At 29.3% G+C, this 115,343-nt stretch carries 115 protein-coding genes, 1 tRNA gene, 1 other RNA gene, 2 pseudogenes and 1 other annotated feature (2 of these 120 running past the window's edge); of the genes and pseudogenes, 10 read left to right on the top strand and 109 right to left on the bottom strand.

Going from position 1 to position 115,343, the window contains the following annotated elements:
* From B3086_RS17720 to B3086_RS17705, 4 genes are all read right to left on the bottom strand, one after another.
* A protein-coding gene (locus B3086_RS17720; protein ID WP_346894082.1) for a hypothetical protein crosses the window boundary here: on the bottom strand, positions 1-1,941 show its 5' portion. The gene continues 1,617 nt to the left of window position 1, outside the view; the window shows 1,941 of its 3,558 coding nt (coding positions 1-1,941); its start codon is at positions 1,939-1,941; the stop codon falls past the left edge of the window.
* Between the two features lie 203 nt (positions 1,942-2,144).
* Positions 2,145-2,441, bottom strand: a complete 297-nt coding sequence (locus tag B3086_RS17715; RefSeq protein ID WP_346894080.1) for a hypothetical protein — start codon at positions 2,439-2,441, stop codon at positions 2,145-2,147.
* Positions 2,442-2,730: 289 nt separating this feature from the next.
* The gene (locus B3086_RS17710) at positions 2,731-4,716 is read right to left on the bottom strand and encodes an ABC transporter permease (protein ID WP_346894078.1); all 1,986 of its coding nucleotides are present in this window, start codon (positions 4,714-4,716) and stop codon (positions 2,731-2,733) included.
* Complete coding sequence (locus B3086_RS17705) at positions 4,706-5,476, bottom strand: ABC transporter ATP-binding protein (RefSeq protein ID WP_346848289.1); 771 nt, start codon at positions 5,474-5,476, stop codon at positions 4,706-4,708. Before B3086_RS17705 ends, B3086_RS17710 begins: the two co-directional genes overlap by 11 nt.
* 1,936 nt (positions 5,477-7,412) lie before the next feature.
* Between B3086_RS17705 and B3086_RS17700 the strand changes: the two genes are divergently transcribed.
* Complete coding sequence (locus B3086_RS17700) at positions 7,413-7,646, top strand: tyrosine-type recombinase/integrase (protein WP_346848288.1); 234 nt, start codon at positions 7,413-7,415, stop codon at positions 7,644-7,646.
* Positions 7,647-7,741: 95 nt separating this feature from the next.
* Here the strand turns inward: B3086_RS17700 and B3086_RS17695 are convergent, their stop codons facing one another.
* The 10 genes from B3086_RS17695 to B3086_RS17650 all read right to left on the bottom strand — a co-directional run bounded on the left by B3086_RS17695 (position 7,742) and on the right by B3086_RS17650 (position 17,419).
* A complete protein-coding gene (locus B3086_RS17695) occupies positions 7,742-8,800 on the bottom strand; it encodes a sensor histidine kinase (RefSeq protein WP_346876432.1) in 1,059 nt (352 codons plus the stop codon).
* 39 nt (positions 8,801-8,839) lie between these two features.
* Complete coding sequence (locus tag B3086_RS17690; RefSeq protein ID WP_346848286.1) at positions 8,840-9,511, bottom strand: response regulator transcription factor; 672 nt, start codon at positions 9,509-9,511, stop codon at positions 8,840-8,842.
* Between the two features lie 89 nt (positions 9,512-9,600).
* Positions 9,601-10,155: a histidine phosphatase family protein gene (locus B3086_RS17685; RefSeq protein ID WP_346848285.1), complete on the bottom strand. Its 555-nt coding sequence runs from the start codon at positions 10,153-10,155 to the stop codon at positions 9,601-9,603.
* A 28-nt stretch (positions 10,156-10,183) separates the two neighbouring features.
* The gene (locus B3086_RS17680; protein ID WP_346848284.1) at positions 10,184-11,011 is read right to left on the bottom strand and encodes a MerR family transcriptional regulator; all 828 of its coding nucleotides are present in this window, start codon (positions 11,009-11,011) and stop codon (positions 10,184-10,186) included.
* Between the two features lie 92 nt (positions 11,012-11,103).
* On the bottom strand, positions 11,104-12,423 hold the full coding sequence (locus B3086_RS17675; RefSeq protein ID WP_346848283.1) for an MATE family efflux transporter: 1,320 nt from the start codon (positions 12,421-12,423) through the stop codon (positions 11,104-11,106).
* Positions 12,424-12,836: 413 nt separating this feature from the next.
* Positions 12,837-14,636, bottom strand: a complete 1,800-nt coding sequence (gene pepF, locus B3086_RS17670) for an oligoendopeptidase F (RefSeq protein WP_346894076.1) — start codon at positions 14,634-14,636, stop codon at positions 12,837-12,839.
* A gap of 82 nt (positions 14,637-14,718) precedes the next feature.
* Positions 14,719-15,141 (bottom strand): hypothetical protein, encoded by a 423-nt coding sequence (locus B3086_RS17665; RefSeq protein WP_346848281.1) that lies wholly within the window; start codon positions 15,139-15,141, stop codon positions 14,719-14,721.
* Between the two features lie 530 nt (positions 15,142-15,671).
* Positions 15,672-16,001, bottom strand: a complete 330-nt coding sequence (locus B3086_RS17660) for a winged helix-turn-helix transcriptional regulator (protein WP_035133205.1) — start codon at positions 15,999-16,001, stop codon at positions 15,672-15,674.
* Positions 16,002-16,141: 140 nt separating this feature from the next.
* Positions 16,142-16,732, bottom strand: a complete 591-nt coding sequence (locus B3086_RS17655; protein ID WP_346848280.1) for a TlpA disulfide reductase family protein — start codon at positions 16,730-16,732, stop codon at positions 16,142-16,144.
* A 9-nt stretch (positions 16,733-16,741) separates the two neighbouring features.
* Positions 16,742-17,419: a cytochrome c biogenesis CcdA family protein gene (locus B3086_RS17650; protein WP_346848279.1), complete on the bottom strand. Its 678-nt coding sequence runs from the start codon at positions 17,417-17,419 to the stop codon at positions 16,742-16,744.
* A gap of 201 nt (positions 17,420-17,620) precedes the next feature.
* On the opposite strand from B3086_RS17650, the gene B3086_RS17645 reads away from it, so the two are divergent.
* Complete coding sequence (locus tag B3086_RS17645) at positions 17,621-19,351, top strand: WG repeat-containing protein (protein WP_346848278.1); 1,731 nt, start codon at positions 17,621-17,623, stop codon at positions 19,349-19,351.
* A gap of 96 nt (positions 19,352-19,447) precedes the next feature.
* Here B3086_RS17645 and B3086_RS17640 read toward each other — a convergent pair whose 3' ends face one another.
* From B3086_RS17640 to hflX, 3 genes are all read right to left on the bottom strand, one after another.
* Positions 19,448-20,215, bottom strand: coding sequence for a MerR family transcriptional regulator (locus B3086_RS17640; RefSeq protein WP_346848277.1), 768 nt, complete (start codon positions 20,213-20,215; stop codon positions 19,448-19,450).
* Positions 20,216-20,362: 147 nt separating this feature from the next.
* Positions 20,363-21,697 carry a branched-chain amino acid transport system II carrier protein gene (brnQ, locus tag B3086_RS17635; protein ID WP_346876425.1) on the bottom strand — a complete coding sequence of 445 codons (1,335 nt, stop codon included), beginning with the start codon at positions 21,695-21,697 and terminating at the stop codon, positions 20,363-20,365.
* Between the two features lie 201 nt (positions 21,698-21,898).
* Positions 21,899-22,168 (bottom strand) — a binding site (T-box leader).
* A gap of 78 nt (positions 22,169-22,246) precedes the next feature.
* A complete protein-coding gene (gene hflX, locus B3086_RS17630) occupies positions 22,247-23,500 on the bottom strand; it encodes a GTPase HflX (RefSeq protein ID WP_414632297.1) in 1,254 nt (417 codons plus the stop codon).
* A gap of 638 nt (positions 23,501-24,138) precedes the next feature.
* Between hflX and B3086_RS17625 the strand changes: the two genes are divergently transcribed.
* Positions 24,139-24,465 (top strand): hypothetical protein, encoded by a 327-nt coding sequence (locus B3086_RS17625; protein WP_346876423.1) that lies wholly within the window; start codon positions 24,139-24,141, stop codon positions 24,463-24,465.
* Positions 24,466-24,566: 101 nt separating this feature from the next.
* Here B3086_RS17625 and hcp read toward each other — a convergent pair whose 3' ends face one another.
* The 25 genes and pseudogenes from hcp to B3086_RS17500 all read right to left on the bottom strand — a co-directional run bounded on the left by hcp (position 24,567) and on the right by B3086_RS17500 (position 40,837).
* Positions 24,567-26,207, bottom strand: coding sequence for a hydroxylamine reductase (gene hcp, locus B3086_RS17620; protein ID WP_035133194.1), 1,641 nt, complete (start codon positions 26,205-26,207; stop codon positions 24,567-24,569).
* A 208-nt stretch (positions 26,208-26,415) separates the two neighbouring features.
* Positions 26,416-27,096: a Crp/Fnr family transcriptional regulator gene (locus B3086_RS17615; RefSeq protein ID WP_346894074.1), complete on the bottom strand. Its 681-nt coding sequence runs from the start codon at positions 27,094-27,096 to the stop codon at positions 26,416-26,418.
* Between the two features lie 34 nt (positions 27,097-27,130).
* Entirely contained in the window at positions 27,131-28,099 is a 969-nt protein-coding gene (locus B3086_RS17610; protein ID WP_346848272.1) for a lysylphosphatidylglycerol synthase domain-containing protein, read from the bottom strand.
* 183 nt (positions 28,100-28,282) lie between these two features.
* The gene (locus B3086_RS17605; protein WP_346848271.1) at positions 28,283-28,453 is read right to left on the bottom strand and encodes an aspartyl-phosphate phosphatase Spo0E family protein; all 171 of its coding nucleotides are present in this window, start codon (positions 28,451-28,453) and stop codon (positions 28,283-28,285) included.
* 158 nt (positions 28,454-28,611) lie between these two features.
* Positions 28,612-28,809: a hypothetical protein gene (locus tag B3086_RS17600; RefSeq protein ID WP_035133185.1), complete on the bottom strand. Its 198-nt coding sequence runs from the start codon at positions 28,807-28,809 to the stop codon at positions 28,612-28,614.
* 182 nt (positions 28,810-28,991) lie between these two features.
* Positions 28,992-29,496: pseudogene (locus B3086_RS17595) on the bottom strand (IS3 family transposase); the annotation flags it as partial.
* Between the two features lie 118 nt (positions 29,497-29,614).
* Positions 29,615-29,836: a hypothetical protein gene (locus B3086_RS17590; RefSeq protein ID WP_346848270.1), complete on the bottom strand. Its 222-nt coding sequence runs from the start codon at positions 29,834-29,836 to the stop codon at positions 29,615-29,617.
* 159 nt (positions 29,837-29,995) lie between these two features.
* Positions 29,996-30,121 (bottom strand): annotated as a pseudogene (locus B3086_RS17585) (Gp15 family bacteriophage protein); the annotation flags it as partial.
* 91 nt (positions 30,122-30,212) lie between these two features.
* Complete coding sequence (locus tag B3086_RS17580) at positions 30,213-30,902, bottom strand: hypothetical protein (RefSeq protein ID WP_346894072.1); 690 nt, start codon at positions 30,900-30,902, stop codon at positions 30,213-30,215.
* A gap of 93 nt (positions 30,903-30,995) precedes the next feature.
* Positions 30,996-31,241 (bottom strand): hypothetical protein, encoded by a 246-nt coding sequence (locus tag B3086_RS17575; protein WP_346894070.1) that lies wholly within the window; start codon positions 31,239-31,241, stop codon positions 30,996-30,998.
* A 5-nt stretch (positions 31,242-31,246) separates the two neighbouring features.
* On the bottom strand, positions 31,247-32,068 hold the full coding sequence (locus B3086_RS17570; protein WP_346894068.1) for a rolling circle replication-associated protein: 822 nt from the start codon (positions 32,066-32,068) through the stop codon (positions 31,247-31,249).
* A gap of 122 nt (positions 32,069-32,190) precedes the next feature.
* Entirely contained in the window at positions 32,191-33,234 is a 1,044-nt protein-coding gene (locus B3086_RS17565; protein ID WP_346894066.1) for a hypothetical protein, read from the bottom strand.
* A gap of 101 nt (positions 33,235-33,335) precedes the next feature.
* Complete coding sequence (locus tag B3086_RS17560; protein ID WP_346894064.1) at positions 33,336-33,497, bottom strand: hypothetical protein; 162 nt, start codon at positions 33,495-33,497, stop codon at positions 33,336-33,338.
* Positions 33,498-33,599: 102 nt separating this feature from the next.
* A complete protein-coding gene (locus B3086_RS17555; RefSeq protein WP_346894062.1) occupies positions 33,600-34,361 on the bottom strand; it encodes a sigma-70 family RNA polymerase sigma factor in 762 nt (253 codons plus the stop codon).
* 146 nt (positions 34,362-34,507) lie between these two features.
* Positions 34,508-35,356 carry a hypothetical protein gene (locus B3086_RS17550; protein ID WP_346894060.1) on the bottom strand — a complete coding sequence of 283 codons (849 nt, stop codon included), beginning with the start codon at positions 35,354-35,356 and terminating at the stop codon, positions 34,508-34,510.
* A 119-nt stretch (positions 35,357-35,475) separates the two neighbouring features.
* A complete protein-coding gene (locus B3086_RS17545) occupies positions 35,476-35,649 on the bottom strand; it encodes a hypothetical protein (RefSeq protein WP_346894058.1) in 174 nt (57 codons plus the stop codon).
* Positions 35,650-35,885: 236 nt separating this feature from the next.
* A complete protein-coding gene (locus B3086_RS17540; RefSeq protein WP_346894056.1) occupies positions 35,886-36,695 on the bottom strand; it encodes a hypothetical protein in 810 nt (269 codons plus the stop codon).
* Between the two features lie 97 nt (positions 36,696-36,792).
* Positions 36,793-36,936: a hypothetical protein gene (locus B3086_RS17535; protein WP_346894054.1), complete on the bottom strand. Its 144-nt coding sequence runs from the start codon at positions 36,934-36,936 to the stop codon at positions 36,793-36,795.
* Between the two features lie 9 nt (positions 36,937-36,945).
* Entirely contained in the window at positions 36,946-37,260 is a 315-nt protein-coding gene (locus B3086_RS17530) for a hypothetical protein (RefSeq protein WP_346894052.1), read from the bottom strand.
* Between the two features lie 134 nt (positions 37,261-37,394).
* Positions 37,395-37,526: a hypothetical protein gene (locus tag B3086_RS17525; RefSeq protein ID WP_346894050.1), complete on the bottom strand. Its 132-nt coding sequence runs from the start codon at positions 37,524-37,526 to the stop codon at positions 37,395-37,397.
* A gap of 9 nt (positions 37,527-37,535) precedes the next feature.
* Positions 37,536-37,871, bottom strand: a complete 336-nt coding sequence (locus tag B3086_RS17520) for a hypothetical protein (protein ID WP_346894048.1) — start codon at positions 37,869-37,871, stop codon at positions 37,536-37,538.
* Entirely contained in the window at positions 37,864-39,246 is a 1,383-nt protein-coding gene (locus tag B3086_RS17515; RefSeq protein ID WP_346894046.1) for a DnaB-like helicase N-terminal domain-containing protein, read from the bottom strand. The genes B3086_RS17520 and B3086_RS17515 overlap by 8 nt, the downstream gene beginning before the upstream one ends.
* Positions 39,247-39,258: 12 nt before the next feature.
* The gene (locus tag B3086_RS17510; RefSeq protein WP_346894044.1) at positions 39,259-40,071 is read right to left on the bottom strand and encodes a hypothetical protein; all 813 of its coding nucleotides are present in this window, start codon (positions 40,069-40,071) and stop codon (positions 39,259-39,261) included.
* A 124-nt stretch (positions 40,072-40,195) separates the two neighbouring features.
* On the bottom strand, positions 40,196-40,492 hold the full coding sequence (locus tag B3086_RS17505; RefSeq protein ID WP_346894042.1) for a helix-turn-helix domain-containing protein: 297 nt from the start codon (positions 40,490-40,492) through the stop codon (positions 40,196-40,198).
* Between the two features lie 135 nt (positions 40,493-40,627).
* Entirely contained in the window at positions 40,628-40,837 is a 210-nt protein-coding gene (locus B3086_RS17500) for a helix-turn-helix transcriptional regulator (protein WP_346894040.1), read from the bottom strand.
* A 140-nt stretch (positions 40,838-40,977) separates the two neighbouring features.
* Here B3086_RS17500 and B3086_RS17495 point away from each other — a divergent pair, with 140 nt between their 5' ends.
* Entirely contained in the window at positions 40,978-41,634 is a 657-nt protein-coding gene (locus B3086_RS17495) for a helix-turn-helix transcriptional regulator (RefSeq protein ID WP_346894038.1), read from the top strand.
* Positions 41,635-42,047: 413 nt separating this feature from the next.
* On the top strand, positions 42,048-43,190 hold the full coding sequence (locus B3086_RS17490; protein WP_346894036.1) for a tyrosine-type recombinase/integrase: 1,143 nt from the start codon (positions 42,048-42,050) through the stop codon (positions 43,188-43,190).
* A gap of 118 nt (positions 43,191-43,308) precedes the next feature.
* Here the strand turns inward: B3086_RS17490 and B3086_RS17485 are convergent.
* The 37 genes from B3086_RS17485 to B3086_RS17305 form a co-directional block, all read right to left on the bottom strand.
* A tRNA-Glu gene (locus B3086_RS17485) sits at positions 43,309-43,383 on the bottom strand.
* A gap of 150 nt (positions 43,384-43,533) precedes the next feature.
* Positions 43,534-44,850, bottom strand: coding sequence for a 2-hydroxyglutaryl-CoA dehydratase (locus B3086_RS17480; RefSeq protein ID WP_346878588.1), 1,317 nt, complete (start codon positions 44,848-44,850; stop codon positions 43,534-43,536).
* Positions 44,851-44,853: 3 nt separating this feature from the next.
* A complete protein-coding gene (locus B3086_RS17475; RefSeq protein WP_346878587.1) occupies positions 44,854-47,760 on the bottom strand; it encodes an acyl-CoA dehydratase activase in 2,907 nt (968 codons plus the stop codon).
* A 382-nt stretch (positions 47,761-48,142) separates the two neighbouring features.
* Positions 48,143-50,155: an ATP-dependent DNA helicase gene (locus tag B3086_RS17470; RefSeq protein WP_346848267.1), complete on the bottom strand. Its 2,013-nt coding sequence runs from the start codon at positions 50,153-50,155 to the stop codon at positions 48,143-48,145.
* Between the two features lie 170 nt (positions 50,156-50,325).
* On the bottom strand, positions 50,326-50,778 hold the full coding sequence (gene msrB, locus B3086_RS17465; protein ID WP_346848266.1) for a peptide-methionine (R)-S-oxide reductase MsrB: 453 nt from the start codon (positions 50,776-50,778) through the stop codon (positions 50,326-50,328).
* A gap of 54 nt (positions 50,779-50,832) precedes the next feature.
* Positions 50,833-52,182, bottom strand: a complete 1,350-nt coding sequence (locus B3086_RS17460) for a TrkH family potassium uptake protein (protein ID WP_346848265.1) — start codon at positions 52,180-52,182, stop codon at positions 50,833-50,835.
* A gap of 325 nt (positions 52,183-52,507) precedes the next feature.
* Positions 52,508-52,741: a TIGR04540 family protein gene (locus B3086_RS17455; protein WP_035134530.1), complete on the bottom strand. Its 234-nt coding sequence runs from the start codon at positions 52,739-52,741 to the stop codon at positions 52,508-52,510.
* Between the two features lie 253 nt (positions 52,742-52,994).
* On the bottom strand, positions 52,995-53,936 hold the full coding sequence (locus B3086_RS17450; protein WP_346878585.1) for a lipoate--protein ligase: 942 nt from the start codon (positions 53,934-53,936) through the stop codon (positions 52,995-52,997).
* Complete coding sequence (gene lpdA, locus B3086_RS17445; protein ID WP_346894035.1) at positions 53,929-55,623, bottom strand: dihydrolipoyl dehydrogenase; 1,695 nt, start codon at positions 55,621-55,623, stop codon at positions 53,929-53,931. Before lpdA ends, B3086_RS17450 begins: the two co-directional genes overlap by 8 nt.
* Before the next feature lie 96 nt (positions 55,624-55,719).
* Positions 55,720-56,073: a carboxymuconolactone decarboxylase family protein gene (locus B3086_RS17440; protein WP_035134524.1), complete on the bottom strand. Its 354-nt coding sequence runs from the start codon at positions 56,071-56,073 to the stop codon at positions 55,720-55,722.
* Positions 56,074-56,172: 99 nt separating this feature from the next.
* On the bottom strand, positions 56,173-56,595 hold the full coding sequence (locus tag B3086_RS17435) for a MarR family transcriptional regulator (RefSeq protein WP_346876414.1): 423 nt from the start codon (positions 56,593-56,595) through the stop codon (positions 56,173-56,175).
* A gap of 72 nt (positions 56,596-56,667) precedes the next feature.
* Positions 56,668-57,573, bottom strand: coding sequence for an AEC family transporter (locus B3086_RS17430; RefSeq protein WP_346894034.1), 906 nt, complete (start codon positions 57,571-57,573; stop codon positions 56,668-56,670).
* Between the two features lie 585 nt (positions 57,574-58,158).
* Positions 58,159-58,356, bottom strand: a complete 198-nt coding sequence (locus tag B3086_RS17425; RefSeq protein WP_346894033.1) for a hypothetical protein — start codon at positions 58,354-58,356, stop codon at positions 58,159-58,161.
* Between the two features lie 156 nt (positions 58,357-58,512).
* Positions 58,513-58,980 carry a hypothetical protein gene (locus tag B3086_RS17420; protein ID WP_346894032.1) on the bottom strand — a complete coding sequence of 156 codons (468 nt, stop codon included), beginning with the start codon at positions 58,978-58,980 and terminating at the stop codon, positions 58,513-58,515.
* Positions 58,981-59,366: 386 nt separating this feature from the next.
* On the bottom strand, positions 59,367-59,669 hold the full coding sequence (locus B3086_RS17415) for an immunity 53 family protein (protein WP_346880152.1): 303 nt from the start codon (positions 59,667-59,669) through the stop codon (positions 59,367-59,369).
* A gap of 133 nt (positions 59,670-59,802) precedes the next feature.
* Complete coding sequence (locus B3086_RS17410) at positions 59,803-60,357, bottom strand: hypothetical protein (protein ID WP_346894031.1); 555 nt, start codon at positions 60,355-60,357, stop codon at positions 59,803-59,805.
* A gap of 124 nt (positions 60,358-60,481) precedes the next feature.
* A complete protein-coding gene (locus B3086_RS17405; protein WP_346894030.1) occupies positions 60,482-61,111 on the bottom strand; it encodes an RHS repeat-associated core domain-containing protein in 630 nt (209 codons plus the stop codon).
* A 64-nt stretch (positions 61,112-61,175) separates the two neighbouring features.
* The gene (locus B3086_RS17400; RefSeq protein WP_346894029.1) at positions 61,176-61,310 is read right to left on the bottom strand and encodes a hypothetical protein; all 135 of its coding nucleotides are present in this window, start codon (positions 61,308-61,310) and stop codon (positions 61,176-61,178) included.
* A gap of 598 nt (positions 61,311-61,908) precedes the next feature.
* Positions 61,909-62,676, bottom strand: coding sequence for a tetratricopeptide repeat protein (locus B3086_RS17395; protein ID WP_346894028.1), 768 nt, complete (start codon positions 62,674-62,676; stop codon positions 61,909-61,911).
* A 24-nt stretch (positions 62,677-62,700) separates the two neighbouring features.
* A complete protein-coding gene (locus B3086_RS17390; protein WP_346894027.1) occupies positions 62,701-63,156 on the bottom strand; it encodes a hypothetical protein in 456 nt (151 codons plus the stop codon).
* Between the two features lie 51 nt (positions 63,157-63,207).
* Entirely contained in the window at positions 63,208-63,333 is a 126-nt protein-coding gene (locus tag B3086_RS17385; RefSeq protein WP_346894026.1) for a hypothetical protein, read from the bottom strand.
* Between the two features lie 181 nt (positions 63,334-63,514).
* Positions 63,515-63,817: an immunity 53 family protein gene (locus B3086_RS17380; protein ID WP_346894025.1), complete on the bottom strand. Its 303-nt coding sequence runs from the start codon at positions 63,815-63,817 to the stop codon at positions 63,515-63,517.
* 133 nt (positions 63,818-63,950) lie between these two features.
* Positions 63,951-64,505, bottom strand: a complete 555-nt coding sequence (locus B3086_RS17375; protein ID WP_346894023.1) for a hypothetical protein — start codon at positions 64,503-64,505, stop codon at positions 63,951-63,953.
* Positions 64,506-64,520: 15 nt separating this feature from the next.
* Entirely contained in the window at positions 64,521-65,270 is a 750-nt protein-coding gene (locus B3086_RS17370) for an RHS repeat-associated core domain-containing protein (protein ID WP_346894021.1), read from the bottom strand.
* A 455-nt stretch (positions 65,271-65,725) separates the two neighbouring features.
* Complete coding sequence (locus tag B3086_RS17365) at positions 65,726-66,199, bottom strand: hypothetical protein (RefSeq protein ID WP_346894019.1); 474 nt, start codon at positions 66,197-66,199, stop codon at positions 65,726-65,728.
* A 284-nt stretch (positions 66,200-66,483) separates the two neighbouring features.
* The gene (locus B3086_RS17360; protein WP_346894017.1) at positions 66,484-66,759 is read right to left on the bottom strand and encodes a hypothetical protein; all 276 of its coding nucleotides are present in this window, start codon (positions 66,757-66,759) and stop codon (positions 66,484-66,486) included.
* Positions 66,760-66,931: 172 nt separating this feature from the next.
* Positions 66,932-67,387 carry a hypothetical protein gene (locus tag B3086_RS17355; RefSeq protein ID WP_346894015.1) on the bottom strand — a complete coding sequence of 152 codons (456 nt, stop codon included), beginning with the start codon at positions 67,385-67,387 and terminating at the stop codon, positions 66,932-66,934.
* A 412-nt stretch (positions 67,388-67,799) separates the two neighbouring features.
* A complete protein-coding gene (locus tag B3086_RS17350; RefSeq protein ID WP_346894013.1) occupies positions 67,800-68,042 on the bottom strand; it encodes a hypothetical protein in 243 nt (80 codons plus the stop codon).
* Between the two features lie 21 nt (positions 68,043-68,063).
* Positions 68,064-68,273: a hypothetical protein gene (locus B3086_RS17345; RefSeq protein WP_346894011.1), complete on the bottom strand. Its 210-nt coding sequence runs from the start codon at positions 68,271-68,273 to the stop codon at positions 68,064-68,066.
* 294 nt (positions 68,274-68,567) lie between these two features.
* Complete coding sequence (locus tag B3086_RS17340) at positions 68,568-68,999, bottom strand: hypothetical protein (RefSeq protein ID WP_346894009.1); 432 nt, start codon at positions 68,997-68,999, stop codon at positions 68,568-68,570.
* Positions 69,000-69,023: 24 nt separating this feature from the next.
* Positions 69,024-69,440, bottom strand: coding sequence for a polymorphic toxin type 37 domain-containing protein (locus B3086_RS17335; protein ID WP_346894007.1), 417 nt, complete (start codon positions 69,438-69,440; stop codon positions 69,024-69,026).
* A complete protein-coding gene (locus B3086_RS17330) occupies positions 69,406-69,729 on the bottom strand; it encodes an RHS repeat-associated core domain-containing protein (protein WP_346894005.1) in 324 nt (107 codons plus the stop codon). Before B3086_RS17330 ends, B3086_RS17335 begins: the two co-directional genes overlap by 35 nt.
* Positions 69,730-69,961: 232 nt before the next feature.
* Positions 69,962-70,309 (bottom strand): hypothetical protein, encoded by a 348-nt coding sequence (locus B3086_RS17325; RefSeq protein WP_346894003.1) that lies wholly within the window; start codon positions 70,307-70,309, stop codon positions 69,962-69,964.
* A 5-nt stretch (positions 70,310-70,314) separates the two neighbouring features.
* Positions 70,315-71,232, bottom strand: a complete 918-nt coding sequence (locus B3086_RS17320; RefSeq protein WP_346894001.1) for an RHS repeat-associated core domain-containing protein — start codon at positions 71,230-71,232, stop codon at positions 70,315-70,317.
* A 484-nt stretch (positions 71,233-71,716) separates the two neighbouring features.
* Positions 71,717-72,100, bottom strand: a complete 384-nt coding sequence (locus B3086_RS17315; protein WP_346893999.1) for a hypothetical protein — start codon at positions 72,098-72,100, stop codon at positions 71,717-71,719.
* A 315-nt stretch (positions 72,101-72,415) separates the two neighbouring features.
* The gene (locus tag B3086_RS17310) at positions 72,416-73,087 is read right to left on the bottom strand and encodes a hypothetical protein (protein ID WP_346893997.1); all 672 of its coding nucleotides are present in this window, start codon (positions 73,085-73,087) and stop codon (positions 72,416-72,418) included.
* A 12-nt stretch (positions 73,088-73,099) separates the two neighbouring features.
* On the bottom strand, positions 73,100-80,977 hold the full coding sequence (locus B3086_RS17305) for an RHS repeat-associated core domain-containing protein (protein ID WP_346893995.1): 7,878 nt from the start codon (positions 80,975-80,977) through the stop codon (positions 73,100-73,102).
* Positions 80,978-81,287: 310 nt separating this feature from the next.
* Here B3086_RS17305 and B3086_RS17300 point away from each other — a divergent pair, with 310 nt between their 5' ends.
* Positions 81,288-81,554, top strand: a complete 267-nt coding sequence (locus B3086_RS17300; RefSeq protein ID WP_346878574.1) for a DUF1294 domain-containing protein — start codon at positions 81,288-81,290, stop codon at positions 81,552-81,554.
* A gap of 212 nt (positions 81,555-81,766) precedes the next feature.
* Here B3086_RS17300 and B3086_RS17295 read toward each other — a convergent pair whose 3' ends face one another.
* From B3086_RS17295 to B3086_RS17255, 9 genes are all read right to left on the bottom strand, one after another.
* Positions 81,767-82,276 carry a flavin reductase family protein gene (locus tag B3086_RS17295; RefSeq protein WP_346893993.1) on the bottom strand — a complete coding sequence of 170 codons (510 nt, stop codon included), beginning with the start codon at positions 82,274-82,276 and terminating at the stop codon, positions 81,767-81,769.
* Positions 82,277-82,306: 30 nt separating this feature from the next.
* Positions 82,307-83,461, bottom strand: a complete 1,155-nt coding sequence (gene orr / locus B3086_RS17290; RefSeq protein ID WP_346893991.1) for an ornithine racemase Orr — start codon at positions 83,459-83,461, stop codon at positions 82,307-82,309.
* 45 nt (positions 83,462-83,506) lie between these two features.
* Complete coding sequence (locus B3086_RS17285) at positions 83,507-84,835, bottom strand: GlmL-related ornithine degradation protein (RefSeq protein ID WP_346893989.1); 1,329 nt, start codon at positions 84,833-84,835, stop codon at positions 83,507-83,509.
* A 166-nt stretch (positions 84,836-85,001) separates the two neighbouring features.
* The gene (gene oraE / locus B3086_RS17280; RefSeq protein WP_346893987.1) at positions 85,002-87,182 is read right to left on the bottom strand and encodes a D-ornithine 4,5-aminomutase subunit OraE; all 2,181 of its coding nucleotides are present in this window, start codon (positions 87,180-87,182) and stop codon (positions 85,002-85,004) included.
* The gene (locus B3086_RS17275) at positions 87,182-87,544 is read right to left on the bottom strand and encodes an ornithine aminomutase subunit alpha (RefSeq protein ID WP_346893985.1); all 363 of its coding nucleotides are present in this window, start codon (positions 87,542-87,544) and stop codon (positions 87,182-87,184) included. Before B3086_RS17275 ends, oraE begins: the two co-directional genes overlap by 1 nt.
* A 71-nt stretch (positions 87,545-87,615) precedes the next feature.
* A complete protein-coding gene (gene ortB / locus B3086_RS17270; RefSeq protein ID WP_346893983.1) occupies positions 87,616-89,028 on the bottom strand; it encodes a 2-amino-4-oxopentanoate thiolase subunit OrtB in 1,413 nt (470 codons plus the stop codon).
* Between the two features lie 24 nt (positions 89,029-89,052).
* Positions 89,053-89,349 (bottom strand): 2-amino-4-oxopentanoate thiolase subunit OrtA, encoded by a 297-nt coding sequence (gene ortA / locus B3086_RS17265; RefSeq protein ID WP_346893981.1) that lies wholly within the window; start codon positions 89,347-89,349, stop codon positions 89,053-89,055.
* A 37-nt stretch (positions 89,350-89,386) separates the two neighbouring features.
* Positions 89,387-90,433: a 2,4-diaminopentanoate dehydrogenase gene (gene ord / locus B3086_RS17260; RefSeq protein WP_346877804.1), complete on the bottom strand. Its 1,047-nt coding sequence runs from the start codon at positions 90,431-90,433 to the stop codon at positions 89,387-89,389.
* A 323-nt stretch (positions 90,434-90,756) separates the two neighbouring features.
* On the bottom strand, positions 90,757-92,115 hold the full coding sequence (locus tag B3086_RS17255; protein WP_346893979.1) for a sigma-54 interaction domain-containing protein: 1,359 nt from the start codon (positions 92,113-92,115) through the stop codon (positions 90,757-90,759).
* Between the two features lie 237 nt (positions 92,116-92,352).
* Here B3086_RS17255 and B3086_RS17250 point away from each other — a divergent pair, with 237 nt between their 5' ends.
* Together B3086_RS17250 and B3086_RS17245 are read left to right on the top strand one after the other, a co-directional pair.
* The gene (locus B3086_RS17250) at positions 92,353-93,120 is read left to right on the top strand and encodes a threonine/serine exporter family protein (RefSeq protein ID WP_035134500.1); all 768 of its coding nucleotides are present in this window, start codon (positions 92,353-92,355) and stop codon (positions 93,118-93,120) included.
* A 1-nt stretch (position 93,121) separates the two neighbouring features.
* The gene (locus B3086_RS17245) at positions 93,122-93,583 is read left to right on the top strand and encodes a threonine/serine exporter family protein (RefSeq protein ID WP_346848669.1); all 462 of its coding nucleotides are present in this window, start codon (positions 93,122-93,124) and stop codon (positions 93,581-93,583) included.
* Between the two features lie 56 nt (positions 93,584-93,639).
* Here the strand turns inward: B3086_RS17245 and B3086_RS17240 are convergent, their stop codons facing one another.
* The 6 genes from B3086_RS17240 to B3086_RS17215 all read right to left on the bottom strand — a co-directional run bounded on the left by B3086_RS17240 (position 93,640) and on the right by B3086_RS17215 (position 97,560).
* Complete coding sequence (locus B3086_RS17240) at positions 93,640-94,146, bottom strand: hypothetical protein (protein ID WP_346879554.1); 507 nt, start codon at positions 94,144-94,146, stop codon at positions 93,640-93,642.
* Positions 94,125-95,651, bottom strand: coding sequence for a TrkH family potassium uptake protein (locus tag B3086_RS17235; protein ID WP_346877801.1), 1,527 nt, complete (start codon positions 95,649-95,651; stop codon positions 94,125-94,127). Before B3086_RS17235 ends, B3086_RS17240 begins: the two co-directional genes overlap by 22 nt.
* 77 nt (positions 95,652-95,728) lie before the next feature.
* Positions 95,729-96,418, bottom strand: coding sequence for a TrkA family potassium uptake protein (locus B3086_RS17230; protein WP_346848666.1), 690 nt, complete (start codon positions 96,416-96,418; stop codon positions 95,729-95,731).
* Positions 96,403-96,810 carry an NAD-binding protein gene (locus tag B3086_RS17225; protein WP_051824143.1) on the bottom strand — a complete coding sequence of 136 codons (408 nt, stop codon included), beginning with the start codon at positions 96,808-96,810 and terminating at the stop codon, positions 96,403-96,405. Before B3086_RS17225 ends, B3086_RS17230 begins: the two co-directional genes overlap by 16 nt.
* A gap of 2 nt (positions 96,811-96,812) precedes the next feature.
* A complete protein-coding gene (locus tag B3086_RS17220; RefSeq protein ID WP_346877799.1) occupies positions 96,813-97,178 on the bottom strand; it encodes an NAD-binding protein in 366 nt (121 codons plus the stop codon).
* Between the two features lies 1 nt (position 97,179).
* Positions 97,180-97,560: a hypothetical protein gene (locus tag B3086_RS17215; RefSeq protein ID WP_346848664.1), complete on the bottom strand. Its 381-nt coding sequence runs from the start codon at positions 97,558-97,560 to the stop codon at positions 97,180-97,182.
* 196 nt (positions 97,561-97,756) lie between these two features.
* Here B3086_RS17215 and B3086_RS17210 point away from each other — a divergent pair, with 196 nt between their 5' ends.
* Together B3086_RS17210 and B3086_RS17205 are read left to right on the top strand one after the other, a co-directional pair.
* On the top strand, positions 97,757-99,586 hold the full coding sequence (locus tag B3086_RS17210) for a sensor histidine kinase (RefSeq protein ID WP_346848663.1): 1,830 nt from the start codon (positions 97,757-97,759) through the stop codon (positions 99,584-99,586).
* Positions 99,587-99,594: 8 nt separating this feature from the next.
* On the top strand, positions 99,595-100,170 hold the full coding sequence (locus B3086_RS17205) for a response regulator (RefSeq protein ID WP_346848662.1): 576 nt from the start codon (positions 99,595-99,597) through the stop codon (positions 100,168-100,170).
* A gap of 237 nt (positions 100,171-100,407) precedes the next feature.
* Here the strand turns inward: B3086_RS17205 and ssrS are convergent.
* From ssrS to queA, 15 genes are all read right to left on the bottom strand, one after another.
* A non-coding RNA gene (gene ssrS, locus B3086_RS17200) (6S RNA) lies at positions 100,408-100,587 on the bottom strand.
* A gap of 141 nt (positions 100,588-100,728) precedes the next feature.
* Positions 100,729-102,513 (bottom strand): aspartate--tRNA ligase, encoded by a 1,785-nt coding sequence (aspS, locus tag B3086_RS17195; RefSeq protein ID WP_346848661.1) that lies wholly within the window; start codon positions 102,511-102,513, stop codon positions 100,729-100,731.
* A 93-nt stretch (positions 102,514-102,606) separates the two neighbouring features.
* A complete protein-coding gene (locus B3086_RS17190) occupies positions 102,607-104,055 on the bottom strand; it encodes a coproporphyrinogen III oxidase (RefSeq protein ID WP_346848660.1) in 1,449 nt (482 codons plus the stop codon).
* 60 nt (positions 104,056-104,115) lie between these two features.
* Positions 104,116-104,718: an MBL fold metallo-hydrolase gene (locus B3086_RS17185; RefSeq protein ID WP_346848659.1), complete on the bottom strand. Its 603-nt coding sequence runs from the start codon at positions 104,716-104,718 to the stop codon at positions 104,116-104,118.
* 36 nt (positions 104,719-104,754) lie between these two features.
* Positions 104,755-105,204 (bottom strand): D-aminoacyl-tRNA deacylase, encoded by a 450-nt coding sequence (gene dtd, locus B3086_RS17180; RefSeq protein ID WP_346848658.1) that lies wholly within the window; start codon positions 105,202-105,204, stop codon positions 104,755-104,757.
* 15 nt (positions 105,205-105,219) lie between these two features.
* Complete coding sequence (locus tag B3086_RS17175) at positions 105,220-107,391, bottom strand: bifunctional (p)ppGpp synthetase/guanosine-3',5'-bis(diphosphate) 3'-pyrophosphohydrolase (RefSeq protein ID WP_346848657.1); 2,172 nt, start codon at positions 107,389-107,391, stop codon at positions 105,220-105,222.
* A 106-nt stretch (positions 107,392-107,497) separates the two neighbouring features.
* Positions 107,498-108,016 (bottom strand): adenine phosphoribosyltransferase, encoded by a 519-nt coding sequence (locus B3086_RS17170; RefSeq protein ID WP_035134477.1) that lies wholly within the window; start codon positions 108,014-108,016, stop codon positions 107,498-107,500.
* Positions 108,017-108,139: 123 nt separating this feature from the next.
* Positions 108,140-108,985, bottom strand: a complete 846-nt coding sequence (locus B3086_RS17165) for a DHH family phosphoesterase (RefSeq protein ID WP_035134475.1) — start codon at positions 108,983-108,985, stop codon at positions 108,140-108,142.
* 252 nt (positions 108,986-109,237) lie between these two features.
* On the bottom strand, positions 109,238-111,382 hold the full coding sequence (gene secD / locus B3086_RS17160) for a protein translocase subunit SecD (protein WP_346848656.1): 2,145 nt from the start codon (positions 111,380-111,382) through the stop codon (positions 109,238-109,240).
* A gap of 168 nt (positions 111,383-111,550) precedes the next feature.
* Positions 111,551-112,915 (bottom strand): thioether cross-link-forming SCIFF peptide maturase, encoded by a 1,365-nt coding sequence (gene scfB / locus B3086_RS17155; RefSeq protein WP_346848655.1) that lies wholly within the window; start codon positions 112,913-112,915, stop codon positions 111,551-111,553.
* Between the two features lie 58 nt (positions 112,916-112,973).
* Entirely contained in the window at positions 112,974-113,111 is a 138-nt protein-coding gene (scfA, locus tag B3086_RS17150) for a six-cysteine ranthipeptide SCIFF (RefSeq protein ID WP_035134469.1), read from the bottom strand.
* A 27-nt stretch (positions 113,112-113,138) separates the two neighbouring features.
* Positions 113,139-113,507 carry a TIGR04086 family membrane protein gene (locus B3086_RS17145; RefSeq protein WP_035134467.1) on the bottom strand — a complete coding sequence of 123 codons (369 nt, stop codon included), beginning with the start codon at positions 113,505-113,507 and terminating at the stop codon, positions 113,139-113,141.
* A 54-nt stretch (positions 113,508-113,561) separates the two neighbouring features.
* Positions 113,562-113,852 carry a preprotein translocase subunit YajC gene (gene yajC, locus B3086_RS17140; RefSeq protein ID WP_346848654.1) on the bottom strand — a complete coding sequence of 97 codons (291 nt, stop codon included), beginning with the start codon at positions 113,850-113,852 and terminating at the stop codon, positions 113,562-113,564.
* Between the two features lie 51 nt (positions 113,853-113,903).
* Positions 113,904-115,031 carry a tRNA guanosine(34) transglycosylase Tgt gene (tgt, locus tag B3086_RS17135; RefSeq protein WP_346848653.1) on the bottom strand — a complete coding sequence of 376 codons (1,128 nt, stop codon included), beginning with the start codon at positions 115,029-115,031 and terminating at the stop codon, positions 113,904-113,906.
* 16 nt (positions 115,032-115,047) lie between these two features.
* Positions 115,048-115,343, bottom strand: partial view of a tRNA preQ1(34) S-adenosylmethionine ribosyltransferase-isomerase QueA gene (queA, locus tag B3086_RS17130; protein ID WP_346848652.1) — the end only. Its footprint extends 733 nt past the window's final position; only the last 296 of its 1,029 coding nucleotides appear in the window; its start codon lies off the right edge, out of view — the gene reads right to left on this strand; it ends in the stop codon at positions 115,048-115,050.

The following is a 115,343-nucleotide window of genomic DNA, read 5'->3' as shown; positions in this document are numbered from 1 at the left end:
TGTTTTCAGATTAAACATTGAATCAGCTAACGCTCCATCTATATATACCGTAGATGTCATAAATCCAAATGTAGATGGATCATAATCACTTAATACGCATCCTTGAATTGTTACAACCCCACTTAAATTTTCCAAATTTGTAGGTGACTCTATATTAATTATTGACGGATTGTTTTTGGTGTGAATTTCTATTTCTTTTTCTACTCCATTAAAATTAAACTTAACTTTATGACTTCCATTTAATAATTTTGTAGTATCTAAATTATAATTAAATCCTCCTGTACCTGCATATTTATAATCTGGATATTTATTTTTTAAATCTTCTCTGCTTATTGATGTTTTCAGATTACCCATTGAATCAGCTAACGCTCCATCTATATATACCGAAGATGTCATAAATCCAAATGTAGATGGATTATGTTCACTTAATATATATCCTTTTATTGTTACAACTCCATTTAAATTTTCCAAATTTGTAGGTGATTCTATATTAATTATAGGTGCGTTGTTATTATTCACAGAAATATCTAATTCTTTTTCTATTCCATCAAAATTAAATTTAATTTTATGCTTTCCATTTGATAATTTTGTAGTATCTATATTATAACTAAATCCTCCAGTCCCTGCATATTTATAATTTGGATATTTCTTTTTCAAATCTTCTCTTCTTATTGATCCTTCAAGTTTACCTTCGTAATAATTTTTACCATCTAAATAAATATTTTTCCCTAAATTCCCTCCGATAAATAGATCAAAATCACTTAATATATATCCGCAAATTTTTATATTTCCACTTAAATTTTCTAAATTTGTAGGTGATTCTATATTAATTATTGGTGGTTTGTTATTATTTACAGAAATATCTAATTCTTTTTCTATTCCATTAAAATCAAACTTAATTTTATGCTTTCCATTTGATAATTGTGTAGTATCTAAATTATAACTAAACCCACTTTTTTCTGCATACTTATAATTAGGATACCGCTTCTTTATATCATCTCTACTTATTAGATTATGTATCGAGCCATTAAGTCCATTATCTACGTAAACTCTTTTACTATATTTCTTATCTAAATCCTCATATTCGCTTAGCACATATCCTTTTATTGTCACAATTCCACTTAAATTTTCTGTATTTATTGGTAATTCTATATTAATTATTGGTGGATTATTTTTTACAGAAATCAATATTTCTTTTTCTATTTCGTTGAATTTAAATTTAATTTTATGATTTCCATTTGATAATTTTGTAGTATCTAAATTATAACTAAATCCACCAGTACCTGCATATTTATAGTCTGGATATTTCTTTTTTAAATCGTCTCTACTTATTGATGTTTTTAGATTATCCCATGAATTAGTTATTGCTCCATCTATATACACCCAAGATGTCATAACCCCAAATGTAGATGGATTATAATCACTTAATATGTATCCTTGAATAGTTACAACTCCACTTAAATTATTTGTTGGTGATTCTATATTAATTATTGGTGGATTGTTTTTTACAGAAATCACTATTTCTTTCTGTATTTTTTCATTAAATTTAAATCTAATTTTATGATTTCCATTTGATAATTTTCCAGTATCTAATTTATAACTAAATCCTCCTGTCCCTGCATATTTATAATTAGGATATTTCTTTTTTAAATCTTCTCTACTTATAGATGTTGTCAGGTTAAAAAACATTGACTTATCTAACGCTCCATCTATATATACCGAAGATGTCATAAGCCCAAATGTCGATGGATCATAATCACTTAATACGTATCCTTTGATTGTTACAACTCCACTTAAATTATTTGTTGGTGATTCTATATTAATTATTGGTGGATTATTTGCTGTTGCCGCATAAACTGGCTTTAATTTTACACCTAAAAGTGTGTTAAATATATTTAGGATAATTAATAATAATGAAATTTCAGAAAAAATTTTTTTCATAAAGACCCTCTCCCTCAAATTTTATTATAAAATATAGTTGAGAAAATTTCGCAACATATGTTTACAGTTAAAAAATTTTATTGTCGTGGTAAACGAATTAGTTTCCTAATGCACGCCACACAAAATCCCGGTGTGAGAAGTACGTCACACCGGGTTATTCAAATATATTTGCTTTCGTAATCAAGCAAAGCAAGACTCTATTCTTAGTTGTTTATATACTCGTGTATTTTTTGATTTGCAGTGAGGATATACTTTAACTTCTGCTCTATATTCTGTAATTTTAAAGCCATCTGACGATGGGGTTTACTACTATTATTATTACTATTTTTATTGACTTGACTCTCTAATAATTTTATACGCTTTGTTAGAGCTTTGTTTTCTTTAGAAAGTGTTTCTACTTGAGAATTTAGTGCTTTATTTTCACTTGATAGTTCCTTAATAACACCTATAACTTGAGATATACCCTGGTTATAAATCTCAATAATTTTGCCTTCGCTCATGACGTGCCACCACCTTTATCACTAGTTTTTATAAGACAAGCTATATGATTCCTAAAATAATGATAAATAAAATGGATTTTTCAATAAAGTAATGATAACAGTAAATTTAAATTATTTTAATAGCTGAATAGTTACAAAAATACGTTTTATTCCATATAGTTCAAATCAATTACTTAAATGGTAACATATTCTATTATATATATCTATACATTAAAAAGAAACTACCTCAAATTCCATTTAATTTGAAGTAGTTTACTATACTAATATATTATAAAATTTAAACTTTTTATTAATTTCCTTTAATCATTTTTTTACTTCCAGAATAGGTGGCTAAGAAGTATCCACCATAAACTATTACTAATACCACCGATGCAACTATTATATGATCCACCATGCTTGCACCTCCAAATATAGCTACTATATCTGAAGCCAATTTTAATCCTACTATAGAGTGAACTATAGCTAAGGATAAGGGCATCATAAAGTAAATTGCTACTTGGGTTAATACAGAGTGATTTATCATCGATTCATCTACTCCAACCTTTCTTAGAAGATTGTATCTTTCTGTGTTATCTGCAGATTCTGATAACTGTTGAAGGGCTAATACTGCTGCTGAAGTAATTAGGAATATGATTCCCATGTATATGGCAAGGTATGATGCTAAAGCTCCTAGTCCTGTAGACTGCTCCTTAATTTCTTCCTTAGTAATATATCTAGTATTTAAATCATCATTGCCATTATATTCTCTAATATTAACATCTAAAGCTTCTCTTATCTCACTACCATCCCCAGTATAGTTTAAATTCAAATATCCCCTAGTGGGAGTTAGACCCTCTACTATAGAATCTTCTACTAAAAATACACAAATATTTTGCTTCATCATAGAAGAATAAGTTACTACCTCTAAAACATTACCATGATATGGTTTTAGTTTATTACCACCTATAGTAATTTCTTTTCCACTATCTACAGTTTCTTGTAAACTTTTAATCATATCGCTTATATCACCAAAGACCGCATATTCTCCAACCTTAAGTTTTACTTCTTCTCTATTTAACATTTTCATTATTTTATTAAAATCCGATACCTTCATAACACTAATTGGTAAATTCTTAAATACAGGATAATATTTATTTCCATCTTCTAAGCTTTTTTCACTTAAAAAATCTCTATAGTTAACTCCACTATCATATTCCTTATAGCTTACATAGTTATTTTCATATTTTGATATATCTACATTATATTTTTTTAATACAGTGTCTATATCTTCTCCTTCATTGTCCCAAAAGCTCATATCGAATTGAGTTAAATCCTCAATTTCAGTATTCATAGCGGTACTAATTCCAAGTCCTCCTGAAAGAGTACATATAGCTACAAATAGCATCAAACATATAAAGGTCATAGATATAAAGGTAGTGTTAATTTTACTATTTATTTGTCTTAACACAAACATATTTAAATTTCTTAAATAAAACTTCTTACTACTTTGAACTACCTTGAGTAAGAATCCTGCAAGGGAAAAGAAAAATAGAAATGTTCCTACAGCTCCAAGTGCAATGGCTATTAATATATTTCTATCAAAACTAGATATTCCATTTTTAAGCACTATGTAATATCCACTTCCTATAGTTATTACACTAATTATAAATACAACTACAGAGGTCCATATGTTTTTTATTTTCATCTTTTCATTAAACTTAGCAGAAGTTAATAGATTTATTAGTTTTACTTTTCTTACAATAATTGAGTTAAAAATAAGAATTATAAGGTATATAACGCCGAAGCAAAGAATAGTTTTTATAAAGGCATCCATAGAAAATATAAATCTAAACCCTGTTAAATCCACTTTAAAAAGTTTTGCTGTAACTACAGATAGTCCTTGTGATAAAAATATTCCTAATATAAGACCTAATGCTAAAGAAATTACTCCTATCATCATAGTCTCTATAAATAATAAGGAGGATAATCTAGAGTTTTCCATACCTAAGGTCATATAAACTCCAAATTCCTTTTTTCTTCTTTTAATTAAGTAATTATTGGCATAGACTATCAGAAATCCTAATATAAAGGAAATAAATATGGATGCTACTCCCATAATTTCACTTATTAGGTGGAACATATTTTTATGCATTTCACTAACTTCCATTAAAATACTTTGAGCTTCAATGGAGTTAAAGGTGTAAAAAATACATACTCCAAATACTAGAGTTAAGAAATATATGGTATAATCCTTAAAACTTCTTTTTAAATTCCTAGCAGCTAATTTAAAATACATCTCTTTGGTCACCTCCAAGTAGAGTTACCACTTCAATTATCTTATTAAAGAATTCCTTCCTTGAATCCTTTCCTCTAATTAACTCATTAAATATTTTACCATCCTTTATAAACAGAATTCTACTAGCATAGCTAGCTGTAAAGGCGTCATGAGTTACCATCATAATAGTAGCTCCTAAATTAGTATTAAGCTCCTCCAAGCTTTCTAGTAACATCTTTGCTGATTTTGAATCTAAAGCACCTGTAGGCTCATCTGCAAGAACTAAAGATGGATTTGTAATTATAGCTCTAGCTGATGCTACTCTTTGTTTTTGACCACCTGACATTTCATAGGGATATTTATTTAAGACTTCCTCTATATTTAAACTCTTAGCAACCTCTTCAACTCTTCTATTAATCTCTTTGTGATTTACCTTTCCAATAGTTAGTGCTAATGCAATATTTTCATAGGCAGTTAAGGTATCTAAAAGATTAAAGTCTTGAAATATAAAACCTAAATTTTCTCGTCTAAATCTAGCTAATCCCTTAGAATTTATTGAAGTTACATCCTTTCCTTCAATATGAATATGACCACTAGTTACCTTATCTATGGTGGATATACAGTTTAACAAAGTTGTTTTTCCACTACCGGAAGCCCCCATTATTCCTATGAATTCTCCTTCTTCCACAGAGAAACTAATATTATTTATGGCCTGAGTTATATTACCATTACTTCCATAGTACTTTTCTATATTACTTACTTTTAATACTTCTTTATTCATTTTCTTTCCTCCTGTTCTCTATACCTATATATTACATGTATAGAAAATATCCATCCATAGAAAAACCTAACAGAAATCTTACGTTTTTGTAACTAAGCTTAATATTTTTAATAATATTAGATAATTCAAGGTAAATTAAGCTTTTTATAAAAATGAAAACTCAAATATTATAATAAAATTAAAAATTATTTTTGACGAATTTTTGACGTCATATAAAAAAGAGTAGATATATTCAGTTATATTCTACTCTTTTTTATTTTAAAACAAATTCTATAAAATATATAGATTTGTTATAAACTCTTCTTTACTTGACAATAATTAATTTGAGGTGATTTATAATGAAGAAAAAAAGAAAATTAAACGTAACTGTCACTACGCGACCAAATACATCTAGATTAGTAACAGAGTCGTTATTGAGGTTAGTAGATTCACGCAAAGAAGAACTTCTACACATTTTGAAAGGAAGATAAACTTAAGGAAATTGAGTAATGATTCTAAAAATCAAGAAAAGAATTTCATTATTATTATTTTTACATTTAATGTATATAATCAATATAAAGTGTCTATAATTTATTTGAGTTCACTCTTACATGTGTTTATACAAAAGAAAAATAAGGTAGAAAGTAATATTGCATTTCTTTCTACCTTTTAATAGTTAAATTTATACTTTGAAAAAATAGTAATGAATATGTTTAAATATTATAATTTTGTTTATAATTTAGATACATCTATCCTAAACCATATTCTGATATAAGTAAAAAAATAGGGGCATTAAGAGAAACCTTATTGCTCCTATTTTTTTATACTTATTTTTATATAACTAATTGTTGATATTCTTACATTTAATGTATATAATAAAAGTTAACAGTCTGTATTTTCTTTAATTCAACCTCTACTTATATCCTATTCAGTAGAAAGAGAGCTACAGTATATATAAATATACCGTAGCTCTTTTTCTATATTGTATCTAATTGTATTATTAATCCTCTAATTAAGAGGAAGTTCTATACTACATATTATTAAACTCCCTAAAATGTTTCCTATATTAAATTTAACAGTTTTTGAATACTCATATTTACATTTGCTAATACTAACTTAGAATATAAATTAATAGTTGTTGGAATTCCTAACACCCTTAATTAATAGTTGTTCCCTTGTATATTATAATCCTACACTAACTTTTAAAATTCAATACTGTTAATTTATATTAATCATAAATATTTAGTGACATAAATAAAAGCAGTAATTTCCCTCTATAAATTACTGTTTTTTATCTTTTGATAATATACTAATGACAACCTTAACAATTCTATTTCAGGCTGCTTTCAAGGAGATTATATAACTAAGTTATGAATAATGCTGTTATTTTGTTCCTAATTTAAATACATAGTCATATTTATTCTTATTTAGGAGAACCATATGCTATTTTTATTTAATTTATAAGATATAGTAGTTTCTAATATATCTTATTCCATTGATATTAATTGTGCTGCATTCTTGATCAATAAAAAATGTAGGAGCCAGTTCATTCCCTACTAGCCTTTAATATTATCTACCTAACTTCTTACAATAAGCTATACCCTTATCTAATGTTTCCTGTCTATTCTTCCCCTGGATAAGTACATTTGTATAACCACTCTTATTCTTAGCCTCTCCTACTGCAATAACTGTTTTATATTGTCCATAATGTGCATATGGTCTTAAACAGTTTATTGTTGGACAGTTAAGCCTATCAGCTATTATCTCAGCTATTGCCTGGTCTGTTGCATTTGAATATTGTAGTGTTACTTATTAAGGCTATTATCTCACCTTGTTGAATATTTAAGGCAGTAGTATTGCTCTCTGTAACTTCTTTCATGGTAGACAATGCACTTGCAAGACTTGTAGAGTACTCTAATTCTATAGTTGGATTTATTAGACTACCCTCAATTAAGAAATGAATGCGACTACTTGCAGAATAAATTTACACTATGCATTAAAAAAATCTTTTAATGTATATATACATGAATTAAGGCATACTTACACTACATTATTAATCCAAAATGGTTTTGATTTTAAAACTGTTGCTGAATATATTGGTGATAATGTGCAAGAGGTAATAAGGACGTATAGTCATGTAAATGACGATATGAGAAAAATAGGAAATGAGAAGATAGCAGAAATTTTTTAAAATTTATTTTTGACGAATTTTTTGCCGAATTGTCTTAAATATAGTATTTTCAAAGCCTTGCAAGGATATAAACAGAAATCTTACGTTTTGTTAGGTTAATCTTTTAATATGAACATTTTATTTATAGGAAACAAGATAGATACTGTAGTACCTTTATAAGCTTTAGACCTTATCTTTATACCAAGCCCTAATTTTTCGCAGAGATTTTTACAAAGGTATAAGCCTATTCCTGTGGATTTTCCAAAGATTCTTCCATTTTCTCCGGTGTACCCTTTTTCAAATACTTTACCAATAGAGCTTTCGCCAATACCTATACCATTATCTTCTATGTTTAGAATAATGTCCTCTTCCTTTTCTATGCAATATATTTTAATAGTGTCTTGTTTTTTATGCTCTTCACCTAATGAGTTTTTTCTAACACTCTTAGGGAATTTCATATATTTAATAGAATTTGATATAATCTGATTTAATATAAATTCTACCCATTTACTATCCGCATAAACGATTTTATCTACATTATCAATTTCAATTTTAATTCCATTTTCAATAAGAACTCTAGCATTCCTTTTTATTGTTGCATTAATACAGTTTTTAAGACTTATCTCTCTAATCATATAATCCTTCTCTATATTATTACTTCTAGTATAAAAAAGAGCTTGCTCTATATAATTTTCTACCTTATCTAAATCTTCCTCTATACTCTTTGTAATGGGAGATGGGTTATTTTCTATGGTTAATCTACTAGATGCAATAGGTGTTTTAATTTCATGAACCCACAACTCTATATAATCTTTATATTCACTATTTTTAATGGTTAAAGTAGATATTTCATCATTCATAGCCTTATCTGTCTCTTGAATTACTTCGTATAAAATTCTTCCCTCTAAGAAGTTAGGCTCCTCTATAACTTCAGAAATAAGATATTTCTTATCTAGATTATTTAATCCATGTAAAAGGTTATTATAAAATTTTCTTTTTGTAAAATAATCAAATATATAAAACAGTGATGAGCCTATAAAATTTAGAACCTCCACAAAAAAAATGGCATAGATATCCACCTTTAATGCTTTTAACAATATTCCTGTAAATAGAAAAATTATTGAATTTATAATCAAAAAAACAATTTTTTCTTTTATATACTCTCTAAAACTCATTAAAATTTCCTTCCTTTAGGTTTAATTTACTTTAATGTTTTAACCTAAAATATACCCCTGACCTCTTTTAGTTTGTAAATAGTCAACAGCTCCTATTTCATCTAGTTTTTTTCTTAGCCTATTTATGTTTACAGTTAAGGTATTATCATCTACAAACTCATCAGATTGCCATAGACATTTCATAAGTTCATCTCTAGATACTATTTTTTCTTTGCTTTTAATTAATGTATATAGAATTTTACTTTCATTTTTAGTTAATTCTTGTTTTTTATCATCAAATTCTATTTCACTGGTAGAAAGATTATATTTAAGTTCTCTACAAGCAAAAATCTCCATATCATTACTTCTATAAGTTCTTCTAATAATTGATGCAATCCTAGCTAATAATATTTCAGTGTTATATGGTTTAGTAATAAAATCATCAGCCCCTAGATTCATACTCATTAATTCGTCCATATCACTATCTCTACTAGTTACAACAATAATAGGCACACTAGAGGTTTTTCTTATTTCTCTACAGATATAGTATCCATCATAATATGGTAAATTAATATCTAATAATATTAAATTAGGTTCTGCCTCTAAAGCCTCCTCTACTATGTTCTCAAAATTATCAGAGGTTATAATGTCATATCCATATCTATTTAAAAAAGTACCTAGTTCTCTTCTAATCTTTTCTTCATCTTCAATAATAAAAATCTTTTCTTTCATAAGTTAACCACCTCATCTATGATTATATCTAATTGGGTTTATTTTAACAAAATCTATTATGTTTCTTCAAAGAAAATTTTTATCTTATTCTAAGCCTTCCATACTCTCTTAATATCTACTATACTTTTTATATCATTAGTTTCAAATCTCAATAAATATACATCTGGATTACTTAAGTTCTTCCAAAAATCAAAACCTGAAACCTTATCAAAATACCTCATTATTAAAGAAAATAACTCTCCATGGGTGACTATTGCTACATTTTCCTCTTCTAGCTTTAAAATATCAGTTAAAGCTTCAATAGCCCTTTTAGTAGCTTCATTTGAAGATTCTCCTCCATGAAAGGTTATATCCATATCTTCATAGGCTTCTAATAAATAAGGTGTGTAATCATCTACCACATAAGGTATCAATAACTTTTCTCTCACTCTTTCATCAATATTTACTTCTAACCCTAAATGCTTTGCAAATGGTGTTATTGTCTTTATAGCCCTTACATAGGGACTAGATACTATATAATTAATATTATACTTTAGTAAATAGTCCTTTAATTCTAGCGCTTGATCTATACCAACCTCTGTTAACTCTGCCTCAGCTGGCTGTCCATATGCCTTACAATGTCTAATTAAATAAATGTTCTTCATGCTATCTCTCCTATATTGTCATTTAAAATTAATTATTCTCATCTATTAAAATTTGAATTTGTCCTAAAGCTTTTTCTTCTTTGTCTATCCCGCATCTTGTCATTATATATATCTCATAAAAATCCCCATTAACTATTATATTATTTTTTTCAATATACTCAACTAGCTTTCTGTAATATTTGCTTGTATCTTTATAATCGTCATCAAAGTTTATTGTAATATAATTTCCTGATTTTAGAGTAATTACTTTCTTTTCATCTATATCCATGTTTTCATTTATACTTATCATTAAATTATTGTATGTTAACATTTCTTTACTTTTAAAATCTTCATAAGATGTTGGAAAAACTAACTCTTTATTAGTGCTTCCATATTTTTTTTCTATATATCCTAAGGCTTTAGATAGATTTATTTCAAATTCTTCTGTATATCTATGGGTATTACTATATTTTATAAATTTTCTCTCAGTACAATATTTTATAAAAGGTTCATTTATTCCCTCTTTTAATACGGTTTGAATTCTATCCTCTAAAAAACATATATTATTTTTTATGCTATCTAACTCTTTTATCTTTTCTTCTACTATTTCTTTTTGCTTTGTTATTATTTCTAAAATAGAGTTAACGGAAGTATAATTATTCACTAGTATTTTTATTTCATCTAGAGATAACCCCATAGCTTTACATTGTTTTATCAAATCTAAAATTATAAAGTGTTTTACTGAGTAGTATCTATACTTACTCTTTTCATTTACATAAGCCGGCTTTAACAATCCAATTTTGTCATAATGCCTTAATGTTTGTATAGAAATATTATGTAATTTAGATACTTCACCAATTGAAAATCTTGTATCCATATACTCTCACCCCATTATTATTATATCCTAAATTTCAAAAATAGGCTGTCCAAAATCCTTAAATTTTGGACAGCCCTCTACTATTCTAAATTTTATGCACTTAATACTTCTTTAGTAGATACTCTTATATTAGCCACTATACTTATAGTTATAAATGTAAGGCTTTCCGATAATATTGTACCTGCCCAAATTCCATTGGCTCCAAAGACTTTATAAAGTATCATTAGTGAAATTGGCAAGTATATAACAGACCTTAAAAGACAACTTAAATTTGAGTATTTTGGCATCTCTAAGGCTTGGAAATAAACTAATGTATTTAAATTTATTCCAACGGCAAAATAACTTACACTTGCTATTCTAAGTGCTATATATGCAAGATTTGCAATTACAGGATCTGCTGTAAATATACCTATAAGTGCTGGACCAAATATAAAACATATTATAACAGAGAAACCACTAATTATTGTTGAAGATATACATGTTATCTTGAAAAATCCTAGCATTTGTTCTCCATCTTTTTTACCAAAATTATAGCTTATTAGAGGTTGTACTCCTAAAGTCAAGCCATAAAGAACCATATATATATTTGTTGTTATATAGTTAATTATACTATAGGCTGAAATTCCTTTTTCTCCAAGAAACATAACTAAAACAATATTATGTATTAATACCATTATTGAATAACTTCCTTGAGCAAAAAAAGACGGAAATCCTATTAAACAAAATTCTTTTAAATCTCTTTTATTTATTTTTACATTACCAAAGGTTAAATAACCTTTCTTCATAATAAAATGCGGCAATAACACAGATACTGTAATAATTTGACCAAGACCTGTAGCTATTGCAGCTCCCTTTATACCTAATCCAAATTTAAATATAAATATATAATCTAAGATAATATTAGTTACTGCTCCTGCAATTGTTGATATCATGGAAAGCTTTGGCCTTCCATCATTTCTTACAAAACTACTTAGTACTATTCCTATCAAGTTAGGGATACAAAAGATTGCATAAAATCTTAAATATTCCACTGCTAATCCTTTCAAACTAGTTGTTGCTCCTAAAATAGTTACTATTTGTTCTGTGAATATAATACAGGTAATACTTATAATACCGCTAGCTATTAAAAGAAACTTAAATACTTGTCTAAAAATAATTACTGCTCTATCTATATTCTTTGCACCTATGTTTTTAGACACTAAAGTTCCTCCACCTATGGCAAACATTGAAGCAAGTCCAAATAACATAACTGTAAAGGGAAGTACAATATTTACTGATGCCAATGCTAAATCACCAACACCTTGACCAACAAATATTCCATCTACTACTGTATATAAAGATGATATGAACATGGCAAGGGCAGAAGGCACTGCATATTTAAAAAACTCTTTCAATCTATTCTCTTTTTCCATACTTTATTCTCCTTTGTTTTTTATACTACCTTATACATAATAAAGTCTATCCTTAGTATAGAGTCAATAGTTTTTTCATATATATCCATAAATTATATATCTATCTAATGAATAGCTTGTTATTATCTTTAGAAAAGACTGCAGTAAAGAAAAAAATTTCATAAATAATCAAAGAATATTAGTAAACAGCATATATTATAATCACTTATCATTTAATATGAAAAAATGCATTAGTGAACTTTAATATAGTTGATAATTTTCTAAACACATAATAGCAATTTTTATATTGCAATAAAAAATAAAGATGATTTCAAAGTACATAATTACTTTAAAATCATCTTTATTTACTATTATAACCTAAAAAATCTTAATATATTTAAATTCACTTTCCAATATTCCAGGTATAATTTTTCTTATAATTCTTTTTCAAGCATAGCCAAAAGTTCATCAAATCTATTAATAGTATCTTCTAAAGGCTTTGGTGTAGTCATATCTACCCCAGCCTTTTTTAGTATTTTAATTGGATAGTCACTACATCCAGCTTTTAAGAAGCCTTTATATTTTTCAACTGCCTCTTCCCCTTCATTAAGAATTTTTTCATAGAAAGAGTTAGCTGCTGCAAAACCTGTTACATATTGATATACATAGAAATCTCTATAAAAATGAGGAATCCTTGCCCATTCAATGTCAATTTCACTATCCACTACCATAGTATCTCCAAAGTAGTTAACATTTAAGTCATGATAAATCTTGCATAAATCATCACTAGATAAAGCTTCCCCCTGCTCCATTTTTTCATGGACAATCATTTCAAACTCTGCAAACATGGTCTGTCTGAATACAGTAGTTCTAATTCCTTCAAGTTGTTGATTTATTAAATATAGTCTTTTAGCTTTATCTTTTTCATTTTTTATTAAATAGTCTATCAATAAACACTCATTAGTAGTAGATGCAACTTCAGCACAGAATAATTCATAATCAGCATAGGTATATGGTTGATTATTTCTTGAATAATAGGAGTGTATGCTATGCCCCATTTCATGAATTAAAGTAGATACATCATTCACTTGATTTTTATAGTTTAATAAGATATATGGCATAGAGGTATAGCTACCACTAGAGTAAGCTCCTCCTCTTTTTCCCTTGTTCTCATAAACATCAATCCAACCTTCTTTAACACCTTTACTAAAGATATCAATGTACTCTTTCCCCATTGGATCTAGAGCTTTTTCACAAAGAGCTACTCCTTCTTCAAAAGCTATATTAAACTTTGGTGCATCAATAATTGGCACATATAAATCATACATATGAATTTCATCTAAGTTAAGTAATTTCTTTTTTAACTCTACATATCTGTGAAGAGAATCTATTCTTTTATTCACTGTGTTTACTACATTTTTATATACTTCCACAGGAATTTTATTAGGTTTTAAAGATGCTTCAAGACAAGAGTTATATTTTCTAATTTTACTTTCAAAAATAAAGTTCTTAACAGAAGCAGTATACGAAGTTGACACGGTATTTTCATAATTCTTATAAGTTTTAAATAGCACCTCAAAGGCTTCTTTTCTGACTTTTCTGTCTTTACTTGTGATAAATACTGAATAATTTGAAGCTGTAAGCTCTACTTCGTTACCCTCTTCATCCTTTATTTTTGGAAAAGTTATATCAGCATTAGTAAGCATAGTGAATATATTACTTGGCGCACTTAGACAATCACTAACATTTGCTAATATATTCTCTTCTGCTTCACTTAAAATATGAGGTTTACCTTCAAATATATTTGTAATATATCTTTCATAATGTTTTAATCCAGAAGTATTTTCTATAAGCTTCTTAATATCTTCCACTTCCATAGTTAACAGTTCTGGAAGGAAAAATGAAATTAATCCACTAAATTCAGCTCCAAAAGTAGATATTTTATCCATCATAACTTGATATTTAGAATTAGATTTATTTTCATCACTTCTTAAGTGAGCATATACTACTAAATCCTCATATAAACTTGCCATCTCTTCATATTGATGTAAGTAATCTAATAGTTTAGCTCCTATACTAAGGTGTCCCTTAAATTCTAAAAGACTTGGAGATTTTTCCTTTAATTTTTTAAAATCTTCTTCCCACTTTTCATCAGTGGCGTACATTTTATCTACTTTCCATTTATATTTTTCTTCGACTTCTTCTCTTGTCTTTATCTTTTCCATTGTTACCATATTGCACCTCCATATTACTATTTAATGATAAAATTTTCCTTAATCACTATTATACCCTAATACATATTTTTTTGTAAAATATCTACTTCTTTTTACATAAGCCTCTAGTGTTTTCAATAACAGCTGCTCTAATTTTCTCCTTTATGTATGGATTGTTATATATATGATCAGAGTTAAATTTACAACTATTCATTAATGAAATAAAAGTAATTCTTCTATTTCCTTTATTTAATCTAGCTATGGCTCTATCTATTTTTTTATCTATAGCTTGAATTTCCTTTTCAAACTTTATTTTTTCTAAAATATATCCTCTTAATTCAGGATACTTAAAAACAGTAATATTAGTAATATCAGCTACCTTTACTACACTGGCAAAAACTAATCTATCTTCCTTAGAAATTATAGCTTTGATTGCTTCATCTATGTCTAATTTATACTTACTTAAATTATCTGCATTCTCCACATCATTATAAAATTCATTATCTTTAGTTATGTAGTTTTCCATCTTAAGCTCCTTTTTAATCCTCTTATGTGTTTGCTTTTTAACTTATCATACTAATAAAAAGAACTAACAATATAGCTATTAAATCTTCATATTTTAGCATGTTTTTAATGCTCTACTTAAATGACAAACCCCTGAAACCCGCATGAACAGAACAACTATTTAAATAGTTATATATTTATATAGTTACCTATTTAAATAGGTATATTTTAAAATAGATTCATATTTAAATAGCTTAAATTATCATTACTAATAATCATTATAACTTATTTTATTAATACTTTAAAACCTGAATTTAATTGTAAGCTTAATATAAAAGGATATCTTAGCTTATTAACTTTAATAGCTTTAAGATATCCTTTTTATTTTGTCCGATGACTACCAGCTCTAATACTCCCATCTTCTTCAAAGTGGGAGTAAAGAGCAGTTACGTCCCTGGATAACGATTTCTAAGCTTCATTGGGAGTTAATACTCCCTCTGAAGCAAAGAACTCTGTTTATTAATTTTGATTTCCCTCATTTATATTATAATCTTACTTGCAAGGCAAATTTTTTTCACCCCATAAAACCATTTGCTCAATAGTTGGGAGTAAGGATTTCCCCTTAGGTGTAAGATAATAAACTGACTCTACTTGATTGTTATTTATCTCTTTTTCATTATCTATGATCTCGCTATTTATAAGAATTTCTAGCTGCTGAGATAGCATTTTCTTGCTACAGCCCTTCATTCGACGATTTAATTCTCCAAATCTTTTACTATCCTTACTTAGTGACCAAATTATATTAGCTACCCACTTCTTGCCTAAAATATTTGCTAAAGCTTCTACTGGGCAGTGATATTCTTCATTATTTGCTACAAACATAACTTCTCTCCTTTAGTATATACCTCTAAAAACTTTTATATAATTAAATAAGTATACGCTACTAAGTCTATATTATACCTGTATCATTTTTCTTTAGCTACTCTTAATACACTTTTTTCACTAATTATTAATAGTTTTATCTATTTCTTAATCCTCTCTATCATAGCCTCTAAAAATTCTTCATTGACTATACCAATTCTTTCCATAGTAATGAATCCTTCCTTATCGATAAAAACAGTTCTTGGTATACTTGCAACATTGTATTTATTAGCAAAATCTAAATCCTTATCATATAAAGTGAGCATATCATATTCATTATCTACCATGAACTTTTTAGCACTTTCTGCAGTTTCTTTTTGTCCATCTGTCATATTTATCATTAATATTTTAACATTGTCTCCATATTTATTATTTGCTTCTTTGAATAGCGGCATTTCACTCTGGCAAGGTCCACACCAACTAGCCCAATAGTTTAGTACCACTGGTGTGCCCTTGTAATCTGATAGTTTAACTTCCTTTCCATCTTCATCATATACTGTAAAATCTACAGCTTTGGCCTTTGTATCCTCTGTCTTACCTTCCTCACCAGTGATAAGACTATCACTTATTCCTTTATTGTTATTTTTCTCATTTTCATTATATCGAGATGATAGTTCATTATATCCTAGATAAACTAATATAAAAAATATAATGAAACCTATAATCCATATAATTATATTCTTATTTTTCATAACTGCCTCCTAAAAACTTAAAATTGAAAGTATTTTATTTAAATATCCTGTCATCATTGCAATTCCAATAACTACAAGAATTAGTCCAGAAATCCTATTAATTATTTTATAATTTCTTTTTATAAAATCTAAGGTTTCCTTTAGCTTCCCTATCAAAATAGCAGATATAATAAAAGGGATTCCTAATCCTATACTATAAATGAATAGCATTAAAGTGCCCTTTAAAACTTGCTGACTATTAGCAGCAATCATCAGGGCTGATCCTAAAAATGTACCTACACATGGCGTCCATCCGATGGCAAAAACTACTCCAAATAAGATTGAAGAAATAAATTTTAGAGACTTAATCTTCATATCCATCTTAAAACTTCTCTCTAAAAATGAAATTCTAAGTAAACCCATGTAGTTTAGACCAAATATAACTATTATTGTTCCACCTATTATATTAAGTAGTGTATAGTAATTTCTAATAAAGCTTCCAAAAGTCCCTGCTAAGGTTCCTAACAGTGTAAATATTATTGTAAAACCAATTACAAATCCTAAAGCATTTATTAAAGTATTATTTTTCTTTCCATCTTCTAAATTATTATCTCCCGCAAAGTAAGAAATATATATAGGCAACATTGGTAAAATACATGGAGATATGAAGGTTATAATTCCTTCTAAAAATAATAAAATATATTCCATATCTTACTCCTTTCAAAGTTATTTACACTAAATATATCAATATACACTTAACCTTTCAATTGGTCACCTTTTAGTAACCTTTATTATGATATACCTATATGTAATAATTAATTCTTAATAATGTTAAACTTTATAAATTCATTGAAACATATTAAATAAACTTAAATACACTAATATTAAGTAATGAATAGGAGAGTATTTATGAGTGATTTCAAAGAATCTTGCGTAGATTTATATCCAGCTCTAACAAATACACAAAAAGGAAGCCTATATGGATATATTAATTCTAAAGGAAATTTTATTATATCACCTAGCTTTTCTACAGCATCAAGCTTCAATGAAAATAGATTAGCTATAGTTTGCAAATATAATAATTGTGGGGTTATTAACATTAATGGGGAATATGTAATTCCACCTATATATAATTCTATAGAACCCTTTGTTGAATCTAGAGCTGTATATGTACAAGGAGACATTATGGGTGTTATAGATGAAGGTGGAAAAATAATTACTAAAAATCCATATACCTTTATCTCTAGCTATAGTGATTCTCTAGCCCTTGTTAGTATTAAAACTTCTTCAGATGACCAACTATATGGTTATATAGATATGGATGGTAATGAAGTACTACCACCAAATTATTTGGAAGGTAGTGACTTTAAAAATAACTATGCACTAGTTAAATCTCGTGATGGTACCTATCAAGTAATTGATAAAAGTGGAACTATTATTACAACCTTTCCTTATAAATTTGTAGGTAATTATAATGAAGGTGTATTTACTTTTTCCGAAAGTCTAGGAGGGCTTATTGGTTATGTAGACATATATGGTCGTGTTCTTATAAAGCCTAAATTTACATCTGCTTCTCCTGTAAATGATGGATACATGGTAGTAAGCACCGCACCTAATTATAAAGGTAATTATGGAGTTGTAACTTTATCTGATCATATTCTATATCCTTTCATTTATGACGACATAAGATATGTTGGAGATAATAGATTTGCCCTAGGCATTTATCGTGGTAATAATGTTAATACTTCTTTTAATAGTATCTACGCGTTAGGAGACAACAAGGGCAATACCCTTACAGATTTTAAATTCTTATATATTCAAAAATTTAAAAATGGATTAGCCTCTGCTTATAATCTTGAAAATAGTTTCTTTATAGACCTTAGTGGTAGAATTGTTAGAAACTTACCTGTAGTTAAAGGAACTGGCACCTTAGAGCTTCAATGTGACATTGTTTATGCCGATATAGACTATATTCCTTATTACCTGAATACAAAGGGTGATATAATCTATAAACCCAATAATCGAATTAAATTAAATGATGAATATACTATACTAAAACTAAAATATAAGCCTAATGTAGATTATTTAGTATATTATCCTCAAATTAATCAGTCTACTCCATCTACAGTAATTGAAAACATCAATTCAAAATTAAGGGAATTGTGTGCTCTTAAGATAGTTGATCGTAATGAAGTTTTAGATTATAATCTCTATGGAAATTTTGAAACTTTATTCTTTAAAAAAGACTTATATATTCCAGAAATAAATACCTATTATTATCCTTTTGGCGCTGCTCATGGAATGACCGCTAGAAGCACACCAAATATTAACTTAAAAACTGGAGAGTTTTATTCCTTATCTGATTTATTTGATTGTACTACTCGTTGGATAGATGAAATAAATAAAATCATAGAAAATATGATAGAAACTGACCCTCAATATTCTTATGTATATGAAGATGGATTTAAAGGTATTACTAGTAACCAGAATTTTTATGTAGATGAAGATAATCTATATATATTTTTTGCACCTTATGAGATTGCACCTTATGCTGCTGGTTTTGTTACCTTCAAAATTCCTTTTGCAGATATAGATTCTCTACTTTGTAAAAAGGGAAGTTTTTATAACTCATTTAATTGATAAATAAGGGTGTCTCCAAAGCCTTACCTTAAGTTTATTTTAGTAAACTTATACTTTGGAGACACCCTTTCATATCCTTAAATTTTAATGTTTATATTAATATTTATCAGTTCCTGTATATATGAATATAGCATCCCTTAAAAAAGCTGCCATTCCTGGTTGTTTAGCATCATAATATGCTGTAAATCTTTCATCATCCACATACATTTGGGCAAGTCCTGCATGGGCTTCTTTACTGTAACTGCTCCAGTAATATTCTATCCATTTGCGATGTAATTCTGCTGTTTTCTGAGCTAGTTCTCCAGCTGGATTACCTGTTTTAAAAGCTGCTGATAAAGTATTCATAATTTCTTCTGCCAGGTTTGTTACTTCCTCATATTCTTTTTCTGACATATCTTTTACTTTTGCATTAGATTTATTTACTTCCTCATCACCATATTTTCCTCTTATTTCTTTACCGTATTTCTTCTCATTTTTATCTATTAGTTTTTGTTTGAACCCTTCAAACTTTTCTTTATTACTCATCTTAATTCCTCCTTTTTTGTTAGCTATGGTCTTTTCAACATTAGCTATTAACAAATCTATTTGTTTTCTTTTTTCAAGGAGTTTAAGGCGATGTTCTATAAGTGCATTAATCCCATCAAAGGAAGGTTCATTTATTATATTTTTTATATCTATTAAACTAACCCCTAATTCTCTATAAAACAGTATTTGTTGCAGTCTATCAAGTTCTGCTTGCCCATAAATTCTATATCCTGATGAATTAATTCTTGCCGGCTTAAGAATTCCTATTTCATCATAGTATCTAAGGGTTCTTGTACTTATCCCTGCTAACTTACCTAAATTTTGCACTGTATATTCCATATTCTCACTCCTCCTAATATTCAATATACAGCTTTACGTAACGTGAATGTCAACAGTTTTATTAAAATTATTCCCCTTATAATTTTAATATACTTATCCCATGTCTTTCTTCTAGTTTATGTTGGAAATTATAGTTATAGAGTATTTTTATAATTCACTTACTTTACTATAGCTTATTTTTTCTTCAACTAACTTGTATACAGTTCCAAGTATTATACCAATTAGCGCTGGCACCACCCATCCTAATCCTTTAGAATAGAGCGGTAACTTGATAAATAAATTCACAATAAAGTTCCATTGTATTCCAACTTGCCCTAATGCATCAGCTACACTTATAATTCCCGTAAACAATATTGTTAATCCATATACCACTGTACTTCCATTAAAAAACTTATCTAGCATTGCAAGGACTATAAGCATTATTGCTATTGGATAAATTGCATTTAATACTGGTACTGATATAGCAAGAATTTTTGTTAATCCCATATTGGCAAGAATCATACTGGAAAGTGATAATATTCTAACCCAATTTTTATATGATAATTTACTATTTAATGCGGAAAAGTATTGACTACAGGAAGTTATAAGTCCAACACAGGTTGTAAGACAAGCTAATGTAAATATCACTGCTAACAGTACAGCACCTGGTTTTCCAAATATATAAGTCATGATATTTGTTAAAGTTTGTGCTCCATTTTCAGTAGTTCCAAATCTTCCTCCACTAGTTGCTCCTAGATGTGCCAGTATAGAATAAACTACTATTAATAATCCGCCTGCGCCTACACCAGCCTTTACAGATGTAGAGATAATTGCTTTTTCATCCTTAATTCCTTTAGATTTTATAGCTAAAGCTATAACTATTCCAAAATTTAAAGCGGCTATGGTATCCATAGTTAAGTATCCATCTAAAAAGCCTTTAACAAAAGGTGAATTTACATACTCTTCTGTGGCTACCCCATAACTACCTAATGGTCTGAAAATTGATGCTATAAAAATTAGTGAAATTAGTACTAATAGGATTGGTGTCAAAAACTTACCCATACGATCCACTAATTTAGCAGGGGTTAATGAAAGCCAATAAGCTACTGAAAAGAATATTAAAGTAAATATAAAAAGTGCCCAGATTTTTGATATGCTTTCTGGCAAATATGGTGCTACAGCCATTTCAAAAGGTAAACTTCCAGCTCTTGGAATACCTAAACAAGGTCCAATAGATAAATATATAAGTACTGTAAATACCCCTGCAAATAACGGATTAACTCTTTTAGCCAAATTATGTAGTCCCCCTGATTTAGCCACTGCAACTACTCCTAAAACAGGAAATCCTACTGCCGTTATAAAAAATCCTGCCATAGAAATCCAAGTTGCTCCCCCTGCTAATTGTCCTAGAAATGGTGGAAATATTAAATTTCCGGCTCCAAAGAATAATGAGAAAAGCATTAAGCTTATTAATACTAAATCTTTTTTTGATAAGTTATTCATTTTTATTCCCCCTCGTTTATGCTGTGAATTTTCTACTAGCTAATAATATCACCTTGTATATCCATAATATTCCCCCTTTTCAGTTTATTAGCGCCTTGCTTCCCTTCTTTTAGCACTGATATACATCCAAAAGATTTTCTATGTCTTTTCTTTCTTACATTTTTAATTCTAATGTAAAATAAAAAACCCGTCCCTTGAAAAACAAGGGACGGGTTAAACCGCGTTACCACCCTAATTCTGTAAACAAATCTAAAAACAATACATTAATAGATTCAATTACAACACTTAGATACGTATCTAACAATACGCTTTTCTTTTAACGGTGAAAGACTCCGGCAAAACCTACTAAAATATTTCGGCGTTGCTTCTCAGAGATGATTTTCAGTTGTATATTGAACATTGGCTTTCAGCAAAATGCCAACTCTCTTTGGAACAAAAATACTACTTACTTTTTCTCTTCATAGAATTTCTTGAATTTATATGCTATTAATATTATATGCATATTGAACTTCTGTCAATACTTTTTAATATTTTTTAATTATTTTTAATTTAGCCTATTACATATTCCCTATATTTTTCATAATCTATATTGGAACACTCAATAGATAACTCAGTACCATCATTTCTATATTTTCTATCTATAACTCTTGCATTATCATTTAAATAAGATAACAAATTTCCTTTATCATAAGGTATAAACATATTACAATTTATATAATTATTAAATACCTTATTAGATATAGTTTCTACAAGTTTATCTATACCTAAATTTTTCTTTGCTGATATATAAACTCCATTTTTTTCAGTTAAATAATAATCTACTAAGTCAATCTTATTATAAACATAAATCATAGGAACTGATTCTGCTCCTATCTCTTTTAATGTTTCATTTGTTACTTTAAGATGATGTTTATAATCTGGATTAGAAATATCTACAACATGGAGTAATAAGTCAGCTTCACAAACTTCCTCTAGGGTAGATCTGAAAGCCTTTATTAAATTGTGTGGTAAGTTACTTACAAACCCTACTGTATCTGACAATAAAAATTTTTTATTATCATCTAACTTTATGCTTCTTATAGACGTTTCTAAGGTTGCAAACAGCATATCTTTTTCAAAAACCTTTTTTTCTTCACTATCTTTAAATGTATCTATCATACTATTCATAATTGATGATTTCCCTGCATTAGTATATCCAACTAAGGCTATTTGGGGCACACTAGACTTTCTTCTTAAGTTACGCTGTGTTTCTCTTTGATGTTTTAACTCTTCAAGTTCCTTGTTTAAGGCAGCTATTTTGGCCTCAATCTTTCTGCGATCAAGCTCTAACTTTTTCTCTCCAGCACCTTTGTTTTTTGTTCCTACACCTCCACTTTGACGACCTAAATTTTCATTAGCCCCAATTAGTCTTGGTAATAAATACTGAAGTCTTGCTACCTCTACCTGAAGTTTTGCTTCTCTAGTTTTTGCTCTTTCAGCAAATATACTTAGTATTAGTGCAGTTCTATCTATAACTTCACATTCAATAGCCTTTTCTATATTTCTTAATTGTGATGACGATAGCTCATTATTAAAAATTACTATGTCTACTTCTTCACTATTTACTAATGATTTTAATTCATCTAGCTTTCCACTTCCAATATAATGTGCCTTATTGATTTGTTTTGAATTTTGTACAAGCTCTCCTATAGCTTCAATATCACAGGCCATACATAAATTCTTAAGTTCAACCATAGATTCTTCAAATCCATTTTCATTATTTATATTTATTCCTACTACTATTCCTTTTCTTTCCATTTCCATAATCTCCTTTAATCATACTATTTAAGCTACTATAGTACGGATTCATGATTATAGAATTTTAACTTTAAAGTTTACTTCTTTAAAGAAATCTCCATGATATATACGGAGTAAATTCTACTATCTAAATCATATGTTTAGATAGCCACATTTAAGGCAACTCATAAATCCACCTTTTAGCCTCTTAATCTAACACTAAAAATTCCACTCTTAATTCTCATCTTACACGCCTCCATAACCCTGAATTATTTAATAAAAAAATACCTTGGCATAGAAAATTATCCATTTCTCTGCTCAAGGTATTATAATTACTTAAATAAAATATTATAAATTACATAAATAAAGCCTTAAATAACCCTATTATTATAAGCAGTATGGATTTTATTAAATTTCTTTAAAACTATAAATAATTTTTTCATTTCATACCGCTCCTTTTCTTTGTAATCATTTACCAATAATATAGCATACATTACTTAAGTTGTAAACATTATAATAAATTATTTTATTTCTTAGGTCTACAAAATTTATATTTTATATTTCTTACTGATAATCATTTTAATGAATTATTAATTGCAAATCACTTTCATTTTATGTATAATACATGTTAAATAACCATAAACTTACCTAGAGGAGGTAATAAAATGTCTGTATATCAAATAACTTATTATATAGCTGAAACTCATAATCATGAATGTGATCATGATCACCAGCATGATGAGAATTGCAACCACGACCATCATCACCACCATAGTAATCTGCCTAGAAAAATTAAATCTTTAGGGTCTTGGGCAAACATTATGCCAACCACATTTCTTTTACATACTGAAATGAATTCTAAGGATATAAAGCTAGCTTTAGATGAAGTAAAAGAAGATAATGAAATATTTTTCATTTCTCAAGTTACTTTGGATAATGATGGTTCTATGCATCCAGGTGCCTTAGCTTGGATTGAATCTCGTCTTAAGTAAAAGAAATATATACTAAATTAAGAGGTCCACTAGAATATTAATTTTAGTGAACCTCTTTTAATAGTTACATATTGGGCTTAATTATATATTTATTTTTTCAACTACATTTCCATGAACATTTTCATATCATCTTCTACGTTAGTTATTCCACCTATTCCAAAATTTTCAACTAAAACATTAGCTACATTTGGAGATAGGAATGCTGGAAGCGTTGGTCCTAAGTGAATGTTTTTTACTCCTAAGTGTAGTAGAGATAATAAAACTATTACAGCCTTTTGCTCATACCATGCAATGTTAAATGCTATTGGTAATTCATTTATATCTTCTAACTCAAATACTTCTTTTAATTTTAAAGCAATTAATGCTAGTGAGTATGAATCATTACATTGACCTGCATCAAGTACTCTTGGAATTCCTCCAATATCACCTAAGTCTAACTTGTTATATTTATATTTCGCACATCCTGCAGTTAAGATTACCGTATCTTGTGGTAATGCCTTTGCAAAGTCAGTGTAGTATTCTCTTTTCTTTTGTCTACCATCACAACCTGCCATCACAAAGAATTTCTTTATAGCTCCAGTTTTTACTGCTTCTACAATTTTATCAGCCAAGGCTAATACTTGATTGTGTGCAAAACCTCCAATGATTTCACCATGTTCAATTTCTATTGGAGCTTCACAAGTTTTAGCTAATTCTATCAATGCTGAAAAATCTTTATTTCCTTTTTCATCAGCTGCAATATGTGTACATCCTGTATATCCTGCAGCACCTGTAGTAAACACTCTTGCTTTGTAGCTATCTTTAGGTGGTACTATACAGTTTGTAGTCATAAGAATTGGTCCATTAAAGCTCTCAAATTCTTCTGTTTGCTTCCACCATGCATTTCCATAGTTTCCTATGAAGTGTGAGTACTTTTTAAATGCTGGATAGTAGTGAGCTGGTAACATCTCTGAGTGAGTGTATACATCTACTCCTGTACCCTCTGTTTGAATTAATAATTGCTCTAAGTCTTTTAAGTCGTGTCCAGACACAAGAATTCCAGGCTTATTACTTACTCCAATATTTACTTTTGTAATTTCTGGATGTCCATAGCTTTCAGTATTAGCTTTATCAAGTAATGCCATACCGTCTACTCCAACTTTACCAGTTTCTAATGTTAATGCTATATATTCATCTATTGTTATCTTATTATCTGCTGTTGCAGCTAAAGCTTTTTGCATAAATGCACATATGGCTTCATCATCATATCCTAATGCATTAGCATGTTTAACATATGCAGCTAATCCTTTCAATCCATAAGTTATCATTTCTCTTAAACTTCTAATATCTTCATTATCAGTAGACAGTACTCCTACTAAACCAGCTTTACTATCCATTTCAGCTTCTGTTTTAGCTGTCCATAATGCAGCGTCACTTAAATCTTCTTTATTGCTTAATTTTGAAAGTAATTCTTCCTTAAGATTTAAAGTTTCTTTAACCATTTTATAGAATACCGCGTCATCAAAATTTGCATTTGTAATTGTAGTGAAAAGATTCATAGTCACAGCTCTATTTATTATATTAGAAACAGTTACTCCTTCTTCCCTAGCTCTTGTAGCTACTTCTGATAATCCTCTTGAACTGTATATTAATAAGTCTTGAAGTTTTGCAAGATCAGGAGTCTTACCACAAACTCCTCTTACAGTACATCCGCTGCAACCAGCTGCTTCTTGACATTGAAAACAAAACATCTTATTCTCCATATTTAACTCCCCTTTATTTCTTAATAATATTTTTTACTTTGTTGATTTAATAATTGAATTCATTTGAACTATGGTCTTATTGTACATAAAATAAATGCAGGAGTCCGTAACCTATGTTACGAACTCCTGTGATAATATATTTTTTTAAATGTTTTTATTTACATTGTTAGTATTCCATATTTATTAATACTTATCTTTTATATAATGTTTAATTAAACATTTCTTCTTCTAAAGCTTCTATATCTAATATTTTTATATTGCTTCTATCAAAATCTATATATCCCATATCCCTAAGATTTATTAGCTCCCTTGACAATGATGGTCTTGGTATTCCTAAAGCTGCAGCAATACTTTCTTTACTTTCTTTTAATTTAATTGTACTATTCTTCTGTAGTTTCATAGCTTCTAATATGTAATTTATAACTCTATGCCTTATATTCTTAAAAGATATATTTTTAATTTTAGAATTTAGCATTAGCACTTTATTACTAAGAAGTTCTAAAAAATTCTCAAGAATTCTTTTTTCTCTTGAAAATAGTTCTAACATATCTACCTTATCAATGTATAATATACTGCATTGATTTAGTGCAATAACTGTTGCTGGATAATTCTCTTGCTTTGAAAATATTATGGCTTCTCCAAATACATCACCAAGGGTAAGTTTATTTAAAACTATATATTTACCACTTGGATATATCCTTTGAAGTTCAATGGTTCCTTCTAATATAAGTCCTATAGTACTGCATTCTTCTTCTTCATGGGCAATAACTTCCCCTTTATCATATTTATTAATATGATATTTTGTTTCCTCATAAATTTTTTTTAGATTCTCAGAATCAATTCCTTTAAAAAGGAAATTGTTTTGTAGTAATTTTAATATATCTTTCATTATTCATCCTCTTCTTTTATTGTATTAACTTATTTTATTCTCGTATATGATTACCTAATTTATTTGACCTTAATACTACTCTTCCTACCCATAGAATTACTCCAATAATCCAAGGTATTATAAAGTAATATAGTCTAAATAAAAGCGTTATAGATAAAGCTGAGTTAGGAGAAAACCCCAGAGTCTTTAGTCCTAGTATCGCTACTAAATCAAAGGACCCTACACCTCCTGGTATAAAGCTTATAAGTGCAGCAATACATGCTAATATATTTACTCCTGTAACCGATACAAAGCTTGCATCACCTTTAAAATATTTAGCTATGGTAAAAAACATCATACTTCTCACTATCCACTCACAGGTAGATAGAAGGGTTAATCTGACCTTTAAATTTATACTTCCTTCAAAGTATAAATTAAATTTTTCAAGTTTATTGCTTAACCAAGTGAACCTATCTAAAAAATAATATATAGGTAGAAAAGCACAAAATATTAATATTACTATCCAAAGCCACTTTTGGTTATGTAATAATGGATATATTTTAAATACGTCTAATACACCTAAATAGCACATAACTGATAAGCCCACTATAGTTGTAGGTATTAGTATCATATTAAAATTTATCATGTCCTTAGTATCAATATTTTCATCTTTAAATAAAACAGTTCTAAGTGTAGCTCCTGTAAGCCCTCCAAACCCTATTATGTCATTAAAGCTATGAGCAATCCATGCAACTACAAATACCTTAAACTTATTTATATTGTATCTATAATGATCAGCTAGTACTACATCATAAAAGCATAAAAACGATATAGATATAATTGCAGATATTAAGAATATTACAAGATATGTATTAGGTATATTTCTTAATATATCTAGAACCTGATTTATATCTATCTCCTTAAATATACTCCTAGCTTCATAAATTACAAAAAGCATAATTATTATGGGAATTAAAATCTTTCCTCCACTTTTCACTTTACTTTTTCTTTGATTACCACTCACATTATGTCCCCCTAATCCAATTTGAAAGCTAAATAAAATATATATATTTTACTTAGCTTATATTTTCAACATATTACCATTCTACTACTTATATGCATTAAAATCTATATTTTAGATTTTATAGATACTTTTATTTATTTTATCTCCTTGGAGGAGAGACTTTAGATCTCTCCAACTTTTGTTTTACTCGAGGATTTTTCTCAGTATTGCATGATACTCATTTAAAACCACATCGAGTTTTTGGCTTGCGATGATTACTTCTGGATCTAGTAAATTAGTTTTTTCACTAATTAACTTTTGTAAATTTTGTCTCATTTCACAAACCCTTTTATCCATTTCATCAATTTTTCCCATATCGCCCCTCCTTTCGCTATAATTATAGCAATAAGAGGTTAATAACTTGAATATAAAATTAATTATTTTATACGGTTATAAATGTTAAAACAAATAAAGCAAATCTACTTATTTATAAAGTAAATTTGCTTTCCTCTAGATATAATAATTTCAATATATTAATCCTCTAATGTGTTATAAAGATATCCTTCTCCCTTTTCTATGGAATTTTCTATAGACTCCTTGTTCCTCTTTGTATTAGCTTCACTCTTTAATTCATTATCACTAACCTTATTTCTTACTTCCCTTCCAAGATCTCTTTCTATAGTTCCTGGATTATTATTTAATAAAGAATGATGTTCACTTTTTAAATTCATAATCTTACCTCCTAAAATGTAATTTATATTATTATCTTCATTAAGTAAGATTCATATACTTATTTATATAATAGAAAAACTTAATTATTATCTATTCTTCATAAATTATTTTCAATATAAAAAATTAAAGGACTTAGCTATAATAAAGTGTACCCTAAGTCAAGTACATTTTTAAAAAGGCTCTAAGATAAAAGATGATTTCTGTATTGAACAGGAGTCACCTTTTTTAAGTTCCATTGACCTCTATACTTATTATGATACTCCATGTAATCCTCAATCTCACATAAAACATCTTCAAAGGTTTCACAATGCTTTAGATTTGTTTCATCTTTTAAATGACCGAAAAATGACTCCTGCGGAGCGTTGTCCCAACAATTTCCACGTCTAGACATTGATTGTCCTATATTGTTTTTGCTTTAATTTTGATTGGAATATTGGACTAGTATAATGAGCACCTTGATCAGAGTGAATAAATACATCTTTACGGAGTAAATGCTTGTTCGATTTCACCAAATTATCAATTGTTTCTGTAACAATATCAATTTTTAAACTTTTAGAAATGTTATATGCTAAAGCTTCATTGGTAGAAGCATCTAAAATAGTTGACAAATAAACCTTTTGACCATTCTTATAAAATAAATAAGTTATATCTGTTAACAACACCTTACCAGGTATTTGTTGCTCATATTATCACTCCTAAAGCTATATATTAATTGTATTATACATAAAAATACCCTATATAATAGACTTTTTTTAAAGTGTCTATTATATAGGGTACATTTTAAAGTAAGTGCTTAAATTTATTTTATGCTTTCCACCTTTTGCCACAATTCTGACAAACTGCTTCACTATGTGTTTTAGATTTAGTTTTACTATTAGTTATTAAAGGTATAATTATTATTAAACCCAAAGTACAAATAGCTAACATAATCCATATCAACCACCCTAAACAACCTCTATGTTTTGTTTTCGTTGTTGTAACTGCTTGAACTGTAACATTCTGACTTCCACATTTAGGACATTTCATAATATGTAACCCCTTCCCCTATGTAAATATAAATTAATTATACATTATACAAGGAATAAATTACAATACTTTACTACCATCTCCACCATTAAGTAGAATTTGATTAATTTCATCAAGCTTTTCTTCTTCATCATTGTTAATAGGTATCTTATATAAGTTTTATATCTTTGTATAGTGTGCCTTTTGTTCCTTATCTTTTATTTTATTAATATCCATAGCACGATAACCCATAATTTTAACTATCTCATTATCCTCTTTAAGAGCTTTGAACATGGCTTTAAACCTGTACCAATGTAATTATTACAAATATATGGTAGCCTGTAGGGGGATATTTTTATACATTTAGATAAATTCTAATACATATGAATATATCTCCTTAAGTGCTTATATTACTATGTTTATCATTGTTGTTTTGTATTTTTAAAATACTATATTTTTCGTCTAATATTGGAGAAGTGTCTTCTTGGTGTCTTCTTTTATATTTATCTAACTGTACTTTTTCTCTAACACAATTTATCTTTTCTGTCTCATTGTAATTATTTACAAACTTTTTTTCCTCTAATAATATTAATACTTCTAAACACATAGAATAATATTCAATCTCTATGGCCGCTTTTTTACTTAAAAGACTAAATGCAAATTCTACAACTAGTACTCCTGCAAGTACTCCAAGTGATATTAATGTAGATAATGCAACTAACATAATTAAAGAAACTATAATGAACGTACCTTGTTTTATACTCCTTATATTAGGTATATTTTCCAAAATAGTTTTTCCCATGCTTCTACACTGTTCTACTAAACCCATCATATCTTCTGGATTTGCCATTTTCATAATAATAGAAGAAATCATTGCTGCAGAAATTGATATCCTCATAGTTTCATACTTATTATTATATTTCTCTAACTTACTATTAATATAAACTTTTTCACAAGAAATGTTAAGAGATTCTCCCATGGATAAATAATGATATATTATTTTCTCATACATATCATAATTTCTTTTTCTTTGTATTGAATCCTCAATATGCCTACTGTGTATTTTTTTAATGTACGTATTTTTCATATTTTCTCCCATATTATTGTATAGTTAGTACAATATTCTTACAAGATTATTATATAACAAATACACCTATATTTCTACATGTGTATTTAATCTTTAAATTGTACCTACTATCTCCTGGAGCTTTAAACCGAGTCCATACTTTCCACTAGTTAAATTCAAATTAACTCTTACCTTTGTAAATGGAGTTAATTCTTTTATAGCTTCAATATCTCTATGAATAATTTCAAACATATCTCCGGTTTCAATATCAACTAAATTAATCATTAAATACTGATTTTTTTCCTTTCCTTCCTTAAGCTCCACTTTAGTAACCATCATATCTATATTTTTTAATAACATTCTTATCACTCCTTTTTTACTAAATCAAAATAACTTACAGTTCCTATGTGCTCTCCTTTATGATCAACATATCCTACACTATAGTTGTTAGTATATTTCACATCATAATCTATAGATAACTTATTTAAAATCTCCTCTAATCTCTCAGTAGTATATATTTTAGTTTCTACAGGCTTATCTAATGTCTTTCTTGAATAACCATATATTCTATAACCTTCAAATTTCTTATTTATTAAATCCTTTGTAATGTATGCAGCTACATATAAAGCTATATTTGTATTCCCTTCCTGGCCCAGTTCTCTTATATCTACCCATCCATGTTCCCAGTACTTTAATCTAAAATCATTTTCTAGTTCTTTATGTTTCTTATTCTTTCTCTCTTTGCTGCAGCTTAACTTTATTCCTATAGATATATTACATAACACATGATAATGAAGCCTTTCTTTTTTAGTTCCATATTCTAATACCCACAAATACTTTAGTCCTTTCTGATTTTTTCTAAGTTTATTGAAACAATTATTCAATAATGATTTACTGTCCTTATAATTACTTCCTTTTTTAAAAGTCAATGTAATAAATGTTCTCATATCCTCATTACATTTAATTAATCTTACAATGTTATTCCTAGCATTATTTAATACTGTTCTCCTTGATCTATCGGAGTTAATTTCTTTTATATCATTATTTAAATTATTATCTCCATTTCTTCCATTGCTTTTTATTAATGATTCCCCTATTACTTCCTTGCCTTTAGTATTAATTACATAGTTATTTATTTTATAAACTTCTAGTCTTTTACCACACTTAATTATTTTTAAGTTATACATATCTAAACACCTTGATATTACTTGTTTTATAGATGTTTTAACGTTGTATTCTTGTATGAATTAAACTGCTACTAACAAGTTATAGAAGTAATTCCTACCGCCTTACACACTTAAAATGCTAGTCAGAACCGCTTGTAACCTAAAGGCAAACGCTTAAGTTCAGACCTACGCATTTTAAGTGCTACAGTTGGTTTGTATTTATTCAAATTTGCTAGATAAGTTTTTCCCCTATATATATTATCTGAATAACATATAAACTCTCTTTGAAGTAAATTAGTACCTTCTATACTACAACCTAAAAAGGCTGATATAGAACTTCTGTCTATGGCTCTAAATGTTACCCTAACATTGAATAGTTGTTTATATGGACAATTTTCTTTTAATAGACTTTGTCCCAATGCTATTAAATATATATTAAAGTGCCTTGCCTGGCTTAATACATCCATAATAGCCTTATTAATGGCTTTATCCTTACCTAGTACATTCAATTCATCCAATACCAAATATAATGGTCTTGACCTTATATAAGGCTTATCAATTATATTCTGTAGATAATTTAATATATTTTCATTTCCATTTATCCTTCTACCTTTAATACTTGTAAAATCTTTCTGAAACACATTCAGTAACACTATATCAGCACCCTTTAAATTCTTTAATCCTAATTCAATCCCTTTACTCTTACCACTATTACTCGCTCCTTGTACCCCTATATGAGGAGTTTTAAGCATATCAACTATAATTGTATTTCCTTTATAGTCATACCCTAGTAATAGCTCTGTAGGTAGTAATTCAAGTGGCTTATATTCTAAATCATTAATACTCTTTGTAATTACTTCAACTATTGCTTTCCCTTCCTGGTTACTCATAGTAATCTCTTTAGCTCTAAATAGCTGCTTAATATAATCCTGGTGCTTTTCAAATTCTTCATAGCTTATTACATTGCTAATATCTATTACAGTTTTAAACCCCCATTTCTCGCTCTCTATATCCTCAACATAAGCCTTAAGACTCGTCTTATCATTTACTATACATCTATTAGATATAAACTTTCTCAAAGTTCTTTTTATCCTTTGTTGCTCTGTTGTTTTTAACTCTTTAATTGTATAAATAATGCCTACTGCTGCTAAATACTTCAAATACATAGACAAATATACACCTATCACTATCCTTTATCTCCCTTTGATTGCTTTAATACATATATATGCACTTATCTGTTAAAAGTTGCATAATACAGATAATTTTTTATAAAAAAATAAGAGGGTGTTTATTTACCCTCTTTTTCCTTATAAGCTTTATATAGTATTCTCTTAATAAATGCACTATCTCCACCTACTACACCATTCTCTTTTACCCACTTATATAGTTTTTGCTCTTCTTCTGCAGTAGTTCTAAAATTCACAGTAATTCTATTTTGTTTTTCTCCCATGATATTACACCTCATTTAACTGTTATATATTACTATTATATGTTAAATATTAATAATATCACATACTTTTTACTTATTTTATGATAATGAATTTATCCCAATTTATGCTCCCATTAAATCATCAAAATATTTATTTATAAAATCAAGTTCTCTTTCTACATTTCTATAACTTAATTTTCTACCTCCAAATATTTCATTATAATACTCTTGACCTTTAATCCTACACCATGAAGTATGTCTTATTTTCCTAAATGAATTTTCTTTTATTTGCCTTACTCTTTCCCTTGTGATATTTAAGATCTCACCTACTTCTTGCATTTTCATAACATCACATTCCCAGCCATAGAGAAATTTAATTACTTCTCTTTCTCTTAAGGATAAACATTCATTCATTACTTTTTCTAACTCTTGTCGCAACTGCTTAAGATATAATTTATATTCTACATTTTCAAAACTGTTATCATCTACTTGTATGATATCTAGTAACTCTATGTCTTCATCCTGTCCAATTGGAGTATTTAAGCTTTTAGTAAAGTTATAAAGCTTATTATTCTGTATCTCCTTATCACTTCTACCATTAGCACATATACATATCTGTCTATTTATATAATGGACTGCATAAGTAATAAATTTAGCTTTTTTCTCATTATTAAAATCATAGTTCTTAGCTGCAGCTATTAAACCTATAACTCCACTATTGAATAAATCATCAAATTCTATGCCTTTTTTTCTTAATTTATTGTAATTTTCAGCTATTTTTTTTATAATTCCTATGTTCTGTTGAAGTAGGTCATCAAGTGCCTGTTTACTGCCATTTTGGTAGTGTTTAACTAGCTCTTCATTGTCACATTTTAATGTCTTCAATACAGACACCCCCTTTTTTCATTCATTTAAGGAACTTTGTACAAGGAAACCTCTAACAACGGTACTGTAGGGATTTCTTATTTTTCTGGTAGATAGGGGGGGATATTAAACCTTTTCCCCCTTCTTTTACTCTTTTTTACCCCAAATTATATAATCTTTACTACTGCATTATTATCAGTTATGATTGCATCTAAATTAAATAATGAAACACAGAATGTATAGCTACCATTCTTTACATCTTTATCTAGCTCTAACTTACCTTCAACATAGTTCAGTGCTATCTTATCTGATGCAGCCACTATAATATTAGTAATGCCTGGTACTAACATGAAGTTTACCTTATCTAAGTTCTTAATTACTGCAGCATTATTACAGTACTCCTCAGGACTTATAAGAACTGTAAACACTCTTTTATTCTTTTTACTTAACTTAGAGATAGCACTGGATATATCTTGAACTATATTATTAGTGTTAGCCACTGTAAGAGGTGTATTACTTAAAGCACTTATAATCTTATCTTCTAAGGTTATATTTACCTTATCATTTATCATTGCCCTTACTGCATCAATACTAGTTTCACCAACCCTACCTATGTGAAATTGTGACTCTTCCATATCTTTAATAAATATTTTTACAACTTCTTTATTAAATTCATGTGTAGTTACTTTTTCATAGTTACCACTTTCCCCAATTTGAAAAACATCTAATTCTAAATAATAAGCATGATACTTAGTTACACTTTCAACTAGAGCTGTAGGTTTATATATAAAAAATACTTCTCTAATTTCTTTTTCAGTTAATGTCTTTCCGCTTAATAAGTTATTGATTACAATTTCATTTCTTCTAGCTTCTAACTCCTCATGTATACCTTCATCATCTAAAAGACTTCTTCTCCCTTCAACACTGTTTCCCATATTTGCAGCTCTGTTTTCTCTAGTTTCTATTAAACTTAATACCTCTTGATCTGTTAAATGCTCCAACTTTCCTTTTATCATTAATTACCTCTCCTTACTTACATGGACTTTTAGATTTTTCTTTCTTAGCTTGATTACGCATCCAACGTTCCATAATTTCTTTTTCTTTTTTAGATTTTAGTTTCATTATGATCTACTCCTTAAATCGGTAGTTGTAATCTATCTTGACTACCTTCATCTTTTCTACTTTTACCGGATAATTTTTTAGCTCTCTTTTCCCAATATCTCTTTTGGGCCATCTTTACTTTATCTTGATTATTTTTACGCCACTCTCTCATATAGGCGTTTCTTTCAACTCTAGCCATTTGTTCCATTAGTGATATTCCTCCTTTCATTCAAAATAAAAAAGCCATGACTAATAAATTAGTTATCCTATTTAGGACTTCCAAAATATTAACCATGGCTCTTATGCCTTCCCACTTATCAAGTGAGGGTATTTCTTATATTTATCTTTATGTTTATATTATATCATGAAATCAGTTTAAAATATAGTGTTACCAATACTTTAACGTGGTTACTACATAATATTACTTAGTACCTACATATGATATTATATTCCCCATTCATCTTTAAGTTTATTTAGAAATTTCATACCCTCTCCATTATCTTTAGTAGTATCCGGATGAAGTTTCATAGCTGCAGCTTTATATATTTTCTTTAAATATGTTTTTTCTTCCTCTGTGTAGGTACTCATATTATTTTCAAAGTAACTACCAAAATTATAATTATTGTAGTTGCTTTTAGAGTTTTCATAGTAACTACGTTGATATTCTTTTTGTTGTTTATACTGCTCCTTTATCTCTTGAAGCTTTTTCTCATTTCTAACTTGTCCAAATACATCATAACAATAATCATAGGTATTATCTCCATATACTGACTCAAAGGCATCCTTAACCTTAAGGTACTTGTGTATAATAGCTTCATGCTCTTGGTGTGTCTTATACTCTTCTGTCTTATGGAACTCATTTTGTATACGTTCAATTAAAGGATCTAGTTTTTTATATACTAAGTCATATAATTCATCTTCTGATACTCCTAAAGATTTAATCTTTTCTTCCCATCTTGAAGATGTAAAATAATCTCTTATATACGTATTACTTTGAGCTATATCATAATACTCCATTGTACATATTACCCATTGTTTCTTTTTAACTTTCCCTTCTTCTCTGTAACTGTGATGTATGCTTATTTTATAAGCTTTCTTCATAGGTCTTTTAAATCTTCCTCCAGTATAATCATAGCCATACTTTACATGTTCTTCATTATACATTGTAAATCTACTTTCATATACTTTAAGTTCCTTATACCTTCCGTATTGATTTTCTTTCTTTAATTCTATCTCTTGAATTACACAATACATATATTTTCCTTTCTTGTAGTTACTTTGATTTATAACCTCGTAACCACATATTGATTAAAATTGAAGGGTGTACCAAGATTGACACACCCTATAAATTTTATTCTAATTCTACATATATTCTATAAAATTCACCTGTTTTATGAGGATTACTAACCTTTTTTATTTTACTTCCACTGGATAACTGCTTAAGGATCCTTAGCTTGTCCTCTTCTTTTTTATAACTTAGTTTAATCTTAACCATGAATCCTCCTTAAATGTAATCCATAATTTGAGTATCTTTTAAAAACTCTAGATTAGTAGTACCAGCTCTAACACCTTCTTTAAAATACAATTTACACATATTTGCACAGTTATATAATAAAGCATCATTATATTCATTTAATAATTTTTGATACTCTTTTGGAATATTATCACTCAACTTTTCAAATAATTTTTCGGATGCTTCATTAAGTTTAATTTGCTCTTTATCTTTATCTATAAGTTCTATTTCCTGGTACTCTTGAACATGATTGAATTCATTATCTATAACATTCCTAATTAGTTTTTTAATTTCTTCATGTTTCATAATATAAAATCCCCTTCACTACTTGATTTTTGTTAGATTTTGGGATACTCTAAAACTGCAATGTGATAGAGTATCTTTTAGCTCTATTGGTGATGAGTATTTGCGGTATTCATCACCTTTTTTACTTAATTTAATCATTTAATATCTCCGGCCATCTTCTTGCCTATATACCTTTTAAGCTTTTTATCTTCACATACCTGGTACTTGTCCTTAACTCTTAAGACTATAATTATGACTTTAGGCTGCTGCTTTTCTATGGCTATCAACTCCTATTTCTAAATTGAACCTTCATAATTAGGTTTATTAACAAAAATGATATCCATAGGACTCATATATTTAAGAGTTCCATCTTTCAATTCTATTAATGCTAATTCCTCTGTAGTAGCACTTTCATTTGCCATATATCTATGAAATGTAATCCATTTGTGGAAATAGCCATAATCATAACTATCAATTATTTCTACTCGTTCTCTTTCTTCTTTTTTTAAATTAGTTAAATCATTTTCATATTGATATTCTTTTTCATTCCAACGGTCTTTTGTATCTAATTCTCTCCCATCTAAATAATACTTTCTTCCTGTAACCCATTTTACTTCTCTCAAATTATTCACTCTTATTACCTCCAATACCAAATAAGTTGTTTTCATTTTCTACCTGGACCATATCAAGACTTCTAGTATAACCATAATCTTTTTCAAGCTCATTTTCTGTGTTGTAAAATCTTCTCCTAGTTTTTTCAAATGACAGTACAATATTAAATTCATTAGAACCACTAGGCCTGTCCTTTAAAAATTTTATAATACAGTCTTTAAGATCTATTTTATCTTTTTCCCATGCTTCTTTTTTCATGTTATCACTAACCCTTACTATGCCCATAACATAATCAGCTAAATTACTAATATCGGCACTTCCAGATATATCGAACTTATCAAGCTTAGGTTTATTTAACTCCTGTGGTTTTTTAGGATGTGCTACAAGGTGAATTAAAACATTGTATTTTCTAGCAAATTCTTTTAATTCATTTGTAAAATGCTTTTGACCTACGTACCTATCCTTATATCCACTTTCTAAATCCAACTTCATAAGATTGTCTATAATGAATACTCTTACACCTTTATTATTAAATAGGTATTCCATATCGCTTAACAATTGATTCGGAGAACTTGTCATGCTATCATCACTATAGATATATAGCTTATCCTTGATCCATCCATCTATAACCCTTATACCAATATTGCCAACCTTTTTATGTTTCACTCCATTATATTCTGTTGATACAAAGTGATCGTTAATGGCTAAAGTAGGATATAACCAACTCTTTAAATTGCTATTCGTAAGTTCCGGAGAATAAGCAAATACTTTATATCCCTGGCTTAAGCTTTCAGCTATACACATTTGATTTATAATAGTGCTTTTACCACTACCGTTATAACCTGTAATAACATTTAGACTACCCATCATAAACCCTAGTATCTTATCATCTATTCCTTTAAATCCAGTTTTTATCTTTTCAGCCTTGTTAATGTTGATAGTTTTTACACGATCCAGTGTGATAATAGTATTATCTGAATTAAGCTTTCTATTAAGCTCTTCTTCGTCCTCCACAACTTTCCTTATCATTAAGCCACAATCTTCAACTTTCCCACTTTGTAAAGCATTAGCTATTTCAATATATTTTCTATTGCTGCTATACTCTTTTAATATTTTCACATATGATTTTATGTTTATACTTAGTGAGCTGCTGAATAATTCAGCCAAATATGAGATGGATAAATTCTTATTCTCTCCGGCCACTAGCACTACATCCACAGTTAAATATTTCTTATAAGTATTAACAATCCCCTCAAATATGTTTTGATGCTTAGTACTATAAAAATCATCTTTACATACTCCATAACTTAATACTTTATCTATACTTCTATTATTCCTTAGGCACTCTCCTAATATATTTGCTTCTACTGCTTGATTTGATATCTCACCTATCACTTCCATACCTCCTTAACAGTATTTACTCATTACATCATCAATGCTCTTACTCCTTATGACATCTTCATTCTTACATTTAAGATAATTCACATACTTACTACCATCACTTAAAAACATACCTAGTTGCCTTATACCATCTTTATCCTTCCTTAAAAGGAATTCATTTAATCCCCATTGATACGTACACCATGTACAATCTTTGTCATTGTACATAGTTCCATAATTGTTGATAGCTTGTACAATTTCTTCTTGTGTATACTCTTTCAATGTCTTATCAATAGCTTTCTTAATCTCAGCAGTTATTTGTCTATGCTTCTTAATGTTTTTACTGATCCAATAATCAAAAATATGACTATATATATTATTAGATATTATGTTGAGATTATTATGTTGAGATGAGTGCTCCTTTTTCTTCTCCTTTTCTATCTCCTTTTGTTCTCCTATATCCCTTGTGAAGCTTGTATTTACAACATTTATTGTGCTCCTATTAATCTCTTTATTATGCTCTTTATTGTTCTCCTCATTTCTTGTCTTAAATCTTGATAAAAAATACTTGCTACTAGTTCCTTTATTACCCCTTACAACTTGAATTATGACAATACTTTTAGTGGTAAGTTCCTTTATAGCTCTTTCCATTTGCTTTTTAGAAAAACCTAACCTTCTTCCCCAACTCTCATAATCAAACCTAAATTCTCCAGGTAATAATCCATCATATTCTTCTTGAGTAAGGTTAGCTCTATACTCACATTCCATATAAACATCAAATACATAGCTCAAATTAGAGTATCTGTACTTTTTTCTTATTTGTATTTCGGTTAAATTCAACCTATCACCTACTTAAAGGCTTTCTTGAAGTACATTAATCCCTGTAGGGAAGGTTCACAATGGAGCTCTTCACAAAGCAACATATATTTTTGTAACATTTTTACTGACATATAAACCTCCTCAACTAAATATTAATTAAATTACCTAAAGTACCTATAAGTCCCTTAACAGTATTAAATTGAACCTCATAGGCTTTTAACTTACCTTCAAGCTCTTTAATGTATAGATCCTTTTTATATCCTTCTTCATTTGTTTCAATTCCTAAATAAGAATTTAAATCTTCCCGACTTACAAGATATTCTTTTCCTGTTTTAACTGCCTTCAATTTACCTTGCCTTATTTGATTAGTAATAAAAGTTCTAGGTTTTCCTAGTTCTGCTGCAACTTCATCTGTTTTCAATAATTCTCTAGGCTTGGCCATAAACTCACCCCTTATAATTAATAAAAATGTATTTCACAGAACTTCTGATATTCACGCTGAAATGCGTTCAGAATTAATCTGAAATGATTTTAGGTATATTCATACCTTTGAAAGCTTTCTTTGCTTAAATCACGTTTATTCTTTATCTGAAATAATTATTTCTGCTACATCTACATTTAAAGCCCTTGCTAATAGACCAATAGTCTTTGGCGTAGCGTTTCTTTTCTTGTGAATTAAGCTTGATATACATGTTCGTGTAACTCCAGATTTCTCAGCTAATTCATTAACTGATAGACAAGCATTTGCTTGAGCAATACTCAATTTTTTAATATCTAGCTCTATCATATATTCGCTCCTTTCAGTTTCATTTGTTATCTTTATATTTAAATAATACTCTTCATTTGTTTTCATGTCAATAATATTTTAAAAATAACTTTTCATTTGTTGTCTTTTGATTTATTATGAATATATGGAGGTGATAACAATTGATAGGTGATAATATCAAGAGATTAAGAATTTATAACGGATGGACTCAAAATGACCTTGCAAATAAAAGCGGTGTTAGCAGAGTATCTATTGGCAATTATGAAAGAAATGACAGAACACCACCAGCTGATATATTGAATAAAATATCAATTGCCCTTGGTGTATCTGTAAATGACTTGTTAGAAAACGACTTAAACTTTTCTAAAAAAATAATAGATTCTATGGAAATTCCTATTTTAAAAAGTGTAGGTTTTGGAGATACATTAGAAATTATATCTGAAGACTTAAACATTGAATACAAATTATTAGAGTCATGTGTGTATGAAAATAATGAACTCCCTATAGATATACAAGAAAAGTTATTAGAAGCTTTTTCATGTTTAGATTTTCCTTCATTCTTGAAATTTATAGAAAAATATAAAGATGTGATACAAAAATCTGATAGACTAGATAAATTTATATCAGAGCTTTTTGTTAAAAATATATATGATATAGATCAAAAATCCTTAGAAATTTTGAAATCATATATACTACTTGTTTTTAGTAAAGATATAACTAACTCATTAGATGATAATATGCTTGAAGATTTACAAAAGGAACTTCGTAAATTTATAGAATTTAAATTATATGAATATATGAATAAAAACAAAGAGTAGTTACCACAACTTACATCTTAGTAACTTCAACGAGTGCAAACTTGCACTCACCACAAGTTTGTGGTCAGTAAGCTCAATTTTGAGCACAAATTTTAACCACATCAAAATTGATGACGTTCTATGAGATATCAATTATTTCTATGTTATTTATAACCTATCTTATCGCCTTCTAAATTTTTCATTGGGGAACTTTCTGTGATGTAATCTGGTAACAACGGTACTGTAGGGATTTCCTCTTTTTCTAGTAAGTAGGGGGGTAATGACGTTAGTTAGATATCGGCACTACCGACCCCATAGGCTCCGGACTATAAGTCTATAACCCTCGACATTATGACGAACCTCGTCAAATCGTCAAAAATGACGAAACCCCTCCATCTTGGTGGATATGATTTTTAATAAAAGAAGGTGAATATATGGCTAGTTATAAGCAATTATCTAAATACAATTGGAAAGTTACTGTATCCTTAGGCTTTGAAGGTGGCAAGAGAACTAGGGTTGCAAAACAAGGCTTTAGGACTAAGGCTGACGCTGAAAAATATGTAACAGAACTTAAACAACAACAAAATAAGGGATATGTTCCAACTAGTGAAAACAATATCCCTTTTAAAGATTTTATATTAAAATGGTATGAAGATTATAAAAAACATACTTTAGGTATATCTACAAGGGCCTCATATACTGGAAGAATAAATAATTATATAATACCAGCTTTAGGAGATTATAAGATAAGAGATATAACTCCCTCTGTAATGCAAGAATTTTATAATAGCCTAATAGAGAAAATGAAGCCAGCTTCAATAGAAAAGATATTTCAAATACTTATAAGCTGCTTTAAATATGCTAGAAAACAGAAATTAATATATGAGTTGCCTACTGATATAGATAAAGTAAAGGTTGAAGCTCCTAAGGTTGAATTTTGGGAAGATAAAGAACTTAATATATTCCTGGACAGAATAAAGGGTACATATCTATATAATGCTATCTTTATAGATTCATTAACTGGATTAAGAGTTGCTGAACTTTGTGGACTTAGATGGTGTAATATAGACTTGAAGAAAGGATATATCAACGTTAATAGTCAAGTTATCTACGATAGAGAAGAAAAGAAACTTTTATTTACTGAAATCTTAAAAACTGATTCAAGTAATAGAAAAGTAAGTATCCCACCTAAAACACTTGGAGTATATTTAAAAAATCTTAAAGATGAAATAAAACCACTTAATAATGATTTTGTTGTACCTGATAGAAATGGCTCCATGGCAAACCCTCGTAATTTATCCATGGACTTTACTAAGAAATTAGAAAAGTATGAGGATTTAAAACAAATATCTTTCCATGGTCTTCGTCATACTCATGCCACTATGTTATTAAGACATGGTGAAAATGTAAAGGTAGTATCAGCTAGACTAGGTCATAAAGATATAACTACTACATTAAATACTTATATGCATGTTATACCCGATATGGAGGCTAATACTGCTACCCTTCTAGATAATATCTTTCTTAATCATCAAGAAGACACCCCCAATGATAATAATTCACCTAAAGAAGAATAAAAAAGAAGACATCAAATGTCTTCATAAAACCTTCGCAGAATTTTCGTCTTCTTTTTGTCTTCTTATAATAAAATAAAGTGGCTTAACCCATTGATTTAAGCCATTTATTACAAATATATGGTAGCCTGTAGGGGGATCGAACCCCTGTTTCCACCGTGAGAGGGTGGCGTCTTGACCACTTGACCAACAAGCCTTATTAACAGTTTGATTACTTATTTTCTCTACCTGTTAATAATATCATACAATTTAATTTAATTCCATATTATGAATTATTTTATTATACAATAGATTTCTTAACATCTATTCAAATTTATAATTGAATAACTTTTTAAAAATTGTGGTTTTACACTAATGCAATTTCCTTATCTATATCACTATTAATATCTTTCGGATTGATATTAAGTTCCTTATGATCTAGTTGTTCCTTTGCAATGGCAAGCATAAGTTTAATTCTATTTTCCTGATTTACTCTAGTAGCACCAGGGTCATAATCTATAGGTACTATATTAACATCATGATGAATGTTTTTTATTTTTCGTACCATTCCCTTACCTACTATATGATTTGGCAAACATCCAAAGGGTTGAGTGCATATAATATTTTTATATCCTAAATTATTCAACTCTAACATTTCTGCTGTAAGAAGCCATCCCTCTCCCATATTATTACCATATCCAACTACACCCTTTGCTAACTTTTTAGTTTCTTTAAAGGATGATGGTGGTATAAAATCTGAATTTTCCTTTACTGAAGATATAAGTAAACTCTCAATTTTCAATAGGTAATTCATAAATTTTTGAACAATAAACTTAACTACCTTACTTCCACCATAAAGATTTATATTGTCTATTCTTTCATCTGTACAATAAAATACAAATCCAAGAATTCCTGGTATCATTACTTCACAATTCTGTGTAGCTAAAAATGCTTCTAAATCATTATTCCCTAAGCTTGCATATTTAATATATATCTCTCCCACTATACCCACTTTTACTTTAGGAGTTTTTTCAATTTTTATATTTGCAAAGTCTTTTGTTATGTTATCCATATTGGTCTTAATTTTTTTTAGAGAATAAGCCTTATTATTTTTAAATTGCAAAGTTAACTCTTCAATCCATTTTTTTATTACTTTATCACTTTCACCTTTACTTATTTCATAGGGTCTCACTTGATTGCTCAAATGCATCAAAAGATCTCCATAAATGACTCCTGATAACATTTTATGAATCATAGGCAATGTTATTTTAAAGCCACTATCTTTTTCCATTCCGGCTAAATTAAAAGAAATAACAGGAACCTGTCCATATCCAGCCTTTTTTAATGCCTTTCTAAGTAAGTATATATAGTTTGATGCTCTGCATCCTCCCCCAGTTTGAGTGATAATTAAAGCTGTTTTATTAATATCATACTTTCCACTATTTAAAGCATCTATCATTTGACCTATAACCAGTAAAGCTGGATAGCAAGTATCGTTATGAACATATTTTAGTCCTGTTTGTACTACTGATTCACCTTTATTAGTTAATAGTTCTATGTGATATTTACTATTTAGGAATACATTTTTTAAAATTTCAAAATGTATGGGTGCCATCATAGGCATTAATATAGTATAATCTTTACTCATTTCTTTAGTAAAGGTTACTTTATTTTCATTATCCATTACTTATTCACCCTCCCCTTGATGGATTGCTGCAAATAAACTACGAAGTCTTATTTGTATCGCTCCTAAATTAGTAATTTCATCTATCTTAATTTGGGTGTATATCTTATTTGACTCTTCTAAAATTTCTCTTACCTCATCGGTAGTTATTGCATCCACACCACAACCAAAGGAAACCAACTGAACTAAATTCATGTTAGGCTTGTCTGTTATATACTTAGCTGCCTTATACAATCTAGCGTGATATGTCCATTGATTTAACACCTGAAGGCTCACCTTATCTACCTTATGAGAAATCACATCTTCAGATATAACTGCAGCTCCATAGCTATTAATATACTTATCAATTCCATGATTTATCTCACTATCTATATGATAAGGTCTACCAGCAAGGACAATTATATCTTTACCCTCCTTTTCTGCTTTCTCAATAATTTCTTCACCCTTTGTCCTTACTTTTTTTAAATATCTATCATATTCTTTGTAAGCAAGAGTAGTTGCTTCCTTAACTTCTTTTAAAGATATGTCCTTAAAATATTTTAACAATATGCTATGCATCTTCTTTGAAAAATCCTTAGGTCTATGAATTCCTATATAATCATAAATATAGGTTACCTTTGAAACATCTGGCATATTTCCTTGAATTACTTCAGAGTAATATGCAACTACTGGGCAGTTATAACAGTTATCAGCTGAACTATCTTGTATATTATAGGTCATGCATGGATAAAAAATTGTATCTAATCCACCATCTATTAGTGACTGTACATGTCCGTGAATTAGTTTTGCTGGAAAGCATACTGTATCTGATGGTATAGTTGTTTGCCCCTTCAGATAAATTTCTCTTGAAGATGGTTCAGATTTTTCTACTTCAAACTGTAAGGTTGTAAAAAATTTATACCAAAATGGGTATAATTCATACATGTTTAATCCCATAGGAATCCCAATTTTTCCTCTTTTACCTGAAATTTTAGGATAACTATCTAGTAAGCTTCTCTTATACTCATATATGTTGGACACTTCTCCATGATTTTTATTACTTATAGGTCTATCACATCGATTTCCACCAATATACTTTCTACTTTCTCCAAAGGTATTTATAGTTAATCTACAATGATTATTGCAAAGCCCACAGTTAGTCATTTTTACTTCATGATTAAAATTCTCTAATTCACTCTTATTAAGAATAGTACTTTTATCATTATTTTTTCCATGAGCATACAAAGCTGCCCCATAAGCACCCATAAGCCCAGAAATTGTAGGCCTAAGGACTTGTACATTTAATTCTTGTTCAAAGGCACGAAGTACAGCATCATTTAGGAAAGTTCCTCCTTGAACTACAATATTTTTTCCTAGAGACTCTGCATTACTGGCACGAATTACTTTATATAGTGCATTTTTAACTACACTAACAGATAATCCTGCTGATATATCTTCTATGGTAGCTCCATCCTTCTGCACCTGCTTTACAGAAGAATTCATAAATACAGTGCATCTAGAACCTAAATCTACTGGATTTTTAGAGAATAATCCTAAGTTAGCAAATTCTTCAACTGAATATCCTAATGCATTAGCAAAGGTCTGCAAGAAAGAGCCACAACCTGATGAACAAGCTTCATTTAAAAATATATTATCTATAGCTCCATTATGTATTTTAAAACATTTTATATCTTGTCCTCCTATATCAATAATAAAATCAACATTATTCATAAAATGTTTGGCTGCTGTAAAATGAGCTACCGTTTCTACCATACCATAATCTACCTTAAAGGCATTTTTTATTAATTGTTCACCATATCCTGTTGCTGCAACTGCTGAAATTTTAACTTCGGGATATGTGTTATATATATTTTCTAAGTATTCCTTAACTACCTCTACAGCATTTCCACTATTAGGTCTATAAATTGAAGATACAATTTCTTTATTTTCATTAATAGCAACAATTTTTATAGTTGTAGAACCAGAATCTATTCCTATAGTTATTGGTGATTCAACATCAATTTCCTCCTTGGCAAGCACCTTGCTTTTTTCATGTCTAAGCTTAAATTCATCATACTCTTCTTTTGTTTTAAATAGTGGTGGTGCCATAGAATAAGTTTCATCTTCACGATAATTATTTAAAGTAATAATCAAGTTATCTATATCTATCTTTTCACTAGCATAATAGGCTGCCCCCAAAGCTACATAATATAGTGAGTTATCTGGACACTTTCCTGTTAAATTTAAAGTTTTGTCGAAGGCTTTTCTCAATTCTGAGTTAAAGCTTAGTGGTCCTCCTAGATATAATACGTTACCTTTTATAACTCTACCTTGAGCTAATCCTGCAATAGTTTGATTTACAACAGCAAAGAAAATACTTGCTGATAAATCACTTTTAACAACTCCTTGATTTAGAAGAGGTTGAATATCTGACTTAGCAAAAACTCCACATCTAGAAGCAATAGTATAAATCTTTTTATAATCCTTAGCAGTCTCATTCATTTCGTCTAATGACATATTTAACAAAGTAGCCATTTGGTCAATAAATGCTCCTGTTCCACCTGCACATGAGCCATTCATCCTTACTTCCATACCATCCTTTAAAAATAGTATTTTAGCATCTTCTCCCCCTAATTCAATGATAACATCCACATCATCTTCTAAAGTAGTTGCAGCAATCCTTGTTGCATAAACCTCTTGAACAAAGGGTACCTTCCATTTTTCGGCCATGCCCATAGCAGCAGATCCAGAAATGCTTAGTTCCATAGACTTCTCTCTTGGATACTTGTCTCTAATTTTCTTTAGCAGTTCTGAAGTCTTTTCTTTTATTTTACAATAATGACGTTCATATGATTGATAAATAACTTTTCCAAAGTTATTTAAAACAACAGATTTAATTGTGGTTGAGCCCACATCAATTCCTATTTTCATAGTAAATCCTCCTAAATAAATGCCATACTATATAGCTTTTACCCTCTTAAAAATAACAATTAAAGATTTAGTTTTATAAATCTTCTACATATTATCTAAACACCATATTATACCATATTATTTACTAAATAACATATATTTAACTATTATTTAACATACTGTAAATAACTATTTCTCTATCTTTAGAAATTATAGTTTTTCAATTTTATAAATATTACTTTATTATTAAATATTTATAAATATATAACCATATACTTTAATTTATATTACTTATATAAATTATTTTCAAGTTACTGTTAATGTGCTTTAAGTCGTTATTTCATGATATTTATAATAAAAAGCAAGATATAGAATAACTTCCTTTCTATATCTTGCTTAAGCTCTATTCATCCATTTTCATCCAAAAACTTTCTATTTCTCTTATATCATTAGTTCTATTTTTAATAGGGAGGGAATCAAACACTATATTTTTATACGGGCTATTAGACAATTCACCAATTCTAGAATCTAAGATTGCCACTATCCCCTTATCATCATGCTTTCTTATTACCCTTCCTACTCCTTGCCTAAGTTTTACTATCATTAATGGTACACTTACCTCCATTAAAAAATCTTCTGATAAAGTCCTTTTATATTCTATAATTGGATCTGGTACCGGAAATGGTAGCTTAAATATAATTAAATTCGATAATGATTTTCCAGGCACATCTATTCCTTCCCAAAATGTTCCTGTAGCTAATAATACGGAATTCTTATCCTTTTTAAATTCTTCAAGTATATCATCCTGAGAGGACATATGTTGCTGTTTTAAAATCCTATATTCTAAATTTTTATGTTTTAATATCTCATAAACTTCCTTTAGATCACTTTTAGATGTAAATAAAATTAATGCTTTTCCCTTTGTAATATTCAGAAGCTTTACTATTTTTTCTGCCCCCAATTTTATAAACCTTTCTCTCGCCTCTACTGGATGAGGCATATTTTCTGTATAATATATCATGGCATTGTAATTGTACGGAAAAGGTGATGGTTTTGGTGTTGATAAAAATCCTGTACTAGTTGGAAAGCCTGTACTTTTAATAAAATACTCATATCTCTCTTCTTCACTACCTTGACTCTTATCTGCAATAGTTGCTGAAGTTAATATAGTAGTTTTTAACTTATCAAAGTATAAAGAATTTATCTCCTTACTTATATTTTTAGGACATGCAAATATATGAATATCATTAAAATTTTCTAACCAAAATAAATCCCTACTCTTTATAGATATCAAACTTTTTATAAAGTCTTGAAGATTCTCTAGCTCTTCGAATACTTCTTCACATAAATTATCATCACTATAAAATTGTACTTTATAATTTATTAAATCAATTTTACTATTTAAAAGTAAAAGCTCTTCTCGTATTTCATCTATATTAATAAAATACTTTTCCATTTCTTCACCCTTAGGTGATGAGTTAATTTGTTTTTTTACTTGATTATTTAGTTTATTAGAAATAACATTCAAAATATGAGCTATATTATTAAAATTTTCGTAACTCTCTCTTCTTATAGCTGACATTTTTATGGTTTCAATTACATCTCCTAAAATAGATTTTATTTTATATTTGTTATAGCTTTCTATTAAAGATGCTCTAACTTTTTCCTCCAAATTATGAGCTTCATCTATAACAATTAAATCTATTTTCTCATTTAAAAGCCCCTTTTGACCTTTCTTTAACTTTTGAAAATGTACAGTTAATAAGTCTTGATTACATAAAATTATGCCATCAGTATTTAACATATCTCTTCTTAGAGACATAAAACTGCAATTATTATAATGTTCACACCTATTATGATCTGTTGCCTTTACATTCACATTGTCCCATATATTATTATCTACATCTAACTTTATATTTTTTCTATCTACTACTCCATTATTTATGTAATTACATAGTATTTCTAGATTATCATTAAACTCTTTCCTATTAATCTCTTTAAAATATTTATCGGCTCTACTTTTACATGCAAAATGAGTCATGCCTTTAGCTAAAACTATTTCTGGTTTATGATTAATATAAGAACAAATTTTTTTTACATCCTTAATTAGTTGCTCTTGCAGAGCTATAGTTGACGTAGCTATTAATACAGGTTTATTAAAAAGTTTATTATAATAAAGTAAGGGAACTATATATGCATAAGATTTTCCTATTCCTACTCCTGCTTCCACTATAGTATGTTGTCTGTCAGCTATAGCGTTACATATATCTAACGCCATATCTTCTTGTCCTTCTCTCTGTTCAAAACCTAGTTTAGGAATTTTGTTCATAAAAAAATTCCATACTAGCTGCTGTAATTCATCTTCTTTTGAAAGATTTTTATCTACCTTCTTACTATCTTCTGAAAACCAAAACATCTATATCCCTCCTTATTAAGACTTTTTGTAATATAGCTTTATTTTCACATTTTTCTCCTTAAAATACAACCGTAGATTTCCACATTTAATCTCTTAAACATAGAAAAAGATGTGATTAAATAGATAAATCCATCTAACCACATCTTAGTGCCATACTCTCATCTGTATATTTATTTATCAAGTAAATCTAAGTACTCTTCATACCCTTCTTCCTTCATCTTATCCTTTTGAATAAATTTAAGTGAAGCTGAATTTATACAATATCTTAATCCACCTAGTTCCTCAGGTCCATCACAGAATACATGACCTAAGTGGGAATCTCCACTTTTACTTCTTACCTCGGTTCTGACCATTCCATGACTTTTATCTATATTTTCTTTAATAAAATCTCTATCTATTGGCTTGGAAAAAGCTGGCCATCCACATCCTGAGTTAAACTTATCACTAGATATAAATAATGGTTCTCCTGTTATTATATCTACATAAATACCTTCTTCGTAAAAGTCAAAGTATTCATTTTTATAAGGTAGCTCGGTACCATTTTCTTGAGTTACGTTATATTGCTCCTTGGTTAATATTTTTTTCAACTCTTCCTTACTTCTTTTCATATATTTATTATCCATACCATATTAACCTCCTATATAATAGTTTTTTTATTTAATATTTAACAAATGTGTTTATCCTATCAATATCTTTCCTTCAGGATACTTGTAATTAGTACCTTTCTTTCTGCTAATTAGAGCCATTACTACAGTAAGTGGACCAACTCTTCCTAAATACATCAACATAATAATTATAATTTTTCCTGGTTCACTGAGCCTTTGAGTTACACCTGTAGTTAATCCTACTGTTCCAAAGGCTGATGTAGCTTCGTATAACACATCTAAAAAGGCTTCATTAGGTTCAGCTATAGTAAGTGCCATAGTGACTGTGGTTACTAATCCCATTCCTATTATTAAAAGAGTAACAGCTTTTAATTGTAATCCTCTTGGAATGGTCCTTCCGAATATGTCAGCATTTTCTTTTCCTTTAATTACAGAAATAGCTGTACATAAAATTATACCAAAGGTGGATGTTTTTAATCCTCCTGCTGTAGAACCTGGAGAACCTCCAATAAACATAAGTATAACAGTTATAAATTTTGATGTTGTAGTCATCTTATCTATTGGTACACTGTTAATTCCTGCTGTCCTTGGACTTATGGAAGCTACAATAGAGTTTACTATTTTGTCCTTAATATTCATATTTCCTAAGGTATTAGGATTATTATATTCTAGGATAAACATTACTATAGTTCCTCCCACTATTAATATAGTAGTTATTAATAACACTACCTTAGCGTGTAAAGATAACTTTTTTGTACTTTTATAATTATAAAGTTCTAACAATACAATAAAACCTAACCCTCCAATAGCTATTAATGCACTTACAGTTAAAAGTATAATGGAATTATCATAATATGCTGTATAACTATTAAAATTTCCAAATAAATCAAAACCAGCATTGCAAAAGGTAGATATAGAGCTAAATATACTAATATATATACCTCTAGCTACACCAAACTCTGGTATGAGCTGAGTGGATAGTATTAATGCTCCTATAAACTGTATTATAAAAGTAAATAACATAACCTTTTTAAGCATTTTTACTAACCCTTGAATATTAAAGGTATTCATTGCTTCTTGCATTAATAATCTACTTTTTAAAGTAATTCTTCTTCCTATTAGTACAGATATAAAAGTTGCAAAAGACATAAATCCAAGACCACCGATTTCAATTAATATCATAATAACGGTCTGTCCTAATAGGTTCCAATGAGTACCTGTATCTACTGTAACTAACCCTGTAACACAGGTGGCAGATGTAGCTGTAAATATTGAATCCAAGAAATTTGTGGCCTCTCCACTAGCAGATGATATGGGTAAACTTAATATTGTACCTCCAATAAAAATTACTATAAAAAACCCAAGGGCTAATACCTGTACTTCACTAAATTTAGTTTTTTTTAAAATTTTAAGACTTTCCATAAAGTAACCTCCAGTCTATAAGTCTTGAAATAAATATCTTATAATTTTATACTTAGTTTTTTGTAATTGATTTCCTTCATATATCATATATAATTTATACACCTTGTTAAATAGATTTTGTAACAAAACCTGATTATTTAACACGGATTTAACATTGCTATATATAAATTAAATTTAATATATTAACTTTAGTATACACAACTCTTTCTATATAAATGTTTGTATATTTTATATACTTATTTTTTAACGCTAAATAAAAAAGATAAGCTTACATTATTTTAATCAATAAAGCTCATCTTTTTTTATAAATTTATAATAAGATTTTTTAATTATTTTTATCTAATATATCTTTTATAATTGCTATTCTATCTTCCTCTAGAATATTTGCAATCTTTATTTCAACATCACCATTTTTAAAGAATCTTTCTACATTAGAATCTACAATTTTAATAACCTTATCTGATAATTTTTCATAGGTCATTAAATCATCTCTGTATAAATCTACAATATCTCTTAAACAAGCACCTAATTCCTTAGGGTTTTTATAAATTGTTCTCATGCTATAATCCTCCATAGTTTTACAATAATAAATATACTGTAAATATATTAGCAATAATTTATTTGTTAGCTACTATATTTACAATATACATATTATACCCTACATTATTTTTAATTACCAAGGTTATTTTACATAAAAATATGGATTATATCATTAAAATATAATCCATATCAAAAATGTTAAATTTTCTTGACTTATCTAGATTAGGTAAATATATTTTAGCCTATGAATATTATGATTTATACAAATATTTTTATACATATTTTTCTGATACCTGTCTTATATAGTCATCTATTAATTTTACAACTTCATCTCTAGCGAATATAATGCCTATAAGCTGCTCTTCAACTTTTCCTAAATTTATATTCTCTAAAGTGTCTGAAAATATTTTAGCCTTTACTATTTTTCCTGACTCCACTGATAAATTTATATCTATATTACCTATAACAGTTTTTTCTTCGAGAACTACATCATATTGTGGACTCTCACCATAATTCCACAACTTACTAGAGTATTTATCATATAATTTAGGTACATAACTACTCATATTATAAATATATGAGTTTTGCAACTCTCCATAAATATTCTTAAAGGAATTTACCAATGACTGAATTAAATTATCTACATTTAATTCACTACAAACCTCTATTAAATTTATAACCCTACTTTTTACTGATTCTATGCCTTTAGATTTTAATTTTAACTTAGATGGAGTAAGAACCTTTTCAAGTTTAGTAATATCTACATCAATCATAAGAGTACCATGATGAAAATAATTACCATCTTCACAATAAAATGCATGTCCTGAAAACTTTCTATTATTCAAAAGCAAATCATTTCTTCCTGAAAACTCAACCTTAAAACCATAGGACTCTACAGCACCTTTTATAACCTTAAGTTGTTTATCTAAGTTACTCTCAATTTCCTTTGTTATAAAAGTAAAGTTTAAATTTCCTAAATCATGAAAAACTGCTCCACCTCCAGAAATTCTTCGAGCTAATATAATATGGTTTTCTTTCATATAATCTAAATCGCATTCTTTATAAGGATTTTGATTTCTTCCAATAACTACAGTATTTTCGTTTTGCCAAAGATATAATATGGTTTCTTCTGACTTTATATTTCTTAACAATTCTTCTTCTAAGGCTAAATTATAATAAGGATTAACTTCCTTTGAAATAATTACTTTATTCATTATAATGTATTGCTCCTATAGATAATCCTAATACTGCTTCATGTATACCTTCACCTGTAGTTGGATGTGCAAATACAGTCTCTGCTATGCTCTCTTCTGAAATATTCTGCTGAATAATAAGTGTTAGCGTACTTATCAATGATGAAGCATCTGGACCTATTATTGACCCTCCAACCATTTTATCTGAATCTAAATCTTTTATTATTTTAATAAATCCATACTCTTGACCCATAGTTAAGGCTTTTCCATTGGCTGCAAAAGGGAACTTGCTTATTTTTATATTCATATTTTTATCAATACATTGTTTTTCATTAAGACCAACTGAAGCAATTTCTGGAGCTGTAAATATTACATTAGGAATACATTCATACTTCATTTCTTTATTTTTTCCTAATATATTATCAACTGCTACAATTCCTTGATGTGAAGCTACATGGGCTAATTGGATCTTGCTATTAACATCTCCAATAGCATATATTCCTTCCACATTTGTCTTTAAATTACCTTCAACCTTTATACCTCTATTCCTATCATTTAGTTCTATATCAGTATTTTCAAGATTTAGCCCTTCCATATTAGGCTCTCTTCCAATTGCTACTAATACCTTTTCTGAAACTAAAAGCTTCTCATTACCTTCATTTTCAAATATAACTATACCTTCACCTGATTCAGATTTTTCAATTCTAGTAACCTTTGAACTTGTATATATACCTATGCCCTTTGATTTTGCTATATCAAGTATTTCCTCAGAGACATCTAAATCCACCATGTTAAGGATTCTATTTTCGTATTCAACCACGTTTACTTTAACACCAAAATTTGAATAAAGGAATGCAAATTCCATACCAATAACTCCACCACCAATTATAGTAATTGATTTTGGTAATTCTGTGTTACTAAGAGCTTCTGTACTATTTAATACAAAAGGTAACTCTATGCCTGGGATACTTATTTTTGATATTTTAGAACCAGTAGCGATAATGATATTTTTAGCTTCAATAGTATACTCATCTTTACCTTTTTTCACTAATACTTTATGGTTATCTATAAAAGATGCTTCTCCCTTAATAAGTCTTATATTATTTTTATTTAATAAATAGTCTATGCCACCAACTAAATTATTTCTAATTTTATCTTTTCTAGCTATGACCTTTTTCATGTCTAGCTTTATATCTTTTATTTCAAATCCAAATTCTTCTCCATTTAATGCTTCATTGTATGCTTCAGCAGATTTAACTAGAGATTTTGTAGGAATACATCCTACATTAAGACAAGTCCCTCCTAAATTATCCTTTTCAACTATTATAGTTTCCAAACCTTTTTTAGCTCCATATATAGCAGAAACGTATCCTCCTGGTCCTGCACCTATTACTAAAAGGTCTATATTTAAATTTTCTTTTTTACCCTTTATTAAGCTACCAAAATAATCAACTTTTTTAGTTTCTTCTGCTAAAGCTTCTCCACTTACTATAAGTAATGTATCTCCAACCTTTACCTCTTGTCCCTCTGTAACCTTTATTTCTTCAATTTTATAGCTTCCTTTAGCTTTTACAGGTGAATTTCCTTTATTTGTTTCTAGCTGAAACAATACATCATTTAACTTAACCTTATCCCCAACTTGTATATTAATTTTACCTACTTTAGCAGACTTGCTTTTTCCTGATAGACTTTCCAACTTAATATCCATTTCAACCTCTCCTTTAATACCAAATATATATTAGTTTAAGATTCTGGATTTAAGACCCTGAGTATAATACTCAAGGTCTTAAATTTAAAATCTTATTTAGTTAAAATCTTTTTCAAATTCATCAACGGCATCTTTTAATAAAGTTACAGAATATGCCATACTAGGACCTCCACCAAAGGCAACAGATACCATAGCAGCTTCCATTATTTCAGCTCTAGTTGCTCCTGCTTCTAAAGCTTTGTAAACGTGGAAAACTATACAATATTCACATCTGTTATATGCAGCAATTCCAACACTAATTAATTCCTTTGTTTTAGTATCTAATGCACCCTCTTCATAAGTCTTACCTAACAGTCCCATGAAAGCGTTAACATTCTCTCCATTAGTTTCGCCTAATTCACCCAGTCCGTTCATAAAGTCATTTAACATTTCTCTTACATCTTTTTTCATATCTATACCCCCATATCATTTAATAGTTGCTAGTGCAATAGTTAGCACTACAAGTATTTATGATATAAAAATACCACCATGGGGTGGTATTGTCAATAGCTAACATATATTATCTGTCATCCTTTGCAAAACTTCTTTAAAAATCTCTAAATTTTCTTTCGATATTCCCTTTAATACATCATCTTGGAACGCTTGTCCTCTAGGCATAAGTTCTTCTTTTAAAAACTTACCTTTATCAGTTAATATTATCTTTGTTATTCTTCTATCTTCTGAACCCTTTCTTCTCTCCACTAACTCTTCCTTTTCCATTCTATCTATAAGTCTTACCATTGAAGACTCTTTAATATCCATATAATCCGAAAGTTCTTTTTGAGAAATTTCTCCTGCTTTACCTATATAAAATAAAGCTATCCATTGTACTCTAGTTGTACCATTCTCTTGTAATCTTCTATTAAATTCGTCAGCTAATTTCTTTGCACTTTTATTTGTTATAAATGCAATGCAATCATCTAAATCAAACATATATAATTTACATTCCCTTCTATACTTATTTAAAATAGCCAAATCATTAAAACCTATTACCTATTTAATTAATTATCTTACTAAATATATAAATAGTGGAATAGTTATTACGGATAAAAGTGTAGTTATAAATACACACTGTGAGCCATACTTACCATCTCCACCAGTAGATAATGCAATTACAGGTCCTACCACCGCTCCTGGCATAGCCATAAGTAAAGTGCATATAGCTACCAACATTGAATCTATATTAAACATATTCATAGTAAAATATGTTGCTATAGGAACTAAAATTAGTCTAACTATAGATAAATAGTATAAACTAAAATCTCCTATCATTTCTTTTATGTTAGAACCACAAAGCATAGAGCCAATGATTATCATAGATATTGGAGTTGTCATATTTCCTACACTTTTTACTGTTGAGTTAATGGCAAAGGGTAGTTTAATTTGACCTACAAATATTATAATTCCTATAATTACAGCCCATATGGATGGATTCTTTAAAATGCTTTTACTAGCTTCCTTCATAGATATTTTCCCTGTAAATAAAGATACCCCTATGGTCCACACTAAAGCAGTGAATACCATAGTAAAAATTGAAGCATAAAACACTCCTATTTCTCCAAAAATGCTGTTTAATACTGGATAGCCCATAAATCCACAGTTAGAAAAGGATGTTGTAAATATAAGTAGTGGTTTTTTTCTATCACTAGCCTTAATATAAATATATCTTGATAAAATAAGTAACACCAAATGTATAACTATGGAATAGAAAAATATCTTTATAGCATTTCCCATAATAGCTTTATCAAATTCTAAGCAAAAACTATTTATTATCATTAATGGTAAAGTTATATTTATTAATATTGCACTTAATCCCTTCTCTACTCTATCATCTATAAAGCCTTTCTTTCTAGCATATATTCCTATAACCATCATAATGGATAGAACTAAAACTTGATTTACTGCATCCATTAAATTATCCCCCATACATAAAAAAATTAAATTCCATACTAATTATACTCTATTTTCTTTGGTTTTTAATTATTATTTTATTGTTACCTTAATACTATTCTAATGGGCAAACCTCTTAAATCCGCATGAACACAACAAATAGTTAAATAGTTTTATAGCTAAATATTATACTAGTTTTATATGTATATAGTAACATAGTCTCATTCATAGTTTTCTTTACTTTTGCACAATTGATCTTCTACTATACACTTTTATCCTAATATAATTGTTTTAAAATTTAAGCGTATTATTGTGACATATAATCAAATATTTCAAATATTAATTTGCCTATATAAGAAATACTAAAAATCATAGTAACAATCCCTAAAAATTTATAATAATTCATAAAGAATTTATGCCCAAGCTGCTTACCTTCTTGTTTTGCACTTTTAGAGGATTCTTTAAATGCTATATATCCAAGTAATAGCAAAAATAATAGTAAAATTATATATGATATATTAATTATAATTTTATATACATCTTGATTTATATTGACCACCCCTTATTTAATAATGTTAAGTTACAAATTCTCACTTTAACTTTATGTCATCTTATGTTATTCAAGTAATGTAAGCCTATGAAAGAATATATAATTGTTAAAATCAAATATTTTATTCCCTTTTTAAGTTCATCTTTTCTTTTCTTCTTTTCTAAACTATCATCAAATGGTTTAAATGCTCTTTGAAAAGATATAACCCATTTCCAATTTAAATATATACTTATACAGAAAATAATAATATTCATAAAGATATTTATCATACTATTTTTCACTTCCCCTTTAGTAAAAGTTTCAACTCGATAATATACTTAACTCTATTGGTTAATTCCCCATAAAACACATCATTTCCTTCTAAGGTACATTTAAGGTTTACTTAATTACATTTTGAACAAAAATTTATTTTAACTTATCTTCTTAAACATAATTTTCTTAAACTCCATGTATACACTATTTCTATTTGACATTAATATTTCATGACTAATTATAGCATCATCTATTGGAGTTATTTCACTATATAACAAGACATTATTTTTGATGTTGTTTTTAATACTTAAATCTATATTATATTTAGTAACATTAATATATTTTATTAAGTATCTAATGTCATCATATCTAATTATCAATTCAACATTAAAAGCATCCTTTCTTTTTCCTTCATCTTTATAAAAATTTATGGATTCTATATTATAGTCATGGAAAGCATGCGTACTGTATTCTTTTACAAAACTATAAGGTAATCTATCCTCATATTTTTTAAAATTATTCCAATACGTTTCAAGATTTCCCATCCAAAGTCTGTCAGCAATTTCACGTTCTGACTCTATCATGCTATTAGATTTATCTAATAATTCTAAAGTAAAATACTTCATATAATATCCTCCTTTTATTATATATTATGGTGCCAATGCATTGCCAGGAATAGTCCACCTAAAGGCTGAGATTAATGAAGGTATCCTTCTTAACGTGTAGTGTTATCTGCTCTCCCATTGTATCCCTTTCCAAGGCCTACTTCCCCATACTTAAGTTTCATTTCTTCATTAAATGCTCTTTTTCCTTCTATATAATTTTTTAACATTCAATATCTTGTATAATTATTTTATTTTTATAATTTTATTCATAATTAAAATATCTTTAAAAATACTAGTAGTTTTAAAAAGATAAAAACGTCAACAGATATTCTAGTCTGTCGACGTTATAGTATTACTTTTCTAACTTACTCTTAGCACTTTTGATCTTATATATTTATACTACTTTATTAATGATATTTTTTATTTTCAGTTGCCCATTGCCTAAATATTTTTAGTATTTCCTCTAACTTATCTATACTACCTCCGCCTTTAAATACTCCATCTGCAACACTACAATGGATCCAATTTAAATCATCAATATATATTTGAACTTTATTAAATTCTACATCTTCTAAATAAGTATCTACCAAGTCTATATCTACTTTCCATCCTGGATTATCAAGTGTATCTATTTTTATTCCATAATAGTGTTCCCAATCACCATCACAATTGCTTTTGTACCATTCACTTAACCATGCTATCATATCCATCTTATTTACACCTCTTATTTTAAATTGAGTTATATAAACACAAGCTTATATAGAAGATTACCTGTAAAATATTAACTAAAGGAATATTTTATAGGTAATTATTAAGCTAATTATCTTTAATTAAATATAAAGTTTAATCTTGTCCTTCTATTAAATAAGGATAATAACAATAACTATTTTCAAAAAGACAATTATATACACTTACTGGAGGTTCTTTTAATTCAAGAGATATATTAGGCACTTCTCTCATTAGTGTATTATCATCAAGGAGAATAAGGTTATAATCTGAAATAAAATCATTTATTATCTTATGAAACTCCATATGTTCTTCACAATAAGGCATAGCACTAGTTTCACATTTTATTTCTTCATCCACATAGTATCTTAAATATTTAAATACACAATAAGGAGCTAACACAGAAATTTCTATAATAAGTATATATAAGTTTTTATTTTCTATAATATACTCATCAAATTCTTTAGTACCTATACTTCCTTTGTTATCTAATAAATTAATATACATAGAAAAACACTTATCATAATTAAACTCCGTAAGATTATCAATATATTTATTTGGAAAATATTCTTTCAACTTATCAATCCAATAATCTCTATCAACATATTTGAGCAACAAAGAAGATCCAGCTGGATTTCTATATAAACTTTTAACGATTTCTACAATATCCATTTAATCACTCCATTTCTATTTAACCGGATAACCGTGTATTGTACCTTTGCTAGGTGCATATTTAACATTAACTTTTGTTTCTCCATTTGCTCCAATTGGCCTTCCTGTGTCCCATACCCTTACATCAGGATTCTTTGTAACTCTCCCTTTTAACCTGTGTTAAATCTACTCCATTTTCTCCTTCAGACCATAGTGATTTATTTTTACCTTTCTGATAGGCTTTGCTTATTTGATGGTGTCCTATTACATGTTTACCTTGTTTGCCAGCATCTACAGGCGGTGCCCCTTTTATATTTCCAATTACCTTTCCTTGATTAGTTAAATTCGATGTATTAGTATTTCTTTTAGCCTTAGAATTATCATTTTTACTGTTGTTACTAGAAAAAGTTATAATTTCCCAAACAATTCCTATTGTTCCAACAGTGCCATACCATGCTCCTTTTACAGTGTCTGCCAACGCTCCACTACCAACCATAGCAGCGGCACCAAAACCGCATCCACCACCATATTCATTTGACATACAATGCGCAAAACCTAATGGATCTTTAAAAATTACGGGATTATTAGCACAATATGCAAACATATTATGTGATAACATACCTTGTCCTGTAGATACTAAACCATCAGCATTCAAGAATCTTCCCCACTCAGGATTATAATATCTTGATTGTAAGTAGTAATATCCAGTCTCTGTATCGTATCTATATCCTCTATATCTATAAGGATTCTTTTCTCCTAAGGCTTTAAGTGACACTCCAAATTTTAATTTGGTTAGTGGAACTTACTCATTTGAATGAATATGAAAAGGAGTTTCCTTTTTAATCCACAGATATTAATTTACCCCAAGTATCATAAGTATAAGAAACAACTTGTTTTCCAATAGAGTTTATTATTCCTATAATATCACTTTGAGCATTCCTAATGTAGAAATATTCTTCAGTATCATTTAGCACGAAGCCTACAAGACCTTTATCTCCATAGTTATATAAAATTTTATCTGATGACTAGTATCACTAAGTGCTACTACGCCCCTAGATAACGAGTTCTAACCTTCTGTGAGAGAAAACCATTCTCACACAAGCTAAGAACTCTGTTAATCTACATTACTTCCATTAGTTATTTCTTCATAAGCTACCTTGTTTCCTTCTGATATATAATCATATTTATCTCCATCAGCTAGTTTTCCTATTATACCATTCAATACAATATAATTAACTTTTACTTTAATTTACATAAAAAAACGTCAACAAGTATCAGAACATGTCCACGTTTTTCATTAACTTTAATAAGCTATTGTATCAAATTTTCACTACCTAAGTTATAATTTCCTAGGATAGTGCCCTAGAATATTTATTCTGATATTCAATTTGCATTTTAAGATACTTTTTCACTTATAAATTATCGTTCAATGCACTTTTATTATTATGAGTTGAGTAATAAAACTAATATTAATATGAAATAATACATATTAAATATGAAACTAATCATAAAATATTCTTCAGTAAGTTTTTCATAATTAATACCTCTATTTTATAAATTAATAGTTTTATTTTACTCTCTCAACTTTAAACTTAAAATTTTAAGAAGTTTATTTGCAAATGTATTATCTGAATCAATAATCAATGCCTTCTTACACCATACATAGGAATTCTTAAAGTCAAGTATTTTATAATAACAATGAGCAATATCTAGTGCATTATCAATATCGTCAGGTTGTAAAATACTAAAAGCATATAGTTCTTTTAGTGCTCTTTCATAGTCATTCATTTCAATATATACTAAGGCTTTATTCTGTATAGCTTCTACACACTCTCTGTCATATTTGTATGAATGGCTAAACGATTCTAATGCTTCTTCATATAATTTTAACTCAAAGCAACATATACCTAAATTTAAATAAGTTTCTGACTGCTCATTGTCTATTTCTAACGACTTTTTATAATACATCTTTGCCATTTCTAATTCACCAACCTGTTGATGATATACTCCTAAGTAATAATAACCATCTTCACTATATGGATTTATAGTAATTGCTTTTTTAAAGTTATCTAATGCAGTATCAAGCTCACCTAACTTCATGTAGGCTCTACCTAAATTAAAAACTGGTCTCTCTGAATTAGGACAATCTTCTATTATTGAGTTAAATATTTTAATGGCTGCATAATAATCTTTGATTCCTAAATAACAGCATCCGATATAATTTAAACAATCGTTAGACTTATTTATTTTATAGCAGTTCTCAAAATATTCTATTGCCTTCTCGTACTCTCCATTAATGTAATATTTCTCGCCCATATCGAAATTTTCTTCAAAATTCAATTGTCAGCACCTCCTCTTTAAACATCAATATCCTCCAAATGCTCTTATAATTAAAGCTCCTCCAGCAGTTATTGTAATTCCATCATTTGCAATGCCTAACCCACCAGTAGCTACATCTTCAACTATAGTCCCACCTATTATTGCTATACCTACGCCTACAAGTACAATTTTCTCTACAGGACTTATATAAAATTTGTGAAAATTTCCATTAACTAAATCGTCATAAGCCTTATTATTATAATTGGCATCACCATTTTTCTTCTTACTATTATGCAACTCTCGTGATTTCTGTTCCCGCTCCTTCGAGCCTCTTTTCCCTAATGCACTATCTATATCTCGTTTTTCCTTTTTCTTCGCATCAGATGGTCTCATTGTATTTTTTGCACGAGCTCTATCTCTTGCATTACGATTATATCCTTCAAAATCATAGTCATCATCTCCACATATTGGACCCGGTCTAAAATCGTTTGAATCTTTCATATTTATAACATTATTGTAACAACATATAAACATGTTACTTGATAACATTCCTTATCCTGTAGATATCAAAGCATCAACATCCAAGAATCTTCCCAACTCATGATTATAATATCTTGATTGTACATTGATTTTTTCTTCATGAAATGCTCTTTTTCCTTCTATATAATTTTTTAACATTCAATATCTTGTATAATTATTTTATTTTTATAATTCTATTCATAATCAAAATATCTTTAAAAATACTAGTAGTTTTAAAAAGATAAAAAACGCCAACAGATATTCTAGTCTGCCGACGTTATAATATTACTTTTCTAACTTACTCTTAGCACTTTTGTTCTTATATATTTACACTACTTTATTAATGATATTTTTTATTTTCAGTAGCCCATACTCTAAATATTTTTAATATCTCCTCTAACTTATCTATACTACCTCTTCCTTTAAATACTCCATCTGCAACACTACAATGGATCCAATTTAAATCATCAATATATATTTGAACTCTATTAAATTCTACATCTTCTAAATAAGTGTCTACAAAGTCTATATCTACTTTCCATCCCGGGTTATCTAGAGTACATATCTCTACTCCATAGTAGTGCTCCCAATCACCATCACAATTATCTTTATACCATTCATTTAACCATAATATCATATCCATCAATTTACACCTATTATTTTAAATTGAGTTATATAAACACAAGCTTCTATAGAAGATTACCTATAAAATATTAACTAAAAGAATATCTTATAGGCAATCATTAAGCTAATTTTCTTAAATTAAATATATAGTTTTACTCTACTTTGTTTATTGAATAAGGATAATATGAATAACAATCTTGAAAAAGACAATTATACACACTTACTGGAGGTTCTCTTAGTTCAAGACATATATCCGAAACTTCTCTCATTAGTGTATTATCATCCAAAAGAATAAGGTGATAATCTGAAATAAAATTATTTATTATTTTATTAAACTCCATATGCTCTTCACAATAAGGTATAGAACTATTTTCACATTTTATTTCTTCATCAACATAGTATCTTACATATTTAAATATACAATACGGTGCTAATACAGAAATTTTTATACTAAGTATATATAAGTTTTCATTTTCTAAGATATAATTATCAAATTCTTCAGTACCTATACTTCCTTTGTTATCTGATAAATTAATATACATAGAAAAGCACTTATCATAATTAAACTCCGTAAGATTATCAATGTATTTATTTGGAAAATATTCCTGCAACTTATCAATCCAATACCCTCTATTGACATATTTAAGCAATAAATAAGATCCAGCTGAGCTCCTATATAGACTTTTAACTATTTCTATAATATCCATTTAATCACTCCATTTCTATTTAACCGGATAACCGTGTATTGTATCTTTACTAGGTGCATATTTAACATTAACTTTTGTTTCTCCATTTGCTCCTATTGGCCTTCCTGTATCCCATACCCTTACATTAGAATTCTTTAATTTCGGCTCACCTTTTAACCATCCTTCCTGTGTTAAGTCTACTCCATTTTCTCCTTCAGGCCATAGTGATTTATTTTTCCCTTCTGATTCAAGAAATTTATTGTTCAGATGGTTTATTACATTCTTACCTTGATTACCAGCATCTACAGGCGGTGCCCCTTTTACATTTTCAAACACCTTTCCTTGATTAGGTAAATTAGATTTGTTATTATTTCTTTTAGCCTTAGAATTATCATTTTTACTGTTGTTACTAGAAAAAGTTATAATTTTCCAAATGGCTCCTATTGTTCCAACAGTGCCATACCATGCTCCTTTTACAGTAGCTGCCAACGCTCCACTACCGTCAATAGCAGCGGCACCAAAACCGCCTCCACCGCCATATTCATTTGACATACAATGCGCCAACCCTAATGGATCTTTAAAAATTACGGGATTATTAACACAATATGCAAACATATTATGAGATAACATACCTTGTCCTGTAGATACTACTCCATCCGCATTCAAGAATCTCCCCCACTCAGGATTATAATATCTTGATTGCAAGTAGTAATATCCAGTCTCTGTATCATATCTATATCCTCTATATCTATAAGGATTCTTTTCTCCTAAGGCTTTAAGTGACACTCCAAATTTTAATTTGGTTAGTGGAACTTACTCATTTGAATGTATATGAAAAGGAGTTTCCTTTTTAATCCACAGATATTAATTTACCCCAAGTATCGTAAGTATAAGAAACAACTTGTTTTCCAATAGAGTTTATTATGCCTATAATACCACTCTGAGCATTCCTAATGTAGAAATATTCTTCAGTATCCTTTAGTACGAATCCTACAAGGCCTTTATCTCCATAGTTATATAAAATTTTATCTCATGGCTAGTACCCCTAGATAACGATTTCTAACCTTCTGTGAGAGAAAACCATTCTCACACAAGCTAAGAACTCTGTTAATCTACATTACTTCCATTAGTTATTTCTTCATATACTACATTACTTCCTTCTAGTGTGTACTTAAGTGACACTCTAAATCTCTGATTTAGCTAGTGGAACTTACTCATTTGAATGTATATGAAAAGGAGTTTCAACATTTATTTACTGTTTTTTCTGCTCTTATTCCATCGCTATTATACTTATAACTAATGTTTTTACTATTTCCTGTTATAGAGTATAATGTTCTTCCACCTTCCCATTTAAAGGTATAGCCATCATAGATTAATAGATTTCCTATTGCATCATTGGTTATGGCTTTTCCATTGTAAGAGGTTAACTGACCCTTCCAATTACTATCACCATAGCTATAATCTACAGCTTTAGTTGCTGCTCCTAGTGTTGTGTTACTTGTTAGTACATATTCTGTAACCTTAAGAATGTTTCCACTTTGATCATAGGTATAAGATAGAGTTTTATTAAGTTCTCCATTATATTCTCTTACAACCTGTCCTAAACTATCATAATAATACTTTATTACTTTACTATTATTTACTGTTTCAATTCTTCCTAAGTCATCATAGGTATATTTTATTTCGCTATTGCCATTTTTTATTGATGATACCATTGAAGTCGTTGAACCTGCATAACCAGCTTTGTATTCATACTCTGTATTAAATGTTTTGCTATTATCTAGGTTTAATATTTTAGATTTAGTTCGTCCTATAGTGTTATGGCTATAAGGTAAGCTTTTTTTAATAATATTCTCTTATCTTTAGAAACTAAAATATCCTATAGAATTAGCTTATTAGTCAAGTTATTCTATAGGATATTTATTAATTAATCTAAAATTTTTGATTTATAGTATATTATAAATTTTTTAAAGTACTAATATTTATAATTATAATACTTTTAAGAACGATATTTATCTTTCAATTTAGGTGTAACTTTAATCATTATAGGTAATGCAATCATTAATGATATAAGTCCCACTCCACCTACATATAGATTATCAATAAATATACCTATAAACATAATTATGCCTGGTAATACAATAGGTAATAGTATTAGTGCTTCTAAAAACTTTTTCATTATTATTATCATTGATATTACTACTAATGTCAAAGCTACTGAAGCAAGTATAATACTTCCACTATTTCCATATCTAGCAGTTAAAATTCTATTCATGACAATGCCAAAAAAAACTCCCATTATTCCAACATACTTCACCTTATCTTTTATACAAATCACCCCCTTAGAAATATTCTTTTATTTTATATGAAGCTTTATCAATTAAAATATCTACGCCAATGCTTAATCCAAATCCTACTGCTCCTACTGTTAATGCTCCTATTCCAACTCATACAAGAATTCCAACAGCTCCAGCTACTATATCAACTACTCCACCAAATGTTTCACCTTTATCAAAACTACCTTTTGCATTCCATGCCGTCATTTCAACCGAACCTACAATACCTAACCCTTTCATTGCTACTTTGGCTCCTTTGCTATATTTAGTAACATATTTACCCATTGTTAAATAATCTAGATCCTTCCAAACCTTTTTTCCTTTTATAAAAAAAACAGCTGCCCATCCACCTATTTCATCTATTGCTCCTGAAATTCCTCCTTGAATAGCACTCTCTTTATAACTGAAGTTTGAACTACTTTTACTTTTAGTAGCATAATAATTATTCATAACCTTATACGAAGCATCTCTCATTGCAGCTGTTTCTTCTCCTTGAGTGTATATAGGTCTAAACCCATTATGATCTTTACCATTTACAGAATTATAATATCTTAAATGTACATTCATTATTTCTTCATTAAATGCTCTTTTTCCTTCTATATAATTTACTAACAAGTAATATCCTATATTATTAAAAAGTGATAGTTATTCCACTTGATTGGAACAACTATCACCTTCATAGGTATTTCCCTTTTATTTTTAAAATTACTTATTTTTATTTTATAGATACATAGGTTACTTCTTAAATCTCCATTTATCCTAATTTAGGGATTTCAGAAAAATGCCTACTTTATACTTATTTATGTTTACCTATATAATATACTTAAGATCGGGTGTATCACATATATTTTACGCAACCAACTTCATAATACTCCTTTATTTACCACATAAGTTTTTTCTAGATATTTCTTTCGACGCTTTATATAGTAAATTTTTCTTTATAAAAATATATTTTAAAAAAACAATTAATTTTTCTGTATTATATTTTCATTAAATATAATATTATTTCTACAATAAATTTAATTATTATCATTCCACAACCATATATAGAAAAACCACATAGTAATCTGAGCCAATTCATCATTAACTTATCTTTACCAATATATTTTTTTGATTTAAGGGATTTAGATGTTTCCTTAAATCCAACATAAGAAAGTAAAAAAATCATCAACATTAATATAGTATAAGCAATTTTTAATAAAATATCTCCTACAATATTCACGATAACCTCCCCCTCTAGTTGTTAATGTAATTTAATTAAAATTAAATTAGATATAACCGTATATATGATAATAATAATATACACTAATCCTATCTTTAATTCTTTCATTTTAACTTTCTCTCCACTTGGCAACCCCTTCATAATATGCTGTACAGCTTTAAATGTTAAAATTATACATGGAATTGTAATAAATATAATTATTAATCCAACTTTTATATTCATAATTGACATACTACCTACTTAAATATTCCCCCATTTTAGTATTGCTTAACTAATGTTTAATCCAGACTTTTAATGATGTTTCTAGACCAAAATTTTAAAAAAATTCTCCTATATAATGTATAATTACAATTTTATTTAATACGAAAAATAGAGACAGGAATCACTCCTGTCTCTCACATAATAATTGGTATAAATCAAATTCCTACTTATATTTTTCAGATTAATATATAACGATTCTCTACAGAATAGTTATATGTATCTTTAAGTAGCAACTAAGCTAGTTCATACTTATTTTATTGAATACTAACTATTAATTTTAGATGGGATAGGAATTTGATATCTTTTAAATAATCCAACTATGAAATTTCTTTCTTCATTTGTTATCTTCTTATCATAGTATAGAAATAACTCCCTTCCATTTCCAATTACTTCTTTTATGGATGGCACGGTGTAAATAGCATTGAAGAACATATTTTCATCTGCTATGCTATAAAATCTTGGTAGTTTATCAATCTTAACTTCAACAAGATTTTCTTTTTGTTTTGTATTCTCTTCTGTTTTGCTTTTGTTTAGGTTTATAAGCAAACTTTCAACTAACAAAAAAGCCCTTTCTTGAGTTGAAGCTTCTCTCCAATCATCATCAAAACAATCACTCGGCTGATTGTATTTATATATTTCTCCTGGAACTGAAAAAATTATATCTTGAATTTTTTTTAATAATTCATCGCTGTTCATTTTAAACCCTCCTAAACATATCTTTTATGGACAAGCAACATTTGCCGGAATTGTCCACCACAAAGGTGGTGCGAATGAAGGTGCCATTCGCGCTACTCTATAAGCTCCATATAGTAATAATGCCGTACCACCTATTTCAGTTGATTCCATAACTATTCTTTTACCTTCTGGTGAAAACTTACCTCTTGGACCACTTCCTTTTCTAACATGTCCATCAGGCGGATATACATTATCATACCCTCCATTTGGATAGTTTACATCCCAATGCTCTCCACCGTGAGCTAATGGATGACCTTCTGGTATCGGTACCCATACGTTGCCATCAGCATCTCCCCATCCTCTTTGCCCATTTGGCAACTTTACTGTTTCCGTTTTCCCCTTTTCTTTAGGTTTTTTGTATCCAACTTCACTTGGAGGTGGTTCTTTTTTTAGATACAGCATTCATAACTTGTAGAGATGTTTCTCTCATTGCATCGGTTTCTTCACCCGTAGTATATATAGGTCTAAATCCACTTGGGTCTTTCATATTTATAGGGTCATTCATTGAATATATAAACATATTGTGAGATAGTAATTCACCTGGTTGTCCTAAAAATATATCTGCATTCAAGAATCTTCCCCACTCAGGACTATAATATCTTGATTGCAAGTAGTAATATCCAGTCTCTGTATCATATCTGTATTCTCTATATCTATAAGGGTTCTTTTCTCCTAAGGCTTTAAGTGACACTCCAAATTTTAATTTGGTTAGTGGAACTTACTCATTTGAATGAATATGAAAAGGAGTTTCCTTTTTAATCCACAGATATTAACTTACCCTAGCTCTCGTAAGTATAAGAAACAACTTGTTTACCATCGAAATCTATTATATCACTCTGTAAATTTCTTATATATAAATAAAAAAATATCCTATACAACAGACTACTTAGTCAATTATAATATAGGATATTTTAATATTTGTGTTATTTATTTTTATTTTTGCACATTACTTTAACAATTATACATACACTAATAAAAACTATTAGCACTAATACAAGTCCAATATAAAATAAAGTTAAATTATTTATATATAGTCCTATAGTACACATAATGAATGGGATTAAGAAAGCCATTACACCTATTGCTATCACATAATATTTTTTCATCATAAAATATATGATTCCTAATATACACACCAATATTACCAATTCCAAAATGGTTATTGTAAACTTTTCATTTGCTTCCACCCCATATTTACTGCTTATATATCTTCCTATTAATATTACTAATAACGATGGGGTAATGTATCTCCACTTGTTATTGATTTTCAACTTTACTACCTCCCATAAATTTTATCTTTCCATTTCTCAGCTCCAAAATTAATTAAAGCAGATATCCCCATACCAAATGCTGTACCTATTACTCCAACTGCTATAGCTGGTGCTCCTAATGCAATTATTGCTGTTGATACTGCTCCAATTCCCAATCCTACTCCAACTCCAGCTGCTGTTGCTCCTAAATCAATGAATCCACCTGCTATTTCTCCTTTATTAAAGCTTTTGATTGCTCCTATAACACCCATTCCTACTCCAACTATTCCAAGTCCTTTCTCAACATGTCCTATGGTCCTTAAAGCTGAAGCACCTTTTACTGGAATTAATGTTCCTCCATGTCTCCAAGCTTGTCTATTGACACAATATTCAATATAATCCGGAATTTCTTTTAACCCATCGCCAAAGCTACCTTCTAGAGCTCCAATTATTCCTCCTATTATTGCATCCTTTACTGCAGTACTTTTTGACTTTGAATTATGATATTTAGTACCATAATATTGGTTCATAACCTTATACGAAGCATCTCTCATTGCAGCTGTTTCTTCACCTTGAGTGTATATAGGTCTAAACCCATTAGGGTCTTTACCATTTACAGGATCATTATTGCAATAAGCAAAAGTATTATGTGACAATAATTCACCTATACTTCCACCTAAGGCATCCGCATTCAAAAATCTTCCCCACTCAGGATTATAATATCTTGATTGTAAGTAGTAATATCCAGTCTCTGTATCGTATCTATAGCCTCTATATCTATAAGGATTCTTTTCTCCTAATGCCTTATCTCCTGTTATAGATATTAATTTACCCCAGGTGTCATAGGTATAAGAAACAACTTGTTTTCCAATAGAGTTTATTATTCCTATAATATCACTTTGAGCATTTCTAATGTAGAAATATTCTTCAGTATCATTTAGCACGAAGCCTACAAGACCTTTATCTCCATAGTTATATAAAATTTTATCTGATGGCTAGTATCCCTTCTTCACTAATGGCTACTACGCCCCTAGATAACGATTTCTAACCTTCTGTGAGAGAAAACACTCTCACACAAGCTAAGAACTCTGTTAATCTACTGTACTTCCATTAGTTACTTCTTCATAACCTACTTTATTTCCTTCTAATGTATATTTAAATTCAATAGCTGAATTCCGGGATTTAGTTATTAAAACTTACTTATACTATTTAAGGTGAAATTTACCTAAAAATACTTTTCAAACTTTTTATATAGAATTAAGATGACAAATTTATTATACCGTATATAAAATAAATAAAATTCCAGTATATTAAGTATACCGGAATTTTATTTCTAATTTTTTATTAAGTATAATACTTCTAAATTGTAACTATATTTTTAATAATACCCTTCTTATACATCATATATAAGTTTTAATTATAGAGTATCTAACTTCGATATTTTTTTATAATTATCAATGATATAATCACTATACCTAAAAGTGATAATATACCAACTGTTAATAGTATTAACATCAACACTTTGTATTCTGCTACATTTTGTGAAAAATAACTCAAGAATATAGTTACCATAATAGCACTAACAATCGCAACTGCGAATAAAATTGCAAATACTATATAACAAACCTTCTCTCCTCCTGTTAATTTTTTATTAAGTATCCCTATTAAAAACATAGCGTATGAAGCTGCTAATAAACCTATGATAATTGGTACTGGTATATTCTCTATTCCTAAACTTCCAAGTATAAGCTTCGATATAATAAAGACAGCTATTCCTACTACTGCATATATACCTTTATTATTACTATTCATCTTTCCTCTCTCCTCGTATAAACCTCTAATCAAACTTTTTAATAATCTCTGTGACTCCCCATTTTGCACCTTCAGTAATTATACCAATACCTAAACCTACACTAGCACCATATACCCATACTCCAATTTTAAAAATATAAAAATAATAAAGGTAAAGTTCATAAAATTTTCTATGTTCCTTACCTTTATGTAATGTGTTATTTATTTCTTTATCATATTAGTTTTCTTTGCAATAATTAAAAATATTACTACTCCCAAAATTGCTGCAGAAATTCCATTACGCATTTCAAGCCTCCTAAATATACTATTCAAATTTTATTTGCTCAATTTTTGAAATGATTTGTTATTCTTTATATTATACATATAATTAGATATTGCTGTAATGTATGATATGCTAAAACATATGGTAACACCTATCCCTATAATACTTACAATAAACAGTTTTAATTCTCCTTTTTCAATTATAATTGGGCTTGAATCTAGCACCTTAGCAATTGTTATTATTATCGCAGAAATAATTAAAGATAAAAATAAATCTTTTTTAATATATTTTATATGAGTGCCTTCACTTACACTAGTAATATAGGCTTTATCTTTTACTATTATTCTCTTATAAAAAACCCATAAATTTATAAATAAATAATTAAAAAATATCAATACTTTTGTAATTAAACTTTGAGGCACTAGTTGATTTACACAAACTAAATAAATAGATAGCAATGCTACAATTCCATGTATTGATCCAAATATATGATACGTCATATATATTCTTTTTTCATTTAGACTTAATATTAACATTACTATACCTAATATTATAGATAATCCTATTAATATTGGCGATATATTAGAATACACCTCTTTATCCATTAGTAATGCTCCATTAAAAATTAAACTTGCTATCATAAATGCTATAGAAACAAAAATACTTAATCTTTTCAAATCTTTAATTTCCATTTTTTCTTCTTGTTTAATTTTAGATGCTTTCATTTTCTTCTCCTTCTAACTTCCCGATATTATTGAAAATTTTATCTTTTCTACCGTCTTATTTAATAATAGACTTCCTCCCACTGCTAATACACCCACTGCAATACCAGTGGCCCAAACAGGAGCTGTTATTCCTATTGCCGTCACTGCAAATGCCACAATTCCTGTAGCCGCTACACCTATAAATACACCTGCTAAAGAATCTACTGCCCACCCTATTGCAGCGTGTTTAATATTTCCATCATATTCTATATAATTACTAGCAGCACTTGATACTAGTCCAACTGCAGCAAATCCTTTTATAGAACCTTTAAATGCATCTATTGTCTCACTTAATATATATTTACTTTTGCCGATAAAAGCATCAGTAATCCCTGCTCCGTAGCTCATTACTTTTCCGCTATGTGCCTTAGTTCCATTTTTAACAACACGAATAGCTCCTTTACCAAGATTGATTCCAAAATCATAGACGGATTGTCCCCAAAATGATCCTGATTTTATTCCATCTCTCGTTTCCTTGGTATCCTTAGTACCAACCCCTTCAGTGATTGAACTACAAAGGAATCCATTGTCATCTTTATTAGATGATGGATTATTTAAACAGTAAATAAACACATTATAGGATAATAATCCTTGCCCTGTAGATACCAACGCATCTGTATTCAAGAATCTTCCCCACTCAGGATTATAATATCTTGATTGTAAGTAGTAATATCCAGTCTCTGTATCGTATCTATAGCCTCTATATCTATAAGGATTCTTTTCTCCTAATGCCTTATCTCCTGTTATAGATATTAATTTACCCCAAGTATCGTAGGTATAAGAAACAACTTGTTTTCCGATAGAATTTATTATTCCTATAATATCACTTTGAGCATTTCTAACATAAAAATATTGTTCAGCGTCATTTAGCACGAAGCCCACAAGACCTTTATCTCCATAGTTATAAAAAATCCTATCTACTTTACTTCCATTAGTTATTTCTTCATATACTACATTACTTCCTTCTAGTGTGTACTTATGATTTACTCCATTTACTGTTTTTTCTGTTCTTATTCCATCACTATTATACTTATAACTAATGTTTTTACTATTTCCTGTTATAGAGGATAATGTTCTTCCACCTTCCCATTTAAAGGTGTAGCCATCATAAGTTAATGGATTTCCTATGGCATCATAAGTTATGGCTTTTCCATTGTAAGAGGTTAACTTATCTTTCCAATTACTATCACCATAGCTATAATCTACAGCTTTAGTTGCTGCTCCTAGTGCTATGTTACTTGTTAGTGCATATTCTGCAACCTTTAGAATGTTTCCACTTTGATCATAGGTATAGGCTATAGTTCTATTAAGTTCTCCATTATCTTCTCTTACAACCTGTCCTAAACTATCATAATAATACTTTATTACTTTACCATTATTTACAGTTTCAATTCTTCCTAAGTCATCATAGGTATATTTTATTTCACTATTGCCATTTTTTATTGATGATACCATTGAAGTTGTTGAACCTGCATAACCAGCCTTGTATTCATATCTTGTATCATAGGTATAAGCAACATCTAAGTTTAGTGTTCTAGATTTAGTTCTTCCTATAGAATCATAAATATAAAAATAAGTTTTTCCTGAAGGCAATGATACATTTTCAGTTTTTCCGTCTTTATCAAAATTAAAGCTTGTGGAATATGATTTTCCTGCTATATAGTTTTCTTTTTTACTAGTTTTATCAGTCTTATCATAATCATATTTAAACCAGTTTCCATTTGAATCCTCTGTTTTTACTAGTCTGTCTGCTAAATCATAGGTGTATTTATTAGTAATTCCGCTTTTTAAATCCTGAGATATAGCTAAATTCCCAGAATTATCATAGGTATATTTTGAAGCTGTCTTACCATCTAAGGTTTTACTAGTTACCCTATTTAAATTATCATAACCGTAGGCTACTGTATTGCCATTTCCATAGGTAGCATTTTTTAATACACCTGATACATTATCATAGTTATTGGTTATTAAAGTGCTACTTCCCACTGCTACAGATTTCTGATTTCCATTTCCATCATAGGTAAAGTTGTAGCTTGTACTATTGCTAGAAACCTTTGATAATCTATCATTATTATAAGTATAGTTATTCTGTCCTACCCTAGCAGTTACCTTTCCTCTTCCTTTAGTATACATTGATTTTACAGTATTGTCATCATAGCATTTGCTTGAAAGTATGAGTTCATCTAGATTTCCTTCTATTGAACTACCAGATAATTTTTGACCTATACATATATTAGCTCCTGAAAAATCTTTATAGGTACCTGAAGCTGATTTCTCTTTATTTCCATTAATATACATATTTGTTGTAAGAGTTGTTCCGCTTTTATTCCAAGATATTGTTAACATATTCCATTGTCCTATGGTTACAGCTGTATTTGATGTTATTATATCTACAATACTTCCACTACTATTCTTAACAGATAACTTTACTTTATTATCCGAAGCTAAATATGCCTCTATCACACCAATATTTTCTCTAGTTGTTCCAGAAAATATATATCTTGTACTAGTACTTGCACTAGGCTTAAGCCAAAGGTTCATTGTTCCTGAGTTGTCCCTTATTCCACTACTATAGTTAGCATATCTGCCTCCTGTAGCTTGCATAGTTAGCTCATTAGATGAATCATACTTGCTCTTATCTGTAAGTGCTCTAAGTCCATTAATACTTGAAGAATTTCCTCTTAAAGGAACATATTCATCCCAATTTTTGTAGTATCCATAGTTACCACTCTTCAATTTATTATAATGCTGCTTTAGTTCTGTTAAATTGTCTACCTCTGTAGAACAGTATAATTCTTCCACTTCTCCATTTAATGCATTTTTATTATTAAAATCTGCTCCAACTATAACCTTACCACCAGTAAAGTCTTTTACACCACTAACAGTAGCATTCTTTACTTCATCATCTATAGTTAATGTAGCTTTTAATCCTGAAGATGTATTTTCCCATTGTGCTATCATAGAATACCAAGTGTTAGCACTTATAGCTTTATTTAATACAATAGACTCTTTCCAAATTCCGCTACTATCTTTAAATGCCAAGCATAATTTATTGCTCGTATTTACATATACAGCTAAAGACCCACCATTAGGCGATGAACTGCAAAGTAAATACCTAAGACTACCATTACTTTGTGGCTTGAATTTTAATGCAATAGTCCCTTTATTTTTGCTTATCCCTAAATTATATGGAACTCCTCCTCCATCTTGAACTTTGAAAGTGTAATGCCCTTTGTTATCCTTAACTGGAGTAGCACCCAACCCAAGGGATTTACTTCCTAAATCTCCACTACTATTACCATTTACAAGGAAAGTTTCTCCTGTCTTTTTGTCACCATATGGGTTATAGGCACTTGTATTTATAAGCTTATCTGTTTCATCATATCCATAATAAGTAGAAACCTCTTGTGAATTAATAGTTACATCTAAGTTATCCTTAGATTCGCTATATACGTTCAGTATTTCGTTTCCACTGGTATCTATAGTTCTTTTTGTGTATCCTGCAGTATCACTTGAAATATTACTGCTTTCCATAAACAATCCACTTCCAGATATCTTTGATACTACTGAATTTCCATACTCATCATAAATAAAAGAACTTACAATGTTTTCTGCAGTAGTAGTTTGAATTAAATTCCTATTACCATCGTATGAATACTTAGTTGTATTTCCTTTTGGATCTGTAACAGAAGTTAATTTATCATCACCATCATATTTATAATTAGTTTTTTGTTTTATTAAATCCTCTGTAGACGTTATATTACCCTTATCATCGTACTGATAGCTTGCACCAAACTCTTCTTTATATAATTGGAATCCATCAAAATAAGCTATATTAGCATTTTTATAGTAAAGTCCATATACTCTTACACTTTTATAATCACTCTTAGCCACAACTTGTCCTGATACATATTGCCATGTTGATGAATCTCCATTAAAAGGAATAACAGTCCATTCATAGCTACCATCTGGTTTTTCTAATCCTACATCTAAAGCAAAATATCTACCATTGCCTATTAGAGGAAGTGATTCTGCCTTTGCCCAACCTCCTACTACAAAAACATCATCTTTTTTTCCTGAAACGTTTATTGTTTGATATATACTTTTATCTTTTTCTGTATTACCAGGCATCTTATAAACAGCTTTTATTTTATCTAGATTTGATGGATAAGTTGAATCTGTAGTTGTATATAATCCATTTGTACTTTCCCAGTTACTTGTAGTCCAAAAGTTGGCATTAGGTGCTCCATTAACTACAAAATTGGGATTTTCAACCAAATTATATCTATTAGCAACTTCTCCATCTTCTACTTGTAAGTTATCGAAATATGCAGTTCCTGATTCCTCAATTAACCCACATCTAATATATACAAGATTAGATGTCGCATCTGATGGCAAAGTAAATGTTATAGATTCCCTATCCCATCCAGTAGTTCCACTAATATATTTAGAATCTTTTGTTACATAATTCCCTGTATTATCAGTATAATTTACAAATAAAGCAGCACCTTTTTTATTAGTATTACTTATTCCATCAGTGGATACATATCCTGAAAATGTATAAGTCTTACCCTTTTCTAAGGTGACAGCTTGACTATAAAATCTCCTACTAGTTTTATTTGTCATATTTACCTTTAATGAATATTTTCCCATGTTAGCTTTTGTAGTAGTAAATTCATTAGTACCTGCAGAACCTGACCAAGAACCAGCACTCCAATTTCCATCCTTTAACTCACAATTATGGTTCATTAAATAATTATTGCTTGTCTTTTGAACCTTAGATTCCAGCTCCAATCTATTTTTAGCTTTATCTTTACTATCATATTTATAGTATTGTGCACTTCCATTAGAATCTTTAATAGATATTGTATTTCCTCCATTATTAAATTGATAAGTATTAGTTCTACCCTTAACATCCTTTATTTCAGTTTCATTATAGCTGTATTTAAAGGCTAGACTTTGCCCCTGTGTCCCAGCTGTATCTACATAAGTGGCAGTTTTAACTCTTGAAGTAGAACCGCCATAATAGGTATAAAGCAATTTAGCACCATCTAAACTTTTAACAGAAGATAAATTGTTATTACCTTCATAAGTATAATAAGATGCCTTACCATCCGGATAAGTTATTCTACTTAATTGTATTCCATTATAAGCATAGCTAGTTTTTCTTCCCGCCGGATCTGTGATACCAATTAACGTTCCACCTGATGTATATTGTAAAAGTGTAGTTCTTCCTATGCTATCCTTAACTCCACTTATTCTAGTTCCATCATAAAGTATAGTGTTATTGTTATTATTAGTATCTGTAATAGTTTTAAGGTACCCACCAGGAACAAAATATAATTTATTTCTATCTTTATCTGTAATCATATAGCTTCCATCACTATTTTTAGTGAATTTAATACCTTCAAGACTTTCACATTTATAAGTTTTAGATGCTAAATCATAATAAAAGTAATGATTAGTTCCATCACTGTCAAAATATTTATAGTAAGTTGTACCATTTATTACTTCTTCAGTTATCCTTTGTTGAATGTTGAGTTTCCACCCTTTTCCGTATCCTATATCAGTCTCTTTATCATTACTATTATAAACATGCTCTACCTTTAAAGCTAACCTACTATCTAATGCAGTGTAATCATTATGGGTAAAAATAACATTACCATTATAGTCATTAATATATCCTATTCCTGCTCTTCCCATATCCTGTGAATGATATGTCCAATAGCTCTCTAATCCTGTATTATTAACATACTGAATTTGTACTAATGGCCATCCAGAGCTATAGGCACTATGACAATCAGAAGATAAAAATGACGTATTTCCAGATGCAGGATTATCTCTTTTTAAAGCTATACCATAATTATTTCCTTCTGTATACCAACCTTTTACAGCTTTGGTGACATTCCAGGAATACCAACCATTCTTAACAGTTTGAATATCTAATATTCTACTTTCAACTTTAGGTTTAGTTTTCCATATTACTCCATTACTTTGTGTTGCAGCCCAGGGACTAGTAACAGTATATGCATTTATTTGACCATCAGCCCCACTATAGTTATCCTGCTTAAACAAAGCTAATTGTGCATCTACTACCATATCGCCAGCATTTAATTTTGGTAATTTAGTAAACTTAACATATGTTTCTGTAGTTCCTATGGTTTGAACATTTCCAACCCTTAGAAATAAGTTGTTCCACTTATTCTCAGTATCTGTTGATGCTATGAAAGTATCTTCTATATAATTAGTATTAGTATCTGTTCTTACTATTGGGTCTACTGTAATTGGAAATTCTCTTTTATCATCATTAATCCATTCATTATTTGGAACTATCTCTAATGTATATCCTCCTTCTTCTGCTTCTTTGAATATTAGCTCAATATCCTCAGACAATTCTCCCTTTGCATCATACATAAAAGGCTTATCTAATTGGAATACTTCAGCTCCAGTCTCTAAGTCTTCAAATATAATTATATTTCCTTCAACTCTAGGTTTTAGATTTTCTATATTCAAATTAAACAAAATTGAAGGATTATCTATTTTTTCATTTAATATTATATTTTCCTTTACTGTTTTTCCTATCAATTTATACTCTAAGTCAATATTTTCGTAAATAGACTTAAATTCCACACTTGATTTAACATTGGGTAAAAACTTCTTATCAATTTCCTTTTTAATCTTATCTCTTAAACTCTTATTATCACTAATTGATCTTTTTGCCCTTCTATTACCTCCAAGTTGTTGTTCCACCATTTCATCAATAACTTTATCTATATCTGTATTTTCTACTGATGCTTTACTTAGTTTGCTTATATTTCTTATTTTTCTATTTTTATTTTTTTTATTTAATTTATCATTATCTTTATTCTTATTTTTATCACTACTATTAGATTTTTTTACATCTCCATTAATATCATCTTTATTATTTTCTTTATTTTCTTTATTTTCTTTAGTTTCTTTAGTTTCTTTACTTACTTTCTCATCTTTATTTGAATCTTTATTTGAATCTTTTTCTTTATTCTCTTTTTCTTTTTCTTTATTCTCTTTTTCTTTATTTGAAGTGTTATCTATTGTAGTATTTTTTGATACTTTTCCTACTAAATTAGTTTTCTTTTTTAATTTAGTAGTTTCACTATCAATAGGTGAATCATCTACTCTATCCTTTATTTCTTCATTTGTAGTTGGTTTTTCTGTTTCTCCACCTTTTTTGTCTTCAGTAGATGGTGGTTCTGTTTCACCGTCTGTTTTGCCATCTAAAGGTGGATTATCTATTTCCCCTTCTTGTTTATCATCATCTGATGGTTTTTCACTTTCCTCACTTGGTTTATCCTTTGTTGATGGCTTTTCTGTTTCTTCGTTTTTCTTATTATCTATAGTTGGTTTTTCTTCTTCAACACCTTTATCATCTGATGCTGGTACTTCTTCTAATTTTTCTCCGATACCAACACCTATGTTCCACCATATTTTATACTTATCCTTTGATACAGAAATAAGCTCTTTATCACTGGCATTTTTACCTATCCTAACAGTGAATTCATTTTCTTTATTTTCATAATAATTCCCTTTATCATGCAATGAATTATTGATATCTATCCATTTGCCATTTTTTAAATAGTGTATAGGTTCTTCATATAATATTGCTTCATAAGTTCCATCGTCTTTTAAAAAGTACTTTGTATTCTCCTCTCTCTTCTCTTCAAGTTCTCTAACTATTTCTGCCTCCTGATTTTTTTTAGTAGTTACTTCTTCTGTGTCATCCGTAGCACTTACTATGATTGCATTTATTGGTGTCATTGTTACCAATAATGTAATTATAAGTAATTTACATACGTTTTTATAAAATTTCGTCACAATTATCCCCCAAATATTTATTACATTTTTACAATTCTACAAATTTCATCTTTTACCTTTTTATTTCCATGTACTTTCATGTTCAAAAATGATACTTTCATGCACATTTTGTATATTTGAATAACTACCTAACTCTAAAATATATTTTCTTCTCAAATGATTAGTTGTATTTTATTATTAAATTGAACAATGGGTGAGAGTTTTTTACATTGTACTTTTAACTAATACAACCCATTAAAATAAATATATCCTTATTGCTTTTTATTTTTATATAATATAAATTAAATATATAAATACTTTAGGAGGTCTTATGTTTAATAATTTTATTTTATACTTAATAGTAATAAACCTAATTGGATTTTTTATAATGTTAATAGATAAAAGGAAGGCTATAAAAAGACAATGGAGGGTTAGTGAAAAAGCTCTTATATGTATATCTATAATAGGAGGTTCCATTGGTATGTTAGCTGGTATGAGCACTTTTAGACATAAAACTAAGCATAAAAAATTCACTATTGGTATTCCTCTTATCCTTGTTATACAAATAGCTATATTAACTTATTTTATCAGCTTATAATTTTAGAAATGACTTCATACTTCTTAAACTTCCAACAGATTTACGCTTCCATTACATTGAAAAACCCTGAAACCCGCATGAATAGAACAAATAGTTAACTAGTTATATAGTTTAATAGCTTCATAGTTAACTATTTTTATAGTTCCATATAAAAATAGCTTCCTATACAAATATTTATATAGGAAGCCATTAATTCAATTTAAAATATAATTCTATAGTTTATAGCAAGCTTCTACTTCACCTACATATAACACATGATAGTCCTCTGCTGGATAGCTTGAGCTCTTTATAGCATCAGATAAAAACTCTGGATTCATTTCTTGTTTATAAACTATTTTACATTCATAAGTCAATACATTAGATTTTTCTATTATTGGAGTATCTACAGTTTTAGCTGGAATTAGTTTTAAATTACATTCCTTAAATTTATCATAATCTCTTCCTGATTTAGTACCACAGAATTTAATTTCCTCCTTTAAGCTATCATCAAGAGGAATTGTTACAGTAAAGTTATCAGCTTTTTCTATAATAGAAAAGGTATGTCTATGCTTTCTCACTAGTACTGTAAATATAGGTTTTCCCCATTGGAAGCCAACATTTCCCCAACCTATTGTCATAGTATTAACTTCATCTCCAGACTTTACAGTTAAAAAGGCACCTTTTTCATGCAGATTCCTTATTGCTACATTTAAGTCTTCAGTAAATAATTTAAAATCAACCATTCAAATCTCTCCTTAAAATTATTTTTTTATTTACATTATACACTTATTTATATAGGAGGAGGTCATTGAAGATAATAATGCTCCATAATCTACATCAAAAGAAATTATATCACCAACTTTGTAGTCAGCTTCACTTTCCGTTACATCTAGTAAAAGATGATCACTACTGCCACCTAATATTCTTATTTTTTCATCTCTAGGAGTTATTCCATCAATTTTTACGTCTTGTCTTCCCATTGAAATTATAGCTCTTTTTATTGTTCCTCTATCCTGAAAGGTTGGAACCTCTCCAAAGGCATCCATGCCAATATTTCCTATTGGTACTGATGGCTTATCCTTAATTTCTATAATTTCACCTTTTAAAGTAAACACATCTTTAAACATTCCTGGAATATCTCTTCCATAAGCGGTTTCTCTTCCTAAAACCACTGATTCCCCAAGTCTTAAATTATTAATTCCTTCTGGAATAGTTTTATTCATTACCATATATAAACTACTAGAATTTCCTCCTGATACTATAGGTATCTTAATATTTAATTCTTCTTCTATGGTGTTTTTTATTTCTAGCAACCTTCCTAAATTTACTTCATCAGGTATTACTCCTCCATAGCAAGTTAAATTTGTTCCTATCCCCATAAGCTTTATATTAGGCAATTTAATAATTTCCCTGGACATTTCTAGTACATCTTTCTCTAAAACACCTTCCCTTAAATCTCCTAAATCCACCATTAAAATTATTTTATGAGTTTTCTTAGCTCTTATAGCTTCCTTTGATAATGCCTTAATTGTATCTATCTCTGAATTAAGGGAAATATCACTATACATGATTACTTCTCTTACTTCACTAAGAGCTGGAATTCTAAGAAGTAGCTTTTCACAATTTAAATTTGCTATCTTTTTTAAATTAGCCACTCTTGAATCTCCTATGGTTTTTACCCCTGCATCTAAAACACCTTGAACTATATCGGGGTGTGAACAAAACACCTTAGTTACTACAGCGATGTCTATCATCTTTCCATTACACATATTTAATAAAAATTTAGTATTATAGGTTAATTTATTTAAATCAATTTCAATTCTAGGATATCTATCCTTTACTTCTTCTTTCCATAACTCTTGTTCAAGGGCAATATTATAAGTTAAATTTTCTTGATTTAATTCTACTTCTGAATAACATTTTTCCATTCTCTAACTCTCCTCCTTTACAGAAACTAAAAATCTAATTTGTCATTATAAATTTAAACTAGCTTTAAGCAATTCTATTGCAGCTTCTTTATTTTCTCTACTTAAAACTCCAGCACAGGCCATGATATACATATTATCTAGGAGTACCTTTGCCTCTTTTGTTGGACGCATAGTAATGTCTCCCTTAACATCCTTTATACTCTCTAGCATTTCCTTGCCTTTACCTAACCTAGTTAGAGCACCCCCTGTACCTATGATATATTTAACCATTGATAAATCCTTTCCATAGGCACTAAACTTTCTTCCTGAATTGTATACTCTTTTAATTTGCCCTACATGTCTATCTATAGCAGTGTTTACAGCTTTTTGAGTAAGTACCCTACTCCAATATTTCTCTTCTTCTGTAGTTGGAATAGGCTTAATGAAACTCCTTATACTATCCTTAGTTCTTCCTTCTAATTCGTATGCTTGTAAAAGCTCTAATACATTTTCTCTATTTACATATACGCCTAAATCACCTTCTACGGTACGCTTTGCTTTTGGTTCTGGAGTCACTAATATATCTAAAATTTCCACACTACCTTCTGTTACGGAATGAACATCTGTAGTAGCTCCTCCAACATCCACCACTATTACATCACCGATTATTTCATAGAGTAACTTTGTAGCTTCCATTACAGCTCCAGGAGTTGGCATTATAGCTCCATCCACCATTTCTTTAATTTTATCCATACCACCGGCTTTAACAATATTTACTTCAAAAGCATCTTGAATTATCCCCCTAGCAGGCTCCACATTTAGTTCATCTACCCTAGGATATACATTATCTATTACATAAAGTTCTCTACCTTCAAAAATCTCTTTTATTTCCTCTTGGTTAGCTATATTACCACAATAAACTACAGGGATATTCAGCTCAGCATCTCTTATAATCTCAGCATTGTCTAAGGCAGTTTCTCTCTCTCCATAGTCTGTACCACCTGCAATCATTATAAGATTAGGATTTATTTCTTTTATTTTTTTAATATCCGTTCTTCTAAGCCTACCTGCTGTTACCATTTTTATAATTCCGCCTGCACCTAGGGCTGCTTCCTTTGCAGCTTTAACTGTCATATCTTGTACTAATCCATGAACAGTTATTTTTAAGCCTCCTGCGGCGCTACTAGCACCTATCATTCTGTCATATTCAATGGATTCTCCTAGCTGCTTCTCCATTTCATTAATTGCATTTCTAAGTCCAATAGTTACATCACCTTGTAAAACAGAAGTAAAGGCCTTCCCTTGTCCTACAACCTCAACTCCTTTTTTAAAATTAAAGGCTGTTACTACAGTTGTTGTACTTCCGATTTCCGCTATTAAATATTCAACTCTCATAGCTTCCCTCCTAGTTTAAAGGGGATACCTCAAAATTTTACTAAGCATTAATCTATCCTTAAGGTAAACTTAGTTTAATTATTTGAGACACCCCCAGTACTTTATATAAATATCATATATTTTTTATTATTTAATCTAGTTTATCTAATAATAAATCTTCAAATTATTATTGTTCTTTTTTCATTAAGGTTTCAATGATAAAGGAGGCAACATTATTTCCATGAGTTCCTCTACCAAAGCCTGCATCCATACCATGAGCTACAGCAATTTCATTAGTTACTTGAGTTCCTCCACAAGCTATTATGAATTTGTCTCTCACACCTTTTTCTATGCATAGATCATGAATCTTTTGCATGTTCTTTGTGTGTACATCATTGTGAGTGATAATAGTACTCATTATTATAGCTTGAGCCTTTGTTTCAATGGCTGCATCTATTAATTTTTCTACTGGACAAGAAGTTCCAAGATATACTACATCTATACCATATCTTTCAATACCGCCATGCTTAATATCTATAATTTCTCTTAGACCAACAGAGTGTTCATCTTCTCCAACAGTAGCAGCTACTACTCTAATAGGACTATTCTTAACGTAATCTCTCATTACATCATCTGGTAAAAGCTCTTGCTTTTCTGGAATCTTAAGTTCATCTTTTTTAATTGCAAAGCTTACTCTACCTTTGATTTCTACTAAAGTACCTTCTGCATCTTGCATAACCTGTTTATGAATAACTTCTACGTCAGTTAAATTCATTCTTCTTCCTATTTCAAGGGCTGCAGCCTCTGCTATATTTTCCTCTTCAGTTAGGAATAATGTTGTAGATACATAGCCATCATTCTTCCACTCTACTTCTGGAATTATAGTTCCTTCCTCTTTACTATTTTTAGCCATTCTTACATTAACATTATCTTCTTCATCAAGTTCATCTATATAAACTATTTTGCTATGATTACATAATGTACATTCATCTATTGCATCACATGGTTTGTTATATTCTTCTGGAATATTATTATATCCAAAGTGAGCACATACTGGAGCAAAGTATTCTTTATCTCTTGGAACTACTGTATCAACAGCAATACCTCCATCTATCTTTCTTGCAATACCATCACTATTTCTTTCTGGATATTCTCCTGAATCTACAAAGAATCCATCTTCTACAGCTTTGAAATATCCACCATTTTCAATCATTTCCTCTAGGAATAATACTGCTCTTTCCTTAAGTTCTCTAACCTTCTCTGGAAGATATCCATCCTTTTTAAGCTCTATCATATCCATTAAGCCATCCATACCAATTAAAGCTTGCTTAGCTGTATTTACAGCATGGATATTATTATAATGCCAAGGTACATTTCTTCCTTCATCAGGAGTGATTGTACTTTGAATATCTGCTGAAGTAAGTTCAGATATTAACAAGTTTAATGAATGAGTTACTGTTGCTTCTCTAGTACAAGATGCCATGTATTTTGTGTTCATCTGTGCTCTCATTTTATAGTTTTTAAATAAGTCTCTAAGTGCTACAGCATAAGGTAAATCATATCTTAAACATGGAGCTGGTGGTGCTGTTGGTGGTACTGTAGATAGTGATATATTGCTTTGTTTCATACCAACCTTCTCAGAGAATTTTGAATTTATAGCATGTTGAACCATAAGTTCAGGCATTACCTTATAACCCTTCATTGCAGTTGCGTTTGCATTATGTGCTCCATCTATTTGTAAAATATCAGCCCATGCCATTATATGTTTTGCTACTGCTGCATCAACGAAGGATCTAACCATATTTATGTTTCTGTAAAGTACATTATATTGAGGATCCTGGTGAGCTCCATTTATTCCTTCCTCTGCAAACATTACAGCAATATCTGGACCTGCAACCCCTGATACATAGGAGTGGAAATTTATTGGTCTTCCTACTTCTTCCTCTATCATATCAAGAGCTTTTCTTGTAGCTCTAACTTCTTTTCTAGTTATTGGAACTCCTCCTGTTCCTTCTGGACTTCCTTCAATTAAACTATCATAGTGACTTTGTCCTGATGTTCTTATAACCATTATATGATCTGCACCATGCCAAGCTGCCATTCTCATTCTTCTAATATCATCTTCAAATCTTCCTGAAGCTATTTCCGAAGTTATTACAGCTTTTGGTTGAGGGTCTATATTAGCAAAGCTGGTTGCTGATGGAAGTGCTTTACTATTTTTTAGGGGTTTTGATATCTCCTTATATTCAAACTCTCCCATTGGCTCATTATATTCTTCTCTCCAATGCCAACCTCTTCTTTTAGGTTCATACTTATCTAAGTCCTTAAGTATTTCTGCTACATCTATTTTCTTATTTATATCTAGCATTATTTAACCCCCCCAAACAAATTAGTTACTTCATTCCAGCCTTTTCCTTCTCCAAGTTCTCTACCAGCTTCTAAATATGGCACACTCTTTAATTTTGCATATTTTAAAACTACATTTCCCATACCTTTTCCAAGAAGTCCTGCTTTTAAGCCTTCTTGAACTATATCTTGAGATTCTATGCTTGAAAAGCCCATTCTAAGAAGTACTGACCTTTCTATAGAGGATGAGGTATTTCCATATGCTAAATCCACCATAGGATTTACTATTTCTTCTGTCAATTTCCAAAACCTTTCATATAATTCTTCATCACTTAAACTTTCTAAATGTTTTCTTCTTATTTCAAAATCGTCTTCTCTTTTCACTACTTCTCTCCCCCTAATAGTTTTTTATTATTTCACACATTATTTATCTTTACCCTATTTACTTATTAACCCTATTTCACATTAACCCCAAATTCTTTAAGAATATCTATTACTGTTTCTTTTCTAAGTTTTGTTTCTTCACATAAGAAATCTAAATCTACCTGTCCAATTTCTTTTTCTTTTAAAAGCTTTACTGTGTTTTTAATTAATGATTTTCTATAATCGTCTAGCTCTTTATTATCTACTTGTAAATAAGATGGATCCTCTGGAAGTATAATATTTTCTCCTGGAACTTCATCCATTGGATTACCTCTAAGCACTTTAATTCCATTTTCCTTTGCAAAGGTTAATTGTGGAACTATATGCTTTCCAGCACCAGTATACTCGGTCTCCTGAACTACTAAAATTGCATCATCCTCCATCTCTTGAGCTATGACAAAGGCTGCTGCTAAAGAAGTATTTCCAGCTGGTCCTCTTTCAAGTCCTTCAAGCTGTGCTAAAAGCTCAGTCATGTAGAAAACTTCCCCTTGTGGCAAGGTTACATATCTATCTAAATATCTTAGAGGTCTTGCTGCACTTCTTGGTACGTCACTTCTATCTGGCCATACCATGAATGGAATACCAAATCCAGTGTGTCCAGTAGTGAAGGATTTTCTATTAAAGGCTTTATCACTTGCCATGTGAAGACCTTGTAAATTTACAGAAGCTCCAATAACTTTTGTATTATTTGCTCCTGCCTTTATAAGTCCTCTTGCAGTACCAGTAACATTTCCACCACCTGCATGGGTAATTACTACTGCTTCTGGATCCTTTCCAAATCGTTCTCTACATTCTGTAGCTATCTCATAACCTAAAGTTTCAACTCCAGCTATTCCATAAGCAGAATATAAAGATGCATTATAAAAACCTGTTTCTTCTAAAGTCTCTAGATAGGTGTAGAATAATTCTGGTCCTACTGTTAATTGTAAAACTTCAGCCCCTAACCATTCACATTTTCTGCCCTTCTCAAGAATCTCTGGTTGTCCTACTTTTTTAGAGTCATAACATTCTTGAACTATGGTACATTTTAATCCCTTCATAGCTGCTTGGGATGCTACTGCTGCCCCATAGTTTCCAGAAGTAGCTGATGCTACACCCTTATAGCCTCTTTCCTTAGCATCATACACAGATACAGATGCTCTTCTATCTTTAAAACTTCCAGATGGATTACAGCTTTCATCTTTAACAAATATCCTAGCTGCTTTTCCAGTCTTTGATACCTTTCTTGCCAAGGCAGTAATATTTCTTAATTCTAAGAGAGGTGTATTTCCAACTCCCACTTCTCGTTGAATTTTCATAATATCACTTAGGGAATATCCTATATCTCTCATCATTGCTTCATAATCAAAAGCTATACTTCCCTTTTCATATTTATCAAAATCCATTCCTACAGACTTAATCATAATTTGATTTTTTCTGCTCATAACCTCTTCATACTTATTCATATCAATCACCTACTTTCTGTATAACTATTTATTGAAAATCATTTCCTTAGCTTGTTTTCCAATATAGGCTATTTCACTTACATAGCTACCAAAATTATGAGAATATGAAGGTTCTACCACCTTAGCTATACCTCTCATAGTTCTTCCAATAGTTGTAGTGATTTCAACTTCATCACCCAGCTCACAATCTGAATTTACAAAACCCCTAACCCACATTTTAAGTGGAGTTTCCTTTGTATCGGCTGGAATTGCTGGTGATCTATCCTCACATTGTAATACCACTGTTTCTATTTCAATAAATGTGTCCTTCTTAATCAACACCTTCACCTCCTAAGTAAATTTCTATAATTAAATAACTTTATCTATCTATGAAATTTCTAAAGTCTCCCATTATAGCCCTTGGTACTGGTAAATCTATCATAGTTTTTAATCCTGGATTTGCATTAATTACATGTGGAATCATATTAACGCACATAGCAATTGTTCCAAGTCCTCCATCAACCTCTGGCTTAATTGACATATTAACTTCTGGTGTACCTTTTATTGTGATATAATCTCCAGTAAATGTACCTTCCATCTCAGGTTCTATTTGTTGTGGATGAATCATATCTATTTTTACCTCTCCATCAACATATCCTTGACCTGTCATATTAACACCTGCAACATCTCCAGCAGCTGCAAATCCATAAGGTGACTTTCTATCTACAGTAGTTACTATTGGAGCCATTTGTTGTTCAAATTTATCAACTTTCCAGCCCATAGAATCAGCTATCATATTTACAGATTCTATAAATCCAACATGCCCAGCTAAACTTCCGTCCTTAACTCCTGCATTAAAATCTTCAACCTTCATCCCAACTCCTTGTTCTTCCATAACAGCTGGTCCAAATGGTGATAAACTATTTACTCTCTTCGCTTCAACATGAGTTACTTCAGTCATACAACCTGTTAAACATACAACAAGTAAATCCATGATTAATCCTGGATTTATACCTGTTCCAAGAATTGTAACTCCATTTTCCTTTGCAATTCTATTTAACTCTGCAGCTAGTTCAGGATTTTTAGCTTGAGGATAAGACATTTCTTCTGCTGTAGAAATAACATTTATTTTCTTTTCAAGTACAGATTTCAACTTTGGAAAAGCATTTTTTGTGAAAGAATCTGTTGCACATAAACAAATATCACAGCATTTTTCTGTTAACACTTCATCTATGTTAGCTTTTATTATTACATCTTCCCTATCTCCTCTTTCTACTCCCAAAACTTGAAAAATACTTTTTCCGGCTCTAGCAGGGTGCATATCACAAACCCCTATTATGTCTACACCTTTTTTAGTTAATAGCATTTTTGCCATTCCACTTCCCATAGCTCCAAAGCCCCAAATTGCTACCTTAACATTTTCCATTGTAAAATCCCCCTCATGATTAAATTATTTTTATAAATTCTATATTTTACTAGAGCAATTTGCATGCCAAAGAAAATACATTATTTAGATGCTTTCATAACTTTAAATAGGTTAAATGTATATAATTTCATCACTTTTTAAAATTTACCGCAAAAAATTTTTCTATATTTACTTAGGTTCTATCCACTTAAAAAGCGTATGCAAAATTATTTGCATACGCTTTGCCGAATTTTAGGCATACATATTTCTAAATCTTTTTAATATTTAATTTATTCTTTTTATTAACATATTGTTTATATTATATCCTCATAAAAAATAGTTAACTAAAGTAATTTATATTTTTTAAGTTTATATTGAAGATTTTGTCTTGATATTTTTAATTCCTCTGAAGTTTTTGTTATGTTTTTATTGTTCTTTTTATAGCTTTTTTCTATTATATTTTTTTCAAGACTATCTATATATTCATTTAAAGGGATATCTCCTCTAAATCCATCTTCTGAAGTTACTTCTACTACAGAATTAATCTTATTACCAAAGCACTCCTTTGTTAATATTTCTCCATCTTCAACCATGTTCATAGCACTTTCTATATTATTCTTAAGTTCTCTTACGTTTCCAGGCCAACTATAGTTTAAAAATCCCTCCATAACATCTTCACTAATTCCTTTTACATTTCTATATAGAATACCATTATAATAGTTTATAAAAAAATCACATAACTGGCTTATATCTTCTTTACGTTCTCTAAGTGGTGGTATCATTACTTTAATTACACTCAATCTATAATAAAAATCTTTTCTAAGCTTTCCTTCTCTTATAAGTTTGTCTGCTTCCTCATTTATTGTTGCTATAATCCTTACATCTACATCAATAATCTTATTACTTCCTAGTGGTCTGATATATCCATCTTGGAGTACTCTTAATAATTTTGATTGCAAATAGGGATCCATAGAATTTATTTCATCAAGTAGAATAGTACCTCTATGAGCTTCTTCAAAAAGCCCTTTTTTATTTTCTGCTCCTGTAAAACTACCTTTAACCGTTCCAAAGAGCATTCCCTCTAACAGTGCACTTGGTATTGCTGCACAGTTAATAGCTATAAAGGGCTTGTCTCTTCTTATTCCTTCATAATGTATACCTTGTGCAAATAGTTCCTTACCGCATCCAGTTTCTCCATATATGAGTACTGAAGAATTAGATATACTAGCTCTTTTACTTTTTAAAATTTCTTCATTTAATACCTTACTACTTCCTATAATATCATTAAAGGTATAATAATTTTTCTTTGATTTACTTTTATTTTCTAACTGACATATAGTTTCATTTAATTTCTTTATTTGTGTCATATCTCTAGCTATCTCAATTACTGCTTCAACTTTTCCGTCTACCATTACTGGAATAGTAGAGTTTATACTGGTTATTATCTTACCTGCTCCATTACTATAGTTTTGTAAAGTATCTCTATAGGTGTGTCCACTTTTTAAACTTCCTAATATAGTTGAGTGTTCTATATCTCTAAGATACTCTTGAATTTCCTTTCCCATTACATCTTCACTTTTCATGCCTTCTATGTTTTCCATGGCATGATTATAATAGATGGTCTTTCCTTTACTATCAACTATGTGAATTCCTTCTTTTAAGTTACTAATTAGACTTTCTAATAATATATTTACATTATCCATAAAATCCCCCTTAGCTATCTCTTTAATTGACCCTAAACTTGAAAACAATATCATATTGAAAGTTGCCCTTGATTATTGTAACCTTATAATATTTGCCTATATAATAAATTTAACACAATATTGTAATATAATAAATTTATTATTCTAACAATTATACATTATCTTGTTTTTTGTTCTATAATATCTTTGATGAATGCTAATAATAAGATATTGTTAATATAACAAAGGAGTACCATTATGATTACTGATAATATAGTAAACTTGGCTGCAGAGGCCGGAAAAATAATGCTTGAAAATGGTGGTGAAACCTACAGAGTTGAACAAACAATAAATATGATATGTAAGTCTTATGGCATAGATAATGCGGAAAGCTTTGTATCTCCTACAGCAATAATCACCTCTACTATGGATGAAAACGGTAGGAATAGTACCATAATTAAGAGAATTACTTCTAGAGCCACAGATTTAGAAAAAGTAGCTTTAATTAATAACTTATCTCGACAAATACAAAGTCATCCTTTAACTTTAGATGAACTTAGAAAAGAATTGAAATATATACGCAGCTTTCCCAAATATTCTAACAGCATAAAAACTTTTTTTGCTGGAGTAACTACTGGTACATTTACCTTACTTTTTGGTGGTAGCTTTAGTGACTTCATTATAGCCTTTGGTGTAGGAATTTTAATTAATTTATTATCTTCTATGTTATCTCGTTTAAGCGTTAATGAATTTTTCATTAATGTGGCAGGTGGTGCGTTAGCCGCTATAATTGGACTTTTCTTCTCTTACATAAATCCCATATTTCATAAAGATGAAATAATTATTGGTTCAATTATGTTACTTGTTCCAGGCTTAGTTATAACTAACGCTATTCGTGATACCATAGCTGGAGATTTACTTTCAGGCCTTTCAAGAACTCTGGAAGCTATTATGATAGCTGGAGCCATTGCTATTGGAGCTGCTTTTAGTTTCAAAATATGGATGTCTATTATAGGAGGGATGTAAAATGTTTTTGCAAGTTATATATGCATTTATTGTTTCCTTAGGTTTTGGAGTTCTCTTTAATGTAAGGGATAAAAACTTGTTCTTTGCAGCCCTTGGAGGTGCCGTTGGATGGTTTTTTTACAGCCTTACTATGAACTTATCTGACTCTAGCATCTTAGCTATGCTTATAGCATCTATAAGCATCAGTATCTATGCTGAAATCTTCTCTAGAGTTTTAAAAAATCCTGTAACATTATTTTTAGTTTGCTCTCTTATTCCCTTAGTTCCTGGAAGTGGAATGTATTATACAGTTTTTGAAGCAGTTGAAGGTAATGTATTTGGTTCCTTAAATAATGGAATCGAAACTCTTTCTTTAGCAGGAGTTATAGCTGTTGGAATTATTTTAGTATCTACCTTGAGTAGATTGATGCAAAAATTAAAAATCAGAAGAAATCAACGTAAACTAGGAAATGTTGAGGAATAACAAAAGAGAAAAAACACATATAAACTGATGTGGTTTTTCTCTTTTATTACTCATACTTAATTCTTACTATTTTTTCTAATTACTTCATAAGTCTTCATTGTTCCATAGATTACAAAAGGCATCAGTACGATAGTTAAAATTATCTTATGTTTGTTAATGTCATGAGTCCTTTCATAACCATCTGAAACTATTTGTATTGAATCACAGTGAATATCCATATCACCACCATGTTCTTTGCAGGCTCTATTGAAAACCCCAGTAATTCTTACTGAATCTCCAATCTTATGATAATTTCCATAAGATTTAATCATTTCCCCATCTGTAGTTTTTAAATAAATACCTATGGCAGAGGTTCCATCATTTATATTAACAAATGAATATTTGCCCCTTTCTAAAAGTTCACCAATAGCCTCACCTTGAATATTTATAATTTTAGAGTCATATTCCCAACCGTTATCAATAAGCTCACTTACAGAAGTTATAGCCTCACTAGCTAATACTGGAAATGAAGAAAAAATCGCTGTAATAATTACAATTAACATTATTTTTTGTATCTTACACATAACTTTTTAATTCCTCCTATAAAATACCCTATTAATGCAAATACTGAAATAAACTCTAATCTCCCTAGATACATAATAATGATATAACAAATCTTTAGTGGTATAGGCATGGTTATAGAAGTTACACCTATAGATAATCCAACATTTCCAGATATAGAAGCTGCCTCAAAAGCTGATTCTACAAGTGAGTAGCCATAATATGTTCCAAGTAACGTTGCAAAAATAAACATAGCAATATAACAAAGTATTATAAGCATTGATGATTTTACTAAATCATTATCTAAAATTATATCCTTAATGTGATGAACTTTTGTAGTTAAAATCTTTCTATCAGAACTAAGAACTCTTTTTATATCTGCAATTATTCCCTTAAAGATAATCCCCATCCTTAGTCCCTTAAATCCACCGGCTGTTGAACATGCACTTCCTCCAATAAGCATTGCAATTGTCATAATAAAAATTGCAAAATCTCCCCATTCAAATAATAGCTGCCTAGCATAAAGGTTGCCAAATCCAGTGGTGGTATGTGCAGATAAGAGCTGATAAGCACCCTTTCTAAATAGAGAAACTGCATCTGTGTATACTCCTGTCTTTGATAAGAACATAACTAATAATCCTGCAAGAATAAAAGAAGTTATAAAAAAGCTTTGTGTTTCAACATTTTTGAAAATTTCCTTTCTCTTACCCTTTATAACTGCAAAATGAAGACCAAAATTTAATGAACCAATGATGAACAATACCATTGTAATTAATTCATATGAAAAACTATGATAATACAATATATTTTGAGACATTGGAGCAAATCCACCTGTACTCCAACTTGACGCAAATATAAATAGTCCATGCATAAATGAATTAGATGGTGATAACCCTATGAATAAACCATTAATTGTAAGTGCCACTGTACCAATTACTAAATATATTATACTAATTTTCCAAATGGCCTTGGTAGTTCCTTTAATATTAGGTAAAAGCCCAATATCTTTTCCTTCACCTACATACATCTTATATCCACCAGAAAAATTTTTAATTAGTATTGATAAAGCTAATACAACCATGCCCTGCCCACCTACAAATGTTAGTATATGTCTCCACATATTAAGTCCAAGGGACATATGATCTAGATCTTGCATAAGAAATACTCCAGTTGTAGTAAATCCACTCATCACATCGAAACAAGCATCTATATAAGATTTTGCATGTCCACTAAAAACATAGGGAAGGGCACATAAAAGCATTAGAATCAGCCATGAATATGATGCAATTATAAGACCGTGTTTCCATTCAATTTTGTTATTTTCTTTTTCGTCTTTTCCCGAAAAAATCAGTGAAAAGGCTATAGATAATCCAATAAATAGAGCAAGAATAAAATCTACAAGCGAACTCCACTCCTTATAAAAAACAGTTACGAAGATAGGTATAATCATTAATGAAATTGTTCCCAATATAATTATTCCAACATAATAATTTATGACTTTAAAGTCCTTTAAATATTTTTCACTCATTTAATCACCCTAAAAAACTCAAAATAAAAATTACTATTATATACATAGCTACAACTAGGATTTCAAATAATATTCCCTTAAAATAATCCGAATTTCTTACCATTACTACCATCTCCATAAATAGATTTTCTTAATTTATGAGATACACTGGTATTTGTTATCAATACAACAGTGTCCTCAAGTAAGATCTTTGTATGTCCCCTAGGATAAATAATCTCGTTGTTTCTTAAAATAGAAACTATTATACTATCATTTGGTAAAATTAAGCTTTTAATCTCCATATCTCTCCAGTGGGAATTTTTATCTATATAAGCTTCAATTATTACCATTTCTCCTCTATCTAAAGTTTTTACAATTTTAAAATTATCCTCTACAAGTTCATTTTCAATTAAAGTTGAAATAACTTCTGTACTACAAACAGTAGATGTTATACCTAATTTACTAAATAACTGTCTATTTTTAGGATTATTAATTCTTGCAATAGCACTTTTAATAGAGAAATTACGCTTGCTCATTTGGCAGATAATTAAATTTTCCTCATCTTTACCTGTAACTGCTGCAACAATAGTATTTGTTCCTTCTATAGCCTCTGATAATTCTTCTAAATTTGAACCATCACCACATATTACTTCAATATCTAGTTCATTAGATATTTTCTTACATATATCATAATTCTTTTCTATCAAAGTTATTAAACACCCAATGTTTAAGAGGTTTTTTATTAAGTAATACCCAACTTTACCTCCACCAATTACAACTGCTCGCATTTTATATCCTCCTTAATATTTCTAACAGCTAGTTTTATCGGATTAATTGTTCTAATGCCTAAGGAATTATAAATGTGGCCCCTATCATCATTAAATACTCTTCCAATTACAGTTGGAACCTTATAAATATTCTGTGCTATTTCACATGCAACAATATTTATATTATCGTTTTGAGTCAAAGCAAGTAGCACATCAGCTTCCTCAATACCTGCTTCTTCTAGTAAGTCAATATCAATTTCAACCCCATTTAATATCCTTCCATTAAACCCTGAACCTAGTTTATTCGTTTTCTCCTCATCCCTATCTATTACACATATATCATGGGATGTTTCAGCTAAATCTGCAGCTAATTTGCTTCCCATCTTGCCACATCCAATAATAATAATATACATATTTAAATTGCTCCTTTTTCTAAAAATTTATATAAAGTTTCTTTTGCATAACAATTAAAATCTATTACATCAAAAACTCCAATTGAAGCAAAAACATCTTTATTGTTTGAATTGTTAATTAATGTAATAACCTTTTTAGTTTCATAAAAAGTTTTACAAACCTTTGAAATATAGAAATTAAACTGATCTTTAGGTGTGATAATCACCACCACATCTGCTCTCTTTAATAAGTAATTATTAAATATATCGGAAGACGCGGGCGAAAGTTCTTGTGGTGAAATTACATTTGAGAAATCTAAGCTTAAACCTTCTAAACTTTCCTTATATCGATTAATGAATTTACTTTCACTTATAACAACAACAAACAAATTAAATTACCTCCTTACCTAATGGCTCAAAGAAATCTTGAAGATATAAATTTTTATTACCGTTGTTAGATATCTTTTCTAATGCTCTAAAATTATAAACAACTTGTACATTATCTAAAAATTTCAAATTATCTTCAATCATTAAATTTAAATAATCATCTTCTGTTATTATAAAAACATGTGATAACATTGCTTTCGATGACTTATCTAGTATCTGTTTCATATCAGTTATATTGACTTGATAATAATAAAGAAATTTATTCTTTATTTTAATTTCTTCTGGTGATTTATCATCAATCAAAAATACAATTTTTTCTTTACAAATAAGTGATTTAATTAAGTTGATACTTGAGTTATTGTAACCTATAATTAAGTTATACATAATACTACCTTCCTACGTAATTTTTACTACCTACTAATTCTAATCTTATTAGATATAAATATCAAAGTAAGCTAAAAGTACTATTAACAATTATCCATACTTCAGAAATTGGAGTTTTAAAATTAGCTTAATTAATCTTAGCTTTGCTATATTTTACTTTGCTTTACTATAAGAATTAACTTAAGGAGGAAAAACTATGGTTAAAACCTTAAATGGAAAACTATCACTTATTTATATTGTTATAATCCTAGCAATGTCATTGCTAGGATTAGTTTCAGTTAGAAATTTAATTACAATTTCAAATGATATAGATGGACTTTTAACTAACAATTATAAAAGTATTCAATCTGTTGAAAATATGAAAGATGCACTTTATAATCAACAACAGAGCTTATTTCTTTACATATCTGGCGATAAAAAAGAAGGCCTCGCTGAATATTCTAAAAATAACTCTTTATTTTTAGATAACTTTTACTTTGAAAAAAATAATATAACTGAAGATGGAGAAATGGAATATGTAAATAGTCTTGATACTTACTATCTTGAATATAGCCAGAATTTTTTTACCTTATCTGAAATCATTCAAAATAATGGTAAAGTATCAGGGTATAATTTTTTCTTCAATGAAATTAAAATTAATTATGATACAATTGTAAAGACTCTAGATAATATAAGTAGTCTAAATGAAACTATGATGATTAATTCAAAAACTAGAGTTGAAAATAAAACTAAAATTATAATAAATGCAACAATACTTTTTACTTTAGCTTCAATATTAATTTCATTTTTCTTATCAAGACATCTTCTTAAAAAGATATTATACCCATTAAATAATATCATTGATGCTATTAAAGATATAAAAACTAACTCTGCATATAAAGAATTGGAAATAACAACAAAAGATGAACTAGGAGAATTAGCAAATCAATTTAACTTAATGGCAAAAAGAATTGAAAGTTTTGAAAAAAGCACACTAGGTCAAATATTAAAAGAAAGAAATAATTCAAACTCCATATTAAGAAGCATAGATTCTCCAATGGTAGTTATTGATAAAGATTATAAAGTTACCATGGTTAACGAAAATTTTATTGATGCCTTTGATATTAGCGATGAAAAACCAGAAGGACGATATTTAACTCATTTGGTTAATGATAGAAGTTTTTTTTCAGTTATCTATGATATAACATTAAATAACTGTCAATGGGATTTTTTGAATATTATCACTCTAAAAAACAAAAATGGAGATATACTCTATTACAATATATCAATTAAAGAAATTAAAGAGGAAGATCTTCAAGTTGGCTATGTAATTTTATTAAAGGATGTAACACACTTAAAAGAAATAGAGCAAACTAGTAAGGATTTCTTTGCAACAATTTCACACGAATTTAAAACTCCATTAACTTCAATTATGATTGGTACAGGTCTACTAGAAAGTAGTAAATTAGGAGATTTAAGTTACGAACAAAGAAAAATATTAACCACTATTAAGGAAGATGGCGAAAGATTAAACTTACTTGTTTCAAATATGCTTTTATTATCGAAACTGGAATCTTCAACTGAGATTTATAATAAAGAGTATAATTCCATTGAGGATTTGATAAAAGCCTCAGTCTCTAGTAACAAAGGTATCGCAAATTATAGTGGAATTATTCTTGAATACAATGTAGATATAAATGTAAAACCGTTATCCTGTGACGGTGAAAAATTAGTATGGGTACTTAATAATTTAATAATAAATGCCATTAGACACTGCAAGGATGGCGATTTAATTTCTATACGAGGATTCTTAAAAGATAATAAATTAAATATAACTGTAACTGATACTGGTGTTGGAATTTTAAAGGATAATACTACAAAAATATTTGATAAATATACTCAATTAACTAATAAAGACATTAAAAATAATTCTGGTCTTGGTCTCTGGATATGTAAAGACATAATAGCTGCTCACAATGGTGAAATAACATGTGAAAGTGATTTAGGTGAAGGGGCAACATTTACAATTATTATTCCATATAATTAGGAGGTACTATGAAAAAAGCACTTGTAGTTGATGATACTAAAAATATAAGAAAATTATTAAAAACATCATTAGAACTAAATGAATACATTGTCACTGAAGCTCTAAATGGATTAGAGGCATTAGAAATATTATCTAGAGAACCCTTTGATTTAATCTTTTTAGATATTAAAATGCCAACATTAAGTGGCACTGAAGTATTGAAAAGAATTCGGGAAGATGGAATATTTTCTACGGTAATAATTATGACAGCTTTCCCAACAGTTAAAAATGCTGTTGATTGTACTAAATTGGGAGCTGTTGAATATTTACTTAAGCCATTTACTACAGACAAAATTAATTCACTAATCTATAGATTAAATAATCTTACTGAAGACACAAAAATTCTTGAAAATATAATAAAAGGAGTATCAAAGTTAATGTATCTAAAAAAATATGACGATTCAATACTTCTATTAAATAAAGCATTATCTATAGATGCAACTAATTCTAATATATATAAACTTCTTTCGGAATGTTATGAAGGTCTAGGTGATAACGCTAATAGAGATAAATTTTTAAATTGCTATACCACCTTTAAGAAGTAGTTGCTATAAAATCACAATACTTAGGTATTTAATAACTATTATGCAAATTCGCTATAATTATGTAGTTAGTTTAATTTATATGTATACTCTTTTATTCAATAGACTTATAATTTTTTACCTATTCTATTATTTATATTCCCTCTAGTGTTTCACTTTCTTCTTAACTTTTTTAATAATATCTATGGATGTAAAAAAAAGAGTAAATACAAAGTATTTACTCTTTAATATTAAAACTATTGATACCCACCGTGCCGTATTAATGATGTATTTGAACCCTGTCTACCAGGGGTGGAATCGCCTCACTACTTCTGGTACCAACTATAAAATAGTCAGTCAACACTCCATAATGAGAACATCAGCCACAACGTTTAAATGTTGGCTCAACATAAACCATTTCCACGCACACAGCAGAATATTCTTTAGTATTATTATATAGCAATTGTAATTAAATTGCAATTGTAAAATAAATATTAATCACTAAGTATCAATAGTTTTATAAAGTTATTATGTCCATATAACTTATTATTATTCTCTATAATAATAAAATCTTCTATTAAATTATTTTTCTACTTTACTTACTTCTATTCCTAAGTCAATTAATTGCTTTTTATCAACTACATTAGGTGCTTCACTCATTGGGCAATAAGCATTTTGATTTTTAGGGAAGGTAATAACGTCTTTTATGTTATCAGTTCCTGCAAGGAACATTACCATTCTATCTAAACCATATGCAAGTCCGCCATGTGGTGGTGGTCCATATTTGAATGCCTCTAATAAGAATCCAAATCTTTCCCATGCACTTTCATCAGTAAAGCCTAGAAGATTAAATATTCTTTGTTGAAGGTTTGTATCATGAATTCTTATACTTCCTCCACCAAGTTCTTCTCCATTTAATACTATATCATAAGCCTTAGCACGAGCTCTTCCTGGATTTGTTTCTAGAAGTTGTAAATCTTCATCCATAGGTGCTGTGAATGGATGGTGAAGAGCTACGAATCTCTTCTCTTCTTCGTCATATTCAAACATTGGGAATTCAGTAATCCATACAAAGTTAAATTCTTTGTTTCCTTCTAAGATTCCAAGTTCCTTAGCAAGTTCTAATCTTAAAGCTCCAAGAGATTGAAGTACTACACTATCAATATCTGCAACTATTAAAACTAAATCTCCTACTTCTGCTCCAGCAGCATTTAATAATTTAGCCATATCTTCTTCTGAGAAGAATTTAGCTATTGGAGATTTTATTTCTCCTTCTTTATAAGCTATCCAAGCAAGACCTTTTGCTTTATAAGTTTTAACAAACTCACCTAGTTTATCAATTTTCTTTCTACCCATGTCTGCACAGTTTTTAGCTACAATAGCTCTTACTGAACCACCATTTTCAATGGCTCCTTTAAACACAGCAAAATCTGTACCTCTTACTGCTTCAGTAATATTTTGTATCTCCATACCAAATCTTAAATCTGGCTTGTCACTACCATATTTATTCATAGCTTCTGCATAAGGCATTCTCTTTATTGGAAGTTGTACATCTACATCTATAACTTCTTTAAATACTCTTTTTAAAAGACCTTCATTTAAGGCTATGATATCCTCCATTTCAACAAAGCTCATCTCTAAATCTATTTGCGTAAATTCTGGTTGTCTATTAGCTCTTAAATCTTCATCTCTAAAACATTTAACAATTTGAAAATACTTGTCATATCCAGAAACCATTAATAATTGTTTAAATATTTGTGGAGATTGAGGTAATGCATAAAACATTCCTGGGTAATTTCTACTAGGCACTAAGTAATCTCTAGCTCCTTCTGGAGTGCTCTTAGTAAGCATTGGTGTTTCCATTTCTAAGAATCCATTTTCATCTAGATAATCTCTTACTACTTTTCCAGCTTTATGTCTAATCATTAATATTTTTTGCATATCTGGTCTTCTAAGATCTAAATATCTATATTTTAGTCTTATGTTTTCACCAGCATCTAAGTTTTCTTTAATATATATAGGTGGAGTTTCTGATTCTGAAAGTATTTTAATACTTTCCCCTTTAAGCTCTACCATTCCTGTTGGTAAATTTTTATTAGGAGATTCTCTTTTTATAACCTCTCCAGTAACAGCTATGCAGTACTCAGATTTAACTAAATCAGCTTTTTCAAAGGCTTCTTTATTTATTTCTTCACCAAATACAACTTGTAACAATCCAGTTCTGTCTCTTAAATCTACAAAAACTAAACTTCCTAAATTTCTTTTTCTTTGGACCCAACCCATAACAGTGATTTTTTCAGAGATATTTGATTCTCTTACTTCACCACACATAATGGTTCTTTTAAGTCCATTAAGTGATTCTCCCATTTAAATTCCTCCTATTTACTTATTAAGTCTAAAATATATTATAATATCATTACCCAAATGAATATTTCTTTAAAACCTATGTACATAATTGTTTTAATATAGAGTATTGAGTAATTCTATCTTTCTAGCTATCATCTCGTCTATTCTACTATTATACTCTTTTACATCCTTAACATTTGCAAATCTCTCTATTCGATTCTCATCTAGGAAAACAACCTTTGAAACTCCATCTGCTCCAAGAGCAATAATAGTTTGCTTTTCCTCTATCATCTGAATATTATATATACATATTTTTCCATCTCTACAATAGCCTACATTCTCCATGTTACCTACCATATTTTTTTGTCTATACATATAATACGGTTTCATATTTAAATCTAAAGAAAGATTTTTTGTAGCTTCATACATAGCATTTAACTCATGTTGATTAGGAATAGTAAACTTTCCCTTATTAACTAGATTTTCATGTAGTCTAGAGCCTCTTTTAATAGACATACCATGTATAGTTATGCTATCTGGATTTAGTTTAAGTATTTCTTCGCAACTTCTATTTATATGACTTAGCTCTTCTCCTGGGAGACCAACTATCATATCCATATTTATATTATCAAAGCCTAGACTTCGTGCTAGATTAAAGCAGTTTTCTACATCCTTACTACTATGATTTCTACCAATGTTTTTTAAAGTATCATCATTCATACTTTGAGGATTTATACTAATCCTATGAACCTTATATTTTTTCATAGATTGAAGTTTTCTTTCTGTTATACTATCTACTCTTCCACATTCTACAGTAAATTCTTTAACACCCTTACCTTCAACAAAGCACTTATATATCTTATTCATTATATCTTCAAATTCTTCATCATTTACAGAAGTAGGAGTACCTCCTCCAAAATAGACACTTTCAATAGTTAAATTCTTTTCAGATACATATTTACTTATAGCTTTTATTTCCTTGGTAATAGCATTAAGATAGTCTTTAACTAAAGCTGACTTTCCCCCTATAGGATTTGAGGTAAAAGAACAATAAACACATCTAGTTGGACAAAAGGGCATACCCACATATATACTTATAGTATCTTTATCTTTGTTAACTACACTTTTTTCGTACTTAGCTACATCAATACAAAGTTTTGTCTTCTCCTTGCTAGTTTCATGTCTATCCTTAAATTCTTTTATTACCTCCTCTTCACTATATCCTTTTTCTAAAAGATCTAGTGCTTTTTTAGAAGGCCTTATCCCAACTAAAGTTCCCCATGGAAGAACTTTGCCAGTAATATTTCTAAGATATATGAATAAGGACTTTTTAACTTCCTCAGAAAGCTTATAATTTCTATTAATTTCATAATTAAAGAATCCTTCTGTTCCTCCAATTATAATACTTCCCGTTTCTTCATCTATATCTATAGATAAGTCAAATTCCTCATTTACAAATTCTATATTAATAAAACTATAAAATAGATTTATCATAAGAAAGACATCATATCTAAAATTCATATTGCTTAGCTTTACTTTTATAGACTTCATATCCTTTATCATATTTATCAAATCCTTATTTCAAATTACCTTCTTATAACCCAATATACAGTTTAATTTTACCTATAGAAATGGGTTTTCCATTCTTTCTTGGCCTATGGTACTACTTGGTCCATGACCTGGGTGAACTGCCACACTATCACTAAGAGGCATTAAATTATTTTTTATACTTGTTATAAGCTCATTGTGGTCTCCACCAGCTAAATCACTTCTGCCAACAGATCCCTTGAATAGAGTATCTCCAGTAAACACATTTCCATCTACTAAAAGACTTATTCCTCCTGGTGTATGTCCTGGTGTTGCTAAAACTTCTATTTTATAATTACCAAATTTTAATATATCACCATGTTTTAATAAAAGGTCTGCTCCACCTTCAATAAGTGGTCCATAATACATTATATTATTTAAAATCATATCATTATCTTCTTTAGCCATAGCTACAGTTGCTCCTGTTTCAGCCTTTAATCCATCTACCCCTGTAGTATGATCAAAGTGACCATGGGTTAATATGATATATTTAACCTTAGCTTCTAGTTGATTAAGAGCTTTACATACATCATCTATATCTCCACCCGGGTCTAAAACTACAGCTTCCTTTGTTTCTTCATCAAATAATATATAACAGTTGGCAGCATAAACTCCTGCCATCATTCTTTTTATAATCATAGTATCACCTCAAAATGCCATATATTTCTTAAAATTTTAAAAATCCTTCTTACTCTCTAATAAAAGTGTTACTGGTCCATCATTTATAATTTCAACCTTCATATCAGCTCCGAATTCCCCTGTTTGAAGATTAGGTATTTCTTTTTTAAAGGCTTCAACTAGCTCATTATATAATTCTCTAGCAACATCTCCACCTTGTGCCTTCATAAAATCAGGTCTCTTTCCCTTTCTACAATCACCATATAGAGTAAATTGAGATATTATTAATAGCTCCCCCTCTATATCTTGAAGTGAAAAGTTCATTCTCTCATCTTCATCTTCAAAAATTCTCATTCCAAGAACTTTTCTTACTATATAATCTATATCTTCTTTAGTATCTTCCTTACTTATTCCCACAAGTAAGTTAATTCCTTTTCCTATTTCACTAATAACTTTATTATCTACTTCAACCTTTGAAGATTTAACTCTTTGTACTACAGCTCTCATATTAAGCACTCCTTTTTACTGTTTCTTTCTATAGACATCCTTAACATCCTTGATTTTCTTAAGTTTAGTTTGAATATCCTTTAAATGCTCTATACTAGAAATATTTATTTTTAGGCTTACAACTGCTATATTTTTTTTATTTGTTACAGCACTTATTGATAAAATATTAGCTTTTACAAGCCCTAGTATCTCTATAATATCTGTAAGAAGACCTAATCTATCCTCAGCTATTACTTCTATGTCAGCAATATATTTATCTTTATTTTCTTTTCCCCAAGCCACTTCAACTATTTTGTGACTTTCTTTTTCCTGTAAGTTAATTACATTCTTACAGTCACTTCTATGAATAGATACACCCTTGCCTCTTGTAATATATCCAATAATATCATCTCCATATACAGGACTACAACATTTTGCAAATCTTACTTGAATATTAGACATATCCTTAACTGTAACTCCAGAATAAGTATTATTCTTTTGTTTTTTACTTTTTTCCTCATGAATTAGCCTTAATTCCTCAAGTTTTAACTGCTTAGAGTTCTCTTTATCATAAGCATCCTTTAGCTTGCTTATCATATTATTAGGGTTTATGTCTCCAATGCCTACACCATGGTATAAATCATCCATGTTCTTTAGGTTATATCTTCTAATAATCTTCTCAATAATGTCCTCATTAATTACTTGAGAAAATATACAATTTTGCTTCTTACACTCTTTATCTACTAATTCTTTTCCCTTTGCTATGGTCTCTTCTCTATTTGCCTTTTTAAACCAAAGTTTAATTTTACTCCTTGCTTGATTACTCTTAACTATATTAAGCCAATCTATGCTAGGTCCTTTTGAATTAGTAGCTGTAATTACCTCTACAATTTCCCCTGTTCTGAGCTTATAATCTAGAGGTACTATCTTCCCATTTACCTTACCTCCAACACACTTATGACCTACTGCAGTATGGATAGCATAGGCAAAGTCTATAGGTGTAGAGTCATTTGGTAAATTTATAACATCACCCTTTGGAGTAAAAACAAATACTTCATCTGAAAATAAATCTATCTTAAAGCCTTCCATAAATTCTTCAGCGTCAGAAGTCTCTCCTTGCCATTCTAGCATTTCTCTAAGCCAATATAGCTTTGAATCTAGAGATTTATCCTCATCTTGAACACTTTCTTTATATTTCCAGTGAGCTGCAATACCATATTCAGCAGTTCTGTGCATTTCAAAGGTTCTAATTTGTATTTCAAAGGGTTTTCCGAAAGGTCCTATTACCGTTGAATGAAGTGACTGATACATATTAGGTTTAGGCATAGCAATATAGTCCTTAAATCTACCTGGTATAGGCTTATACATAGTATGTACTATTCCCAATGCAGCATAGCAATTTCCAATATCATCTACTAATATCCTCACTGCTGTAAGATCAAATATTTGATCTATGGTTTTACTACTTTTTATCATTTTTCTATAAATACTATAGAAGTGCTTTGGTCTACCTTCTATTTCTGCTGTAATTCCACCCATATTAAGATTTAATTTAAGTTGTGATATGATATGACTTATTTGCTCTTCTCTTTCATTTCTCTTATCTGAAATCAGCTTTACTAAGTCATAATATTCTGTTGGATTTAAGTATCTTAATGCTAAATCCTCTAGCTCCCACTTTATTTTTGATATACCTAATCTATGAGCTAATGGCGCATATATATCTAGAGTTTCCTTAGCCTTTTCCTTTTGTTTATTCTCTGGCATGTATTTTAACGTTCTCAAGTTATGTAATCTATCAGCCAATTTTATAAGTATTACTCTTATATCCTTAGCCATCGCAAGAAGCATTTTTCTAACATTATCTGCTTGTTGTTCTTCTTTTGACTTATATTTTATTTTACCTAGCTTAGATACCCCTTCTACTAAATCTGCCACTTCTATAGAAAAGATGTTACAAACATCTTCATATGTATATTCTGTATCTTCAATTACATCATGTAAAAGACCTGCCACTATGGTAGAGGTATCAAGTCCTAGTTCAGCCAAAATACAAGCTACTTCTAAAGGATGAATAATATAAGGCTCTCCTGACTCTCTTTTTTGTTCTTTATGGGCATTTACAGAAAATTCATAGGCCTTATTTACAAAATTGATATCTACATTGTGACAATTACTATTAATTTTTTCTATCAATTTATCAATCATTGTAATACACTCCTAAAATTAAAGGCTGGTTAATGAACCAGCCACCTATTTAAACTCAGTAATTATTATATACTATAACCCAAATTATTGCAATTTATGTTCAATTCTAAAATGGATAGTCTATAACAGACATAATATCATATTGTGCTATTTTTTCTCTACCTTTAAGTTCTGTTAGCTCTATTAAAAAGTCTATGGCTACAACTTCTCCACCTGATTCCTCAACAAGCTTTGCAACAGCAGCTACGGTTCCTCCTGTAGCAAGTAAATCATCAACAATTGCTACTCTCTGACCTTTTTTAATAGCATCCTTATGAATTTCTAACGCATCACTTCCATATTCTAAATCATAGGAAGTTTTAATAGTTTCATAGGGTAATTTACCAGGTTTTCTAACTGGCACAAAACCAGCTCCTAAAGCATAAGCTACTGGTACTCCAAATAAAAACCCTCTAGCCTCTGGTCCTATTACTATATCAATTTTTTTATCCCTCAAGTGATTGGCAATAACATCTATTGACTCTCTTAATGCCTCTCTATCTTGAAGTAAAGTAGTTACATCTTTAAAACTTATACCTTTTTTCGGAAAATCTTCTATTATTCTAACTTTATCCTTTAAATTCATTTTCTACTCCTCCTAAAGCCTTTACCCAAACACATCTTTACCATAATTAAATTATATATTAACCTTGATATTTAATGCAATACTTTAAAAAATATGTATATTTAAATGCTTATATATATTATTCTATTCTAAACTCATCATAACCTCTTTATATAAGTATTTTGATATTTGTTTTGCTCTATAACTATCATTAGTAGTAAAAAGTTCAACAATTATTCTTGCATTATCTAGCTTATTCTTGGAAATCATCTTTGGTAAGAGCTTTATAATACCTTCATCATAAAACTTCATTATACCACCATAATTCCGCTCATGTTCTCTTATCAACGCCCTAACTCCATAGTTATTAGTTTGTTTTAATTTCTTGCACCCTTCTTCTACAAAGTATTTATTCTCTTCTTCTATTTCTATCTCTGTTGTAATTATACCCATCATTACTAAATCCAAATACTTTTGTGTGCAACTTATCTTATAATAAGAAGCTATAACTTCTATGAATTTATATATAAGGGAACAAGCTGTAAAATCCTTAAAAGGATAATTACAATTTGTTTGATAGGTATTTATTGTTATACAATTATTATCCTCTACTATGTGATTATGATAATCCGTTACAATTATATCTATGTTGTTTTCCTTACAAAGTTGTATTTCTGCTTTAGATTTAACTCCACAACCAACTGTTATAATTAAATTTGCTCCAAGACATAATAAATTATTCTCTATATCTTCTTTATTTAAATTTCTATCATTTCTATATACACTGGGTATATAATACTCTACATCACTATTTACATATCGTAATACTAACATAAGAAGAGATATGGCACATACGCTATCAAAGTCATGATAGCCATATATAACTATCTTTTCTCTCTCATTGATAGCTTTCACAATTCTGTTTAATGCAATTTTCATATTTCCTAATAGAAACGGATCATTATCTTTCCTATTCATACTATACTCCATATGCGCTCCTCCAAATTAGTTCCATGAGTAGTTTTTTGATCCCTTATAATTTCATCATATATTTCAGTGATCACATTCTCCTTGAACAAAAAACTTCTAACTCCATATTACTTGTACATATTATGGAGTTTAAGAAATCTATTTATAGAAAACAAATATATTATAATTTAAAACTGACAATTTTACAAACAAATTATTATAAAAATGGCGAAAAACATGATAAAATGTTTTTCGCCATGAACTTTGTTTATATTATGCTACTACTTTAGCTTTCTTTTTTTGCTTTGCATTTTTAATTATTACCCATAGTGGTGAAGCTATAAATATTGAAGAATACGCTCCACAGGCAATTCCCACTATAAGTGGAAGTGAGAACTCTCTTATGGATGGTACTAGAACATAAACTGCCACTATAGTTATAAGTGTTGTTAAGGATGTATTTATACTTCTAGTCATAGTTTCTGTTATACTCATATTAGCAACCTCTGATTGATCCATCCTTCTGTTTCTCTTAACATTTTCTCTTATTCTATCAAAGATAACAATAGTATCATTAATAGAATATCCTACTATAGTCAAAATAGCTGCTATAAATGGTGAATTGGCTTGAATTCCAAATATAGCATAGAAAGAAAGTGTAATTAATACATCATGAAGTAAAGCTATAATAGATGCTGCTGCATAGCTAAATTCAAATCTAGCAGTAATATATATAAGCATAGCAATAGATGCAACTCCTAATGCTAACAATGCCTTTTTCTTTAATTCATTTCCAACAGTAGCTCCTATACTTTCCTTGCCAATAAGTGCACTATCTTCTAATGAATACTTTTCTTTTATTTCATCAATAAGAGCATTAGTTTTTTCTTCATTCAATACCCCTTCTTGAACAATAATTTGTATCTCTTTTCCTTCACTAGCTAATTTGGTAGAGTATTTATCTTTAGCATACTTATCAATAATAGTATTTACATCAGCCTTATTGAATTCTTTATTCATATCTAAAGTAATTAATGTACCACCCTTGAAATCTATACCATAATTTAAACCTTTAGTTGCTATAAATCCAACTCCAATAGCAATTATAATAATTGATATAGCAAACCATATTTTAGTCTTCTCTATTATTTTTAAACTAGTAAATTCATGTTTTTTTCCTTCTCTCACGCCAAAATATGATGGTTTATTTATCCAACCTGCATTTACAGCATTATTGAGTAGAAACTTTGTAACAAATAAGGCAGTAAATATACTTACAATAATACCTATAAGTAGCGTTACTGCAAATCCCTTAACAGAACCTGAACCTAGAAAATATAATACTAGTGCTGCAATAATTGTAGTTATGTTAGAGTCTAAAATTGACGATAATGCTCTACTATAACCAGCTTCAACAGAAGTCTTTATAGATTTACCTAATCTTAACTCTTCCTTAGTTCTTTCAAATATGAGAACATTAGCATCTACAGCCATACCAATGGTAAGAATTAACCCTGCTATACCTGCTAAAGTTAATACTACTCCAAATTGAGAGAATATTACAAGTAATAAACTTACATATAAAACTATAGCCACAGAAGCAATTATTCCTGGAACTCTATAGTATGCAACCATAAATAGTATTATACAAGCTATACCAATCATGGCTGCCTTTTTACTAAGGGATAATGCCTCAGCTCCAATAGTTGGTCCTACTGTTTTAACTGAAGTAGCTTCTATTTTTACTGGAAGAGCTCCCGAAGTTATGATACTAGCAATAGAATTTGCCTCTTCTAAAGAACTCATACCTTCAATAATTGCCTTTCCATCACTAATAACAGCATTAACTGTTGGATTAGTTAAAACTTCACCATCCATTTTTATAGCTATACTTTTATTTAAGAAAGTCTTAGTTGCTTCCGCAAATTTTGCAGTTCCATCTTCATTTAATTCAAGATTAACAACATACTTATTATCTTGAGATATATATGCTCCTGCTTCTTTAACCTCTTTACCAGTTAAAATTACTTTTCCATCTGGACCTTCAAAGGTTAATTCACCAGTTTTACCAATGGTATCTAAAACCTTATCTGTATCAAACTCTCCTGGTATTTCTATTCTAATTCTATTTTCGCCTTCTTGAGTTATAGGAATTTCGCTTACTCCATCTTTATTTATTCTCATAGAAATAAGTTCTATAGTTCTATCTATAACAGCTTGATCTACCTTCTCCTCCTTTATCTCCATTAAAAGAGAAGTTCCTCCTACTAAATCAAGCCCTTTATCAATACTACTTCCAAAGGTTTTGATTCTATAATTACCTAAATTCACCCCATAAAGACCAGCGTATGCAAAAAGACCTATTAATATTATTGCTATGATAACTACAATTCCACTTTTTCTATTTTTCCTCCTCATGGTTATCCCCTTCCTGTTTTCTAATTGTATTTTCTAATTGTCTATTTATTATTTATTTTACAGGTATTGTATGGATAAAATCAAGTACATATAACTTAATTTTCTGTATACTTCTTATTTTTTATCAAAATAAGGATAGAATTTTTAATTCTATCCTTTAAAACACAATTATTTATTCATTGTTTTCGCTTTTAAAGCAATAGCACACTCTATTCTCTTCTTTTGCATTTTACAACCTAATTCATATGGCACGTGAACATCACCATTAAAGTTAAAGTTGTTAGCTTGACATCCTCCACTACAGTAGAATCTTGCCCAGCAGTTTTTACATGTAGGTTTATTATATATATGAGCATCCTTAAGATTTTGAACTATAGAAAAGTCCTTAACCCCTTCATATATATCTCCCATAAGAAAGTCTTTATTCCCTACAAATTGATGACAAGGATATATTTCTCCATCAGGAGTAACTGCTACATACTCATGTCCAGCTCCACATCCTGAAATTCTCTTATAGATGCATGGACCTCCTTGTAAATCTATATTGAAGTGATAGAATTTAAAGGATTTTCCTGCTTCATATTTTTCAACCATATATTCATATAATTTATCATATTGTTCAAAAATTGTAGGAAGGTCCTCTTCTCTTAATGAAAGTTCATGGTCATCTGGAAGTACTACTGGTTCAATAGATACTTCATCAAAGCCTAGCTCCACCATATGCTTTACATCTTCAAAGAAATCTGTATTTTCTCTTGTAAAAGTACCTCTTACATAATAAGTCTTAGACTTATCTCTTATATCTACCATTTTCTTTATTTTAGGTAATATAGATTCATAGGTACCAGTTCCATCAAATCTTATTCTTACTTTATCATTGACTTCTTTTCTTCCATCTATACTTAAAATTATATTTCCCATGTTTTTATCAAGGTAGTCCATTATTTCATCATTTAAAAGAGTAGAGTTAGTAGTCATAGTAAATCTAATGTTTTTATTGTGAAGTTTTTCTTGTTCTCTACCGTAATCTACTATTTCCTTTATGATATCAAAGGCCATAAGTGGCTCTCCACCAAATAAGTCAATTTCTATATTTTTTCTTTTACCTGAGTTTTTTATAACAAAATCTATAGCGTCTTTACCGGTTTGTGCGCTCATGGTTTTTCTACAACCCTTATATTCTCCTTCATCGGCAAAACAATATTTGCACTTCAAATTACAATCATGAATTATATTAAGACAAAGGGCTTTAATGGCTACCTCTGCTTGTCCACTCATCATTGCTATATTTTCATATAAATCTTTAGAATAAAGCATTTCTTCATGAACTAAAGATTCTAATTCCTCATATACATCATCAATTTCTTCACTGGAGTATCTATCCTTATATATTTCTTTTAACTCGTCTTTAGTTTTAAGTTTATCTGAGTCTAACATGTCATATACAAGCTCATCTACTTCATGAACTGCACCTGAATTTACATCTATAACATAAAAATCATTGCCTTGTCTAAATTTGTGAATTAATTCCATTGTTTTTCCTCCTAACTAAACACAAAGCAGTAACTTTTTGTTACTGCCTTTAAAATGATTAGTTTTCACACTCTAAATTAGCTACTGTACAAGAAGTTTTGCAAGCTGATTGACATGAGTTAGCACACTCTTTACAACCTGGTTTTTTTAAACTTTCTTTAATGTTAGATTTGTTGATAGTTTTTATATGTTTCATTTTTATTCCTCCTAAAATTGATAATATCTATAGATTCACTCCTAGCATTCCTGACAATGATCCTGCTGCTAATGCTAAAATTAATCTAACTACGTCTTTTCCTCCTAATGCCAAGTCATTTCCAAAGCATAAGGATACTATATAAAGTATTAACATATAAAATACTGCTACTAGCAACCCCACAAGCCAACCTTTGCTTCCCATTTTTAATGTAGCATATATAGCTCCATATACCACACTAGCCAATGTAGCTATAACTAAAAATACTGATGTGACTGCGTCACTAAATGGGAAATATGAAGTAACTAGTGAATATACTAAAACGCAAATTACTGTTAAAATTGATGCTCTTAGCACCCCTACTCCTATAGCGGAATAATTAAACTTTTTATACATACCCAAAACCCCCTTATATTAATAAATATGTTTATATAAGGGGTTTTATGATGATTATGCCTTTATTTCTTCTGGTTCATTAGCTGATTTTGTAACTGAAGCAATACCTAGTTTGCTCATTTTTATTCTTGCTCTATCTGGACCACTTTCTAAAATAATATATTCTTCTTGAATATTTATTATTCTTCCCATGATTCCACCTTTAGTCATAATCTCATCATTTATAGCTAAAGAATTCAACATATCATTGTATTGTTTCTTTCTTTTCTTTTCTGGCATGAAAATCATGAAGTAAAACAACACAAGTACAAGTACCATTGGAAGAAACGCCATTAAGTTTTGCATAATATCTCTCCTTTCACTAGTTATGTATATATTTAAAAAATAGATACCTAATTATTTTTTTCCCCACTCTGAAAGTCTTTGATTTTTAAATTCTTCAAAGTAATCCCCATCAATTGCATTTCTTATATCCTCCATTAATTTATTATAGAAATATAAGTTATGAAGCACACAAAGTCTCATTGCCAACATTTCCTTGGCTTTAAATAAGTGCCTTATGTATCCTCTTGTATAATGCCTACAAGTAGGACAATCACATCCTTCATCTATAGGTTTTTTATCTAATTCATATTTAGCATTCATGATGTTTATTTTACCATACTTAGTAAACACATGTCCATGCCTTCCATTTCTAGCTGGTAATACACAATCAAAGAAATCTACACCTCTTGAAACTGCCTCTAATATATTTTCTGGAGTACCAACTCCCATAAGATAAATTGGTTTATCCTCTGGAAGATATGGAACTACCGCATCAATAACTCTATACATGTCCTCATGACTTTCACCAACAGCCAATCCTCCAATTGCATATCCATCCAGGTCTAGTTTTCTAATGGTCTTAGCATGTTCTATTCTAATATCCTCGTAAACTCCACCTTGATTTATACCAAATAGCATTTGCTTTTTATTTATTGTATTAGGATCTGCATTTAATCTATCCATCTCTACTTTACATCTTTCAAGCCATCTAGTAGTTCTTGCTACAGATTTTTCTACATATTCTCTTGAAGATGGATTTGGAATACACTCATCAAAGGCCATAGCAATAGTTGAAGCTAGATTACTTTGAATTTGCATACTTTCTTCAGGTCCCATAAATATTTTCCTACCATCTATATGAGAGCTAAAGTATACACCCTCTTCTTTAATTTTTCTCATGCTTGCTAATGAGAACACTTGAAACCCACCTGAATCTGTAAGAATAGGTCTATCCCAATTCATAAATTCATGAAGTCCTCCCATTTTTTTAACTACTTCATCTCCTGGTCTTAAATGAAGATGATATGTATTTGACAATTCTACCTGACACCCAATTTCTTTTAAATCCATGGATGATACTGCTCCTTTTATTGCAGCCAAAGTTCCAACATTCATGAACACAGGGGTCTGTATTGTACCATGAGGAGTAACAAATTCCCCACGTCTAACTTTTCCACTCTTTTTAAGTAATTTATACACCTATTCATCGTCCTTCCTATTCATGGATAAACATAGCATCACCAAAACTAAAGAATCTATATTTGTTTTCTACTGCAATTTTATAAGCATTCATCACTATTTCCCTAGTTGAAAAAGCACTTATAAGCATTATTAAAGTAGATTCTGGCAAATGAAAATTAGTTATTATGGCATCTACTATTTTAAATTTATACCCTGGATATATGAATATACTAGTATATCCTGATTGTTCTTTAACTTGACCTTCTTCATTAGCTATACTTTCAAGGGTTCTATTTGATGTGGTTCCTACAGCTATAACTCTTTTCCCAC

This window comes from Clostridium sp. UBA871 (assembly GCF_002295255.1).
Classification (GTDB): domain Bacteria; phylum Bacillota; class Clostridia; order Clostridiales; family Clostridiaceae; genus Clostridium_J; species Clostridium_J sulfidigenes.
Note: the sequence above shows the minus strand (reverse complement) of the source record. Positions and strands in the feature narration are given on the sequence as shown.

Bases quoted from the DNA above. Each gene is read 5' to 3' on its own strand.
- B3086_RS17715 (WP_346894080.1), bottom strand. From the start codon at position 2,441: ATGAGCGAAGGCAAAATTATTGAGATTTATAACCAGGGTATATCTCAA.
- B3086_RS17710 (WP_346894078.1), bottom strand. From the start codon at position 4,716: ATGTATTTTAAATTAGCTGCTAGGAATTTAAAAAGAAGTTTTAAGGAT.
- B3086_RS17705 (WP_346848289.1), bottom strand. From the start codon at position 5,476: ATGAATAAAGAAGTATTAAAAGTAAGTAATATAGAAAAGTACTATGGA.
- B3086_RS17700 (WP_346848288.1), top strand. From the start codon at position 7,413: ATGAATGCGACTACTTGCAGAATAAATTTACACTATGCATTAAAAAAA.
- B3086_RS17695 (WP_346876432.1), bottom strand. From the start codon at position 8,800: ATGAGTTTTAGAGAGTATATAAAAGAAAAAATTGTTTTTTTGATTATA.
- B3086_RS17690 (WP_346848286.1), bottom strand. From the start codon at position 9,511: ATGAAAGAAAAGATTTTTATTATTGAAGATGAAGAAAAGATTAGAAGA.
- B3086_RS17685 (WP_346848285.1), bottom strand. From the start codon at position 10,155: ATGAAGAACATTTATTTAATTAGACATTGTAAGGCATATGGACAGCCA.
- B3086_RS17680 (WP_346848284.1), bottom strand. From the start codon at position 11,011: ATGGATACAAGATTTTCAATTGGTGAAGTATCTAAATTACATAATATT.
- B3086_RS17675 (WP_346848283.1), bottom strand. From the start codon at position 12,423: ATGGAAAAAGAGAATAGATTGAAAGAGTTTTTTAAATATGCAGTGCCT.
- pepF (WP_346894076.1), bottom strand. From the start codon at position 14,636: ATGGTAACAATGGAAAAGATAAAGACAAGAGAAGAAGTCGAAGAAAAA.
- B3086_RS17665 (WP_346848281.1), bottom strand. From the start codon at position 15,141: ATGGAAAACTACATAACTAAAGATAATGAATTTTATAATGATGTGGAG.
- B3086_RS17660 (WP_035133205.1), bottom strand. From the start codon at position 16,001: ATGTTTGTAGCAAATAATGAAGAATATCACTGCCCAGTAGAAGCTTTA.
- B3086_RS17655 (WP_346848280.1), bottom strand. From the start codon at position 16,732: ATGAAAAATAAGAATATAATTATATGGATTATAGGTTTCATTATATTT.
- B3086_RS17650 (WP_346848279.1), bottom strand. From the start codon at position 17,419: ATGGAATATATTTTATTATTTTTAGAAGGAATTATAACCTTCATATCT.
- B3086_RS17645 (WP_346848278.1), top strand. From the start codon at position 17,621: ATGAGTGATTTCAAAGAATCTTGCGTAGATTTATATCCAGCTCTAACA.
- B3086_RS17640 (WP_346848277.1), bottom strand. From the start codon at position 20,215: ATGGAATATACAGTGCAAAATTTAGGTAAGTTAGCAGGGATAAGTACA.
- brnQ (WP_346876425.1), bottom strand. From the start codon at position 21,697: ATGAATAACTTATCAAAAAAAGATTTAGTATTAATAAGCTTAATGCTT.
- hflX (WP_414632297.1), bottom strand. From the start codon at position 23,500: ATGGAAATGGAAAGAAAAGGAATAGTAGTAGGAATAAATATAAATAAT.
- B3086_RS17625 (WP_346876423.1), top strand. From the start codon at position 24,139: ATGTCTGTATATCAAATAACTTATTATATAGCTGAAACTCATAATCAT.
- hcp (WP_035133194.1), bottom strand. From the start codon at position 26,207: ATGGAGAATAAGATGTTTTGTTTTCAATGTCAAGAAGCAGCTGGTTGC.
- B3086_RS17615 (WP_346894074.1), bottom strand. From the start codon at position 27,096: ATGAAAGATATATTAAAATTACTACAAAACAATTTCCTTTTTAAAGGA.
- B3086_RS17605 (WP_346848271.1), bottom strand. From the start codon at position 28,453: ATGGGAAAAATTGATGAAATGGATAAAAGGGTTTGTGAAATGAGACAA.
- B3086_RS17600 (WP_035133185.1), bottom strand. From the start codon at position 28,809: ATGAATTTAAAAAGTGAACATCATTCTTTATTAAATAATAATCCAGGA.
- B3086_RS17590 (WP_346848270.1), bottom strand. From the start codon at position 29,836: ATGAAATGTCCTAAATGTGGAAGTCAGAATGTTACAGTTCAAGCAGTT.
- B3086_RS17580 (WP_346894072.1), bottom strand. From the start codon at position 30,902: ATGAAAAATACGTACATTAAAAAAATACACAGTAGGCATATTGAGGAT.
- B3086_RS17575 (WP_346894070.1), bottom strand. From the start codon at position 31,241: ATGTTATTAAAAAATATAGATATGATGGTTACTAAAGTGGAGCTTAAG.
- B3086_RS17570 (WP_346894068.1), bottom strand. From the start codon at position 32,068: ATGTATAACTTAAAAATAATTAAGTGTGGTAAAAGACTAGAAGTTTAT.
- B3086_RS17560 (WP_346894064.1), bottom strand. From the start codon at position 33,497: ATGGGAGAAAAACAAAATAGAATTACTGTGAATTTTAGAACTACTGCA.
- B3086_RS17550 (WP_346894060.1), bottom strand. From the start codon at position 35,356: ATGATAAAAGGAAAGTTGGAGCATTTAACAGATCAAGAGGTATTAAGT.
- B3086_RS17545 (WP_346894058.1), bottom strand. From the start codon at position 35,649: ATGGAACAAATGGCTAGAGTTGAAAGAAACGCCTATATGAGAGAGTGG.
- B3086_RS17540 (WP_346894056.1), bottom strand. From the start codon at position 36,695: ATGTATTGTGTAATTCAAGAGATAGAATTAAAGAAAGAAAATCAATAC.
- B3086_RS17535 (WP_346894054.1), bottom strand. From the start codon at position 36,936: ATGGTTAAGATTAAACTAAGTTATAAAAAAGAAGAGGACAAGCTAAGG.
- B3086_RS17530 (WP_346894052.1), bottom strand. From the start codon at position 37,260: ATGAAACATGAAGAAATTAAAAAACTAATTAGGAATGTTATAGATAAT.
- B3086_RS17505 (WP_346894042.1), bottom strand. From the start codon at position 40,492: ATGGCCAAGCCTAGAGAATTATTGAAAACAGATGAAGTTGCAGCAGAA.
- B3086_RS17500 (WP_346894040.1), bottom strand. From the start codon at position 40,837: ATGATAGAGCTAGATATTAAAAAATTGAGTATTGCTCAAGCAAATGCT.
- B3086_RS17490 (WP_346894036.1), top strand. From the start codon at position 42,048: ATGGCTAGTTATAAGCAATTATCTAAATACAATTGGAAAGTTACTGTA.
- B3086_RS17480 (WP_346878588.1), bottom strand. From the start codon at position 44,850: ATGGATAATGAAAATAAAGTAACCTTTACTAAAGAAATGAGTAAAGAT.
- B3086_RS17475 (WP_346878587.1), bottom strand. From the start codon at position 47,760: ATGAAAATAGGAATTGATGTGGGCTCAACCACAATTAAATCTGTTGTT.
- B3086_RS17470 (WP_346848267.1), bottom strand. From the start codon at position 50,155: ATGTTTTGGTTTTCAGAAGATAGTAAGAAGGTAGATAAAAATCTTTCA.
- msrB (WP_346848266.1), bottom strand. From the start codon at position 50,778: ATGGATAATAAATATATGAAAAGAAGTAAGGAAGAGTTGAAAAAAATA.
- B3086_RS17460 (WP_346848265.1), bottom strand. From the start codon at position 52,182: ATGGAAAGTCTTAAAATTTTAAAAAAAACTAAATTTAGTGAAGTACAG.
- B3086_RS17455 (WP_035134530.1), bottom strand. From the start codon at position 52,741: ATGAGAACAATTTATAAAAACCCTAAGGAATTAGGTGCTTGTTTAAGA.
- B3086_RS17450 (WP_346878585.1), bottom strand. From the start codon at position 53,936: ATGAATAAAGTAATTATTTCAAAGGAAGTTAATCCTTATTATAATTTA.
- lpdA (WP_346894035.1), bottom strand. From the start codon at position 55,623: ATGGATATTAAGTTGGAAAGTCTATCAGGAAAAAGCAAGTCTGCTAAA.
- B3086_RS17440 (WP_035134524.1), bottom strand. From the start codon at position 56,073: ATGAAAAAAGATGTAAGAGAAATGTTAAATGACTTTATGAACGGACTG.
- B3086_RS17435 (WP_346876414.1), bottom strand. From the start codon at position 56,595: ATGTTTGATTTAGATGATTGCATTGCATTTATAACAAATAAAAGTGCA.
- B3086_RS17430 (WP_346894034.1), bottom strand. From the start codon at position 57,573: ATGGATGCAGTAAATCAAGTTTTAGTTCTATCCATTATGATGGTTATA.
- B3086_RS17425 (WP_346894033.1), bottom strand. From the start codon at position 58,356: ATGAATATTATTATTTTCTGTATAAGTATATATTTAAATTGGAAATGG.
- B3086_RS17420 (WP_346894032.1), bottom strand. From the start codon at position 58,980: ATGAAGTATTTTACTTTAGAATTATTAGATAAATCTAATAGCATGATA.
- B3086_RS17415 (WP_346880152.1), bottom strand. From the start codon at position 59,669: ATGGATATGATAGCATGGTTAAGTGAATGGTACAAAAGCAATTGTGAT.
- B3086_RS17410 (WP_346894031.1), bottom strand. From the start codon at position 60,357: ATGGATATTGTAGAAATCGTTAAAAGTTTATATAGAAATCCAGCTGGA.
- B3086_RS17390 (WP_346894027.1), bottom strand. From the start codon at position 63,156: ATGAAAGATTCAAACGATTTTAGACCGGGTCCAATATGTGGAGATGAT.
- B3086_RS17385 (WP_346894026.1), bottom strand. From the start codon at position 63,333: ATGTTAAAAAATTATATAGAAGGAAAAAGAGCATTTCATGAAGAAAAA.
- B3086_RS17380 (WP_346894025.1), bottom strand. From the start codon at position 63,817: ATGGATATGATATTATGGTTAAATGAATGGTATAAAGATAATTGTGAT.
- B3086_RS17375 (WP_346894023.1), bottom strand. From the start codon at position 64,505: ATGGATATTATAGAAATAGTTAAAAGTCTATATAGGAGCTCAGCTGGA.
- B3086_RS17365 (WP_346894019.1), bottom strand. From the start codon at position 66,199: ATGGTATCATCAATAAAAAATGGCAATAGCGAAATAAAATATACCTAT.
- B3086_RS17360 (WP_346894017.1), bottom strand. From the start codon at position 66,759: ATGAATAGAATTTTAACTGCTAGATATGGAAATAGTGGAAGTATTATA.
- B3086_RS17355 (WP_346894015.1), bottom strand. From the start codon at position 67,387: ATGAATGTACATTTAAGATATTATAATTCTGTAAATGGTAAAGATCAT.
- B3086_RS17345 (WP_346894011.1), bottom strand. From the start codon at position 68,273: ATGTCAATTATGAATATAAAAGTTGGATTAATAATTATATTTATTACA.
- B3086_RS17340 (WP_346894009.1), bottom strand. From the start codon at position 68,999: ATGAACAGCGATGAATTATTAAAAAAAATTCAAGATATAATTTTTTCA.
- B3086_RS17335 (WP_346894007.1), bottom strand. From the start codon at position 69,440: ATGCTGTATCTAAAAAAAGAACCACCTCCAAGTGAAGTTGGATACAAA.
- B3086_RS17315 (WP_346893999.1), bottom strand. From the start codon at position 72,100: ATGAATAGTAATAATAAAGGTATATATGCAGTAGTAGGAATAGCTGTC.
- B3086_RS17310 (WP_346893997.1), bottom strand. From the start codon at position 73,087: ATGAAAGCATCTAAAATTAAACAAGAAGAAAAAATGGAAATTAAAGAT.
- B3086_RS17300 (WP_346878574.1), top strand. From the start codon at position 81,288: ATGTTTAATAATTTTATTTTATACTTAATAGTAATAAACCTAATTGGA.
- B3086_RS17295 (WP_346893993.1), bottom strand. From the start codon at position 82,276: ATGGTTGATTTTAAATTATTTACTGAAGACTTAAATGTAGCAATAAGG.
- orr (WP_346893991.1), bottom strand. From the start codon at position 83,461: ATGGAAAAATGTTATTCAGAAGTAGAATTAAATCAAGAAAATTTAACT.
- B3086_RS17285 (WP_346893989.1), bottom strand. From the start codon at position 84,835: ATGAGAGTTGAATATTTAATAGCGGAAATCGGAAGTACAACAACTGTA.
- oraE (WP_346893987.1), bottom strand. From the start codon at position 87,182: ATGCTAGATATAAATAAGAAAATAGATGTAGCAGAAATACTTAAGGAC.
- ortB (WP_346893983.1), bottom strand. From the start codon at position 89,028: ATGAATAAGTATGAAGAGGTTATGAGCAGAAAAAATCAAATTATGATT.
- ord (WP_346877804.1), bottom strand. From the start codon at position 90,433: ATGGAAAATGTTAAGGTAGCAATTTGGGGCTTTGGAGCTATGGGAAGT.
- B3086_RS17255 (WP_346893979.1), bottom strand. From the start codon at position 92,115: ATGGATAATGTAAATATATTATTAGAAAGTCTAATTAGTAACTTAAAA.
- B3086_RS17250 (WP_035134500.1), top strand. From the start codon at position 92,353: ATGATTACTGATAATATAGTAAACTTGGCTGCAGAGGCCGGAAAAATA.
- B3086_RS17245 (WP_346848669.1), top strand. From the start codon at position 93,122: ATGTTTTTGCAAGTTATATATGCATTTATTGTTTCCTTAGGTTTTGGA.
- B3086_RS17240 (WP_346879554.1), bottom strand. From the start codon at position 94,146: ATGTGTAAGATACAAAAAATAATGTTAATTGTAATTATTACAGCGATT.
- B3086_RS17235 (WP_346877801.1), bottom strand. From the start codon at position 95,651: ATGAGTGAAAAATATTTAAAGGACTTTAAAGTCATAAATTATTATGTT.
- B3086_RS17230 (WP_346848666.1), bottom strand. From the start codon at position 96,418: ATGCGAGCAGTTGTAATTGGTGGAGGTAAAGTTGGGTATTACTTAATA.
- B3086_RS17225 (WP_051824143.1), bottom strand. From the start codon at position 96,810: ATGTATATTATTATTATTGGATGTGGCAAGATGGGAAGCAAATTAGCT.
- B3086_RS17215 (WP_346848664.1), bottom strand. From the start codon at position 97,560: ATGTATAACTTAATTATAGGTTACAATAACTCAAGTATCAACTTAATT.
- B3086_RS17210 (WP_346848663.1), top strand. From the start codon at position 97,757: ATGGTTAAAACCTTAAATGGAAAACTATCACTTATTTATATTGTTATA.
- B3086_RS17205 (WP_346848662.1), top strand. From the start codon at position 99,595: ATGAAAAAAGCACTTGTAGTTGATGATACTAAAAATATAAGAAAATTA.
- aspS (WP_346848661.1), bottom strand. From the start codon at position 102,513: ATGGGAGAATCACTTAATGGACTTAAAAGAACCATTATGTGTGGTGAA.
- B3086_RS17190 (WP_346848660.1), bottom strand. From the start codon at position 104,055: ATGATAAAGGATATGAAGTCTATAAAAGTAAAGCTAAGCAATATGAAT.
- B3086_RS17185 (WP_346848659.1), bottom strand. From the start codon at position 104,718: ATGATTATAAAAAGAATGATGGCAGGAGTTTATGCTGCCAACTGTTAT.
- dtd (WP_346848658.1), bottom strand. From the start codon at position 105,204: ATGAGAGCTGTAGTACAAAGAGTTAAATCTTCAAAGGTTGAAGTAGAT.
- B3086_RS17175 (WP_346848657.1), bottom strand. From the start codon at position 107,391: ATGATTGATAAATTGATAGAAAAAATTAATAGTAATTGTCACAATGTA.
- B3086_RS17170 (WP_035134477.1), bottom strand. From the start codon at position 108,016: ATGAATTTAAAGGATAAAGTTAGAATAATAGAAGATTTTCCGAAAAAA.
- B3086_RS17165 (WP_035134475.1), bottom strand. From the start codon at position 108,985: ATGGAGTATAGTATGAATAGGAAAGATAATGATCCGTTTCTATTAGGA.
- secD (WP_346848656.1), bottom strand. From the start codon at position 111,382: ATGAGGAGGAAAAATAGAAAAAGTGGAATTGTAGTTATCATAGCAATA.
- scfB (WP_346848655.1), bottom strand. From the start codon at position 112,915: ATGGAATTAATTCACAAATTTAGACAAGGCAATGATTTTTATGTTATA.
- scfA (WP_035134469.1), bottom strand. From the start codon at position 113,111: ATGAAACATATAAAAACTATCAACAAATCTAACATTAAAGAAAGTTTA.
- B3086_RS17145 (WP_035134467.1), bottom strand. From the start codon at position 113,507: ATGTATAAAAAGTTTAATTATTCCGCTATAGGAGTAGGGGTGCTAAGA.
- yajC (WP_346848654.1), bottom strand. From the start codon at position 113,852: ATGCAAAACTTAATGGCGTTTCTTCCAATGGTACTTGTACTTGTGTTG.